The 115,343-nt window shown below is 73.5% G+C and carries 107 protein-coding genes and 1 riboswitch (2 of these 108 only partly in view); of the genes, 57 read left to right on the top strand and 50 right to left on the bottom strand.

The window, feature by feature from the left end; all coding sequences use genetic code 11:
• Window positions 1-843, bottom strand: partial view of a phosphoserine phosphatase SerB gene (serB, locus tag R2737_10965; GenBank protein ID MEZ5116779.1) — the 5' portion only. It extends 372 nt beyond the left edge of the window; only the first 843 of its 1,215 coding nucleotides appear in the window; its start codon is at window positions 841-843; the stop codon falls past the left edge of the window.
• 9 nt (window positions 844-852) lie between these two features.
• Window positions 853-1,635: a hypothetical protein gene (locus R2737_10960; GenBank protein MEZ5116778.1), complete on the bottom strand. Its 783-nt coding sequence runs from the start codon at window positions 1,633-1,635 to the stop codon at window positions 853-855.
• Window positions 1,636-1,693: 58 nt separating this feature from the next.
• Between R2737_10960 and R2737_10955 the strand changes: the two genes are divergently transcribed.
• The 5 genes from R2737_10955 to R2737_10935 are packed head-to-tail and all read left to right on the top strand — an operon-like array spanning window position 1,694 to window position 5,549.
• Entirely contained in the window at window positions 1,694-2,527 is an 834-nt protein-coding gene (locus R2737_10955; protein ID MEZ5116777.1) for an ABC transporter ATP-binding protein, read from the top strand.
• Between the two features lie 10 nt (window positions 2,528-2,537).
• Entirely contained in the window at window positions 2,538-2,963 is a 426-nt protein-coding gene (locus R2737_10950) for an NfeD family protein (GenBank protein ID MEZ5116776.1), read from the top strand.
• Window positions 2,964-3,022: 59 nt separating this feature from the next.
• Window positions 3,023-3,928 (top strand): SPFH domain-containing protein, encoded by a 906-nt coding sequence (locus R2737_10945; protein MEZ5116775.1) that lies wholly within the window; start codon window positions 3,023-3,025, stop codon window positions 3,926-3,928.
• Window positions 3,929-3,931: 3 nt separating this feature from the next.
• On the top strand, window positions 3,932-4,705 hold the full coding sequence (locus R2737_10940; GenBank protein MEZ5116774.1) for a sulfite exporter TauE/SafE family protein: 774 nt from the start codon (window positions 3,932-3,934) through the stop codon (window positions 4,703-4,705).
• 25 nt (window positions 4,706-4,730) lie between these two features.
• Window positions 4,731-5,549 carry an RNA methyltransferase gene (locus R2737_10935; protein ID MEZ5116773.1) on the top strand — a complete coding sequence of 273 codons (819 nt, stop codon included), beginning with the start codon at window positions 4,731-4,733 and terminating at the stop codon, window positions 5,547-5,549.
• Here the strand turns inward: R2737_10935 and R2737_10930 are convergent.
• Together R2737_10930 and R2737_10925 are read right to left on the bottom strand one after the other, a co-directional pair.
• Window positions 5,530-6,939: an amino acid permease gene (locus R2737_10930; GenBank protein MEZ5116772.1), complete on the bottom strand. Its 1,410-nt coding sequence runs from the start codon at window positions 6,937-6,939 to the stop codon at window positions 5,530-5,532. The two genes, R2737_10935 and R2737_10930, sit on opposite strands and share 20 nt — an antisense overlap.
• A gap of 36 nt (window positions 6,940-6,975) precedes the next feature.
• Entirely contained in the window at window positions 6,976-8,172 is a 1,197-nt protein-coding gene (locus tag R2737_10925) for an aminotransferase class V-fold PLP-dependent enzyme (protein MEZ5116771.1), read from the bottom strand.
• A gap of 58 nt (window positions 8,173-8,230) precedes the next feature.
• Between R2737_10925 and R2737_10920 the strand changes: the two genes are divergently transcribed.
• Genes R2737_10920 through R2737_10910 form a run of 3 tightly spaced genes read left to right on the top strand, consistent with a single transcriptional unit; the run spans window position 8,231 to window position 11,305 of the window.
• Window positions 8,231-8,833: a histidine phosphatase family protein gene (locus R2737_10920; GenBank protein ID MEZ5116770.1), complete on the top strand. Its 603-nt coding sequence runs from the start codon at window positions 8,231-8,233 to the stop codon at window positions 8,831-8,833.
• A 4-nt stretch (window positions 8,834-8,837) separates the two neighbouring features.
• Window positions 8,838-10,031: a hypothetical protein gene (locus tag R2737_10915; GenBank protein MEZ5116769.1), complete on the top strand. Its 1,194-nt coding sequence runs from the start codon at window positions 8,838-8,840 to the stop codon at window positions 10,029-10,031.
• A 20-nt stretch (window positions 10,032-10,051) separates the two neighbouring features.
• Window positions 10,052-11,305, top strand: a complete 1,254-nt coding sequence (locus R2737_10910) for a hypothetical protein (protein MEZ5116768.1) — start codon at window positions 10,052-10,054, stop codon at window positions 11,303-11,305.
• Here the strand turns inward: R2737_10910 and R2737_10905 are convergent.
• Window positions 11,289-12,647, bottom strand: a complete 1,359-nt coding sequence (locus tag R2737_10905; GenBank protein ID MEZ5116767.1) for an AarF/ABC1/UbiB kinase family protein — start codon at window positions 12,645-12,647, stop codon at window positions 11,289-11,291. The genes R2737_10910 and R2737_10905 overlap by 17 nt on opposite strands.
• Window positions 12,648-12,780: 133 nt before the next feature.
• Between R2737_10905 and R2737_10900 the strand changes: the two genes are divergently transcribed.
• The 13 genes from R2737_10900 (at window position 12,781) to R2737_10840 (ending at window position 27,578) form a co-directional block, all read left to right on the top strand.
• Complete coding sequence (locus tag R2737_10900; protein ID MEZ5116766.1) at window positions 12,781-14,088, top strand: hypothetical protein; 1,308 nt, start codon at window positions 12,781-12,783, stop codon at window positions 14,086-14,088.
• Window positions 14,089-14,144: 56 nt separating this feature from the next.
• Window positions 14,145-14,738 carry a CDP-alcohol phosphatidyltransferase family protein gene (locus tag R2737_10895; GenBank protein ID MEZ5116765.1) on the top strand — a complete coding sequence of 198 codons (594 nt, stop codon included), beginning with the start codon at window positions 14,145-14,147 and terminating at the stop codon, window positions 14,736-14,738.
• Between the two features lie 9 nt (window positions 14,739-14,747).
• Window positions 14,748-17,243, top strand: a complete 2,496-nt coding sequence (locus R2737_10890; GenBank protein ID MEZ5116764.1) for a sugar phosphate nucleotidyltransferase — start codon at window positions 14,748-14,750, stop codon at window positions 17,241-17,243.
• Window positions 17,240-18,193: a DUF881 domain-containing protein gene (locus tag R2737_10885; protein MEZ5116763.1), complete on the top strand. Its 954-nt coding sequence runs from the start codon at window positions 17,240-17,242 to the stop codon at window positions 18,191-18,193. The genes R2737_10890 and R2737_10885 overlap by 4 nt, the downstream gene beginning before the upstream one ends.
• Window positions 18,190-18,522, top strand: a complete 333-nt coding sequence (locus R2737_10880; protein ID MEZ5116762.1) for a small basic family protein — start codon at window positions 18,190-18,192, stop codon at window positions 18,520-18,522. Before R2737_10885 ends, R2737_10880 begins: the two co-directional genes overlap by 4 nt.
• Window positions 18,519-19,298: a DUF881 domain-containing protein gene (locus R2737_10875; protein MEZ5116761.1), complete on the top strand. Its 780-nt coding sequence runs from the start codon at window positions 18,519-18,521 to the stop codon at window positions 19,296-19,298. The genes R2737_10880 and R2737_10875 overlap by 4 nt, the downstream gene beginning before the upstream one ends.
• Before the next feature lie 76 nt (window positions 19,299-19,374).
• Window positions 19,375-19,764, top strand: coding sequence for a glycine cleavage system protein GcvH (gene gcvH, locus R2737_10870; protein ID MEZ5116760.1), 390 nt, complete (start codon window positions 19,375-19,377; stop codon window positions 19,762-19,764).
• A 215-nt stretch (window positions 19,765-19,979) separates the two neighbouring features.
• Window positions 19,980-20,495 (top strand): FHA domain-containing protein, encoded by a 516-nt coding sequence (locus R2737_10865; GenBank protein MEZ5116759.1) that lies wholly within the window; start codon window positions 19,980-19,982, stop codon window positions 20,493-20,495.
• Entirely contained in the window at window positions 20,492-21,223 is a 732-nt protein-coding gene (locus R2737_10860) for a MerR family transcriptional regulator (GenBank protein ID MEZ5116758.1), read from the top strand. Before R2737_10865 ends, R2737_10860 begins: the two co-directional genes overlap by 4 nt.
• A gap of 67 nt (window positions 21,224-21,290) precedes the next feature.
• Entirely contained in the window at window positions 21,291-21,791 is a 501-nt protein-coding gene (locus R2737_10855; protein ID MEZ5116757.1) for a bifunctional nuclease family protein, read from the top strand.
• Between the two features lie 184 nt (window positions 21,792-21,975).
• Window positions 21,976-22,596, top strand: a complete 621-nt coding sequence (locus tag R2737_10850; GenBank protein MEZ5116756.1) for a MerR family transcriptional regulator — start codon at window positions 21,976-21,978, stop codon at window positions 22,594-22,596.
• Window positions 22,597-22,666: 70 nt separating this feature from the next.
• A riboswitch (glycine riboswitch) is annotated at window positions 22,667-22,761 on the top strand.
• Window positions 22,762-22,900: 139 nt separating this feature from the next.
• Window positions 22,901-25,837, top strand: a complete 2,937-nt coding sequence (gcvP, locus tag R2737_10845; GenBank protein ID MEZ5116755.1) for an aminomethyl-transferring glycine dehydrogenase — start codon at window positions 22,901-22,903, stop codon at window positions 25,835-25,837.
• Window positions 25,838-25,997: 160 nt separating this feature from the next.
• Entirely contained in the window at window positions 25,998-27,578 is a 1,581-nt protein-coding gene (locus R2737_10840) for a Na+/H+ antiporter (protein ID MEZ5116754.1), read from the top strand.
• A 71-nt stretch (window positions 27,579-27,649) separates the two neighbouring features.
• On the opposite strand, the gene R2737_10835 is transcribed toward R2737_10840, so the two are convergent.
• Entirely contained in the window at window positions 27,650-28,165 is a 516-nt protein-coding gene (locus R2737_10835; GenBank protein ID MEZ5116753.1) for a hypothetical protein, read from the bottom strand.
• Window positions 28,166-28,240: 75 nt separating this feature from the next.
• Between R2737_10835 and R2737_10830 the strand changes: the two genes are divergently transcribed.
• From R2737_10830 to R2737_10800, 7 genes are all read left to right on the top strand, one after another.
• Window positions 28,241-28,699 carry a DUF4442 domain-containing protein gene (locus R2737_10830; GenBank protein MEZ5116752.1) on the top strand — a complete coding sequence of 153 codons (459 nt, stop codon included), beginning with the start codon at window positions 28,241-28,243 and terminating at the stop codon, window positions 28,697-28,699.
• A gap of 36 nt (window positions 28,700-28,735) precedes the next feature.
• Window positions 28,736-30,211, top strand: a complete 1,476-nt coding sequence (locus tag R2737_10825) for a glutamate-cysteine ligase family protein (GenBank protein ID MEZ5116751.1) — start codon at window positions 28,736-28,738, stop codon at window positions 30,209-30,211.
• 21 nt (window positions 30,212-30,232) lie between these two features.
• On the top strand, window positions 30,233-31,453 hold the full coding sequence (locus R2737_10820; protein ID MEZ5116750.1) for a VanZ family protein: 1,221 nt from the start codon (window positions 30,233-30,235) through the stop codon (window positions 31,451-31,453).
• A 107-nt stretch (window positions 31,454-31,560) separates the two neighbouring features.
• Complete coding sequence (locus R2737_10815; protein MEZ5116749.1) at window positions 31,561-32,037, top strand: hypothetical protein; 477 nt, start codon at window positions 31,561-31,563, stop codon at window positions 32,035-32,037.
• Window positions 32,038-32,142: 105 nt separating this feature from the next.
• Window positions 32,143-32,832, top strand: a complete 690-nt coding sequence (locus R2737_10810) for an HAD family acid phosphatase (protein ID MEZ5116748.1) — start codon at window positions 32,143-32,145, stop codon at window positions 32,830-32,832.
• Window positions 32,833-33,181: 349 nt separating this feature from the next.
• Entirely contained in the window at window positions 33,182-33,742 is a 561-nt protein-coding gene (locus tag R2737_10805) for an SDR family NAD(P)-dependent oxidoreductase (GenBank protein ID MEZ5116747.1), read from the top strand.
• Window positions 33,743-33,925: 183 nt separating this feature from the next.
• Complete coding sequence (locus R2737_10800) at window positions 33,926-34,165, top strand: hypothetical protein (protein MEZ5116746.1); 240 nt, start codon at window positions 33,926-33,928, stop codon at window positions 34,163-34,165.
• Window positions 34,166-34,434: 269 nt separating this feature from the next.
• On the opposite strand, the gene R2737_10795 is transcribed toward R2737_10800, so the two are convergent.
• Window positions 34,435-34,851 carry an ester cyclase gene (locus tag R2737_10795; GenBank protein MEZ5116745.1) on the bottom strand — a complete coding sequence of 139 codons (417 nt, stop codon included), beginning with the start codon at window positions 34,849-34,851 and terminating at the stop codon, window positions 34,435-34,437.
• A 223-nt stretch (window positions 34,852-35,074) separates the two neighbouring features.
• On the opposite strand from R2737_10795, the gene R2737_10790 reads away from it, so the two are divergent.
• Window positions 35,075-36,520, top strand: a complete 1,446-nt coding sequence (locus R2737_10790) for a DUF2079 domain-containing protein (GenBank protein ID MEZ5116744.1) — start codon at window positions 35,075-35,077, stop codon at window positions 36,518-36,520.
• 68 nt (window positions 36,521-36,588) lie between these two features.
• On the opposite strand, the gene R2737_10785 is transcribed toward R2737_10790, so the two are convergent.
• Window positions 36,589-37,236: a vitamin K epoxide reductase family protein gene (locus tag R2737_10785; protein MEZ5116743.1), complete on the bottom strand. Its 648-nt coding sequence runs from the start codon at window positions 37,234-37,236 to the stop codon at window positions 36,589-36,591.
• Between the two features lie 677 nt (window positions 37,237-37,913).
• Here R2737_10785 and R2737_10780 point away from each other — a divergent pair.
• The 8 genes from R2737_10780 (at window position 37,914) to R2737_10745 (ending at window position 48,882) form a co-directional block, all read left to right on the top strand.
• Window positions 37,914-38,627 carry a hypothetical protein gene (locus R2737_10780; GenBank protein ID MEZ5116742.1) on the top strand — a complete coding sequence of 238 codons (714 nt, stop codon included), beginning with the start codon at window positions 37,914-37,916 and terminating at the stop codon, window positions 38,625-38,627.
• A gap of 74 nt (window positions 38,628-38,701) precedes the next feature.
• Window positions 38,702-39,640 (top strand): hypothetical protein, encoded by a 939-nt coding sequence (locus R2737_10775; protein ID MEZ5116741.1) that lies wholly within the window; start codon window positions 38,702-38,704, stop codon window positions 39,638-39,640.
• A 1-nt stretch (window position 39,641) separates the two neighbouring features.
• Entirely contained in the window at window positions 39,642-40,550 is a 909-nt protein-coding gene (locus tag R2737_10770; GenBank protein ID MEZ5116740.1) for a hypothetical protein, read from the top strand.
• A gap of 77 nt (window positions 40,551-40,627) precedes the next feature.
• Window positions 40,628-42,949, top strand: a complete 2,322-nt coding sequence (locus R2737_10765; protein MEZ5116739.1) for a hypothetical protein — start codon at window positions 40,628-40,630, stop codon at window positions 42,947-42,949.
• A gap of 2,128 nt (window positions 42,950-45,077) precedes the next feature.
• Window positions 45,078-46,394: a hypothetical protein gene (locus R2737_10760; protein MEZ5116738.1), complete on the top strand. Its 1,317-nt coding sequence runs from the start codon at window positions 45,078-45,080 to the stop codon at window positions 46,392-46,394.
• Window positions 46,395-46,547: 153 nt separating this feature from the next.
• On the top strand, window positions 46,548-46,922 hold the full coding sequence (locus R2737_10755; protein MEZ5116737.1) for a hypothetical protein: 375 nt from the start codon (window positions 46,548-46,550) through the stop codon (window positions 46,920-46,922).
• 9 nt (window positions 46,923-46,931) lie between these two features.
• Window positions 46,932-47,504, top strand: a complete 573-nt coding sequence (locus R2737_10750; GenBank protein MEZ5116736.1) for a 3'-5' exonuclease — start codon at window positions 46,932-46,934, stop codon at window positions 47,502-47,504.
• Between the two features lie 55 nt (window positions 47,505-47,559).
• A complete protein-coding gene (locus R2737_10745; protein MEZ5116735.1) occupies window positions 47,560-48,882 on the top strand; it encodes a hypothetical protein in 1,323 nt (440 codons plus the stop codon).
• Window positions 48,883-48,917: 35 nt separating this feature from the next.
• On the opposite strand, the gene R2737_10740 is transcribed toward R2737_10745, so the two are convergent.
• Entirely contained in the window at window positions 48,918-49,295 is a 378-nt protein-coding gene (locus R2737_10740; GenBank protein MEZ5116734.1) for an ACT domain-containing protein, read from the bottom strand.
• 73 nt (window positions 49,296-49,368) lie between these two features.
• On the opposite strand from R2737_10740, the gene R2737_10735 reads away from it, so the two are divergent.
• The gene (locus tag R2737_10735; GenBank protein MEZ5116733.1) at window positions 49,369-51,078 is read left to right on the top strand and encodes a formate--tetrahydrofolate ligase; all 1,710 of its coding nucleotides are present in this window, start codon (window positions 49,369-49,371) and stop codon (window positions 51,076-51,078) included.
• Window positions 51,079-51,227: 149 nt separating this feature from the next.
• Here the strand turns inward: R2737_10735 and R2737_10730 are convergent, their stop codons facing one another.
• Together R2737_10730 and R2737_10725 are read right to left on the bottom strand one after the other, a co-directional pair.
• A complete protein-coding gene (locus R2737_10730) occupies window positions 51,228-52,373 on the bottom strand; it encodes a hypothetical protein (protein MEZ5116732.1) in 1,146 nt (381 codons plus the stop codon).
• Between the two features lie 163 nt (window positions 52,374-52,536).
• Window positions 52,537-53,121, bottom strand: coding sequence for a GrpB family protein (locus tag R2737_10725; protein ID MEZ5116731.1), 585 nt, complete (start codon window positions 53,119-53,121; stop codon window positions 52,537-52,539).
• A gap of 37 nt (window positions 53,122-53,158) precedes the next feature.
• Between R2737_10725 and R2737_10720 the strand changes: the two genes are divergently transcribed.
• The 3 genes from R2737_10720 to R2737_10710 are packed head-to-tail and all read left to right on the top strand — an operon-like array spanning window position 53,159 to window position 56,311.
• Window positions 53,159-53,965 (top strand): glycerophosphodiester phosphodiesterase, encoded by an 807-nt coding sequence (locus R2737_10720; protein ID MEZ5116730.1) that lies wholly within the window; start codon window positions 53,159-53,161, stop codon window positions 53,963-53,965.
• Between the two features lie 7 nt (window positions 53,966-53,972).
• Window positions 53,973-55,337 carry an MFS transporter gene (locus R2737_10715; protein MEZ5116729.1) on the top strand — a complete coding sequence of 455 codons (1,365 nt, stop codon included), beginning with the start codon at window positions 53,973-53,975 and terminating at the stop codon, window positions 55,335-55,337.
• Complete coding sequence (locus R2737_10710) at window positions 55,334-56,311, top strand: threonine dehydratase (protein ID MEZ5116728.1); 978 nt, start codon at window positions 55,334-55,336, stop codon at window positions 56,309-56,311. Before R2737_10715 ends, R2737_10710 begins: the two co-directional genes overlap by 4 nt.
• Window positions 56,312-56,346: 35 nt before the next feature.
• Here R2737_10710 and R2737_10705 read toward each other — a convergent pair whose 3' ends face one another.
• Window positions 56,347-56,781, bottom strand: coding sequence for a hypothetical protein (locus R2737_10705; protein MEZ5116727.1), 435 nt, complete (start codon window positions 56,779-56,781; stop codon window positions 56,347-56,349).
• A gap of 186 nt (window positions 56,782-56,967) precedes the next feature.
• On the opposite strand from R2737_10705, the gene R2737_10700 reads away from it, so the two are divergent.
• Window positions 56,968-57,327, top strand: coding sequence for an RNA polymerase-binding protein RbpA (locus R2737_10700; GenBank protein ID MEZ5116726.1), 360 nt, complete (start codon window positions 56,968-56,970; stop codon window positions 57,325-57,327).
• A 150-nt stretch (window positions 57,328-57,477) separates the two neighbouring features.
• On the opposite strand, the gene R2737_10695 is transcribed toward R2737_10700, so the two are convergent.
• The 7 genes from R2737_10695 to R2737_10665 are packed head-to-tail and all read right to left on the bottom strand — an operon-like array spanning window position 57,478 to window position 65,055.
• Window positions 57,478-58,026 (bottom strand): FxsA family protein, encoded by a 549-nt coding sequence (locus R2737_10695; protein ID MEZ5116725.1) that lies wholly within the window; start codon window positions 58,024-58,026, stop codon window positions 57,478-57,480.
• A 4-nt stretch (window positions 58,027-58,030) separates the two neighbouring features.
• The gene (locus tag R2737_10690) at window positions 58,031-58,843 is read right to left on the bottom strand and encodes a polyprenol monophosphomannose synthase (protein MEZ5116724.1); all 813 of its coding nucleotides are present in this window, start codon (window positions 58,841-58,843) and stop codon (window positions 58,031-58,033) included.
• Window positions 58,840-60,486 carry an apolipoprotein N-acyltransferase gene (gene lnt, locus R2737_10685; protein MEZ5116723.1) on the bottom strand — a complete coding sequence of 549 codons (1,647 nt, stop codon included), beginning with the start codon at window positions 60,484-60,486 and terminating at the stop codon, window positions 58,840-58,842. The genes R2737_10690 and lnt overlap by 4 nt, the downstream gene beginning before the upstream one ends.
• A gap of 39 nt (window positions 60,487-60,525) precedes the next feature.
• Window positions 60,526-61,794, bottom strand: coding sequence for a cation:proton antiporter (locus R2737_10680; protein ID MEZ5116722.1), 1,269 nt, complete (start codon window positions 61,792-61,794; stop codon window positions 60,526-60,528).
• Window positions 61,795-61,797: 3 nt separating this feature from the next.
• Complete coding sequence (locus R2737_10675; protein MEZ5116721.1) at window positions 61,798-63,426, bottom strand: amidohydrolase family protein; 1,629 nt, start codon at window positions 63,424-63,426, stop codon at window positions 61,798-61,800.
• 7 nt (window positions 63,427-63,433) lie between these two features.
• On the bottom strand, window positions 63,434-63,874 hold the full coding sequence (locus R2737_10670; protein MEZ5116720.1) for an Lrp/AsnC family transcriptional regulator: 441 nt from the start codon (window positions 63,872-63,874) through the stop codon (window positions 63,434-63,436).
• A 47-nt stretch (window positions 63,875-63,921) separates the two neighbouring features.
• Window positions 63,922-65,055, bottom strand: coding sequence for a Xaa-Pro peptidase family protein (locus tag R2737_10665; GenBank protein ID MEZ5116719.1), 1,134 nt, complete (start codon window positions 65,053-65,055; stop codon window positions 63,922-63,924).
• 60 nt (window positions 65,056-65,115) lie between these two features.
• On the opposite strand from R2737_10665, the gene R2737_10660 reads away from it, so the two are divergent.
• Window positions 65,116-66,096 (top strand): 5'-3' exonuclease H3TH domain-containing protein, encoded by a 981-nt coding sequence (locus R2737_10660; GenBank protein ID MEZ5116718.1) that lies wholly within the window; start codon window positions 65,116-65,118, stop codon window positions 66,094-66,096.
• Window positions 66,097-66,302: 206 nt separating this feature from the next.
• On the opposite strand, the gene R2737_10655 is transcribed toward R2737_10660, so the two are convergent.
• The 13 genes from R2737_10655 to R2737_10595 all read right to left on the bottom strand — a co-directional run bounded on the left by R2737_10655 (window position 66,303) and on the right by R2737_10595 (window position 78,503).
• The gene (locus R2737_10655) at window positions 66,303-69,032 is read right to left on the bottom strand and encodes a DEAD/DEAH box helicase (protein ID MEZ5116717.1); all 2,730 of its coding nucleotides are present in this window, start codon (window positions 69,030-69,032) and stop codon (window positions 66,303-66,305) included.
• Between the two features lie 17 nt (window positions 69,033-69,049).
• On the bottom strand, window positions 69,050-69,952 hold the full coding sequence (locus R2737_10650; protein ID MEZ5116716.1) for a diacylglycerol kinase: 903 nt from the start codon (window positions 69,950-69,952) through the stop codon (window positions 69,050-69,052).
• Window positions 69,953-69,969: 17 nt separating this feature from the next.
• Entirely contained in the window at window positions 69,970-70,899 is a 930-nt protein-coding gene (tatC, locus tag R2737_10645) for a twin-arginine translocase subunit TatC (protein MEZ5116715.1), read from the bottom strand.
• A gap of 136 nt (window positions 70,900-71,035) precedes the next feature.
• Window positions 71,036-71,362, bottom strand: a complete 327-nt coding sequence (tatA, locus tag R2737_10640; GenBank protein MEZ5116714.1) for a Sec-independent protein translocase subunit TatA — start codon at window positions 71,360-71,362, stop codon at window positions 71,036-71,038.
• A gap of 260 nt (window positions 71,363-71,622) precedes the next feature.
• Window positions 71,623-71,955, bottom strand: a complete 333-nt coding sequence (locus tag R2737_10635; protein MEZ5116713.1) for a hypothetical protein — start codon at window positions 71,953-71,955, stop codon at window positions 71,623-71,625.
• A 154-nt stretch (window positions 71,956-72,109) separates the two neighbouring features.
• Window positions 72,110-73,111: a WYL domain-containing protein gene (locus R2737_10630; protein ID MEZ5116712.1), complete on the bottom strand. Its 1,002-nt coding sequence runs from the start codon at window positions 73,109-73,111 to the stop codon at window positions 72,110-72,112.
• Window positions 73,108-74,082: a WYL domain-containing protein gene (locus R2737_10625; protein MEZ5116711.1), complete on the bottom strand. Its 975-nt coding sequence runs from the start codon at window positions 74,080-74,082 to the stop codon at window positions 73,108-73,110. Before R2737_10625 ends, R2737_10630 begins: the two co-directional genes overlap by 4 nt.
• A gap of 95 nt (window positions 74,083-74,177) precedes the next feature.
• Window positions 74,178-74,534: an FKBP-type peptidyl-prolyl cis-trans isomerase gene (locus tag R2737_10620; GenBank protein ID MEZ5116710.1), complete on the bottom strand. Its 357-nt coding sequence runs from the start codon at window positions 74,532-74,534 to the stop codon at window positions 74,178-74,180.
• A gap of 59 nt (window positions 74,535-74,593) precedes the next feature.
• On the bottom strand, window positions 74,594-75,175 hold the full coding sequence (locus tag R2737_10615) for an FKBP-type peptidyl-prolyl cis-trans isomerase (GenBank protein ID MEZ5116709.1): 582 nt from the start codon (window positions 75,173-75,175) through the stop codon (window positions 74,594-74,596).
• Window positions 75,176-75,228: 53 nt separating this feature from the next.
• Entirely contained in the window at window positions 75,229-76,599 is a 1,371-nt protein-coding gene (pafA, locus tag R2737_10610; protein MEZ5116708.1) for a Pup--protein ligase, read from the bottom strand.
• 26 nt (window positions 76,600-76,625) lie between these two features.
• Window positions 76,626-77,396: a proteasome subunit alpha gene (gene prcA / locus R2737_10605; protein MEZ5116707.1), complete on the bottom strand. Its 771-nt coding sequence runs from the start codon at window positions 77,394-77,396 to the stop codon at window positions 76,626-76,628.
• 16 nt (window positions 77,397-77,412) lie between these two features.
• Window positions 77,413-78,297 (bottom strand): proteasome subunit beta, encoded by an 885-nt coding sequence (gene prcB, locus R2737_10600; protein ID MEZ5116706.1) that lies wholly within the window; start codon window positions 78,295-78,297, stop codon window positions 77,413-77,415.
• A complete protein-coding gene (locus R2737_10595; protein MEZ5116705.1) occupies window positions 78,294-78,503 on the bottom strand; it encodes a ubiquitin-like protein Pup in 210 nt (69 codons plus the stop codon). The genes prcB and R2737_10595 overlap by 4 nt, the downstream gene beginning before the upstream one ends.
• A gap of 256 nt (window positions 78,504-78,759) precedes the next feature.
• On the opposite strand from R2737_10595, the gene R2737_10590 reads away from it, so the two are divergent.
• The 5 genes from R2737_10590 to R2737_10570 are packed head-to-tail and all read left to right on the top strand — an operon-like array spanning window position 78,760 to window position 82,826.
• A complete protein-coding gene (locus tag R2737_10590) occupies window positions 78,760-79,416 on the top strand; it encodes a hypothetical protein (GenBank protein MEZ5116704.1) in 657 nt (218 codons plus the stop codon).
• Window positions 79,413-80,402 (top strand): FAD:protein FMN transferase, encoded by a 990-nt coding sequence (locus R2737_10585; protein MEZ5116703.1) that lies wholly within the window; start codon window positions 79,413-79,415, stop codon window positions 80,400-80,402. The genes R2737_10590 and R2737_10585 overlap by 4 nt, the downstream gene beginning before the upstream one ends.
• Window positions 80,399-81,151, top strand: coding sequence for a ferric reductase-like transmembrane domain-containing protein (locus R2737_10580; protein ID MEZ5116702.1), 753 nt, complete (start codon window positions 80,399-80,401; stop codon window positions 81,149-81,151). Before R2737_10585 ends, R2737_10580 begins: the two co-directional genes overlap by 4 nt.
• A gap of 44 nt (window positions 81,152-81,195) precedes the next feature.
• Entirely contained in the window at window positions 81,196-82,590 is a 1,395-nt protein-coding gene (locus R2737_10575; GenBank protein MEZ5116701.1) for an NADH-ubiquinone oxidoreductase-F iron-sulfur binding region domain-containing protein, read from the top strand.
• Window positions 82,591-82,595: 5 nt separating this feature from the next.
• On the top strand, window positions 82,596-82,826 hold the full coding sequence (locus R2737_10570) for a ferredoxin (protein MEZ5116700.1): 231 nt from the start codon (window positions 82,596-82,598) through the stop codon (window positions 82,824-82,826).
• 247 nt (window positions 82,827-83,073) lie between these two features.
• Here the strand turns inward: R2737_10570 and dop are convergent, their stop codons facing one another.
• Window positions 83,074-84,594, bottom strand: a complete 1,521-nt coding sequence (gene dop / locus R2737_10565; protein MEZ5116699.1) for a depupylase/deamidase Dop — start codon at window positions 84,592-84,594, stop codon at window positions 83,074-83,076.
• 161 nt (window positions 84,595-84,755) lie between these two features.
• Complete coding sequence (locus R2737_10560) at window positions 84,756-85,466, bottom strand: DUF2202 domain-containing protein (protein MEZ5116698.1); 711 nt, start codon at window positions 85,464-85,466, stop codon at window positions 84,756-84,758.
• Window positions 85,467-85,646: 180 nt separating this feature from the next.
• Here R2737_10560 and R2737_10555 point away from each other — a divergent pair, with 180 nt between their 5' ends.
• Window positions 85,647-86,330: a response regulator transcription factor gene (locus R2737_10555; protein MEZ5116697.1), complete on the top strand. Its 684-nt coding sequence runs from the start codon at window positions 85,647-85,649 to the stop codon at window positions 86,328-86,330.
• Entirely contained in the window at window positions 86,320-87,768 is a 1,449-nt protein-coding gene (locus R2737_10550) for a HAMP domain-containing sensor histidine kinase (GenBank protein ID MEZ5116696.1), read from the top strand. The genes R2737_10555 and R2737_10550 overlap by 11 nt, the downstream gene beginning before the upstream one ends.
• A gap of 150 nt (window positions 87,769-87,918) precedes the next feature.
• Here the strand turns inward: R2737_10550 and arc are convergent, their stop codons facing one another.
• From arc to R2737_10530, 4 genes are all read right to left on the bottom strand, one after another.
• A complete protein-coding gene (arc, locus tag R2737_10545) occupies window positions 87,919-89,586 on the bottom strand; it encodes a proteasome ATPase (protein MEZ5116695.1) in 1,668 nt (555 codons plus the stop codon).
• Window positions 89,587-89,686: 100 nt separating this feature from the next.
• Window positions 89,687-90,712 (bottom strand): tRNA (adenine-N1)-methyltransferase, encoded by a 1,026-nt coding sequence (locus R2737_10540; GenBank protein MEZ5116694.1) that lies wholly within the window; start codon window positions 90,710-90,712, stop codon window positions 89,687-89,689.
• Window positions 90,713-90,852: 140 nt separating this feature from the next.
• On the bottom strand, window positions 90,853-91,974 hold the full coding sequence (locus tag R2737_10535) for a site-2 protease family protein (protein MEZ5116693.1): 1,122 nt from the start codon (window positions 91,972-91,974) through the stop codon (window positions 90,853-90,855).
• A 9-nt stretch (window positions 91,975-91,983) separates the two neighbouring features.
• Window positions 91,984-92,772: a hypothetical protein gene (locus R2737_10530; GenBank protein MEZ5116692.1), complete on the bottom strand. Its 789-nt coding sequence runs from the start codon at window positions 92,770-92,772 to the stop codon at window positions 91,984-91,986.
• Between the two features lie 191 nt (window positions 92,773-92,963).
• Between R2737_10530 and R2737_10525 the strand changes: the two genes are divergently transcribed.
• The 3 genes from R2737_10525 to R2737_10515 all read left to right on the top strand — a co-directional run bounded on the left by R2737_10525 (window position 92,964) and on the right by R2737_10515 (window position 97,319).
• A complete protein-coding gene (locus tag R2737_10525; GenBank protein MEZ5116691.1) occupies window positions 92,964-93,878 on the top strand; it encodes a PD-(D/E)XK nuclease family protein in 915 nt (304 codons plus the stop codon).
• Window positions 93,879-93,998: 120 nt separating this feature from the next.
• On the top strand, window positions 93,999-94,763 hold the full coding sequence (locus R2737_10520) for an ABC transporter ATP-binding protein (protein ID MEZ5116690.1): 765 nt from the start codon (window positions 93,999-94,001) through the stop codon (window positions 94,761-94,763).
• Between the two features lie 6 nt (window positions 94,764-94,769).
• The gene (locus R2737_10515; protein MEZ5116689.1) at window positions 94,770-97,319 is read left to right on the top strand and encodes an FtsX-like permease family protein; all 2,550 of its coding nucleotides are present in this window, start codon (window positions 94,770-94,772) and stop codon (window positions 97,317-97,319) included.
• Between the two features lie 27 nt (window positions 97,320-97,346).
• Here R2737_10515 and R2737_10510 read toward each other — a convergent pair whose 3' ends face one another.
• The 6 genes from R2737_10510 to metH all read right to left on the bottom strand — a co-directional run bounded on the left by R2737_10510 (window position 97,347) and on the right by metH (window position 104,411).
• Entirely contained in the window at window positions 97,347-98,009 is a 663-nt protein-coding gene (locus tag R2737_10510; protein ID MEZ5116688.1) for an HAD family phosphatase, read from the bottom strand.
• A gap of 24 nt (window positions 98,010-98,033) precedes the next feature.
• Window positions 98,034-98,363 carry a hypothetical protein gene (locus R2737_10505; GenBank protein MEZ5116687.1) on the bottom strand — a complete coding sequence of 110 codons (330 nt, stop codon included), beginning with the start codon at window positions 98,361-98,363 and terminating at the stop codon, window positions 98,034-98,036.
• A gap of 106 nt (window positions 98,364-98,469) precedes the next feature.
• Window positions 98,470-98,781 (bottom strand): vitamin B12 dependent-methionine synthase activation domain-containing protein, encoded by a 312-nt coding sequence (locus tag R2737_10500; GenBank protein MEZ5116686.1) that lies wholly within the window; start codon window positions 98,779-98,781, stop codon window positions 98,470-98,472.
• Between the two features lie 68 nt (window positions 98,782-98,849).
• On the bottom strand, window positions 98,850-100,403 hold the full coding sequence (locus tag R2737_10495; GenBank protein MEZ5116685.1) for a hypothetical protein: 1,554 nt from the start codon (window positions 100,401-100,403) through the stop codon (window positions 98,850-98,852).
• 14 nt (window positions 100,404-100,417) lie between these two features.
• Window positions 100,418-100,786 (bottom strand): hypothetical protein, encoded by a 369-nt coding sequence (locus R2737_10490; protein ID MEZ5116684.1) that lies wholly within the window; start codon window positions 100,784-100,786, stop codon window positions 100,418-100,420.
• A 115-nt stretch (window positions 100,787-100,901) separates the two neighbouring features.
• Window positions 100,902-104,411: a methionine synthase gene (gene metH / locus R2737_10485; protein ID MEZ5116683.1), complete on the bottom strand. Its 3,510-nt coding sequence runs from the start codon at window positions 104,409-104,411 to the stop codon at window positions 100,902-100,904.
• Window positions 104,412-104,468: 57 nt separating this feature from the next.
• Between metH and R2737_10480 the strand changes: the two genes are divergently transcribed.
• Window positions 104,469-105,497 (top strand): alpha/beta hydrolase, encoded by a 1,029-nt coding sequence (locus R2737_10480; GenBank protein MEZ5116682.1) that lies wholly within the window; start codon window positions 104,469-104,471, stop codon window positions 105,495-105,497.
• Entirely contained in the window at window positions 105,494-106,345 is an 852-nt protein-coding gene (locus tag R2737_10475; GenBank protein ID MEZ5116681.1) for a PAC2 family protein, read from the top strand. Before R2737_10480 ends, R2737_10475 begins: the two co-directional genes overlap by 4 nt.
• A 263-nt stretch (window positions 106,346-106,608) precedes the next feature.
• On the opposite strand, the gene R2737_10470 is transcribed toward R2737_10475, so the two are convergent.
• Window positions 106,609-107,022: a hypothetical protein gene (locus tag R2737_10470; protein ID MEZ5116680.1), complete on the bottom strand. Its 414-nt coding sequence runs from the start codon at window positions 107,020-107,022 to the stop codon at window positions 106,609-106,611.
• A 536-nt stretch (window positions 107,023-107,558) separates the two neighbouring features.
• On the opposite strand from R2737_10470, the gene R2737_10465 reads away from it, so the two are divergent.
• Window positions 107,559-108,881 carry a serine protease gene (locus R2737_10465; GenBank protein ID MEZ5116679.1) on the top strand — a complete coding sequence of 441 codons (1,323 nt, stop codon included), beginning with the start codon at window positions 107,559-107,561 and terminating at the stop codon, window positions 108,879-108,881.
• 84 nt (window positions 108,882-108,965) lie between these two features.
• On the opposite strand, the gene R2737_10460 is transcribed toward R2737_10465, so the two are convergent.
• The 3 genes from R2737_10460 to zwf form a co-directional block, all read right to left on the bottom strand.
• The gene (locus tag R2737_10460; GenBank protein ID MEZ5116678.1) at window positions 108,966-109,442 is read right to left on the bottom strand and encodes a DUF1707 domain-containing protein; all 477 of its coding nucleotides are present in this window, start codon (window positions 109,440-109,442) and stop codon (window positions 108,966-108,968) included.
• A 169-nt stretch (window positions 109,443-109,611) separates the two neighbouring features.
• The gene (gene pgi / locus R2737_10455) at window positions 109,612-111,243 is read right to left on the bottom strand and encodes a glucose-6-phosphate isomerase (GenBank protein ID MEZ5116677.1); all 1,632 of its coding nucleotides are present in this window, start codon (window positions 111,241-111,243) and stop codon (window positions 109,612-109,614) included.
• Window positions 111,244-111,314: 71 nt separating this feature from the next.
• Entirely contained in the window at window positions 111,315-112,730 is a 1,416-nt protein-coding gene (gene zwf / locus R2737_10450) for a glucose-6-phosphate dehydrogenase (GenBank protein ID MEZ5116676.1), read from the bottom strand.
• A gap of 57 nt (window positions 112,731-112,787) precedes the next feature.
• On the opposite strand from zwf, the gene gnd reads away from it, so the two are divergent.
• A complete protein-coding gene (gnd, locus tag R2737_10445; GenBank protein MEZ5116675.1) occupies window positions 112,788-113,822 on the top strand; it encodes a decarboxylating 6-phosphogluconate dehydrogenase in 1,035 nt (344 codons plus the stop codon).
• 162 nt (window positions 113,823-113,984) lie between these two features.
• On the opposite strand, the gene mshC is transcribed toward gnd, so the two are convergent.
• Entirely contained in the window at window positions 113,985-115,211 is a 1,227-nt protein-coding gene (gene mshC / locus R2737_10440; protein MEZ5116674.1) for a cysteine--1-D-myo-inosityl 2-amino-2-deoxy-alpha-D-glucopyranoside ligase, read from the bottom strand.
• Window positions 115,212-115,252: 41 nt separating this feature from the next.
• A protein-coding gene (locus R2737_10435) for an HNH endonuclease signature motif containing protein (GenBank protein ID MEZ5116673.1) crosses the window boundary here: on the bottom strand, window positions 115,253-115,343 show its 3' portion. 539 nt of this gene lie beyond the right edge of the window; only the last 91 of its 630 coding nucleotides appear in the window; its start codon lies off the right edge, out of view — the gene reads right to left on this strand; it ends in the stop codon at window positions 115,253-115,255.

The following is a 115,343-nucleotide window of genomic DNA, read 5'->3' as shown; positions in this document are numbered from 1 at the left end:
GGCCGCGATCGGCTCGATCACCTGGGTGAAGCCGCCGGAGACCAGCGCGACCCGGTAGCCGAGCCGGTTGAGGGTGCGGCACAGCGTGCGCGCACCCGGGGTCAGCTCGATCTCCTCGCGCACCTGCGCCAGCACCGACTCGGGCAGCCCCTCGAGCAGGGCCACCCGGGCGTGCAGGCTCTCGGTGAAGTCCAGCTCCCCGGCCATGGCGGCGGCGGTGATCCGCTCCACCTCCTCGGAGGCACCGGCGTGCCGGGCGAGCAGGTCGATGACCTCGTCCTGGATCAGCGTGGAGTCGACGTCCATCACCACCAGCAGCTGGCCGCGGCGGCCGAGCCCGGCCCGCTGCACAGCGACGTCGACCCCCTGCGCGGTCGCCTCGACCGCGAGCGCGTGCCGCAGGTCGTCCGGGTCGGCGCCGGAGCAGTCCAGGACGATCGCGGTGACCGGGTAGGCGGCGACCCGGCGGATGCGGTCGATGTTGCCGCCGCGGGCGGCGATCGTGTCCGCCAGCACGGCGACCGTGGCGGGGTGCAGCGGTGCTCCCAGGACGGTGACATGGACCCGTGCGTGCCGACGCGCGTCGTCCTCCGACGCCCCCGGCACCGTCTCCACGTCCATGTCCAGGTCGGCAGCCGCGCGCCGTACGACGCGGCGCACCTCGACCGGGTCGGACTCGCCCAGGTCCAGCAGGACGGCGAGCACCAGGCGGCCGCGGACCACGAGTTGCTCGACGTCCAGCACCTCGACCGGCTGACCGGCCAGCGCGCCGAACAGGCCGGCCGTGACGCCGGGACGGTCGTGACCGGTCAGGGTCACGAGCAGGGTCTGCGGGGTGTCCATGGAACGACGCTACCGACCCGGCCTGCCCCGGGCGGCCGCATCCTCGGGACCGGCGGAGTACGCAGCCTCCACGGCCCGCCGGGCCGCGTCCGCGAGGGGCGCGAGGGCCTCCGACCGGGCGTCCGCTTCTGCTCCCGTGACCGCCGCCCCGTCGTCGGCGCGGGCCAGCCGGACGATCGCGTCCAGCCGCGCCGCCTGGCGCAGGACGGCTCGCGCGGCCGAGGGGAACGACCCCGGCAAACGCTGGTCCGCGGCCCGCCGCTCAGCCTGGTCCAGCAACTCGGGCACCCGCTCGCGGGACCGGGCCAGGTCCAGCCGGGACAGCGTCGCCACGGCGTCGTGCAGGGCCGTGCGCAGCTCCCGGTCGGCGTCGGCCAGGGAGTGGCCGGCCGGGCGCGGCGGGCCGCAGGGCAGCCAGTCCCAGCGCACCGCGTCGGCCGGCGGGGTCGGCGCCGAGGGGGTGGGGACCAGAAGCGCGGGAGCCGCGGCCGTCAGCAGCACTGCTTCTCCCGCCGCCAGCGCCGCAGCGGTGACGGCGGCGGGGCCGGGCAGCGCGCCGGGGTCCCCGGGCACCGGCAGCACCAGCCGCACCTCGCGCACCCCCAGGGCCTGCAACCGGGAGAAGGCCACCGCCCACGAGACCGGCTCGGGCAGTCCGGGCAGGCCGACGACCCGGTGCAGGCCGTCACGTGCCCGCACGGCCTCGGCGGCGTCGTCAGGGCTGGCGGTGCCGGCCAGCACCGCTCGGGACCAGGCCGCCACCAGACCGCAGCGGTTCGGGACGTAGCCCACGACGCGACGCTAGCGCGGCGGACGGGACCGTCGCCGACGGCGCACTAGGGTCGCGGTCATGGACGACGCGGTGCTCCGGATGCGCGGTGCCACGGTCGTCCGCGGACCTGGACCGATCCTGGCCGACGTCGACTGGACGGTGCGCGCGGGGGAGCGCTGGGTGGTGCTGGGCCCCAACGGCGCCGGCAAGACCACCCTGCTCGGACTGGCGTCGACCCAGCAGCACCCCACCCGCGGAGCCGTGGAGGTGCTCGGAGAGCCGCTCGGCCTGGTGGACGTCTTCGAACTGCGCCCCCGGATCGGGCTGGCCAGCGCCGCCCTCGCCGACCGCATCCCCGGTCGCGAGCGCGTCCTCGACGTGGTCATGACCGCCGCGTGGGCGGTGACCGGCCGCTGGCACGAGTCGTACGAGGCACCCGACGCCGAGCGCGCCCGCCAGCTGCTGCGCACGCTCGGTGCGGAGCACCTGCGCGACCGGACGTTCGGCACCCTGTCCGAGGGGGAGCGCAAGCGGGTGCAGATCGCCCGGGCGCTGATGCCCGACCCGGAGCTGCTGCTGCTGGACGAGCCCGCCGCCGGCCTGGACCTGGGCTCGCGCGAGGACCTGGTCCGACGGTTGGGGGACCTCGCGGCGGACCCGGACGCGCCCACGCTGGTGCTCGTCACCCACCACGTCGAGGAGATCCCCCGCGGGATCACCCACGCCCTGCTGCTGCGCGACGCGCGCACGGTCGCCCAGGGGCCGCTGGAGTCCGTCCTCACCGCCGACCTGCTCGGCCGGACGTTCGGACTCCCGCTGGAGGTGACCAGGCACGGCGACCGGTGGTCGGCCCGCGCGCATCCCGGTGCGGCACAGGCCTCGTCGGGTGTGGGATCGGCCGGCCCGACATAGGATCGAGGACATGGACGCCTGGGTGTGGTGGCTGGTCGCCGCACTCGTGCTCGGCATCCTGGAGGTGGCCGCCGGCGGATCGCTGGTCTTCCTCATGCTGGCTGCCGGCGCGGCTGCCGGTGCCCTGGCCGCGGCCGTGGGCGGCGGCACGGCGGTGACGGTCGCGGTCTTCTCCCTGGTGTCGGTCGCGATGCTCGCGGTCGTGCGTCCGGTCGCGCGCCGACACCTGCGCCAGCCGTCGGCCATCCGCACCGGCGTGGACGCCCTGATCGGCGGCGACGCCCTGGTGCTGGAGCGGGTGGACGCCCGCGACGGCCGGGTCAAGCTGGCCGGCGAGATCTGGTCGGCCCGCTCGTTCGACGGTTCCTCGGTGCACGAGCCGGGAGCGACCGTGCAGGTGATCCAGATCGAGGGCGCGACCGCCCTGGTGGCCTGACCGGCAGCCCGGCACCCCGGTACCGACCCCGGCATCCGGTACGAGAAGGAGGCGCTCACGTGGAAGCGATCATCGTCGGTGTCGTGGTGGCGCTGCTCGTCATCATCACCCTCGCCCGAACGGTGCGGATCGTGCCGCAGGCGCACGCCGGTATCGTCGAGCGGCTCGGTCGCTACCAGCGCACCCTCAGCGCCGGACTGAGCCTGGTGATCCCCTTCGTCGACCGCCTCAAGCCGCTGATCGACCTGCGCGAGCAGGTGGTGTCGTTCCCGCCGCAGCCGGTCATCACCGAGGACAACCTGGTCGTCAACATCGACTCGGTCATCTACTTCCAGGTCACCGACCCGAAGGCGGCGACGTACGAGATCGCCTCGTACCTCACCGGTGTCGAGCAGCTGACCGTCACCACGCTGCGCAACGTCGTCGGGTCGATGGACCTGGAGGAGACGCTGACCTCGCGCGACCAGATCAATGCGCAGTTGCGCGGCGTGCTCGACGAGGCGACCGGCAAGTGGGGGATCCGGGTCAACCGGGTGGAGCTCAAGGCCATCGACCCGCCGGCCAGTGTGCAGGAGTCGATGGAGAAGCAGATGCGCGCCGAGCGCGACAAGCGCGCCGCGATCCTCACCGCAGAGGGCAGCAAGCAGTCGGCGATCCTCACGGCCGAGGGCCAGCGGGCCGCCGCCGTCCTGCAGGCCGAGGGCGACGCGCAGGCCAAGGTGCTCCGCGCACAGGGCGAGGCCGAGGCCATCGCCAAGGTGTTCGAGGCCATCCACCAGGGCAATCCGGACGACAAGGTCCTCGCCTACCAGTACCTGCAGGCCCTGCCCACGATCGCTGCCGGTCCGGCCAACAAGGTCTGGGTCGTCCCCGCCGAGCTCACCGGTGCGATGAACTCGCTGGCGTCGGCGTTCAAGCCGTCGGAGGGCGGGGGCGACGCGACGCCCCGCATCACCCCGGCCTGACGGGTGGAGCCGCTCACGGCGGTGCTGCTGGCCGCCGCGGGCTTCGTCGGGGGAACCGTCAACGCAGTGGTGGGGTCGGGGACGCTCGTCGTCTACCCGGCCCTGATCGCGGCCGGCCTGCCACCGGTGACGGCCAACGGCACCAACACGACCGGGCTGTCCTGGGGGTCGCTGTCCTCGGCGTACGGCTACCGGCGCGAACTGACCGGCCGGATGCGCATCCTCGCGGTGCCGCTCGTCGCCTCGTTCGCCGCGGCCTGCCTCGGCGCCGGACTGGTGCTGGCCCTGCCCGAGCGAGTGTTCGTCGCTGTGGTGCCGTGGCTGATCCTGGCCGCCACGGTGCTGGTCGCGGTGCAGCCGCTGGTGGTGCGGCGGCTGCGCGACCGGGCCGCGCGGCTGGGGGACCACTCCGCCCCGGACGGCCGCGGGGGGCCGACGCTCACCGTGGCCGTGGCGGGCAGCGGTGTGTACGGGGGCTACTTCGGCGCGGCGCAGGGCGTGATCCTGATGGCCGTCCTCGGGCTGCTGTACGACGCGGACCTGCAGCGGTCCAACGGCGCCAAGAACCTGCTGGCCGCCTCCGCGAACATCGCCGCCGCCCTCGTCTTCGCGCTGGCCGGACGGGTCTGGTGGCTCGCCGCTGCGATCGTCGCCGTGGGCGCGATCGCCGGCGGGCTGGTCGGCGCACGGGTGGCCCGGCGGCTGCCGCCGGCCGTGATGCGGGCCGCCGTGGTCGTCGTCGGACTGGTGGCGACCGTGTCCCTGGTGGTCCGGTGAGCCCCGACGCGGGCAGGCGAGTCCCGTGAGCCCGGTCGAGGTGGCGGTGACCGAGGCGCGGGACCCGCGGCTGACGGCCTACACCGACCTCACCGACGTGTCCCTGCGGCGGGTCCGGGAGCCTGCGGAGGGGATCTTCCTGGCGGAGGGCGAGAAGGTGATCCGACGCGCGGTCGCCGCCGGCTACCCGCTGCAGTCGGTCCTGATGGAGCCGCGGTGGCGGGACGGGCTGGCCGACGTGCTGGCCGGCTTCGACGGCCCGGTCTACCTCGCGGGGCCGGAGCTGCTGCGCTCGGTCACCGGCTACCGGGTGCACCGCGGGGCGCTGGCCTGCCTGGGCCGGCTCCCGCTGCCCTCGTACGAGGACGTCGTCTCCGGGTCCCGACGCGTGGTGGTGCTGGAGGACCTGGTGGACCACACCAACGTCGGCGCGGTCTTCCGCTCCGCAGCCGCTTTGGGCATGGACGCCGTCCTGGTCTCGCCGAGGTGCGCCGACCCGCTGTACCGGCGGGCGGTCAAGGTGTCGATGGGGGCCGTGTTCTCGCTGCCCTGGACCCGGGTGGAACCCTGGCCGGGCGGGCTGGACAGGCTGCGCGACAAGGGGTTCCACCTGTTGGGTATGACCCCGCAGCCGTCAGCGATATCCTTGGACGAGCTCGACCCGCGACTGCTCAAGGAGCCCCTCGCGCTGGTGTTCGGGACCGAGGGCGAGGGCCTGAGCCGGTCCGCGGTGGACCGCTGCGACCTGCGCGTGCGCATCCCGATGGCCGCCGGGGTGGACTCCCTCAACGCAGCCGCGGCCGCGGCGGTGGCCTGCTACGCGGTCACGCGTCCGACCCGGTGACCCCCGCCGGGTCGGGGTCCGTTGCCGACCCGCCGTCGGGGCGTCCGCGCGACTTCAGGACCAGCACGAACAGGGGCACCCCGATCAGCACGATCATGAAGCCCCAGTAGACCTCGTCCACCCCGGCGCCGGCGATCGCGAAGATGCCGTACGCCAGCGCGATCAGGGTGATCACCAGGTTGCGCACGAAGTGCGCCACCGGGACCTTGTGCCGGTCCACGATCAGCCACTTCATCTGGGCGCCGGCGGTGAACACGTACGGGAACAGGGTCGTGAGCGTCGAGATGAGCAGCAGCTTGGTGTAGACCTCCACCAGCTCGCCGCCGGAGAAGTTCATGACGGTGATGACGGCGGCGAGGGCGCCGGAGACGACCAGCCCGGCCAGGGGCGCGCTGTAGCGGTTGAGGCGCCCGAACAGCCCGGGAGCCAGCCGGTCCGCGGCCGCCGCGAGCGGGACCTGGCCGCTGAGCAGGAGCAGTCCGTTCATCGCCCCGAGGCAGGAGATGACGGCGACGAGCGAGAAGGTCGGGCCGGCCCAGCTGCCGAACATGTTCTCCGCGGCGTCGGCGAACGGCGCCGACGAGGTGCGCAGCTCGGAGTTCGGCATCGCCCCGAACACCGCCATCGTGCTGGTCAGGTACAGCACCGCGGCCAGCAGCGTCCCGATCACGGTGGCGCGCGGGATGGTCTTGCGCGGCTGGTAGACCTCGCCGGCTGGGATCGACGCCGACTCGACCCCGATGAACGCGAACAGCGTCAAGGTCACCGCGCCGCCGATGGCCGCCAGCGGGCCGAGGTCGGATGCGTTGAACTCGCCGAGGTTCGCGCTGTCGAAGGCCAGGAATCCCAGCGTCCCGACGACCAGCAGCGGTACGACCTTGAGGACCGTGAGGACCACTCCGAGGGCGCCGCCGGTCTGGACACCGCGACCGTTGACGGCGACCAGGACGGCGATGGCGGCGACGGCGACGATCATCTGCAGCAGCCGGCTCTCACCGACCGGGGGGATCAGCCGGCCGAGGTAGCCGACCATCGACACCGAGATCGCGCCCACCCCGGCCCATGCACCGATCCAGTAGTTCCACGCGGTCTGGAACCCGATGAAGTCCCCGAAACCCTCGCGGGCGTAGGCATAGGGGCCTCCCGCCAGCGGGATCCGCTGCGAGAGCATCGCGAAGACCAGCGCCAGCATCATCGAGCCGAACGCGGTGATCGCGAACCCGATGATGCTGATGGGTCCGTACCCGGCCAGTGCCGCGGGCAGCGTGAAGATGCCCGAGCCGATGATCGTGCCGGTGACCAGCGCGGTCATCGTGATCAGGCCCATCCCGCGGGCGCCCGGGCCCGCGGTCGACCTCTCCGCGGTCACGGTCCCGGTGCTGTCACTCATGGGGTCACCTCGTCGGGTTCGCGGAGGAGAGCCGGGTCAGGCGTAGCGCGCCTCGTCCGAGGCAGCGGTGCCGGCGACGCGCGCCGACTCGGCGAAGTCCGCGACGAGGGCGTCCACCAGCGCGCCGTGCGCCGGGGACACCATCACGTGCAGCCCTCGCGGCTCGGTGTTGCGGTTGAGGAACCAGCCGCGACGCTCCATCTCCTCGCCGACGGCGTACAGGTCGACCCGGTCGGACTCGAACGCCATCACCGTGGCCACCGGGTCGCCGACCACCTGGACGCCGGGCACGGCGGTGAACCCCTCGCGGATGCGGCGGGAGGTCTCCAGCAGGTCGCGGACGATCTCGGTGTAGCCGTCCTCGCCCAGGTACTGCAGGAACGCCCAGGCCGTCATCACCGCGGCCGGCGACTTGGCGCCCGCGACCGCCGGCGAGCCGTACAGGCCACTGGGCCAGTCGCTGAACACGAACCACTGCAGGCCGGGCCAGTCCGGCTGGCGGTGCAGGACCACCGAGGCGCCCTTCGGCACGTAGCCGTACTTGTGGATGTCGCAGGACATCGACGTCACGCCGGGGACCCGGAAGTCCCATGCCGGCAGCTCGTGGCCGAGGCGCTCCATGAACGGCAGCACCATGCCGCCGACGCACGCGTCGACGTGGCAGCCGGCGCCCACCTGCTGGGCCAGGCCCGCGAGCCCCTCGACCGGGTCGATGACGCCGTGCGGGTAGCTGAACGCCGATGCCACCACGACGGCGGTCCGCTCGTCGACCAGGTCGGCCGCGGCGTCCAGGTCGGCCCGGTGGTCCGGATCCAGCGGGATCTGCACGTAGTCCATGTCGAAGTAGTGGGCGGCCTTCGCGTACGCCGGGTGGGCGGACCGAGGTGCGACGATCGTCGGCCGCTCCACACCGCGGGCCCGGGCCCGGCCGCGGTGCACCTGCATGGCCATCACGATCGACTCGGTGCCGCCCGCCGTGGTGGACCCGCCGCCGCCGGCCGGCAGGTGCAGCAGCTCGCCGGTGGACGCGACCACGTCCTCCATGAGGCGGGCCTGCTCGGGGAACCTCAACGGGTTCAGCGCGTTGGAGAACAGGTAGCGCTCGCTCACCTGGTGGGCGAGCGCCTCCAGATCCTCCCGTCCCGTGGGGTACACCAGCCCGAAGGTGTGCGCCCCGTGCACGTCGGGTTCGCGGGAGCGGGCCTCGTCCAGCTCGGCGAGGACCTCCGACATCGGCCGTCCCTGTGCTCGCATGCTGGCAGATTAGGCCGCACGGACCCGGGAGGTGGGGATGGCGGAGATCTTGCTCGTCCGGCACGGCGAGACCGAGTGGAGCCGGACCGGACGGCACACCGGTCGTTCCGACGTCCCCCTCACCGAGGAGGGCCGACGGCGTGCTGCGGCGCTGGCTCCGATGCTGGCGGGGCGCCGTGTCGGCCTGGCCCTGACCAGCCCGCTGTCCCGGGCGAGGGACACCGCCCGGCTCGCGGGAGTCGAGTCCCCGGAGCCGGACCCGGACCTGCTGGAGTGGGACTACGGCGCGTGGGAGGGCCGGACGACGGCACAGATCCGGCAGCAGCTCGCCGAGCCGGACTGGACGGTGTGGTCCGCGCCGGTGCCCCCGGGGGACACCCCCGGGGAACAGCCCGAGGAGGTCGCCGTGCGGGCCGGCCGGGTGCTGGCGCGCTGCGCGCCGGTCCTGCTGTCGGGCCGCGACTGCGTCCTGGTCGCCCACGGCCACCTGCTGCGCATCCTGACCGCGACCTGGCTGGGCCTGCCGGCCCGGGACGCGCGGCTGTTCGCCCTGGACGCGGGGTCCCTCAGCTCCCTCGGGCACGAGCACGAGACCCCCGTGATCCGGTGGTGGGACGTCACGCCTGCTGCCCTACCCTGACCGGGTGCTGGGGAGCGGACCGGATCCGGACGCGTCGGTGGCGCGACCGACCGGGCGTCGCGGAACCGTCCTGGCGGCCGTCCTGGTGCCGCTCGTCGGGCTGGTGGCCGTCGGCCTGATCGTCGCTGCCGGCTCCCGTGCGGACCACGGCGGCCACGACCAGGTCGCCGCTGCGGGCGCCGTGGTCGGTGCCGTTGTCGACGACGGGGTCCCCCCGGCCGACGGCGGCCACTCCTCGGGGGGCCACGTCGATCCGGCCGCCACGGGGCCGACGGGCTCGGCCGCTGCCACACCGGCGACGCCGTACGAGGCGCTGCGCGACCGGATGCTCGGCATCCTCGACCGCTCCGGCCCGGGCAAGGCCCTGGCCGCGCTGGACAAGGCGATCGCCCGCAACCCCGAGGTGTCCGGCATCTGCCACGCGGTGGCGCACGACATCGGTCACGCGACCCTGGAGAAGTTCGACGGGGACGCGGCCCGGGCGCTGTCCCAGCGCGACGACGTCTGCGGCGGCGGCTACACCCACGGCGTGGTCGAGCTGGCGCTCGCCTACGCACCCGACATCGGCCAGGCACTGTTGGAGATCTGCGCCCCCGCCAACGACGGGTCGTGCTTCCACGGCGTCGGCCACGGGGTCATGTTCGCGACCGGCTACGACATCCCCGCCGCCCTGGACCTGTGTGACACCTCGCCCGGGGACATCCTGAAGATCCGCTGCGGCGAGGGCGTGTTCATGCAGCTGTTCACCCTCGACGACGGGGTCGGGCACGTCGCCACGCCCGCCGGGTACGACCCACCCACGTCCGAGACGGCTCGCGGGATCTGCGAGGACGTCCGGCTGCCGTACGCCGGCAACTGCTGGTTCTACGCGCCCACTGTCTGGCTGCAGGAGCATCCGGAGGACTGGTCCGGGGTCGTGCAGTGGTGCGACGAGGCGCAGGACGGGCTGGGCCGGCAGACCTGCACCCGCGGCGTGGGCAGCAGGGCGGTGAAGTACCACCCCGACGACATCCCGTTCGCGGCGGCGGTGTGCGATTCGGTCGCCGACAACGTCCTCACCGACTGCCTCGGCGGCATGGGGTCGTACTGGTCGGTGCACTGGAAGGGCGAGCGGCCCAAGATCGACGTCTGCAACCACCTGGGGGACGACGGGACCGCGCAGCGGCTGGAGCCACTGTGCCGGGAGGCGAACGCCTGAAGGTGACCTACCCTGGTCCGATGCCGCCGCAGGAGGACGGCCGGACCAGGTCCGGACGCATCGGGTCGACGCTCGCCCTCGTGCTGGTGCCGGTGCTCGTCCTCGGCGTCGTCGGCTTCCTGGTGACTCGGGGTGGCCGAGCCGACGTCGACGCCGGGCACGGCGCGGCCCCGCACGCCTCGTCCCCGTCCGCGAGCCCGTCGAGCGCTACCCCGGAGACGCCGCTGCGGCCGGGGGAGACCCGGATGCGGGTCGGGATCGACGGCGGCCCCTACACCCCGGTCGCGCAGAACCGCGCCACCGACGACTACCGGTGCTTCCTGATCGACCCGGGCCTGGACGCCGACGCGTTCCTGACCGGCGTGCGGTTCCTGCCCGGCAACCCCGGGGTCGTGCACCACGCGATCCTGTACCGGGTCGAGCCGGACCAGATCCCCGCGGCCCAGGCGCTGGACTCCGCGGACGACGGACTGGGCTGGTCCTGCTTCGGCGGACCGGGCCTGCCCCGCGCCGCCGGGCGCGCCAGCGGCCCGACCGCGTCCCTGGACTCGGCTCCATGGCTGGCGGCCTGGGCGCCCGGCGGGGAGGAGCGGGTCATCGGCGGGGGGCTCGGCGTGCCGATGACGGCCGGCAGCCGCGCGGTGCTGCAGGTGCACTACAACCTGCGCGGCGGCACCGGCAGCGACGACACCGCCGTCGACCTCCGGCTGGCGCCCGGCACCGCCGACCTCACCCCGCTGGAGACGATGCTGCTCGTCGCCCCCGTGGAACTGCCGTGCCTGGCCAACGAGTCCGGGCCGCTGTGCGACCGGACCGCCTCGGTGTTCGACACCGTGCGCCGCTACGGCGAGGACTCCGGGCGCACGATCGCCGGGCTGCAGATGCTGTGTGACGGGGACCCGCTCGACCCCGCCGCGGGGCCGACCCAGTCGTGCGACCGCCGCATCGAGGAGCCCATCACCGTGTACGGCGCCGCCGGGCACATGCACCTGCTCGGCCGCAGCATCACCGTGGAGCTGAACCCCGGCACCCCGCAGGCCCGGACCGTGCTGGACATCCCGGTGTGGGACTTCGACGACCAGTCGTCGCGGACCCTCGCGGAGCCCGTACGCGTCGACAAGGGCGACGTGCTGCGGGTGACCTGCACGCACGATGCGGGCCTGCGCCAGATGCTGCCGTCGCTGCAGGACGTGGAGCCGCGCTACGTCACCTGGGGCGAGGGCACGACCGACGAGATGTGCCTGGCCATCCTGTCCGTCACCCGGGGGAGCTGATCCCAGCGCCGTCAGGAGGGCCGTCGGGAGGGCCGCCCGGCTCGGTGAACCCGGGCAGGTACCGCCGCAGCACCGGGCGGACCGGCACGGTCACCCCCAGCCGGCACAGCGTCCCGACGCAGCCCAGCCACACCCGCTGGGTCATCAGCTGGTCCGGCGGCAGCGTCAGGCCCAGCGCCACCGTGTAGTCGGGGTCGCGCGCCTGGGCGTTGCGGTCGAAGCACGACCGCAGCCACTCCGGCGAGTAGGTGAACACCTCGTGCCGGGCCGGCTCGCTGAACGGGGACATCACCTCCGCCAGCGACTCGGTGTCCAGCCGGCGACCCGGCCGGACCAGCCCGGCATCGCGCAGCGACGACTCCAGGGCAGCTCCTCGCTCGTACGCGAAGGCGCTGACCAGGCGGCCGAACGACGGCGGCAGCCCGCCCGGCATCGGGACCACCGCGCCGAAGTCGAGGACCCCGAGCCGCCCGTCGTCCAGCACCCGGAAGTTCCCCGGGTGCGGGTCGGCGTGCAGCAGCCCGGTGCGGGCCGGGGCCTCGAGCAGGAACACCTGGTAGGCCAGGCCAGTGCGGGCCCGCGCGTCGTCGGTGTCACCGGCGGTGTCGACCAGCGGCCGCCCGGGCAGCCAGTCCATCACCAGGACCCGCTCGGTCGCGTCCACCACGTCCGGCACCGCCGTGCCCGGGTCGTCCCGGTAGGCCGCGGCGAAGACGCGCTGGTGGGCGGCCTCGCGTCGGTAGTCCAGCTCCTCGCCCAGCCGGGTCGACAGCTCGTGCATCACCGGCGGCACGACCAGGCCCCGGGCCACCACCGACGCCAGCCGCAGGGAGGCACCGAGGGTACGCAGGTCGGCGGCGACCGACTCCCGCACCCCCGGGTACTGGATCTTGACGGCCACCGGACGCCCGTCCACCCACTGCGCCCGATGCACCTGCCCCAGCGAGGCGGCGGCCGCCGGCCGCTCGTCGAAGCCGCGGAACCGCGACCGCCAGTCCGGTCCGAGCTCCGCGCGCAGCACCGGCTCGACGTCGTCGAACGGCAGCCCCGGGTTCGCCTCCTGCAGCTGGGTGAGGGCGTCCTGCCAGGTGGCCTCGGGATCGGGGGGGAACAGGCTGTCGACCGTGCTGAGGAACTGCCCGAGCTTCAGCGCGCCGCCCTTGAGGTCGCCGAGCACGGTACGCAGGTCGTCGGCGTTGGCCTGCCGCACCCGCCGGCGGACCTCGCCCGGGTCCTCGCCCCGCAGCCGCCCGGCCTGCCCGACCGCGAGGCGGCCCACGGACCGGGCCGGCACCGCGGCGATCCGCAGCGTCCGCACCCACCGCCGGGTCTCCAGGGCCACCCGGCCAGTATCGGCCGAGGGCCGGGTGCGCCGACCCCCGACCGGCGTGCCCGCGGACCCCCGGGAGCCGCGCGGGTTACGGTGGCCGCCCGGACGCACGGGGCGACCGGGACAGGGGAGGCGGAGCGACAGCGTGAAGAGGGTCGTCCTGGTCGTCCTGGGGATCGTCCTGCTGCTCGCGGGCCTCGCCGCCGCCGCCGCGGGGGGCATCCTCTGGGGCGCCTTCGGGCAGGAGGGCGTCATCGAGAGCGACGCCGGGACCGTGCGCTCGGGGCCCGACGCGACCGCCGTCGTCACCGACGTCCTCGGGATCGAGACCGAGATCCCGTTCGGGACCCGCGTGGGGGAGTCCACCCTCGTCGTGCGCGCCTCGGACGGGCAGCAGGTGTTCGCCGGGTACGGGCCACCGGACACGGTCGACGACTACCTCGCCGGGAGCCCGTACGACGTGGCCACGCGCACGGACGACGGCAACTGGACGGTCGTCGCCATCCCGGGCAACGGCACCCCCTTGCCCCCCTCGCTGCAGCCGTTCTGGCTGGGCTCGGCCCAGGGCGAGTCCGCGGAGCTGTCCGTCGACACCGACGGTCCGGTCACGCTGGTCCTGATGAACCCGGACTCGTCCGCCGGGGTCGACGTCACCCTCACGCTGGTACTGCGCTGGGCGAAGGCGTTCACCGTGGCGCTGACCCTGCTGATTGCCGGCGGGGTGGTCGCGCTGATCGGCCTGGTCCTGCTGATCTGGGGCTCCCGGCCGCGCAAGGAGCCGGACCTGCTGCCCGCCGGCATCCCGGTGGACTCGCCGTCGGCATACGCAACCGGGTCGCCCACCCCCGGGGTGTTCGCGGCGGCACCGCCCGTGCCGACCGCCGGCACCGGCACCTCGGTCCCGGCGTCCGCCGTGTCCGCCTCGACCGTCGCCGCGGCCGGCGCGGCGGCCGCCGCACCGCCGCCGCCGGTTCCTGCCGATGCTCCCGCCGCGCCGGCGGGCGCTCCGGCCGAGAGCGACACCGAGACCACCGGGCCGATCCCCGTGGTGGCCCAGGCCCCCGCGCCGGCGCCGGAGGACGCCGCTGCTCCGCCGGCCCCGGCACCCGCCGAACCCGCTGCGGGGGCCACGGCTTCGGCTGCACCGGCTTCGGTTGCACCGGCTCCGGCTGAACCCGCTCCGGAGGCACCAGAGCTTCGGGCGGCCGGGCCCGCGGTGCCCGCCGAACCCGCGGTGCCGGCGGAGGACGCGACCGTCCTGCTGCCGCCGGTGACCGAGGCGCCCTCGGCCGACGTCCCCACGGCTGATGTCCCGGTCCCGGAGGAGGCCTCGCCGGGAGCGCCGCAGCCGGCACCCGCGGACCCCGCACCCGCGCAGGCGCCGACGGACCCGCCCGTCGACACCGCTGCGGATCCGGCCGACCCGGACCGGCCCCCGGCGCCACCCGCCTGACGGCAACTACAGTCAGACGACGCGGCCCCCCGACAGGCCGCCCCCGGGAGGCGCGGATGGACGTGCAGGAGACGCACGTACAGACCGACCGCGTCCTCACCATCCCGAACCTGCTCAGCTTCGCCCGGCTGCTCGGCGTCCCGGTCTTCCTCTGGCTGATCCTCGGCCCGCAGGCGGACGGGTGGGCGTTCGTTCTCCTCGTGGTCGCCGGCATCACGGACTGGCTGGACGGCAAGATCGCCCGCGCCACCGGTCAGATCTCGCGGCTGGGCCAGCTGCTCGACCCGCTCGCGGACCGGCTCTACATCGCCGCGGCCCTGCTCGGGCTGGCGCTGCGCGGCATCGTGCCCTGGTGGCTGGTCGTGCTGCTGCTCGGTCGAGACCTCGTGCTCGCGCTGTTCCTGCCGGGGCTGCGCCGGCGCGGGCTGACGGCGCTCCCGGTCCACTACTTGGGCAAGGCTGCGACGTTCTGCCTGCTGTACGCCTTCCCGCTGCTGCTGTTCGGGGACGGGACGGGCACACTGGCCACCGTGGCCCGGGTCCTGGGCTGGGCGTTCGCACTGTGGGGCACCGGCCTGTACTGGTACGCAGGGCTGCTGTACGTCGAGCAGGCGATGCGTGTGTTCCGGACCCGTCCGGTGCAGGCGTAGGGGGGTCCGATGCGCGCGGTGGTGATGGCCGGGGGAGAGGGCACCCGCCTGCGCCCGCTGACGACCGGCACCCCCAAGCCGCTGCTTCCCGTGGTCGGCCGTCCGCTGATGGAGCACGTGCTCCGGCTGCTGCGGCGGCACGGCATCGACGACACCGTCGTCACGGTGCAGTACCTCGCATCGCTGGTCCGGTCGTACTTCGGCGACGGCTCCGACCTCGGCATAACGCTGACCTACGCCACCGAGCACCGGCCGCTGGGCACCGCGGGCAGCGTGCGCAACGCCGCCGCCGCCCTGCGCGACGACACCTTCCTGGTCATGTCGGGTGACGCGCTCACGGATGTCGACCTCACGGCGCTCACCGACTTCCACCGCGAGCGCGGCGCCCTGGTCACCGTCTGCCTGGCCCGGCGGCCGGACCCGGTCGAGTTCGGGATCGTGATCTCCGACGAGGAGGGCCGGGTCGACCGGTTCCTGGAGAAGCCGACCTGGGGGCAGGTGTTCAGCGACACCGTCAACACCGGCATCTACGTCATGGAGCCGGAGCTGCTGGACCACGTGCCCGAGGACACGGTCGTCGACTGGTCGCGGGACGTGCTGCCGCGGCTGGTGAGCTCCGGCGCCCCCGTCTACGGCTTCGTCGCCGACGGCTACTGGGAGGACGTCGGCACGCTGGCGTCCTACCTGCGGGCCCAGGCCGACGTGCTCGACCGCCGGGTGGACGCGGACATCGACGGGTTCGAGGTGGCCCCCGGCGTGTGGATCGCCGAGGGGGCGGAGGTCGACCCCGACGTCGAGATCGTCTCCCCGGTCTACCTGGGTCCGTACGCCAAGGTCGAGGGCGGCGCGGAGCTCGGGGCGCACTCGGTTCTCGGCACCAACGTGGTGGTCCGCAGCGGCGCCCGGATCGAGCGATCGGTCCTCCACGACAACGTCTTCATCGGCCCGGGCGCTGACCTGCGTGGCTGCGTGGTCGGGCGTTCCACCGACGTGATGCGCGCGGCGCGGATCGAGGAGGGCGCGGTCATCGCCGACGAGTGCACCCTCGAGGAGGAGGTCATCGTCATGCCCGACGTCCTCGTCTTCCCGGCGAAGACGCTGGAGGCCGGGGCCGTCGTCCGCGACTCCGTCATCTGGGAGTCACGCGGGCATCGGCACATCTTCGGGCCGCGCGGCGTGTCGGGGATCGTCAACGTCGAGATCACCCCGGAACTCGTGGTCCGGCTGGGCGCAGCCTTCGCCACGACGCTGCCGAAGGGCGCCCGGATCACGGTGGGACGCGACCACTCCCGGGCCGCGCGCGCCTTCAACCGGGCGCTGGCGGGGTCGCTGACGGCGGCCGGCCTCGACGTGCGCGACCTGCGCACGATGCCCGCACCGCTGATCCGGCAGGACGTAGCCCGACACTCCGCCGGGGGCGTCATCCTGCGGACGACCACGGGCTCGCCGGAGAGCATCGACCTCGTCCTGCTGGACGACACGGGCAGCAACCTGTCGCCCGGGGCCCAGCAGAAACTGGAACGCGTGTTCTCCCGCAAGGAGTTCCGGCGCCCGTTCCCCGGTGACATGGGGGACATCGGGACCCCGCACCGGGTCGTCGACGACTATGCCCACGAGATCCTGCGCGTCATCGACACCTCCGGGGTGGAGGAGGCCGGGCTCAAGGTCGTCGTGGACGCCGGCGGTGGCACGGCGTCCATGGTCCTGCCGACGCTGCTGGCCCGAATCGGGGTCAACATCCTCACGGTCAACAACCGGCTGGACGAGTCCGCGCCCACCGAGACCGACGACGACCGGGACCGCGCCCTGGAAGGGCTCGGCGCCCTCGTCGCCTCCTCCAGTGCCGACTTCGGGGTGCGCTTCGACACCACGGGGGAGCGGCTGTCCCTGGTGGACGAGACCGGTGCGCCGATCGACGACGGGCGGGCACTGCTGGTCGTGCTCGACCTCGTCGCCGCCGAGCGGCACGGCGGAATCGCGGCACTGCCCGTCACCACGACCCGCGCGGCGGAGCAGGTCGCCGGCTACCACGGCGTCGGCATCCGGTGGACCCGCCGCAGCGTCGACGAGCTCACCGCCGTCGCCGCCGAGCCGGGCGTCATCTTCGCCGGCGACGGACGCGGCGGCTTCGTGGTGCCCGAGATGGGTCCGCACATCGACGGCATGGCCTCGTTCGTCCGCCTGCTCGGACTGGTCGCGCGCACCCAGCTCACCCTCAGCGCGATCGACCGACGGATCCCGCGCACCACCATGCTGCGGGCCCGCGTCCCCACCCCCTGGGCCCGCAAGGGCCAGGTCATGCGCGCCGCGATCGACGGCGCCAACGGCCGGCAGGTCGACACCACCGACGGGGTGCGGATCGTGGAGCCCGACGGCCGCTGGGTGCTGGTGCTGCCCGACCCGACCGACGCGGCCACGCGGTTGTGGGCGGAGGGTCCGGACGAGGAGTCGACCCGGGCGATCCTCGACGACTGGGTGAGCGTGGTCGAGGGAGCGGCCGGGTGACGGCACCGGCACCCGGCCCCGGCACCGCGTCGGGCGACATGAGCCCTGCCTACGGCGGTCCGGCGGCGACGATGTCGCTCCTCGGCGATCTGCTGCGCGGCGCCGCGGACAGCGACTACGTCGCGCACGACCGGGCCGAGCACGCCCGGACCCACGGGGACGGCGGCGGCGCAGCCGGTGCGGGGGCGGACACCGCCGACGCGGATGCGCCCGACCGGTCCGGTCGGACCCATCTGCACGGGCGGCGCACCACGGTTCTCGCGGTCGTGACGCTGGTCGCCGCCGGCCTGGTGCTGTCGGTGTCGCTGGTGCAGACCCGGGCCGTCGCCCCCGCCACCGAGGCGCAGCGCGCCGAACTGGTCGTCCGGGTCGAGCAGGCCACGGCGACCAACGTCCGGCTGGAGGAGCAGGTCGCCGCCCTGCAGCGCGAGGTCACCGCGGCCCAGGAGGCGGCGCTGACGGCGACCGGAGGCGGCCAACAGCTCACCGGGCGGCTCGCGGTCCTGGAGGCGGCGGCCGCCTACACGCCGGTCCAGGGACCCGGTGCCACCGTCGTGCTGCGGGACGCCGAGGCCAGCGACGACGCCGTCGACCCCGACCTCGGACGGGTCCTCGACCGTGACGTCCAGCTCGTGGTCAACGGGCTGTGGCAGGCCGGGGCCGAGGCGATCGCGGTCAACGGGCGACGGCTGACCGCGCGGACCGCGATCCGGTCGGCCGGGCCCGCGATCCTGGTCGACTACTCGCCGCTGACGCCCCCGTACCGCGTCGAGGCGATCGGCCCGGCCGACCTGGGTGACGTCTTCCGCCGCGGGGACGCCGGGGACGCGCTGCGCGATCTCGCCGACACCTACGGCCTACGCTTCGGGGTCGAGGACTCCGACCGGCTGTCGCTCCCCGCGGGGCAGTCGACCCTGCCCGTCCTGGCCGAGCCCGAGGGGGACACGTGATCGCGCTGATCGGCCTGGTGGTCGGCATCGTGCTGGGGCTGGTGCTGCAGCCGGCGATCCCGCTCTGGCTGCAGCCGTACCTGCCGATCGCCGTCGTCGCCGCGCTGGACGCGGTCTTCGGGGCCTTCCGCGCGCTGCTCGACGGGGTCTTCGACGACCGCGTCTTCATCGTGTCGTTCCTGTCCAACGTCGTGGTCGCCGCGCTGCTGGTCTTCCTCGGGGACCAGCTCGGCGTCGGCGCGCAGCTGTCGACCGGCGTGGTCGTCGTGCTGGCCATGCGGATCTTCGCCAACGCCGCCGCGATCCGCCGGCACCTGTTCCGGGCATGACCGACCCTGACGCGCTCCCCGAGCCCCCGGAGCCCCCGGAGCCCACGTTGACCGAGCCGGAGGGCCGGCGCCGGCTGCGCGACCTGCTGGCTCCGCGCCGCACCTCGGCGCAGCTGGTCATCGGACTGCTGTTCGTGGTCCTCGGATTCACCGCGGTGGCCGTCATCCACGGCAACGACGAGGAGACCTTCCTGCAGACGGCGCGCAGCGCCGACCTGGTCCGCGTCCTGGACGACCTGTCGGCGCAGCAGCTGCGCCTGCAGTCGGAGGCCCGTCGGCTGGAGGTGGCCCGCGACCGGCTCGAGGCGGGTGGGGCCCGGCAGGCGCTGGAGGAGACCCGCAAGCGGGCCGACGGGCTGGCCATCCTCGCGGGGACCGTGGCCGCCACGGGGCCGGGAGTCGTGATCACCCTGCAGGACCCGGGCTACGCGATCGACGGGACCGTGCTGCTGGACACGGTGCAGGAGCTGCGCGCGGCCGGGGCGGAGGCCATCCAGGTGGCCGACCACCGGGTCGTGGTGTCGACCTGGTTCGGGGACGTGGACGGCTCCGTCGTCGTCGACGGCGACCCGGTGTCCTCCCCGTACGTGGTGACGGCGATCGGCCCCCCGGAGACGCTGGCCAAGGCGATGGAGATCCCCGGCGGCGTCGCGGACACCGTCCGGGCCGCCGGCGGTTCGATCCTCATCGAGACCCGGGACCGGGTGGCGATCGACGCGGTGCAGCCGCTGCCGACGCCCGAGTACGCCAGCCCCGCGCCGGAGGCGGAGGGCTGATCGGCGACCCCCGTCCCCATGCCCGCCCCCATCTGGAATCCTCGTCCCCGCAGCCCGCGACCCGTGAAGGAGCACCATGAACCCCGCCGACCTGAAGTACACCGCCGAGCACGAGTGGGTGCGGGCCGAGGACGACGGCACGCTGGTGTTCGGCATCACCGGCTACGCGCAGGAGGCGCTGGGGGACATCGTCTACGTGTCGCTGCCCGAGCCCGGGGCCGCGCTCGACGCCGGCTCCCCGTGCGGCGAGGTCGAGTCCACCAAGTCCGTGAGTGACATCTACTCCCCGGTGTCGGGCACCGTCGTGGAGGCCAACGCCTCCCTCGCCGACGCCCCGGAGACCGTCAACACCGATCCGTACGGGACGGGCTGGATGGTCCGGATCCGTCCGGACGACACGGCCGCCGTCGACGCGCTGCTGAGCGCCGAGGCGTACGACGCCCTCATCGCCGGACTGGCTCGCTGACGGACGGCGCCCGTACCTCAGCCTCAACCACAGGGTGAGGTCTGGCGCCTGTCCGGGACCGGCTCTCGACCTGCGATCGACCCCCGGCGTGCGTCCCGGAAAGGTTCCTTGACCCTCTCGCGCGCCGACTCCTAGGCTGCGGAACGCGCCCCGGTCCGGGGCGGATCGCCACGCGACGAGGTGCGCGCCCGGGCGCGCCCACTCGGGAGGGGGCCATGGCCCGCACCTGCCCGTCCTGCGGCCGGGGGGCCGAGGACGAGGATCGGTTCTGCCGCGACTGCGGCTGGCCCCTCACCAGCGAGTCCGCGGAGGACGCGGCCGAGCTCACCGGCACCCTCGCCGCGCTGCAGTCGACCCTGGGGACCAGCGGCCCGCTGCTGGCGGTGGGGACCGGACTGGTCGACGGCCTGGCGCCGGGCAGCGCCCTGCTGCTCGTCCGCCGCGGCCCGGGGGAGGGCGCGCACTACACCCTGGAGGGCGACGTCGTCACCGTGGGCCGCACCCCGGAGTCGACGATCTTCCTCGACGACGTGACGGTCAGCCGGCGGCACGCGGAGTTCCGGCAGGACTCGGCCGGCTGGTCGGTGCACGACGTGGGCAGCCTCAACGGCACCTACGTCAACCGCGACCGCGTCGACGACGCCCGGCTGGCGGGGGGCGACGAGGTCCAGGTGGGCAAGTACCGCTTCGTCTTCCTGGTGGGGGAGCCGCAGGAGGAGCGGGGGTCGTGACGGCGGCGGAGGCCCGCCCCCTGCTCGGCATCGGCGAGGTGCTGCAGCAGTTGCGGGGGGAGTTCCCCGACGTGACCATCTCGAAGATCCGCTTCCTGGAGTCCGAGGGGCTGGTCCGGCCGGCGCGCACCGCCAGCGGCTACCGCAAGTTCAGCCCCGGCGACGTGGACCGCCTGCGCTACGTGCTCACCCTCCAGCGCGACCACTACCTGCCGCTGAAGGTCATCCGGGACAACCTCGACGCGGTCGACCGCGGCCTGGAACCCCCACTGGGCGGCGGGGAGGCGCGGGCTCCGTCCTCGCTGGTGACCGACGGCGCACCGCGGACGGAGGAGTTCCGCCCCACCCGGACCCGGGTCCGGCTGACCCGGGCCGAGCTGGTGGCCTCCAGCGGGCTGGACGAGCACACGCTGGGCCAGGTGGAGTCGTACGGCCTCATCGCCCCTCACGCGGGCGGCTACTACGACGCTGACGCCGTCACCGTCGCCACGGCGGTGGCCCGGATGACCGGCTTCGGCATCGAGCCACGGCACCTGCGGGCGTTCAAGGTCGCCGCCGACCGGGAGGTCGGGCTGGTGGAGCAGGTCGTGTCGCCGATCGCCCGGCAGCGCGGGCCCGAGGCCCGGGTCCGCGCCGAGGAGGCCGTACGCGAGCTCGCCGCGTTGTCGGTGCAGCTGCACACCGCGCTGGTGCGGGCCGGGCTCAACCGGGACGACCCCAGTTCCTGAGGCGGGTCGACGGCCGTCGGTCGGTCGACCCCGGGCCGGATGGTCGCCGCGCGGGTAGCCTGGGGCCATGCTGCAGCTGGACGTGGTGGGTGTCCGGGTCGAGATGCCGTCGAACCAGCCGATCGTGCTGCTGCGCGAGGTCGAGGGCGACCGCTACCTGCCGATCTGGATCGGGGCGGTGGAGGCCACCGCCATCGCATTCGCCCAGCAGGGGGTCGTCCCCCAGCGCCCGCTCACCCACGACCTGCTGCGCGACGTCCTGGTCGCGCTGGACCGGCCGCTGAAGGAGATCCGGATCACCGAGCTGCGCGACGGGGTCTTCTACGCGCTGCTGGTCTTCGCCGACGGGGTGGAGGTCAGCGCGCGGCCGTCCGACGCGATCGCCCTCGCGCTGCGGGCCGGGACCCCGATCTACGGGGAGGGCGCGGTGCTGGACGAGGCCGGCATCGCCATCCCGGAGGATGACGAGGACGAGGACGAGGTGGAGAAGTTCCGCGAGTTCCTCGACCAGATCTCGCCGGAGGACTTCGGCACCGAGGGGGAGAGCGGCGACTCACCCTCGACCTGACGTCGAGAGACTCGCCGGCGACGCGCGGGCGCGCCGCGTTGACGCCCCACCACCACGGGCCTAGCGTCCGACTCGAACGTCGACGGTGTAGTTCCACGGCTGGGGTTCGGTCCCGGCCGCAGGACGGCACCGGAGACCCCCGTCGGGCTCCCCACCGGCGGCGGCAGGCATCGTGGAGGACGCCATGACCGGCAGCAGCCCCACCGGCAGCAGCCCCGTCGACGCGCGGCAGGAGACCGAGCAGGTCCCGCCCACGACCGCCGACGGGCAGGGCCTGCTGTTCGACGACGCCGACCTGCGCCCGCTGCCGACCGACATCGGCTACCGCGGACCGGTCGCCTGCTCCGCGGCCGGGATCACCTACCGCCAGCTGGACTACTGGGCCCGGACCGGTCTGGTGGAGCCCAGCATCCGCCCGGCCTCGGGGTCGGGCACCCAGCGGCTGTACGGGTTCCGCGACATCCTGGTGCTGCGCATCGTCAAGCGGCTCATCGACACCGGCGTCTCGCTGCCCAACATCCGGGCCGCCGTCCAGCACCTCGAGGAGCGCGGCGGCGACGACCTGGCGCGGATCACGCTCATGAGCGACGGCGCCAGCATCTACGAGTGCCGCAGCGCCGACGAGGTCGTCGACCTGGTCCGCGGCGGCCAGGGCGTGTTCGGCATCGCGGTGGGCAGCGTCTGGCGCGAGGTCGAGGGCACGTTGGCCGAGCTGCCGGGGGAGCGTACCGACGGGCAGCTGGCCGCCCCCGAGGGCGCCTCCGACGAGCTGGCCGCCCGGCGCGCGGCACGGCGCACCGGCTGAACCCTGCCGAGGGGCGAGCGCGCGTATGGCCTGCCGCGTGTCGCGCGCGCGTATAGGCTGACCGGGCCGACGACCCCGCACGGGAGAGTTCCGCCGCAGCCAGCGGCGGGCGCCGAAGGAGCAACTCCCCGACAACCTCTCAGGCACCCGGACCGGGCGGGCGAGGCACCTCTGGAAAGCGGCTCGCCACGGCGGGCCCACCGACGGTGCAAGCCGGAGCCTCGGCCCCGGTGAAGCTCTCAGGTCGCGGCAGTGCCGCGGGTGACAGAGGGGGGCCGCGTCCGCCCGCGCCCAGGAGCCCCCGATGAGCCAGCCCCACCCCGACCCGACCAGCAGCCGGCCCGGCCTCACCCTGTCCGACCTCGATCGAGCGGACCGGTTCGTGGACCGCCATGTGGGCGTCGACGACGCCGACGTCGCCGCCATGCTGGCCGTCGTCGGCCACGACAGCCTGGAGGACCTGGTCGCGACGGCCGTGCCGGAGGTCATCCGGTGGACCGAGGGCCTGGACCTGCGGGCCGCGGCCACCGAGGCCGAGGCGCTGGCCGAGCTGCGCGCCATGGCCGACCGCAACCGGCCTGTGACCGCGATGATCGGGCTGGGCTACCGCGACACCCGCACCCCCGCGGTCATCACCCGCAACGTGCTGGAGAACCCGGGCTGGTACACCGCCTACACGCCCTACCAGCCGGAGATCTCCCAGGGCCGGCTCGAGGCGCTGCTGAACTTCCAGACCGTGGTCGAGGACCTCACCGGGCTGCCGGTCGCGAGCGCGTCGCTGCTGGACGAACCGACGGCGGCCGCGGAGGGCATGGCGCTGGCCCGGCGGGCCGTGCGCGGGGCGGCGACCCGATTCCTGGTGGACGCCGACACCCTCCCGCAGACCCTCGCCGTGCTGCAGACCCGCGCCGAGCCGGTGGGGGTGGAGCTGGTCGTCGCCGACCTGTCCGGGGGCCTGCCGGACGGTGACTTCTTCGGCGTCCTGCTGTCGTACCCGGGGGACTCCGGCGCCGTGCGCGACCTCACCCCGCTGATCGAGGCGGCCCACGAGAGCGGTGCCCAGGTCGTCGTCGCGGCCGACCTGCTGGCCCTGACCCTGCTGCGCCCGCCGGGGGAGATGGGCGCCGACATCGTCGTCGGCTCCGCACAGCGGTTCGGTGTTCCGCTGGGCTTCGGCGGGCCGCACGCCGGGTTCATGAGCGTGCGCGCCGGGCTGGAGCGCAACCTGCCCGGTCGGCTGGTCGGGGTGAGCGTCGACGCGGACGGAGCACCGGCGTACCGGCTGGCGCTGCAGACGCGCGAGCAGCACATCCGCCGGGAGAAGGCCACCAGCAACATCTGCACGGCCCAGGTGCTGCTCGCGGTCATCGCGTCGATGTACGCCGCCTACCACGGCCCGGAGGGGCTGACCCGGATCGCGCTGCGCGCCCACCGCTACGCGGCGGTGCTGGCCGCCGGTCTGCGCGCGGCCGGCGTCGACGTGACCGACGGCTTCTTCGACACCGTACGGATCACCGTCCCGGGGCAGGCGCGAGCCATCGCCGAGGCGGCCCTGACCCGCGGGGTCAACGTCCGCGTCGTCGACGAGGACGTGGTCTCGGTGTCGACCGACGAGGTGACCGGACCGGATCACCTGGGTGCTGTGTGGGCGTCCGTGGCCACCGTCGTGCCTGCGGTCGGCGAGCCGGACCTGGCCGAGGTGGACGCGGCCACACGGGATGCGCTGCCGGCAGATCTGTTGCGGGACAGCCCGTTCCTGACGCATCCGGTGTTCCACCGCCACCGCACCGAGACCGCGATGCTGCGCTACCTGCGGCGGCTGGCCGACAAGGACATCGCGCTGGACCGAGCGATGATCCCGCTGGGTTCCTGCACGATGAAGCTGAACGCGACGACGGAGATGGAACCGATCACCTGGCCGGAGTGGGCCGGGATCCACCCGTTCGCGCCGCTGGACCAGGCGCAGGGCTACCTGGACCTGATCGCCTCGCTGGAGGGCTGGCTGGCCGAGGTCACCGGGTACGACGCCGTGTCCGTCCAGCCGAACGCCGGGTCCCAGGGAGAGTTCGCCGGCCTGCTGGCGATCCGCTCCTACCACCGGTCCCGCGGGGACGACGAGCGCGACGTGTGCCTCATCCCCAGCAGCGCGCACGGCACCAACGCCGCCAGCGCCGTGATGGCCGGGCTGCGCGTGGTGGTCGTGGCGTGCGACGAGCTCGGCAACGTCGACGTCGACGACCTGCGGGCGAAGATCGCCGAGCACGGCGACCGGCTCGCCGCCCTGATGATCACGTACCCGTCGACGCACGGGGTGTTCGAGGAGGCCGTCAGCGAGATCTGCGCGCTGGTGCACGACGCCGGCGGGCAGGTCTACGTCGACGGCGCCAACCTGAACGCGCTGCTCGGGCTGGCCAAGCCGGGTCGCTTCGGCGCCGACGTCAGCCACCTGAACCTGCACAAGACGTTCTGCATCCCGCACGGCGGCGGCGGCCCCGGTGTCGGGCCGGTGGGCGTGCGGGCCCACCTGGCCCCGTTCCTGCCGTCCCACCCGCTGCGCCCGGAGTGCGGGCCGGCCGGTCGTGGGTTCGGCGAGGGCGGGGTCGGACCGGTCAGCGGCGCCCCGTGGGGCAGCGCGGGGATCCTGCCGATCCCGTGGGCCTACATCCGGATGATGGGGGACGCGGGGCTCACCCGCACGACCCAGGTGGCGATCCTGTCGGCCAACTACCTCGCGGCCCGGCTGGCGCCGTACTACCCCGTCCTCTACACCGGCCGCGGGGGCCTGGTGGCGCACGAGTGCATCATCGACCTGCGGGGCATCACGCGCGACACCGGCGTGACCGTGGACGACGTCGCCAAGCGGCTGATCGACTACGGGTTCCACGCGCCGACAATGTCGTTCCCGGTCGCCGGCACGCTGATGGTCGAGCCGACCGAGAGCGAGGACCTCGGCGAGCTGGACCGGTTCGTGGAGGCGATGGTCGCCATCCGCGGGGAGATCGACCGGGTCGCGTCGGGGGAGTGGCCGGTCGACGACAACCCGCTGCGCAACGCCCCGCACACGGCCGCCTGCCTGGTCGGGGAGTGGGAGCACCCCTACCCGCGTGAGCTGGCCGCGTACCCGGTGGCCGGGCTTCGAGCGGACAAGTACTGGTCGCCGGTGCGGCGCATCGACGGGGCGTACGGCGACCGGCACCTGGTGTGCTCCTGCCCGGCGCCGGACGCCTTCGCCGACGCCTGAGCACCGGGCCCGCGCGTACGCCACGCGATTGTGGTGCCGGTTGCGTGCGCTGTGGCTCACGCAACCGGCACCACAAGAGGTGGGTGGGCGGCGCGAGCCACCCGGGGGCTCGGTCGTCGTGGGCCTCCACCGGGCCCGCGGTCGCTAGGGTCGGGGCGTCATGCTCCAGGACAGCGTCATTCCGCTCGCCGGTACGGCGGTCATCGGCGTCATCATCTCGATGTTCGCCCGCAGCCGCGGCTGGGGCGTGTCACTGCCGCTGGTCGCCTCCGGCATCGTCCTGAGCCTGCTGCCCATCGGCCCGAACGGCCCGGAGGACCCCGAGCTCATCCTGCTGATGGTGCTGGCGCCACTGGTCTTCGGGGAGTCCCTGTCCACGTCGTTCCTGGACCTCAAGGCGGTGAGCCGCCCCGTGATGGCGCTGGCGATCGGCCTCGTCGTCGTGTCGGCGTTCACGGTGGGCGTGATCGCCTCGCAGGTGGTGGCGGGGCTGCCGTTCGCCGCCGCCGTCGCCCTGGGGGCCATTCTGGGGCCGACCGACGCCGTGGCCGTGTCGGCGGTCGCCAAGCAGGCGTCGCTGCCCCGTCGGTTGGTGCACATCCTCGAGGGCGAGAGCCTGGTCAACGACGGCACGGCACTGACCCTGCTGCGCGTGGCCGTGGTCGCCGCCGCGGCCGGCGGTGTCACGGTGCTGCAGGCGGGCGTCACCCTCGGTCTCGCGGTGGTCGGCGGCCTGGCCGTGGGTGTCCTGGGCGGGTTCATCCTCGTGACGGTGCTGCGGCGCAGCCGCGACACCGTCGCGGCCAACGGCCTGGTCCTGGTGGCGCCGTTCCCGCTCTACCTGGGCGCCGAGACCTTCGAGGGGTCGGGCATCCTCGCGGTCGTCGTCGCGGGGTTGATGGTGGCGCACGCGACGGCGACCGACACCCGCTACCGCGGCCGGCTGCAGGTCGGGTCGGTGTGGCGCCAGCTGACGTTCGTGCTGATGTCGCTGGCCTTCCTGCTCGTCGGCGTGGAGATCCCGGACACGCTCGACGAACTCGCCGACTCGGAGATCCGGGAGCTGCTGCTCCTGGTGCCGATCGTCGTGGTGACGCTGATCGTCACCCGGGCGCTGTTCGTGCTGGCGATGATGGGGCTGCGCAGCGCCCGTGGCAGCAGACCGTGGCGCGACGGGGGCTGGAAGGCCTGGGTCGTGGTGGCCTGGGCGGGGGCTCGCGGACCGATCTCCGGGTTGGCGGCCTTCTCGCTCCCGCTCGCACTCGACAGCGGGGAGCCGTTCCCCGAGCGCAACCTGCTGCTCGCGGTGACCTTCTGCGTCGTCGTCATCACCCTCGTGCTGTCACCCACGCTCGGCCCGCTGGCACGGCTGCTCAGGCTGCCGCCCGACGACGACGAGGACCTGCTTCGCCGCGTACGGCTGTCCCTTGCCCGCGCCTCACTGGACCGGCTGGAGGAGCTCGTGGCGGACGCGGATCGGGGTGGGGACCCGCTCCCTGAACCGGTCGTCCGGCAACTGCGCGACAACGCCACGTTCCGGCTCAACCGGGCCACCCGCGCGGTGGCCGACGGCACCGGCACCCGCAGTGCGAGCACGACGCAGCGGCTGTCCCGGCAGATGATCCGGGCCGAGCAGGAGGAGCTGGTGCGCATGCGCGACGAGGAGGGCCTGCCCGACACGCTCATGCGCGAGCTGATGACCGAGATCGACGTACGCGCGCGGGCTCTCGGCATCCACTGACGTCGCATCCACTCACGTCGCATCCAGTGCCGGCGTGCCGGTGAAGACGCGGTCCGCCAGGTCGGTTCGCGTCAGGTCCGGCCCTCCGTCTCCTGCGCCTCGAACAACGTGGCCTGCACGACGCTGGGAGCCGGGAGGCCGTCGACCCCCTCGGTGCCGCCCCCCATCCAGTCCGCGTGCATCACCTGGTAGCCCGCCTCGCGCAGGGTGCGTACGACGGCTGCGTCGTCGTCGACCACGACGCTGACCTCGCTGGGACCTCCGAGCCGCTGCAGCGTGGACAACTTCGTGTAGCGGGCCGGGCGGTGGTCACGGTCCGCCCGCATGTACACCGGTCCGACCGGCAGGTCGTGGCGGCGCAGCCACTCCTCGGTGTCGACCCGGCAGCGCTCCGGGCGCCCGGTCAGGTAGACCACGTCGCCCTCCGCGGCCAGCAGGTCCACCACCGCGCGACCCTCCAGCAGCACCGGGTCCTGCGGTGCCGCAGCGAAGAACGCGTCCCAGTCCTTCGGCCGCCGCTCCACGTGGTGCACCCGGTGCCGCACGTCGGCGAGCACCCCGTCGAGGTCCACCACGGCGATCGGCACCCAGTCACCGTAGCCCGGCTGAGGGCTGCGCACCCCGGCTGCGGCACCGGTGTCGCGGTCCCTAGGCTCGGAGGCATGGCCATGGACCTCGATGCCGTCCGTACCGGTTTCCCCGTCGCCGTCCCCATGGTGGCGACGCTGGGACTGGAGTTCGTCGAACTGTCGTACGACCGCGCGGTGCTGCGGATGCCGGACCAGAAGGCGTACCACAACCACGTGGCGGGCCCCCACGCCGGCGCGATGTTCACGTTGGCCGAGTCCGCCAGCGGAGCGCTGGTCCTGGCGAACTTCGGCGACCGGCTGGGTGAGGCGACACCGCTGGCCGTCGAGGCGACGATCCGCTACCGCAGGCTGGCCAAGGGTGACGTGCGCGCCGAGGCGACGATGAGCCGCAGCGCGGGGGAGATCCTGGACGAGCTGGGGCGTGGGCTGCGACCGGAGTTCGACGTCCCGGTGGTGCTCAGCACCGACGACGGCACGGTCACCGGCGAGATGACCGTGCGCTGGACGCTGCGACCCAACCGCGCCGACTGAGCCCCCCACCCGACCGGAGTCGGGCAGGCTGACCCCATGGGAGAGCGGGTCGAGGCGCGGTCGTTCACTGGCGAGGACCGGATGCGCTACCGGCAGAAGGTCCACCGGTGCCTGGACGTGGTGGCGCGCATGTTCGCCACAGCCAGGTTCGACTTCGAGATCCCGATGACGGGGACCGAGATCGAGTTGAGCCTGGTCGATCCGGAGTTCCTGCCGGCGATGCGCAACGACGCGGTGCTGCAGCGGGTCGCGAACCCGTCGTTCACCGAGGAGCTCGGCCGCTTCAACCTCGAGATCAACGTGCGTCCGCAGACGCTCGAGGGGACCGCCGTCGACGGCCTCGAGGCCGACATCCGCCGCGAGCTCAACGACGCCGACGGGCGGGCCCGCGACGAGCACGCTGGCCTGGTGATGATCGGCATCCTCCCGACGCTGCGCGCCGAGCAGCTGACGAAGGAGGCGATCAGCGACAACCCGCGCTACGCGCTGCTGGACGAGCAGATGCTGGCGATGCGGGGGGAGGACCTGCACCTCGACATCGACGGCGTGGAGCACTTGGAGGCGTGGGCCGACACCATCGCTCCGGAGGCCGGCTGTACCAGCGTCCAGTTCCACCTGCAGGTCGACCCGGACCTGTTCCCCGCGTACTGGAACGCCGCGCAGGTGCTGGCCGGCGTCCAGGTCGCGGTCGGCGCGAACTCACCGTACTTCGGCGGGCACGAGCTGTGGCGCGAGACGCGGATCGCGCTGTTCACCCAGGCCGCAGACACCCGCTCGGTGGAGCTGAAGGCGCAGGGCGTGCGGCCGCGGGTGTGGTTCGGGGAGCGCTACGTCACCAACGTGTTCGACCTGTTCGAGGAGAACATCCGCTACTTCCCGGCGCTGCTGCCGATCGTGTCCGACGAGAACCCCGAGGAGGTGCTGGCGTCCGGCGGCACGCCGCTGCTGCCCGAGCTGCGGCTGCTGAACGGGACGGTGTGGCGCTGGAACCGCCCGGTGTATGACGTCGTCGGGACCCTGCCGCACATCCGACTGGAGAACCGGGTGCTGCCGTCCGGCCCCTCCGTGGTCGACGTGCTCGCCAACGGGGCGCTCTACTACGGCGCACTGCGGGCGCTGGTCGACATGGACCGACCGATCTGGAGCCAGCTGTCGTTCGACGCGGCGGAGGACAACTTCCTGCAGGCGGCGCGGTACGGGCTGGAGGCCGAGCAGTACTGGCCCGGGATGGGCGAGGTACCCGCCCCCGAGCTGGTGCTGCGCCGGATCCTGCCGCTGGCGCAGGAGGGGCTGCAGACCTGGGGGGTCGACTCCTCCGTCATCGACCGGCTGCTCGGGATCGTGGAGCAGCGGTGCATCACCGGGCGCAACGGCGCGGTCTGGCAGGTGGAGCAGGTGCACGCGTACGAGGACGCCGGGCTGGACCGCTGGGAGGCGCTGCGCCGGATGACGGGCGTCTACATCGAGCACATGCACCGCAACGACCCGGTGCACACCTGGCCGGTGGACTGACTCCGGGCGGCGCACGCTCGGATGGGGTTCGTCCAGCGGTACCTGCAGCCGATCGGCGGCGGGGTCCTGGTCTTCGTCGCGCTGGCACTGGTGCTGGTCGTGCCGTACGTCGTGGTGCAGTACCGGCGGCGCGGCCGGGTCGGCGCCCGGCGGACGCTGGTCGAGGCCAGCTTCCTGCTGTACCTGCTGGTGGCCTGGGCGCTCGTGCTGCTGCCGTTGCCGACGACGTCGGCGGCGTTGTGCGCCGACGGCGGGGCGGCGGTCAACCTGCAGCCCTTCGCGTGGGTCCGGGACGTGCGGAACGAGTGGGCGTACGACGGCGGCACGTTGCGTGACCTGGCCGGAAACAGCGCGCTGTGGGTACGAGTGCTCAACCTGGTCCTGTTGCTGCCGCTCGGGGTGTACCTGCGGCGGTGGTGGCGTCGCGGCTTCTGGACCACGGTCGTGGCGGCACTGCTGCTGTCGGTGCTGTTCGAGCTGACCCAGACGACGGGGATCTGGGGGCTGTATCCGTGCGCCTACCGGTCGTTCGACGTCGACGACCTGGTGGCCAACACGGCCGGAGCGGCTCTGGGCTGGTGGATCGCGCCGGTGGTGTTCCTGCTGCCGCGGCGGCGGGATGACGACGACCGGGTGCCGCTGGACCAAAGGCCGTCCGTACCGCGCCGCGCTCTGGCCGACGCCGCCGACCTGCTGGTGGCGCTGGTCGTGGCGCTGCCGCTGGTGCTCGCTGTGGGCGTGCTGGCGTCCGGCTGGTCATGGCCGGCGCAGCAGGTGTCCGACGTCGCGGCGATGGTGGCGCTGGCGGTGGTGCTCGTCGCCGTGCCGTGGGCTGCCCGCGGGTCGACGCCGGGGAAGGCGTTGCTGCGCCTGCGGATCGCTCGCGCGGACGGTGCTCGTGCCGGGGTCGCGCGACTGCTGCTGCGCGCAGTCGCGCTCTGGGGACCGTGGGTTCTCTGGATCTGGGTGGTCCGAGGGGTGAGCTGGCCCGCGTTCGATGCGGCATCCGCGGCATGGCAGCTGCTGGTGGCCTGGGGGCCGCCGCTGGCCTGGGCGCTCGTCGTGTCGCTCACCGTCGCGGCCCGCGCCGACCGCCGCGGTCCGCACGACCTGGTCGCCCGCACCCAGGTCGAGGTCCGCCTGCGTCGCCGTCGCTCCGACGCCGTCGGTGCCCCAGGCGGTACCGATCCGTCCGGTGCAACGGACCCCGCCACACCACACCCACCTTCCGCGACGGAATGAGTCTGGGCGTTGCTTGGGCCCCGTTTCGGGGCCTCCAAGCAACGCCCAGACTCATTCGGCCGAGGGAGTTGGCTCGGCAAGGGGCGCACGGCGGCCATGATTCCGAGATGGGCATCGACGGCGCGGCGCCACGCGGGCCCGCAGGCATCACGCCGCGAGCATGGCTGCGAACCGCGCTGCTTGCCGCGCTGGGACTGCTCGTCATCACGCCGCTGGCCGTCGCGTTCGGGATCACGTTCGGCCTGATCAGCGGGCTGATCGTGCTGATGATCCCGGCGTACGTGGTCCTCGTCTGGCTGGTGGCGACCACGGTGACGGTCGCGCTGTGCATGTGGCGGGAGCACCCCGCCCTGGCCCGCGCGCTGGGCACCGTCGTAGCGCTCGGTCCCGCGGTGACAGCCGTGGTGCTGTACGCCCGCGCGTCGCTGAACTGCCGAGGCGCCGTGGACGAGCGCGCCTGCTACGACTACCTCAACGGCAGCCCCCTGCTGCCGATCCTGGTCGGGCTCTCCGTCGTGGTGGCGCTCGCGGCGGCGGTGGCCGTCTGGGCCGCAACCGCGGCGCGGCGGGCGTCACCGGTCTAGGGTCCCGCCATGTCACGCGTCCGCCGGCCCCTCCTTGCCGTGGCCTCCAGTGTTGCCGCAGCCCTGTTGGCCCTCACCGGTGCGATTCCGTCCCACGCCGCTGTCGTGCCCGTCGACCCGGGTCCGGTGGCCGCCGGTCGGCCGATCGTCGGCACCGGCCAGAACCTCCCGTCCCTGGGCGTGACGCAGACGTATGACGCCGGTCCCGGCTTCGCGCAGCAGATCGAGCGCTACTACGACTCCGGCGCGGTGGTGCGTGACCAGCTCGCGGTGTCCCGGGCCGCCCTGGCATGGGTGGCCGACTGGGTGGATGGCAGGTGCGACGGCCACGCGCGCGCCTGCAAGGCGATGGTCGTGTTCGACATCGACGACACCCTGCTGAACAACTTCGCCTTCTACGCAACCGCGGACCCTCAGTTCAGCTTCAACCAGGACGCGTACAACGCCTTCACGGACAGGTGCGGACAGACGGCCAACGCGCCGGTACGCAAGCTCTACCAGCAGCTGCAGGCGATGAACGTGACGCTCGTCGTCATGAGCGGGCGCAGCGACACGCTGCGCAAGGCCACCCGAGAGTGTCTGCGGCAGAGGGGGATCGACGGCTGGTACAAGCTCGTGCTCAAGCAGCCGGGGGACACCCGGCTGGCCTCGGTGTACAAGGCCTCCGAGCGGCGCAAGCTCGTCGCGGACGGTTACCGCATCGTCGCCTCCGTCGGCGACCAGGTCAGCGACATGGCCGGGGGCTACCTCAAGCGAGGGTTCCTGATGCCCGACCCGATGTACTTCATCCCCTGACCCGGTGAGGCTGCCGTGACGCGCAACGTGGTGGTGACGGGGGCGTCGTCAGGGATCGGCCGGGCGACCGCGCTGCGATTGAACCGCCACGGCTGGCGAGTGTTCGGCGGCGTCCGCAAACCGGAGGACGGGGAGGCCCTCGTCTCCGCGGCACCGCATCCGGACCGGATGGTTCCCGTGCGCTGGGACGTCCTCAGCGACGACGACACCGCTGCAGCCGTGGACACGGTGCAGGCCGCGATCCCGGCGGGGGAGGGGCTGGACGGTTACTTCAGCAACGCAGGCATCGCCGCCCTGTCCGGGGACGTGTCGGCCGAGGGCACGCCACTGCAGGGACTCGACCCGGCTCGTGCAGGTCAACTACCTCGGCGCCGTACGCGGCATGCAGGCGTTCCTGCCGCAGTTGCGCGCCGCCGGAGGAGTGCTCGTCGTCAACTCCGCCCTGATGACTCGTACGGTGCTGCCGTTCAACGGCGGCTATGCGCCCTCCAAGGCGGCGCTGGAGGCCTGGGCCGTCGCGCTGCGACGCGAGCTCGCTCCCCAGGGGGTCGATGTCGTCATCATCCGCGCGGCGGCGATCCATTCGGCCCTGGAGGCCAAGCAGGACGCGGACTCCGTACCCAGCAACGCGGCCTACCCGCTGATGCGCGACTTCATCCGCGGCGGCATGGTCCAGATGGCGCGCGTCCGCGACAACGCGGGTGCCGACCCGGAGCGGGTGGCCGAGCGGGTCGAGGCAGCGTTGGACCGTACGTGTCGGCGGCGCTATCGGCTGGCCGGCGTCGGCGCGGTCCCCATCCGACTGCTCGGACTGCTGCCGCCCGCGCTGCAGGACGCCGCCATGCACCAGCTGATCACCCGGGTCGCCGCGATGGGTCGGCACCAGGACGCCGGTGACGGCAGCCGGTAGGGCACGACTGTGGTGCCGGTTGCGTGAGCTGCAGCGGAGAGAACCGGCACCACAGCGGGGGTGCAGGCCGGACCGGGGCGAGCGTGGGCGCCGGGCGCGCTCCGGCGTCCGGCGTGTCTGCCGCGATCCGCACCCGCCCGGGAGGAGCCTGGACCGCAGCACACCCGAGGTCCGGGAGGGTCGATGGCCGCGCACGCTCACCTCGAAGACGGTCTCCGTGCCGCCGTCACCCGCGGGATCCTGGCCGCCCGGGACGGCGCGGCGCGCACCGCCGCGGCCGCCGAACGGGCCTGGAGGGACGCCCTGCAGGAGTACGCCGCCACGCCCGAGGGGCGCCGATGGCTGCAGCAGGAAGCCGAGCTTGCCGAGCGCTGCGGCGACACCGGCACCAGCCACCGCTTGCGCTCCATACTCGCCGGATAGCTCCCCGAGCAGGACCTCAAGAGCGGGTCAGCCTCGGTCCGCCAGTCGTGGACGAGACGGTGTCGGCCACGGGACTCCAAGCCCAGCGGGGGATGTGCGCCAGCACGGAACAACAGCCTCCGGCCACTCGAGGGAACACGGGCGAGTCCACGGCCTGACATAATGTGCCTTATCGGCGTTCTGACCGACTCGACGACAGCACCTACAAGAGGACGAAGACGCCGTCGCCCACCTTCGCCGGCAGGAGATCTGCCGTCGAATGCGCTGCACTACTGGGGCGGGCCGGCGCCCATCTGCGCCATCAGGCCGGCCACGTCCGTGACACCCCAGTGGGCCACGATCTTGTCGTCGCGGAACTGCATGATGTCGATCGCAGCGAACTCGACCCGGTTGCCGCTGGCCGGGACCCCCATGAAGTCGCCCCGGTGCGTACCGCTGAACGTCATCCGGGCCACGACCTTGTCGCCGTCCTGGAGCAACTCGTGCACCGTGACCGAGTAGTCGGGCAGAGCGGCGGCGAACACCGCGAACATCTCGCGTGGCGCCTCCCGCCCGGTCGGCATGCCCGGCATGGCCTCGTGTTCGACGAAGTCCTCGGCGACGAACCGGTCGATCCAGGCGTCGATGTCCTGGCCCGCGTTCATCCCGTCGTACACCTGCTGAGCCAGCGCCTTGTAGTCACTCATCGGGGCTTCCTCCTCGACCGGCCAGGCTGATCGCACGACAGTGCGGCTGCGCTCCGGATCACGTGACGCTACCCCCGGCCCCACCCGACCGGAAGGGCTCGGGCTGCGGTGGGCACGCAGCTGGCGCGCCTCTCCTGGCCCGCCGGGCAGGATGTGCCTCCACATGGCCGACAACCACCCGGACGCCGGTGGCGCTCGGTCCGCAACCGCGGATCGACCCGCCGTGAGCCGACGCGACCGAGCCTGGGCGGCCGCACCGTTCGTCGTCAGCACCGCCGCGTTCGTCCTGTACGCGGTCTACTCGGTCTCCCGGCACGCGCAGTTCGAGACCGCCGGGCACGACCTGGGCATCTTCGCGGTGGCGGTGCAGAAGTACGCCGCGTTCCAGCTGCCGGTCGTACCGCTGCAGGGCCTGGACACGGTGCTGCTCGGAGACCACTTCCATCCGATCCTGGCGGCCCTCGCGCCGCTGTGGTGGGTCGCGCCGACGCCGGTGACGCTGCTGGTCGCTCAGGCGGCGCTCGTCGCCGCGTCGATCCTGCCCGTCTGGCGCTTCACCGCGCGTCGACTCACGCCACCGCAGACCCTGCTGGTCGCCGTCGGGTACGCGCTGTCCTGGCCGCTGCAGGCGGTGATCGACTACGACTTCCACGAGGTCGCGTTCGCGGTTCCGATCATCGCCTGGACCATCGACTTGGTTGACCGCGAGCGGTACGGGCCCGCGCTGGCCGTCGGCTGCACCCTGCTCCTGGTGCGCGAGGACATGTTCCTCGTCGTGCTGATGCTGGGACTCCTGCTGCTCCTGCGCCGCCGCTACGCACTGGCCGCCACGGCGGTGGGGGCCGCGGTGGCCGGCTACGTGATCGCGGTGCTGTGGGTGATCCCCGCGTTCGCCCCGAGCGGGACGTATCGGCACCTCACCCTCGGAGCCTTCGGCCCGGACCTGCCATCCGCGCTGGCCGCGATGATGTCCGACCCCGTACGCACCCTGACGACCCTCGTCACTCCGGACGTGAAGTGGCAGACGCTGCTGTGGCTGTTCGCCCCGCTCGCGTTCCTCAGCCTCGGGTCGCCGTACGTCCTGCTCGCGCTCCCCCTCGTGGTGACCCGGTTCTTCAGCGAGCGGGAGGAACTGTGGACCCACCAGTTCCACTACTCGGCGACGGTGGCACCGATCCTGGTGCTGGCGGCCGTCGACACCGTCGCCCGACTGGCTCAGCGGTTCGATCGGCTGCGGTTCCTGTCCTGGGCCCTCCCGGCCGTGATGGCCGTGACGGCGGTCGTCGGCACCGTTGCGATTCCCTCCGCCTACCCGTTCCACCGCCTGGTCGTGGGCGACGCGTTCGAGCGCACGGCCCACATGGACGCCATGCGCGCCGCGCTTGACCTCATACCCACGGGTGTCTGCGTGGAGGCAGACGACCGGGCACTCCCCCACCTGACCCGCAACGCCGTCGTCACGCTCCCGGGGACGACACAGGGGTTGGCCACCTGGATGCTCCTTGACCTGACCCGACCGGACGTGGGCTGGAGGGACTTGACTCCGGAGTCAGTTATGCGTGATGCACTGGGCGACGGGTTCCGCGTCGTGTCCTCCGAGGACGGCATCGTCGTGCTGCACCGGGAGGGTCCGGTCGACCCGCGCTGCGCAGTGGACGTCCGTTCCTGAGGGTCACGACGTCTCTCGGCGGTCTACGTCACGGAGTTGATCTTCCGCGGAAGATCAACTCCATCCGGTCAGAGGTACTTGGCCACGACCATCGCGGCAACGATGCCGATCACCAGGACGGCGAACCAGATGTCGGCGCCCGCGCGCACCCAGAACTTGACCCGTTCCGTCCACCGGCCGAACGTGAACACCCCGTCCAGGATGTTGGTCCGCGTCATCGAGGTGAAGACCAGGGTGGTCGTCGCGGTGATGAGCAGGCACCACGGGCACAGTGCGCCGATGACGAAGTACGCCTGGGTGAACAGCCACCAGGCGAAGAAGACCGCGATCGTGTAGAGCGCCTGCACCCCGATCCGGAACCACCGCGGGAACCGCGTCCCCCCGAGGCTGGCCAGGGCCACGGTGATGACGATCGGCTCGAAGATCAGCCCGAGGAACGCGTTGGGGAACCCGAGCAGCTGGGCCTGCCAGGACAGGGCCACCGTGCTGCAGGAGATGGTGGACGAGATGTCACAGGAGAACGTGGCGCTCGGGTCCGCGGCCAGCGTGACGGCGTCGATGGCCAGAACCAACGACGCGACCAGCCCGAGGACCGAGGAGGCCAGCATCTCCAGGTACGTCCCGACGTGGCGTCGGGGGGCCGGTGCGAAGCCGTAGCCGTCCGCGTCGCGGCCGTCGTCGGTGGCGGCGGTCACCGCCGCCTGCTGCTGGTGCACCGCTCAAGTATCGGGTACGCGGCCATCAGCCGACGGGACGGGGATCCGCTACGCATGATCTCCCCCACGTCACCACCGGTGGAACGTATGACCCCGAGACACGCCCTGCGACGTGGCCGAACGTTCCACCGGGTGGAGGCGGAGGGAGCGGAGACACGCCGGAGGGCTCTGGGACCCCAGGGACTGGACGCTCGGACCACCTGCCGGTGACCTTCTGCCCTCGCCCCCCACACGGCCCAGTGGCCACAGTGGGTGACGGCTGGCCTGGTGAATGGAGGCGGGCGATGGCGTTCTGCTCGACGTGTGGTGCCGCGGTCGGTGGTGACGCCCGGTTCTGCGGCTCCTGCGGGGCTGCGGTCGCCGCCGCGGACCAGCCCACCCAGCAGATGCCGCCCTCCGGCCCTCCCCCCGGCCCGACGGCCGCAGGCCCACCCGCGGGGCCCCCGACCCGGCCTCCGGCCGGACCACCGTCCGGCCCCCCCAACGGGCCACCGTCCGGCCCTCCCAGCGGGCCACCGGCCGGCCCTCCTTCCGGACCACCGCCGGGTCCCCCGCCGAGATCCGGCCAGCCGCCGTCCGGGCCACCGCCCGGTCCCGCCTCCGGCCCGCCCCCCAGCCGGCCGTCGGCCCCACCTCCCGGACCTCCTCCGCCCGACGCCGGGGCACCCACCGCGGTGATGCCCACCTCGGCTCCTCCGCCCGCCGGCCCCGGCGGTGCTCCCCCCGCGGGCGGCACCCCGCGCTGGGCCTGGGCCGCGGCGGCGGTCCTGGCCATCGCCGCCATCGGAGCGCTCGCGTTCTGGTTCGGCACCCGCTCCGGCGGCGACCAGCCCACGGCGTCCACCTCGTCGCCCGTGCCCGCGTCGAGCGCCGCGACGCAGAGCCCGCAGTCCACTCCCCCGCCGACCCCCACGGAGACGACCCCGTCCCCCGAACCCACGACGGAGTCCCCGACCCCCACGACCCCCGCCGGGCCGGAGCAGTGGATCGGCCTGGAGTACCGCGGCGACCAGCAGCCCGCGCCCGGAGTGGTCGAGGTCGGCGGCGCCCTGCTGGAGACCGGCAACCACGCGGCCACATTGATGGAGACCCCGGACGGCTACCAGTTCTGGCTGGCCCGGCTGACCGGCTACGACGGCGACATCCCGAACTGGCGGGTCACCGACGCCGTGACGATGACCGGTGACCCCTTCAGCGACAACGTCGTCCTCGGGTCCACCCTGTGCGAGGTCGACGGCGTACCCCAGACCGGCGTCGTCGCGGTCTTCGTAGCCGAAGACGCCCCGAAGCTCACCCAGATGATCGATGGCTACGGTGTCGATCTCGACTCGGAGAGCTTCTACCCGCTCGAGGCGACGGTCTCGTGCGAGAACGAGGGATATGGCGTATGACGACGGCAGGCACGGCAACCGGCAGACCGCGAATCTCGTCCCCGGGCGAGAGATGGCTGACCGTCGCCGTCGGCGTGCTGGCCCTGCTGAACGTGGCACCGCTGCTCGTGTGGGTGTTCGGGCTCGGTTCGTTCTCCGCGTGGTTCCTGTTCGTCTCCCTCCCGGCGCTCGTCGTGATCGCGGTGGCCGCGGTGGTCGCCTGGCGCACACCCGGGTACGAGCGGCTGCGGCTGGTCATCTCCCTGGGCGCCCTCGGCGGTCTGATCGGCACCGTCGGGTACGACCTGTTCCGCGTCCCGTTCGTGATGGCCGGGCGCGGTGTGCTGGCCCCGATCGAGTCGTACGGCGTCCTGCTGACCGACGCGACCGCGTCGTCCGACGTGACCGCGTTCGCCGGGTGGACGTACCATTTCCTCAACGGCATCTGCTTCGGCATCGCCTACGCGGCCGCCATGCTCGGACGGTCGTTGTGGTGGGCCGTGCTGTGGGCGATGGTCCTGGAGAGCGCGACGATCGTCACGCCGTTCGCCACGTACTACGCACTCACCGGCAAGTACGACGTCATCGCCATCGCCTACGCGGCTCACATCCCCTACGGACTCGCGCTGGGCTGGATGACGAGACGGCCGCGCGAGATGAAGGCGAAGCTGGACGAGATCAGCCCGTGGACCGTCCCGGCGGCCTTCGGCCTGCTGCTCGTCGTCCTGCTGGTCTGGCTGCGGCCGTTCTCCACCGGAACCCAGGTGGCCACGTTCGACGTCGGGACGGGGAAACTGCAACCCACCTGGGTGCGGGTGCCGACCGGCACCTGCGTCCCCGTGTCCAACTCGTCCGACGCCCCGATCCAGCTCGAGGGCATCCCGGACGCCCCCGAGGTCCCCGCCGGCGGCGAGGCGACGGTGTGCATCACGGACCCCGGCGTCCGTCGCATCGGCGTCGCCGGCACAGGTCGGTCCAGTGGCTACGTGATCTCCGACCCCGAGATGCCGGGCGCCGTGACGTCGGGAGGCTGACATGAACGCCGGGTTCGTCCCCACCCACACCGTCCCCGACGGTGGCCTGGACGCGTGGACGCGACCGGACCCGGCACTGGCACCCGAGGCCCGGCTGGACCCGTGGCTGGAGGTCTCATTGCTGCAGACCTGGGGCGGGTGGTCCCGGGTTGCCTGCTCCAACGGGTGGACCTGCTGGGTCGACGGGTCCGCGCTGGCACCGGTACGCGCTGCCCCGGCGCCTCCGCCCCCAGCGGCACCCCCTCCCCCGCCCCCCTCCGCTCCTCCGCCGGCGTACGCCGCGCCGCCTCCGACCGCGCCGCCTCCGACCGCGTATGCCGCGCCGCAGCAGGCCGCGTATGGCGCACCGCCACCCGCCGCGTATCCGGGGCCGGGCCAGCCAGGGCAGCTGGGCTCGTACGCGCAGGCGTACACGGCCGCCTACCCGCAGGGCATGCCTCCGGCGGCCATCGCAGCCACGGGCGCGGCCCGCGCGGGGTCGACCCCGATGCGGCTCGGGATCGCGATGATCGGTGCCGCGGTGGTCGTCGTCGGGGCGTTCCTGCCGTGGCTGTCCCTCCAGGGCGCCCCCAGCATCGGCAGCCCGGACATCCCGCTGCAGGCGCTGGTCGACATCAACACCGTCTCCGACGGACCCATCGACGTGGTGGTCCTGCTCATCGCCGCAGCCGTGGTGGCCGTCATCGGCTCGGTGAGTCCGCGCTGGACCCTGTTCCGGCGGATCGCGGGCTGGACGGTCGTGCTGGCCGCGTCGCTGTGGGTCGCCCAGATCCAGCGCCAGCTCTCCGAGATCCCGGCGGGCACGCCGGACGCACCGACGCTGTTCAGCACCGTGGGGTTCGGCGTCTACGTCACCATCGTCGGCGGACTCCTGGTCGCGCTCGGTCCGGGGGCGAAGCCACCCCGATGACAGCGTCCGCCGCAGCGATTCCGCCTCCCGAGCCCCATGGGTTCGGGGCCCTGCTGCGGCGCTTCCCGAAGTGGCTGGTGCATCGGCTGCCGTCCACGATCGCCGCCGCCATCGGCGCGGGGGTGGTCGGGTACGTCGTCAACGTGTGGCTGATGGCCGCCCGCTACGACGGATTCAACGTCCCGCCCGGGTCTGCGGCCACCGGCCAGGGCAACTTCCTGCAGGGTGGTCTCTTCTGGGCGTTGTTGCCCGCCCTGATCTTCTCGCTGGTGGGATACCGCAAGGCGGTCGGCGGCAAGCGCTTCTGGCGCGACATGCGGGGCCTCCCGCGGGGTCTGCTGTCCCTGGTGCGCGCGGACGGCGCTGCGGCGCGGGTTCACCTCTTCTGGGGTGCCGCAGCAGGAATGGGCGCGGCGCTGCTGATCGGGCCGTCGCTGGGCATCGTCCTGTCCGCCGGCATTCTCGTCGCGATGCCGACGGTGGTGGGCAACCTGCTGTCGAGCAGCGCGTACCGGGCGGTCAACGCCGTCATCGGCAAGGTCTCCCCCACCACGTCGCTCTCCCCCGACACGGGGATGCTGTCGACCGCGGTGAGCTTCCTGGGGACGGCCGCCTCCCTCGCCGCGGCCTTCGTGATCACCGACACCACCCTGAAGATCGCCTTGGCGCTCGCTCTCGCGGCGATCGCGTTCGCCTTGAGCATCCGTTCGCGTACGGCACCCCCGCCGGCAGCGACACTGCTGATCGGCCTGGTCGCGGCGGCGGGGATGCTCGACTCGCTGCTGCGCGAGTCCGCGGCCTGGGCCGACGACGGCGGCTACTGGGAGTGTGGCGAGTCCTGGTCGCAGTGGCTGCAGCAGTGCGCGGGCTCGGAGACGGTCCGCCAAGCCGCGGTGGTCGGCGGTGTGACCTCCGCAGCCGGAGCTGTCGTCGGGTCCTTCGCCGGCGAGATGGCGGGCGAGGCGGCGAACAGCGGCGCCCCCGGCGGCGGCGACCCGGCGATGGGCGCCTGGGTCGACGACCTGCTCAGCGACCCGGCGTACGAGGACTTCCGGTCGCAGTACCCCGACGTCCCCGACGACGGATCCGGGTTCGAGCAGTACATCGGCTGGCGGCAGCAGCAGGGTCTCGACATCCCGCCGCTTCCCCCGGGCTGGGAGTGGGGCACGTCGGAGACCCCGCCGGGACCGGAGGCCGGCGGCGTCACCACGGCCGAGGGCGTCGAGGGCCCCCGTGACCTGTTCGAAGGTGCCGACGGGTGGTCCGGCGGGGGCACGACCCCCGAAGGTGAGACGCCGGAAGGTGAGACGCCCGAGGGCGAGACCCCCGGCGAGGGTGAGACGCCCGAGGGTGAGACGCCCGAGGGTGAGACGCCCGAGGGTGAGACGCCCGAGGGTGAGACGCCCGAGGGTGAGACGCCCGAGGGTGAGACGCCCGAGGGCGAGACCCCCGGCGAGGGTGAGACGCCCGAGGGTGAGACGCCCGAGGGCGAGACCCCCGGCGAGGGTGAGACGCCCGAGGGTGAGACGCCCGAGGGCGAGACCCCGGCGAGGGTGAGACGCCCGAAGGCGAGGAGCCCGGCGAGGGCGAGACGCCCGAGGGTGAGACCCCCGAGGGTGAGACCCCCGAGGGTGAGACCCCCGAGGGTGAGACCCCCGAGGGTGAGACCCCCGAGGGCGAGACCCCCGGCGAAGGTGAGACGCCCGAAGGCGAGACGCCCGAAGGCGAGGAGCCCGGCGAAGGTGAGACGCCCGAAGGCGAGACGCCCGAAGGCGAGACGCCCGAAGGCGAGACGCCCGAAGGCGAGACGCCCGAAGGCGAAGAGCCCGGCGCGGACGAGACGCCCGAAGGCGAGACGCCCGAAGGCGAGACGCCCGAAGGCGAAGAGCCCGGCGCGGACGAGACGCCCGAAGGCGAAGAGCCCGGCGCGGACGAGACGCCCGAAGGCGAAGAGCCCGGCGCGGACGAGACGCCCGAAGGCGAAGAGCCCGGCGAAGGCGAGACCACCGAAGGCGAAGAGCCCGGCGAAGGCGAGACCACCGAAGGCGAAGAGCCCGGCGAAGGCGAGACCACCGAAGGCGAAGAGCCCGGCGAGGGCGAGACCCCCGAGGGCGAGGAGCCCACGGCGGAGGAGGGTGAGATCCCGCCGCCCGACCACGAGAAGTGGCGGCAGCGGCCCGGCGACGTGCCGGCGGTCGACGGCGACGGCAAGCCGCTGGTGGATCCGACCACCGGCGAGCGGCTGTGGGCCGACCCGGACGGCAACGTCCGGTACGGCGACGAGTGGCTGTCCCCCGAGGATGCGGCGAGCCGGATCGCCAAGGACCAGCAGTGGGTCGCGGAGCGCGCGCAGGGACACGAGTTGGTCGAGCAGTTCCGCGACCTGCAGGACCGGTTGAGCACCGAGACCGACCCTGCCGTACGCGCGGAGCTCGAGGCGCAGATGCGCCAGACGGTCCTGGACATCAACGAGAACTTCCAGGCGAAAGCCGAGCTCAAGGCCGAGGGCCGGGGTCCGACGGCCGCCGCCTACGACGCCGCGCTGCGCGGCGAGTACGACAAGGTCGACGCCGACTTCGTCGACAAGATGAACGAGATGGGCATCCGCCGGGGCGGCAACGAACTCACGGTCGACCAGACCCGCACGGGCGGACCTGCAGGCGACATCACCGACTTCCGCAACGTCACCAGCGAAGGCACCGCCGGCATGGACAGGGACGTCGGCCTGAACGAGGCGCGCGTCCGCGAGCTGTCCGATCGGCTCGCGCAGCTGGAACCGGGGTCGCCCGAGGCCCGCGCCGTGGCCGCCGAGCTTCGCCAGGCCCAGGCCGAATCCCGGATGACGATCGACCTGAACCAGGCCAAGAACGTGCTGGAGACCCAACTCCGCAACGCACCGGCCGGCTCGGCCGAGGCGCAGCGCATCTCCGATCAGCTCCAGCGGATCCAGACCGACCTCGACGCCGGCAAGACCGTCGTGGACCTGTCGCCGAGCCGGTGGAACGAGATCGCGTCGGTCGCGTACGAGGGCTCCTACCGCGACGTCACCGGAGGCAACGCGGAGCGCGCGTTCCAGGGCGTGACCCAGGCCGCCAACCCCGAGGCCTACCGCGACCTAGCAGTGCTCGGCAACGACCCGGCCAACCGCCCGTTCAACCCGGACTGGGGCGGCCAGACCGGCGACGTCACCCGGTTCAAGGCCGAGCACCTGCAGCACCTGGTGCACGAGGGCGTCATCTCCCAGGCGACGGCGGACCAGGAGATCGCCCGCGGCACGGCGAAGGACATGAACTCCAAGCTGCTGCCGGAGCTGCGTACCGACCCTGGCGTCGACCCGGCGAAGCTCGAGCGGCTCGAGCGGATCGCCGACGTCTTGGACCGGGCGGGACGGGGCGAGATCCCACCGGGGCAGATCGACCAGCAGCTGCGGGCCGCGGCACCCGACATCGAAGGCCTCAACCTGGACAAGGCGAACCGGATCGTCGCCAGCAACATCGAGGCGGCGACCAAGTGGCGCGGCGACATGCCGGCCGCCGGCACAGAGCGGGTACCCGGTGCTCCCGAGGGAGCCCGGACCCCGGGCGTCGACGACGCGCGTACCCGCGCGCCGGAGGCCGGCCCGCGCGGCATGGACACCATGGGCCGCATCTCCGACGCCGGCACCGTCATCCAGTACACCCAGCAGAACATCGCCCGAGGGATGGACCCAACCGAGGCGGCCGCCGTCGCGACCGCGCAGACCGCGGCCGGCAACGCCGCCATGGCGTCCGGGGTGTGCGACCCACGGTCGTCGATGGTGGGACAGGCGCTGCTGCCCAACGAGTTGCGCGGCGCGCTCCCCGACCAGGTGGTGGAGAACTTCGTCGGCACCGGCTACGAGGCCGGCCGAGCCGGCGTCCAGGCCATCAGCGACAGCATCTCCCAGGGCCGCATCGACACCACGGCCATCGACAACTTCGCCGAGTCGGTCGCGAACCGCCAGGGCACCGACCCGATGAAGGGCTACGCGGTCGCGTCGCAGTTCCTCGGCGAGGAGATGGCCCGCACCGACGGGGGCAACCTCGCGTCCGACCTCCAGCAGATCTACCAGACCGGCGCGGGTTCCGAGGTCCTCAACGAGAGCATGGCCAACTTCGCGGACTCGGTCGAACGCGGTGAGCACGGGGCTCCGCTCCAAGGTCTCGCGCACATCACGAAGATCGCGGTGGAGCTCGGCGTGGACCCCAGCACCACCATGGGCGACTTCATCGAGGACTGCCGCACCATCTGGAACAACGGAGTCGGCGACGACTACTGGTCGGAGGCGGTGGACACGACCACCGACGTCATCAAGCGCACGCCGCTGCTGGGCACGGTCGCCCAGGGCTACGAGGAGATCGCCCGCGGCATCGGCGAACGCGGGGTCACCGGCTTCGCGTCCGACTTCGTCGAGGGCGGGGCGGCGTTCGCGTCGCAGTCGGCCGAGGCGTTGGCAGACTCCGCCAGCCGTTTCGGCGGCTGGGTCAAGAGCTGGTTCTAGGGGGTCCGGTGCCGACGTTCATCCTCACCGACTGGCAGGTCGCGACCCTGCTGGCGATCGGTGGCGTCCCGGAGCCGCGCACCGGGTCGCCGCTGCGAGTCGTCCGTGCGTTCCCACGGCCGATCGCCCCCGGCGAGCCCGGTTGGGACCTGCTCGAACGGTCCGGACTGGTGCGCCCCGCGGGCACGGGCTGGAGGGTGAGCCTGCCGGTCCGGTCGGTGCTGTTCGCCTGCGCGCAGCCCGACGAGGTCATCGACCTCGGTGTGAACGACCCGACCATCCCCGGGTTCACGATCTGCCGACGAGACAACGTCGTCGCCGAGTGCACGGTGATCGCCGACGGGACCACCCGGCTGTCCTTCCCGCTCACCCGCACGGCCGCGATCCTCACCCTGGTGTCGGGCCTGTCCGGCGACCGCTCGGAGCCGGAACCCTCCGGCTTCCGCTTCCGCGGCACTGCGGCCGAGGCGTTCGTGCTGGCGTCCGCACTGCGTCGGCTGCGGGAGGACCCCACGCCGATGACGCTGGCGGACCTGCGTTCCGCCGTGGCCCGTGACTCGCACATCGCCGGGTACGCGATGCCGTTCGCCATCGCGGCGGGGCCGGACGCGGTGCTGGCGCTGGTGCAGGACCGGCATACCGTCGATGCGGCGATCAGCTCCCTGGTGCAGGGCGGCTACCTCGACCTCGATCTGGACACCGTGCGCCCGTCGGCGATCGTCGAAGCTGCGCTCACCGGGGACGCCACCGCAGTGCTCGGTGTCGGCCGCACCGAGTACGCCGACGGCCGCGCCGCGCACGCCTCGATGACCGCGACCCGGGTCGGTGACCGGACCCTGGCGTTCCGCGTCATCACCCCCACCGGGCAGGAGCCGCTGTTCGAGTGGTCGGAGGTCGACCGGGCGACCCTGCGCTGGCTGGTCCTCGGCATGCTGCTCACCCGGGAGGAGCTGGAGCTGCTGGAGTCGTCGGGCGAGGGACCGGCTCCCGCTGCTGCTGCCGCTGCACCCGAACGAGTCACGCCCCCCGAGCCAGAGCCAGCGCAGCCCGTCGCCCCGGCCCCGCCGGCCCCAGTAGAACCTGTAGCACAGACCCCGCCGGAGCCCGTCTCGGACGCTCCCCCCGTCTGGACCCCGACCCATGCGGCGCCCGCGGCCGGCCTGTGGGCCTTCGCCGAGCCGGACCCCCAGGGCCAGCCGGTCGCCACGCTCGACCCCGGCCTGCCCGTGGCCGTCGACCGCGAGTGGGGTCCGTGGTCGCACATCGTGTGCGAGAACGGCTGGCAGGCCTGGGTCGACGGCTCCGCCCTGGTGCCGCTGCCCTGAGTCGAGCCACCCGCTGCCCGCACCGTCACGGTCCGGTCACGGTCGGATGACGACGGCGTGCCGTTCGTCACGCCCCGGCACGGCGGCGCTGCCTCACCCTGCGGAGCGACGTACCGTCGAAGGACGGCAGCACACGCGACGCCGGGGGTGGTCATGTCCGTGCGGGTACCGCGGATCCTGCCGCCCCGGCGCGGTCCCGAGCCGGAGCCGTACCTCGCCCCCGAGATCGCCCGGCTGGTCCGCACATTGGGACGGGCCGTGCACGCGCTCACCGTCGAATACGGGCCCCTGTACACCTGGGCGGACCGGCGGCTGATCCGGTCGCTGCAGACCCAGGCGACGGGTCTGGACGATCTGCCGCCGCCGATGTTGCGGCAGGCCGAGCGGCTGTTGCTCGACGCGGAGAGCGTCAGCCCGGACGACGACCGGGCCCGGTTCCATCGCGAGGCGGAGCTGGTCCATCGCATCACCGACACACTCGCCCCGGAACGTCCCGCACCGACCCGGCGCCGAGGTGGCCGCCACTAGGGTGACCGGGTGCCGACACCCGAGGTCTACGTCTCCATCGATGTCGAGACGACCGGACCGACCCCGCACCGGCACGCGATGATCGCGCTGGGCGCGTGCCTCGTGACGCGTCCGGACGACGGCTTCTACGTCGAGCTGCGCCCTGACCGCGACGACGTGGACCCGGACGCGCTCGCGGTCAGTGGCCTGTCGCTGGAACGGCTCCGGGACGAGGGGGCGGACCCGGCAGCAGCGATGCGCGCCTTCGTCGACTGGGTCGGACAGGTCACGCCGGAGGGGTGCCGCCCGGTGTTCACCGCGTTCAACGCGCCCTTCGACTGGATGTTCGTCCACGACTACCTGCTGCGCTACGTCGGCGAGAACCCGTTCGGTCACTCCGCGCTGGATGTGAAGTCGTACTACATGGGCCTGGCCCGGGTCCCCTTCGGAGCCACCGGATTCCGGCACGCCGCCCATGCGTACGGCCTGCCGGCCGGACTGAGCCACAACGCGCTGCAGGACGCCCGCGACCAGGCCCGGCTCTTCCGCCGGATGACGGGGGTCCCGGACGAGCCGTCAGCACGGCTGGCCCCCCGGTCGTGACCACGGCCCTGCACTCGGACCGCGCACCGAACCCTGACCTCGCGAGGAGGACCCCATGGCGGACCTGACACCCGACGACGCCCTGCGCCGGGTGATCGAGGCGGCCCAGCGGCTCGGTGTGGAGCTCGACGAGGCGGACGCGCTGGCGTGGATGAGCGCCCTGGCGGCGGAGCAGCCCGGCGGCGACGTCGTGCACGACGAGCGGACCGGCGTCTTCGGGCACCGGGTGTCGATGCTCGACTTCAGCGATGCCGACCTGCAGCACTTCCGCAGCATCGGCCGCCTGGTCGAGTTCGCGGACATCCCCGGCGTGGTGGAGACCGCGTTGGCCCTGTCCGGTTCCGCCGCGCAGTCGAAGATCCAGGCCTACCCGGGGGATGCGGACTACTTCGAGCGGGTCAACATCCACGCCACGACGCGGGAGGTGGCCTGCGACCTGCTCGCCGACCTGATCCGGCAGAAGGCGCTGGCCACCATGGGTGGCGACGACCACATGCTGCGCGAGGTGAAGTTCGGCAACTACCCGGCGGACGTGGTGCGGGGCGGCGAGGTCCGCCGGCACGGCACGCCGATCGCGTGGCAGCCGAACGAGATGCGCGACGGGGAGATCCACACCACGCTGCCGGACGGGCAGCCGTTGACCATCCGCTGGGCCGACGTCGCGCACGACCCCGGCTGGTGCAAGCTGGACTGGGTCGTCGCCGACCGGGTCCGCGGCACGCTGGTCAACGCCAGCAACATGCTCGACGTCACGTGGGAGGCCCCGGACGGGACCATCACCCCGCTGGACGGGTTCCTCGACCCGTACTTCCAGGAGATCTACCTCGACGCGACGTCCGTACCGATCTTCGCCAAGCTCGCCCAGCACGTGTCCGGCGACGCCCTCGACGACTACGTCGACGGGCTCGAGCACGAGATCGCCAAGTACCTGGGCAAGGACGTCAACTACGGCAAGGCCGCGAAGCGGATGTACAACGTGTTCCGGCTCACCGGTCGCTACCCCGAGGCCGCCTTCATCCGGGAGCTGTTCGACGAGCCGGCCTCACTGCTGTACCAGGTGTGGGCGCTGCTGCGCACCATGGAGGAGTGCTGCCTGCCGGGGTCGCAGATCCCGATCCGGGCGGTGCTGGACCAGGCGGACGCGCTGACCATGTCGGTCGTCGAGCAGCTCGACGGCGACCAGGAGGTCACCGCGGTGCGGCACCTGATGCGGCTGCGCCGCGCCCTGGAGGACCAGGTCCCCGGGCAACCGCTCACCACCGACGTCGAGGTCGCCCGGGCCGAGATGATGAACCTGGTGAACAACTACTTCCACGACAAGCTGGTCGCGATGCCCGAGATCCGCGGCTACATGGTGGAGCACGGCTACCGCGGCTGAGCCGCTCGACCGCACCCGGAATCCCGCCGGGCGCCTCAGCCGGCGTGGACCGCGTGCCCCGCCGCGCGTAGCGCCTCCACCGCGCGCTCGAGCGCGGCCGCGTGCACCAGCACGTAGTCGGTGTCGTACGTCGACACCACGAACACGCTCACGTCGACATCGGCCAGCGGGGCCGTCAGCGACGCCATCACGCCCACCATGGAGAAGTCGAGCGGGCCGGCGACCTCCAGCGCCCGCCAGTCGGTCTCGACCCGCGCGTCCGAGGGGACGGCATCCTCCAGGCAGACCACGGAGATCTCCGCTTCCGTACGCGTGACGCTGAAGAACGATGTTCCGGTCGGCGGGGACGGCCAGGGCGAGTCCGACGCCAGCCGGCACACCGCGAGCCGCTCGGGCAGTACGCGAAGGTCCACGCGGTCACTGTGCCAGACGTCGGTTCGCCGGATCGGCAGGACGGCGACGGGCGGCAGGGTCCAGGCTGGCCCCATGAACAGCGCCACCCCCCAGCCGTCCGACCTCGAGATCGCCCAGTCCGCGACCCTGCGCCCGATCGCGGACGTCGCCGCCGACCTGCAGCTTGGCCCGGACGACTGGGAGCCGTACGGCCGGGACGTAGCGAAGCTGGAGCTGTCGGTCCTGGACCGGGAGCCGGACGGTCCGCCGGCCCGCTACGTGCTGGTCACGGCGGTCACCCCGACCCCCCTGGGCGAGGGCAAGACCACGACCGCCGTCGGACTCGTGCAGGCCCTGGGCCTGCGCGGGCGCCGGCCCGTCCTGACGCTGCGCCAGCCCTCCCAGGGACCGACTTTCGGGATCAAGGGCGGCGCGGCCGGCGGCGGCTGGTCGCAGGTGGTGCCTATGGAGCGGATGAACCTGCACCTCACCGGCGACATGCACGCGGTGACAGCCGCCCACAACCTGCTCGCCGCTGTGGTCGACAACCACCTGCACCAGGGCAACCGGCTCGGGCTGGACCTGCGCGAGATCACCTGGCGACGGGTGCTCGACATCAACGACCGCGCACTGCGCAACATCGTCATCGGCCTCGGCGAGCGAGTCGACGGCGTACCTCGGCAAACCGGCTTCGACATCACCGCCGCCAGCGAGGTCATGACGGTCCTCGCCCTGGCCCGGTCGCTGCAGGACCTGCGGGTGCGGCTAGGGCGGATCGTGGTCGGCTTCACCGCGGGCGGAGAACCGATCTCCGCTGACGACCTCGGCGTCGCCGGTGCCATGGCGGTGCTGCTCAAGGATGCGCTGCGCCCCAACCTGATGCAGACCCTCGAGGGGCAGCCCGTGCTGGTGCACGCCGGCCCGTTCGGCAACATCGCCACCGGCAACTCGTCCGTGATCGCCGACCTGATCGCCTCGACCCGGGCCGACTACGTGGTCACGGAGGCCGGGTTCGGCTCCGACATGGGCGCCGAGCGCTTCTTCGACGTCAAGTGCCGCGCCTCCGGACTTGCCCCGGACGCTGCCGTTGTCGTGACCACGATCCGATCGATGAAGTCCCAGTCGGGCCGGCACCGGATCGTGCCGGGCAAGCCGCTGCCGGCGGAGATGCTCGACGACCGGCCCGACGAGGTCCGCGCAGGTGCCGCGAACCTGGCCGCGCACATCGACATCCTGCGGCGGTTCGGCGTCCAGCCGGTGGTCGCCATCAACGTGTTCCCCACCGACCACCCCGGCGAGGTCGCCGAGGTCGTGCGGCTGTGCGCCGAGATGGACGTGGTCGCCGCACCGAGCACCCACGTACGCGACGGCGGCAAGGGCGCGCTCGCCCTCGCCGACGCCGTGGAGCAGGCCTGCGAGCAGCCGTCGACGTTCGTCCCGCTGTACGGCGTGGGCACTCCATCGCGCGACGCCCTGTCGCGGATCGCGACCGAGGTGTACGGCGCCGACGGCATCGACCTGGCCCCGGCGGCCGAGCGGCAGATGGACCGCTACCAGCGGCTGGGCTGGGGCGACCTGCCCGTGTGCGTGGCCAAGACGCACCTGTCGCTGTCGCACGACCCGGCGCTCAAGGGGGCGCCGCGCGGCTGGCGGCTGCCGGTCCGCGAGGTGAAGGCGTGCACCGGTGCGGGCTACCTGTACGCGGTCTGCGGCGAGATGAGGCTGATGCCGGGTCTCCCGTCGCACCCCGCGGCGGAGCGGATCGACCTCGCCGACGACGGCTCGGTCGTGGGCCTGTTCTGATCCGTCGACTCCCCCGCCCCGCTCAGCCCCGGTGTCTCGGTCCCGCGCCGCACACCCCGTGAACCCTGCGTTGTGGTGCCGGTTGCGCGAGCTGTAGCTCGCGCAACCGGCACCACAACAATCGGGGGCGTGTTGCGGCTTTGGCGCGCTCAGCGCTGGAAGGTCACGTCGAAGTCCCCGGCGAACGTCACCGTGATCAGGCCGAGGTCGACGTCGACGTACCCGGTCGCCGGCTGCTCGACCCGCCGCACACCCCCGCCGGGCGCGGGCTCGTCGACCTGCGCCACCACCGAGAACGTGAGCCCGTCGTCGAGGGGCTCGAGCGCGCTGGTCGGCAGCAGGACGGCGATCGACCACGAGGACGCACCGAACTGGGAGGTCCCCGTCAGCGTGTACGAGAACCCCCCGCTCACCTGCGCCTCCGGTGTGACGGTGAGGCTGCCCTCGGTGGACTCCACTCCTTGGACACCGGGCAGGTTCAGCAACGTGGCGGCCAGGTCCTCGGTGAGCAGGTACTCGCCCGCCGCTCGGCGGACCAGGTCGGCGAACTGCGCCTCGGGCGGCGTGGTGGCCGTCCCACCCGAACCGGTCGCGGATCCCGGGGGCTCCGGCGTGATGCCGAGGACGTCGGCCAGCGCCTCGCGCATGATTCCCAGCGATGGGCCCGCGGGGACGACGACGCCGCCCTCGGCATCGAGCAACTGGTATCCGAAGCTCCGTTCGTCGAACCGGGTCGCGCCGTCCGCCATCAGCGCGAGGGTGATCTGCTCGGCGTCGTACCCGGAGTCGAGCAGACCGAGCACCAGGATGAGCGGGCCGTGATCGCGGCCGGACTCCTCGAGTCGTCGGACCACCTCGCTGACGGGCCAGGTGGACCGGTCGGTGCGCAATGACGCCGGGTCGACCCGCACCGCAGCGAGGTCGTCGACCAGCAGGTCGCTCGCCGCACCGTCCGGCGGCACCGTCACCCCGTCGGCCCCCTGGACCTGTCCGTCAGCGGTGAGCCGCCCGGCGACGGCGGCCTCGACGATCTGGGGCAGGACGTACCCCCGGTCGGCGGCGAGGAGCACGACCCCCGTGGCGGTGCTCTCGTCCCCGAACCCGGCGACCAACGAGTCCAGGGCCTGCTGACCGGAACTGGCACCCGGGAGGCTCGCACCGCCGCTCGGGACCGGCACCACGGTCGACGTCCCCGATCCGCCCGGGTCCGCGGACGGTTCCGAGACCGCCGACCCGCAGGCCGCGGTGAGCAGCAGCAGCACAACGCTCAGCGATGCCACGGCCACCCGTCTCACCAGCCCAGCGTGCGCCCGCCGCGCCCGCGACGCCCAGGGGCCCAGGTCCCATCCCGCTCCCCCGCACACCCGCGTTGTGGTGCCGGTTTCGCGAGCTGTAGCTCGCGAAACCGGCACCACAACGCGGGTGTGCGGGGCCACGGGCGGAGCAGCACCTGCCCGGCTACGCGTCGGAGGGCGGCGGGGTCCAGCCGATACCCGCGGCCCACCGGTCCGCCTCCCGCAGCAGCGCCCACACCACGTCCCCCTTGGCGTCGGCGTACGCGTCCACCGAGACCCAGGCCCGCCCCGCCAGCCGCTGCTTGACGCCCGCATACCGGTCACGGGCCGCGTCGTCGGCGCGCAGGTAGTCCCGCAGCAGCAGCGCCGCCTGCTGGCTGAACTCCCCACGCACCCGGACGTGCACGTTCACCGGCACCGGGTCCGACGACGACAGGAACCGCTTGCGCCGGTCGGTGTTCCCCGGGCTCCGCGCCAGCCCCAGCGGGCCGCCCGCGAGCAGCACCAGGCACTGGTCCGCCGCCGCGAGGTCCGGCACCGAGACCTGGACGTCCAGCCGTGGCTTGGCCGCCAGGCCCGGGACGGCGGTGGAGCCGATGTGGTGGAGGTCCGCGGGCCGACCGACGAGCGCCGTGCGCAGGACCGTCGCCAGCGCCGCGAAGGCGTCCGGCCAGGAGGGGTCGTACGGCCGGACCACGACGGCCAGGGTCCCGTCGGCGAGCGTCAGCACGTCCGGTCGGTCCACCATCCGAGGATGGTGGCACGCCACGCCTAGGCTGCCCTCCGTGCCCGACCGCTACCCGGTGCTGGACCACCCCGGTCCGATCGCCTTCGCCCACCGCGGCGGCGCGGCGGAGGCGCCGGAGAACTCGCCCCGCGCGTTCCGGCACGCCGTCGACCTCGGCTACCGGTACCTCGAGACCGATCTGCGGGCCACCCGCGACGGCGTGTGCATCGCCTTCCACGACGCGACCCTGTCCCGCACCACCGACCGGGAGGGCACCGTCCGCGACCTGCCGTGGGCGGACGTACGGCAGGCCCGCATCCACGGCACCGAGCCCATCCCGCTGTTCGAGGAGCTGCTCGAGGAGTACCCGGACGTGCGGTTCAACATCGACGTGAAGGAGGCGCACAGCGTCGGCCCGTTCCTGCAGGTGCTGCGGCGAACCGGCACCGTCGACCGCGTCCTCACCACCAGCTTCGGCGGGATCCGGCTCGATGCGGTGCGACGCGAGGTGGGCCCGCGGCTGGCCACGGCGCTGACCCCGGCCGAGGTGGCCCGGCTGTTCACCGCGTCGCGGCGGCGGGACCGCACCCGGACCCGGACCAGCACCCGGGAGGCCGGGCTGCGCTTCCGCCGCCCGCCCGGGGCGGCCGCCGCTCAGGTGCCCGAGCGGGTGGGCCCGCGTCGCCTGGTGGACCGCCGCTTCGTGCACGCCGCGCACCGGGCCGGGCTGCAGGTGCACGTGTGGACGGTCAACGACCCGGCCGCGATGACCCGTCTGCTCGACCTCGGCGTCGACGGGCTCATGACCGACCGGCCGACGCAGTTGCGCGAGGTGCTGCGGGAGCGCGGCCAGTGGGTGCCATGATCGGCGCGTGACCGGTCAGGGACCGTCGGTAGCCCCTCCGCCGGGCGCGGACACCGGCGCGGAGAGGCGGCGCGAGCAGCGCGGCTGGTACTTCTACGACTGGGCCAACTCGGCGTTCTCCACCACGGTCGTCACGGTCTTCCTGGGCCCCTACCTCACCTCCGTGGCCGAGGCGGGCGCGGTCGACGGGGACGTGACACTGCTGGGCCTCTCGGTGAGCGCGGAGTCCTACTTCCCGTACGTCGTGAGCATCAGCGTCGTGCTGCAGGTGCTGCTGCTGCCGCTGGTCGGCGCGATCGCCGACCGGGTGCCGCGCAAGCGGCTCGTCATGGGCGTCCTCGCCTACGTCGGCGCGCTGGCCACGATGTCGATGTTCTTCCTCGCCGGTGACAACTACCACCTCGGCGGCGCGCTGCTCGTCGTCGCCAACCTGGCCTTCGGCGCCAGCGTGGTCGTCTACAACTCCTTCCTGCCCGACATCGCCGACCCGGACGAGCGCGATGCCGTGTCGTCCCGCGGTTGGGCGCTGGGCTACCTCGGCGGCGGCCTGCTGCTCGTCGCCAACCTGGTGCTCTACACCATGCGCGACTCCCTCGGGGTGAGCGAGGGCGACGCCGTACGCATCTCCCTGCTGTCCGCGGGCGCCTGGTGGGCCCTGTTCACGATCATCCCGCTGCGCCGGCTGCGCGACCGGCCGCCCCGCAACGCGGCCACGGGAGCCTCCGCGGTCACCGCCGGGTTCCGCCAGCTGGCCACCACCTTCCGCGAGGCCCGCGGCTACCCGATGACCCTGCTCTTTCTGCTCGCCTACCTGCTCTACAACGACGGCATCCAGACCGTCATCGCGCTGGCGGCCACCTACGGCGCGGAGGAGCTGGACCTGTCCAACACCACGCTCATCACCGCGGTCCTGGTGGTGCAGCTGGTCGCCTTCATCGGCGCCCTCGCGCTGGGGCGGCTGGCGTACCGGTTCGGGACCAAGCGCACCATCCTGGGCAGCCTGGTCGTGTGGGCGATCGTGGTGGGCATCGCGTACTTCCTGCCCGCCGGGTCGGCGGTGCCGTTCTACCTGCTCGCCGTCCTGATCGGCTTCGTGCTCGGCGGCAGCCAGGCGCTGTCCCGCTCGCTGTTCAGCCAGCTGATCCCGCGCTCACAGGAGGCGGAGTACTTCTCGCTGTACGAGATCAGCGAGCGCGGCACGTCCTGGATCGGCACCTTCCTGTTCGCCGTCACCCTGGACGTCACCGGGTCGTACCGCACCGCGATCATCGCCCTCGTGGTGTTCTTCGTGGCCGGCGGACTGGTGCTCACCCGGGTGGACATCCGGCGCGCGATCCGCGAGGCCGGCAACCCCGAGCCCGCGGTGGTGTGACGGTGGTGGCAGCGCCCTTCACCGCGGCCGACCTCGAGGCGGCCGCCGCCGTGGTCTACGACAGCTTCGGCCCCACGCCTCAGTACGCCTGGCCGCTGCTGGCCGACCGCGTCGGCGCCCGCGTCGTGGTCAAGCACGAGAACCACACGCCGACGGGGGCGTTCAAGGTGCGCGGCGGGCTGGTCTTCCTGGAGCGGCTGCGCCGCGAGCGGCCGGACGTCCCGGGGGTCGTGTCCGCGACCCGCGGCAACCACGGCCAGTCCCTGGCGTACGCCGGCCGCCGGTACGGCATCCCCGTCACGATCGTGGTCCCGTACGGCAACAGCTCCGAGAAGAACGCGGCCATGCGGGCCCTCGGCGCCACCCTGGTCGAGCACGGCGACGACTTCGACGAGGCCCGCGCGCACGCGGCCGAGCTGGCCGACAGCCGCGAGCTGGAATTCGCCCCGTCGTTCGCCCCCGACCTGGTCCTGGGCGTCGCCACGTACGCCTGGGAGCTGTTCCGCGCGGAGCCCGGCCTGGAGGTGGTGTACGTCCCCATCGGCCTCGGCTCCGGGATCTGCGGGGTCCTCGGGGTGCGCGACGTGCTGGGGCTGCCGTGCGAGGTCGTCGGCGTGCAGTCGACGGGCGCACCGGCCTACGCCCTGTCCTTCGAGGCCGGCCGGGTCGTCACCACCGACCACGCCACCACGCACGCGGACGGGATGGCCACCCGGGTGCCCGACCCGGTGGCCTTCGAGACCATCCGGGCCGGGGTGGCACGGATCGTGACGGTCGACGACGACCAGGTGGCCACCGCGGTGCGAGCGCTGTGGACCGACACCCACAACCTGGCGGAGGGCGCCGGCGCCGCCGGGCTGGCCGCCATCGTGGCTGAGCGCGACGCCCTCGCCGGCCGGACCGTGGCCACCGTCCTGACCGGGGGCAACATCGACCTCGCCCTGTTCCGTTCCTGGGTGCTCGACGGCAGCTGACACTGGGGCGCGCCCGCATCGCAGAGCACGCCGCGTCAGGGCGTCGCACGCAGCCGGGCCGCGGTGACGGCCTCGGCGACCGCTCCGGAGGCGGCGAACAGCGACAGGGCCCAGCCGCGCACCGGACCCACATCGCCACGGGCGGCGGTGACCGCGAAGGCGACCGCGTCGACCCCGTCGGAGAGCGCCTGGCCGGCGACCCATCCGTCCAGGGCGTCGCCGCGGCGCCAGGCCTGCAGGCAGCCCAGGCCGAGAGCGACCTCCCGGGCCCCGGCCATCCGGGCCATCCAGCCCACCCGCCGGGCCGTCTCCGCGTCGATGCCGAGGCCGCGGGCCAGGCCGACCGGGCTCACCAGCAGCCCGATCCCGATCCCGACCCGGGTGAGCGCCAGCGCGGGCACCACGACGTCCGGTGGGCCGGTCCGGGGCTGGCCGGCCGGGTCGGTCGTGGGGTCCGCTGGGTGCGACATGGCCGCTATCCTGCCCGCGCCCCGCGCCCGCCCGGGCTGTGATCCGGGTCACAGTCGGCCTCCGAATGCATCCGTTCGGGGTTGGCCGGCGGGAACCCGGGGAACACCGCATGCGTCAGCGGCGTTATAGGGACATTCCCGAGGAACGGCGCCTGCCCGGCTGGGCGGGTGCGAGGAGGGCTCGACATGGGTGACGGTGCACTGCGCGGGACGCGCCTGGGCGCGACCAGCTACGAGAACGACGAGCACGTGGAGCTGGCCGAGCGGCAGCTCGTCACCTACGACTGCCCCAAGGGCCACGTGGTGACGGTTCCCTTCTCGGTCGAGGCCGAGGACATCCCCGCCTCGTGGGAGTGCCGCTGCGGCTCCCTGGCGCTGCGGCGCGACGGGGTGCAGCCCGAGGCCAAGCCGGGCAAGCCGGCCCGCACGCACTGGGACATGCTGCTCGAGCGGCGGTCCCTCGACGACCTGGAGGAGCTCCTCACCGAGCGACTCGACCTGCTGCGCGCCAAGCGCGGGGAGAAGCCCCGTCGCAAGAGCGCGTAGCCCCCGGCGTCCGGGACCCCGCCCGGACGCCGCGCACCGCACCCCCGCCGACCCCGTCCCCGCTCCCCCTGGGACGGGGTCGCGTGCGTCCCGGGATGGTCTCGACGGCCCCCGGGCGACGCAGGCTCGGGCGACACGCAGCCTGGGGGCTCAGGCCGGTGGCAGCGGCCTCGGGCCGGGCGGGTCGTCCGGCGGGGACGCCCCGTCGCCGCCGGATCCCGGCTCGTCGTCGTGGACCTCGACGACCTCGCCCTCGATCACGTCCCCCGGCACCACCCGCGTGACGCGGGTGCCGTCAGGCGCCGTCCCGGACACCACGGAGTAGCCGCGGGCTCGTAGCCGCCGGCCGATCGTGCGCCCGCCCAGCCAGGCGACCGCCCAGCGGGTGGGCGGGATGACCAGCAGCAGGCCGAGCACGTCAGTGACGAAGCCGGGCACCGCGATCAGGAGGCCGCCCAGGAACAGCAGCGCGTGGTCGCCCACCGCGCCCGCGGGCAGCTCTCCCGTACGGCTGGCGGAGCGCAGGCTCTGGGCTGCGGCCGCACCGGCCCACCGCATGACCAGGCCGCCGAGGAAGAAGCCGACGGTGAACATGCCCAGGACCGCCAGCCAGCCCACCATGCCGGCGACCCAGACCGTCACGGCGATCTCGGTGACCGGGTAGACCACCAGCACGATCAGCGCGAGCAGGCCTCCCACGACGTCACCCCGCTCCTGCTCGGGCGGCCCGCCGCCGCGCCCGCCAGGCCCGGACGCGCCGCCGCCGGTCGGCCGCTCCCCACACGGTGACCCGCCACAGCGCCTCGGCCACGATCTTCTGGCTCATCTTGCTGGTGCCGACCTGGCGCTCGACGAACGTGATGGGCACCTCCACCACGGTCAGGCCGCGCTGGTGCGCGCGGTAGGCCAGGTCCACCTGGAAGCAGTAGCCCTGCGACGCCACGCCGTGCAGGTCCAGCGCCCGCAGCGTGGAGGCGCGGAACGCCCGGAACCCTCCGGTCGCGTCGCGCATCGGCACGTCGAGCACCAGGCGGGTGTAGAGGTTGCCGCCGCGGGACAGGATCTCCCGGGTCCGGGGCCAGTTCTCCACCCGCCCGCCGGGGACCCAGCGGGACCCGAGGACGAGGTCCGCGTCGGCGAGCGCGGCCAGGAGCAGGGGCAGTTGCTCGGGTTGGTGGGACCCGTCGGCGTCCATCTCCACGACGGCGTCGTAGCCGTGCTCCAGCGCCCAGGCGAAGCCGGCCAGGTATGCCGCCCCCAGGCCCTCCTTGCCGAGCCGGTGCATCACGTGCACCCGCGGCTCCTCGGCGGCGATCGCGTCGGCCAGGTCGCCGGTGCCGTCCGGGGAGTTGTCGTCGGCGACGAGAACGTCGACCCGCGGCTCCGCCTCGAGCGTGCGGCGCACGATCGTCGCCAGGTTGTCCCGCTCGTTGTAGGTGGGAATCACGACCAGCGGTCGCCGTACCGGCGGACGCACGGGCACGGCGGGCAGCGGCTCGGAAGGCGCGTCGCTCACCGGGTACGGGCCTCCGGGTCCTCGGTCACGGGCGCGTCCCGGCCCGGCGGGGCTTCGGCGACGGCCACGGCGACGGCGTCGCCGTCACCCCCCGAGCCTACGTCCCGACGCCGCCAGGCCAGCACCAGCGCCACGACGGCGACCAGCGACGCGACCCCCTCCGGCACCGCCCCGACCCGGTCGGCCAGAGTGAGCGTGTCCCGCAGCGGCACCTCGCGGACGATGCTGCCGCCCACGAACTCGGGCAGCGACGCGACCACGGTCCCGTCCGGGGCGATGACCGCGCTGATGCCGGAGGTGGCGGCCACCAGGACGGCCCGGCCGTGCTCGACCGCGCGCAGCCGGGACATCGCCAGCTGCTGCTCCGGCTGTCCGGTTCGGCCGTACGTCGCGTTGTTGGTCTGCACCACCAGGACCCGGCCGCCTGCGGTCACCGCGTCGCGCACCTCGGTGTCGTAGGCGACCTCGAAGCAGATGACGTCGCCGACCCGCACCGGACCGACGTCCAGCACCCCGGGTCCGTTGCCCGGCGCGAAGTCCCGCGGCACCCGGTCGAACCGGTCGATGAACCGGGAGAGCACGGACCGGAACGGGACGAACTCACCGAAGGGCACCGGGTGCCGCTTGGCGTAGCGCTCCCCCGGACCGGTCACCGGGTCCCACACGATGCCCACGTTCAGCACGGTCGCGGGGTCGTCGGGGTTGGTCACGACGGCACCGACCAGGACCGGGACGCCGATCGCGCGGACCGCGGCGTCGATGGCGGCGCGCGCCTCCGGCACCGCGTACGGGTCGAGGTCGCTGGCGTTCTCCGGCCAGATGACCGCCTCCGGCTGCGGGACCTCGCCCGCGGCAACCCGCTCGGCCAGCAGCAGGGTCTCGCGGACGTGGTTGTCCAGGACGGCACGTCGCTGGCCGAAGGCGTCCAGGCCGGTCTGCGGCACGTCCCCCTGGACGACGGCCACCACCGCCGACGACGGCCCGTCTGCGGTCTCCCCGCTGGTCGGCAGCGGCACGAGCCGCGACGCGACCAGTAGCAGCAGGATGCCGGCGAGGGCGGCCGAAGGACGCAGCCAGCGCGACGGCCCGGCACCGTCGGGGACCGTCAGCCGCAGCAGCGCGTACGCCAGCAGCGCCCCCGCCAGCGCGGTGGCGAAGGTCACCAGCGGCGCACCGGCGAGGGCCGCGTACGGCGTGAGCGCCGTCTCCGTCTGGGCGTACGCCAGCCGGCCCCAGGGGAAACCCCCCATCGGCACCCGGTCGCGCAGCGCCTCCTGCAGCACCCACAGGGTGGCGACCCACAGCGGCCACCCGCGCAGCCGCTGCAGCAGCGCCGTGCCGGCACCCACCAGGGCGATCCACAGGGAGCAGTAGGCCGTCAGGAGCAGCCAGGCGTCGGTTCCCACCACCGACAGCCACTGGACCAGGCTGCCGAAGAAGAGGACACCGGTGACCAGGCCGAGGACGGCGGCGAACCACGGCCGGGTGCCGCGCACGGCCAAGGTGAGCCCGGCGACCGCGGGCACCGCCAGCCAGGTGAGGTCGTACGGGGGGAACGCGAGCGCGAGCGCCACGCCGCTGACCGCGCTCACGGCCAGCCGGACGACGACGAGGACCGCCCCCGTCGGTCGCCGTCGCTCCATGCAGCGGACCCTAACCCGCGACCCGCCCGCGGCCCCCGCTCAGGACGGCCCGAGGGTCCAGCGACGCGACCGGGGCTCGGTGGCGGACTCGCGCAGGATCGGGGCCTCCGTCCGCGCGGCCCACGCCCCGTAGCGGGTCGCCAGCGGGGACGCGGTGACCCCGTGCAGCACCACGCTGAGCAGGACGGTCACGGTGATCACGCCGGCGGCGTCGGCCAGCGGGGGCTCGGGCTGCAGCTCCTCCGCGGCGAGCAGCAGGAAGACCAGGGACGCCAGCCCGCGCGGGCCGAACCACCCGAGGAACGCGATCGTGGGCCACCGCAGGCCGCTCCCCAGGAGCGAGAGGGCGACCGGCACGGCGCGGGCCACCGTGAGCAGCAGCACCGCCAGCACGACGTACTGCCACTGGAACAGCTCGATGGCCAGCGGCACCCCGACCGCGCCGAACAGCAGCCACACGCCGATGCCGGTGAGCAGGGACACCCGCTCGACGAACACCTCGGGGTCCTGCTCGCCGTCCGGGTGCGGGACCAGGCTGCCGAAGACCAGGCCGCCGACGAAGGCTGCGATGAAGCCGTTCCCCTCGATCAGCAGCGCCGCGCCCCAGCACAGGATCGCGAGGGCGAGCACGGCGAACGAGCGCGACTCCGCGGTGCTCCACCGGTGCGACCTGCTGGCGCGGAACAGCCGGGCGCCCAGCCAGGCGAGCACGATGCCGACGACCAGGCCGAGGGAGAGCTCCCGCGCCGCGGACAGGACGCTCACCCCCGGCCCGAGCCCCTCCTCCCCCGCGAGCGCCACGATCGCGAAGATCACCACCGGGGTCGCCAGGCCGTCGTTGAGCCCGCTCTCCACGTTCAGCGTGCGCCGGACGCGCACCGGCACCGCGGGGTTCAGGACGGTCGCGGCGCCCAGCCCGGCGTCGGTCGGAGCCAGCGCGGCCCCGATGAGCAGGGCCGCCCACACCCCGCCCGCGGGGAGCAGCCACGCGGTCAGGCCGGTGCCGACCAGCACGGTGAGCGGGAAGCCCACGAGCAGCAGTCGCGCGGGCAGCGCGGCGTCGTGGCGCAGCTGGGACACCCGCACCTGCGAGGCGTCGTGGAACAGGATCAGCACGAGGGTGACCTCGGCCAGCAGCTTGATGCCCTCGTGGTCGAAGGCGACACCGGCGTCGGTGCGCCACCCGACCAGGAACCCGGCCGCGGTGAACGCCAGGGGCGCCGTGACCTGCCAGTGCTGGAGTCGCTCCGCCGCCAGCCCGAAGCCGACGATCAGCAGCGCGACCAGGACGATCAGCGGCAGCTCCACGGCTCAGGCCCGACCCACGAGGCTGCCGTCGTCGTACGCCTGTCGACCGCGGACGACGGTGCGCGCGCATGCCGGCGCCGGGACGCCGGGCGTGAGGTCCGGCAGCCCGGGCGTGCCGGAGCGGGGGTCGGTCGACCAGGCCGCGACCCGCGCATCGGGTGCCTGCACGACCAGGTCGCCGGCCCGCCAGACGGCGTACGTGGCGGCCGCCCCGGGCACGAGGACTCCCCCGTCGGGGACGCCCGCCGCCCGCCAGCCGCCGCGGGTGTGGGCGGCGAAGGCCGCGCGGACGCTGAGCCGCTGCGTCGGAGTGTGGTGGAACGCGGCTGCCCGGACCGCCTCCCAGGGGCCGAGCGGGGTGACCGGGGCGTCGGAGCCGAGGACGAGCGCCACCCCGGCGGCGGCCATGTCGGCGAACCGGTTCATGGTCGCGGCGCGGTCGGCGCCGAGCCGCTGGACGTACATGCCGTCGGGACCGCCCCACAGTGCGTCGAAGACCGGCTGCACGCTGGCGTAGACCCCGAGGTCGGCCAGGACCCGCAGGTGGTCGTCCGCGAGCAGCTCGACGTGCTCCAGCCGGTGGCCGCGGGCGCGGACCGCGTCGGCGCCGACCTCCTCCGCGGCGGCGCTCAGCCCGGCGACCACGGTGTCCGCGGCGGCGTCCCCGATGACGTGGAACCCGGCCTGCAGCCCGGCGCGGGTGCAGGCGGCGACGTGCTCGCGTACGTCGGCGACGTCGAGGTACGCCGCCCCCCAGGTGTCGTCGTCGGCGTACGGCGACCGCAGGCAGGCCGTGTGCGAGCCCAGCGCGCCGTCGGCGAACAGGTCCCCCGCCGCACCGCGGGCCCCCAGCGCCAGCGCCCGCTCGACACCGTGCAGCTCGCCCCAGTAGCCGACGACGTCCGGGCCGCCGCCCTCGGCCGCGAGCGCCAGCAGGGCGCGCAGGTCGTCCTCCCCGCTGATGTCGGGCCCGGCCATCTCGTGGACGCTGCCGATCCCCAACGCCACGGCCCGGTCCAGCGCAGCCCGCTGGGCGGCCTCCCGCTGCGCGGGCGACACGGTCGCGAGGGCCTCGGCCCGCGCGGCGTGATGCGCGGCGCGGGTGAGCAGGCCGGAGTCGTCGTACCCGTCCAGCCCGCGGATCTCCGGCAGCGCCGCCAGCAGCGCCGAGGAGGCGACCGCCGAGTGCACGTCGATGCGCGTGAGGTAGACGACGCTCCCGTACGAGGCGCGGTCCAGCTCCTGGCGGGTCGGCGGGCGTCCCTCGGGCCAGCGGGTCTCGTCCCAGCCGTGGCCGAGCACGTGGTGCCCTCGGGCCGCCCGGGCGTGCCGCTCCAGCAGGTCCAGCGCCTGCGCGAGGGAGGACGCGCCCGTCAGGTCCAGGCCGGTGAGCGCGAGCCCGGTGGACGTGGCGTGGACGTGCGCGTCGACGAAGGCCGGGGTGACCAGTGCGCCGTCGAGGTCGACGACCACGTCCACCGCGTCCCGGTGCGCGTCGACCGCACCGTCCTCGCCGATCCACGCGACCCGGTCGCCGTCGACGAGCATCGCGGTCGCGAACGGGTCGGCCGGGGAGTACACGTGTCCCCCGCGGAACAGGGTGCGCCGCGTCGGCGGCCCGGGTTCGCTCACCGACGGCTCAGGCGTGCGGGGGGCGGTTCTCGTACGGCGTGGACAGGACGACCGTGGTCCGGGTGGACACGTTCGCGGTGGCGCGGATCTCGGCGAGCAGCGCCTCCAGGTCCGCCGGCGACGCGACCCGCACCTTGAGGATGTAGCTCTCGTCACCCGCGACCGAGTGGCAGGCCTCGATGTGCCGCACCTCGCGCAGCCGCTCGGGGGCGTCGTCGGGCTCCGACGGGTCGATCGGCTTGATCGAGACGAAGGCCGTCAGCGGCAGGCCCAGCGCATCGGGGTCGACGACGGCCGTGTAGCCCTGGATGACACCACGCTGCTCCAGCCGACGTACCCGCTGGTGCACCGCAGACGTCGACAGGCCGGTGGCCCGGCCCAGGTCGGTGTACGACATCCGACCGTCCGAGGTCAGCAGGCGGACGATCTCGCGGTCCAGCTCTTCCACGCCACGAACCCTAGGGTTCCCGGCGCCCCGGGACGGGGGGTTTGCGGTCAGACGACGACCAGGCCGCGGGGCCGCTGGTTCATCAGCACCGGACCGTCCGGGCCGCAGACGACGATGTCCTCGATCCGGGCGCCGTGCCGGCCCTCGAGGTAGACGCCCGGCTCGACGCTGAACGCGAAGCCCTCCTCCATCGGCAGCGTGTTGCCCGCCACGATGTACGGCTCCTCGTGCGTCTCCAGGCCGATGCCGTGCCCGGTGCGGTGGATGAACCGCTCGCCGTACCCGGCCCGGGTGAGGGCGTCGCGGGCCACCGCGTCGACGCTCTCGCAGGTGACGCCCGGTCGTACGTGGGCGACCGCCGCCGCCTGCGCGGCCTCGAGGGCGGAGTAGTACGCGAGGAAGTCCGCGGGCGGCTCCCCGACCGAGTAGGTGCGGGTCTCGTCGCTGCAGTAGCCGTCCGGCATGGTCCCCCCGATGTCGACGACCACCGGGTCCCCGGGCTGGATCACCCGGTCGCTGAGCTCGTGGTGCGGGCTGGCGCCGTTGGGGCCGCTGCCCACGATGACGAAGTCGACCCGTACGTGCCCCGCGGCCAGGATCGCGTCGGCGATGTCCTGCCCGACCTCGCGCTCGGTCCGTCCGGCGCGCAGCCATTCCGGCACCTGGGCGTGCACCCGGTCGATGGCCTCGCCGGCCCGGAGCAGTGCCGCCACCTCGTCCGGGCTCTTGCGCATGCGCAGTTCGCGCAGCACCTCACCGGCGAGGGTCTGCCGGACCTCCGGCATGGCGGCGGCCAGCGCCAGCACCTTCTCGGCCCACATGTGGTTGTCCAGGCCCACCACGGAGCCGGTGCGCACCATGCTCGCGACGAGGGCATACGGGTCGTCGATCTCGCCCCAGGTGGCGACCTCCAGCCCCAGTTCCCCCACCGGGCTGGCCAGGGCGGCCGCCTTCTCCAGGCCGGGCGCCACCAGCACCGGGTCGCCGGTGGCCGGCAGCACCAGGCAGGTGAGCCGTTCCAGCGGGATCGCGTCGTAGCCGGTCAGGTAGCGCAGGTCCGGGCCCGGCGTGACGAGCAGCGCGTCGACGCCACGGTCGGCGGCGTGCGATGCCGCGCGGGCCAGTCGGTCCCTGAGGTCGGAGACGGGCGGGTGCGTCGGGGCGGCGGAGGCGCTGGTCACCGGCGCACCGTATCCGGAGCCGAGCCCTGCCGCGGTGTCGCGTTGGTGCAGCATGGCGCCGTGACCGCCCGGAGCCTGCTGCTGCTCGACACCGCGTCGCTGTACTTCCGCGCGTACTACTCGGTGCCGGAGGGGATGACGGCGCCGGACGGGACCCCGGTCAACGCGGTCCGGGGCCTGCTGGACACGATCGCCCGGCTGGTGGAGACGTACCGCCCCGAGCGGCTGGTGTGCTGCTGGGACGACGACTGGCGCCCGCAGTGGCGGGTCGACCTGGTCCCGTCGTACAAGGGTCATCGCGTGCTCGGCGGGGTGGACCCCGACACCGGTGCGCCGCTGGACGGCTCGCTCGACGAGGGCTCGGGCGACGGCACGGAGGAGGTGCCGGACACGCTCTCCCCGCAGGTCCCCGTCATCGTCGACGTGCTGGCCGCTCTGGGCATCGCCCGCGTCGGTGCTCCGGGGTACGAGGCCGACGACGTGATCGGGACCCTGGCCGCCACCGCCGCCGGGCCGACACTGGTGGTGACCGGGGACCGGGACCTGTTCCAGGTGGTGGACGACGACCGAGGGGTCGCGGTGCTGTACACCGTGGCGGGCGGGATGCCGAAGTGGCAGGAGCTGGACGGCCCGGCCGTGCGCGAGCGGTACGGCGTCGACCCGGCCGTGTACGCCGACTTCGCGGTGCTCCGGGGTGACGCGTCCGACGGGCTTCCCGGCGTCCGCGGGGTCGGGGAGAAGACCGCGGCCCGGCTGGTCGACGCCTTCGGTGATCTCGCGGGGGTCCGCGCGGTGGCGGCCGACCCGACCAGCGTCCGCCCGATGACACCGGCGGTACGCGCCGCCCTGCTGGCCGCCGCGGACTACCTGGAACGGGCGGAGCCGGTGGTGCGCGTGGCCACCGACGTCGCCCTTCCGGAGCACGACGCACGGCTGCCGTCCGCCCCGCCCGACCCGGACCTGCTGGGCGCCCTGGCGGAGCGCTGGGGCCTGGGCGGGAGCGTCTCCCGCGTCCTCGCCGCCCTCGCTGCCGGCGCCTGACGCGCCACCGCGCGCCGAGCGCGGGGCGCCGGGCGCGGGGCGCCGGGCGCCGAGGGAGCGCACGGCCTTCGCTGCTCCCCGTCGAGTGCTCGCTCGTGGGGGTTTCGGGACGGTCCCGAAACCCCCACGAGCGAGCACTCGCGGAGCAGTAAGGCGTCAGGTGTGCGGGGCCCGGGGCGCACGGGCGCGGGAGACGGGGGCGCGGGTCAGCCGACGGAGGAGTAGGCGACCACGCCGCGGGTGACGCGGTCGGCGGCGGCGTGCGCGGTCTCGCGCAGCCGGGTGTCCGCGCCGGCCGCGTCGGCGATCTGGCCGAGCACGTCGATGACCTGCTTGCACCAGCGGACGAAGTCGCCGGGGGTGAGCGCGGACTCCAGCAGCACCGACTCCAGCCGGGCCCCGGACGCCCACCGGTGCGCCGCCCAGCAGAAGCCGAGGTCGGGCTCGCGCAGGAACGACAACTGGTGCCGCTTCTCCAGGTCGTCCAGGTCCCCCCACAGCGAGACCATCTCGTGCAGCACCTCGCGGACCCGGCCGCCCGGCAGCCGGGGCGGCCCCTCGTCGTCGTCGCCCCGTCCCTCGTACACCAGCGCCGCCGCGACGCAGGCCAGCTCGGCGGGACCCAGGCCGTCCCACGGCCCGGTCCGCAGGCACTCCGCGGCCAGCAGGTCGGACTCGCCGTACAGCCGCATCAAGGTGCGTCCCGGCTCGGTGACCACCGCGTCGTCGCCGTCGGAGCTGAGGTAGCCCAGCTCGTGCAGCACCTCGCACACCCGGTCGAACTGCCGGGCGATGGTGTTGGTCCGGCTCTCCACCCGGCGCACCAGGGCGGCGGTGTCGCGCTCGAGCCGGTAGTAGCGCTCGGCCCAGCGCGCGTGGTCCTCCCGCTGGTCGCAGCCGTGGCAGGGGTGGTGCCGCAGGGCGTTGCGCAGGTCGCGGATCACCTGGTCGTCCGCGGCCGTCGACGGGGTGCGGCCGCGCTTGGGCGGGTGCATCCCGTGGGTCCGGTCGCGCAACTGCTGCGCCAGGTGCCGGCGGGCGGTGGCCGACCGGGCGCTGAAGCTGCGGCCCAGGTGCAGGTGCAGCACCGACTCCAGCGGCGCCGACAGCTCCTCGGCCGTGACCCGTCGCAGCTGCCGGTCGAGCGTCACGACCAGCGGCCGGGCCTCGCCGCTGCGCTCGTCGAACCCGCGGTCCACGACCACGACCGGACCGGTACGGCGACCGGACGGGAGGAACACCACATCGCCGGGGCGCAGCGCCACCAGCGAGTCCGCGACCCGGGACCGCCGTTGCGCCGCGCCGTGCTTGGACAGCTCCCGCTCCCGCTGGCTGAGCTCGTTGCGCAGCCGCGCGTACTCCTCGAAGTCGCCGAGGTGGCAGCTCATCGCCTCGCGGTAGCCCTCCAGCGCCTCCTCGTTGCGGCGCACCTGGGCGGCCAGCCCCACGACGGCGCGGTCGGCCTGGAACTGGGCGAACGACGTCTCCAGCACCTCGCGGGCGGCGTGCCGGCCGAGCTGGGCGACCAGGTTGACCGCCATGTTGTACGAGGGCCGGAACGACGACCGGAGCGGGTACGTCCGCGTCGACGCCAGGCCGGCCAGGCTGCCGGGGTCCAGGCCGGGGAACCAGACCACGATCCCGTGGCCCTCGACATCGATCCCGCGGCGCCCCGCCCGCCCGGTGAGCTGGGTGTACTCCCCCGCGCTGATGTCGACGTGCGCCTCGCCGTTCCACTTGATCAGCCGTTCCAGCACGACCGAGCGCGCCGGCATGTTGATGCCCAGGGCCAGCGTCTCGGTCGCGAACACGACCTTGATCAGGCCCTCCTGGAACAGTTCCTCGACGACCTCCTTGAACGTCGGGAGGAGCCCGGCGTGGTGCGAGGCGATGCCGCGCTCGAGACCGTCGAGCCACTCGCCGTAGCCGAGGACCGCCAGATCCTCGCGGGCCAGGTCGACGCAGCGCTGCTCGGCGATCGCGCGGATCCGGTCCCGCTCGCGTCCGTCGGTCAGCCGCAGCCCCGCGGCGAGGCACTGCCGCACCGCCGCGTCGCAGCCGGCCCGGCTGAAGATGAAGACGATCGCCGGCAGCAGGCCCTCCCGGCCCAGTCGCTCCACGACCTCGACCCGCGACGGCGTGTTGGGTCCGCGTAGCCTCCGCCGACCGCGCTGGGGCCGTACGTCGCGCATCTTGTCGGCGCGCTGCTCGTCGCGGGCCAGGCGCACCAGCTCGGGGTTGACCCGGGTCTGCTCGTCGTCGACGAACAGGTCGTACAGCCGGGGGCCGGCCATCACGTGCTGCCACAGCGGCACCGGGCGGTGCTCCTCGACCACGACCTCGGTGTCGCCGCGCACGGTGCGCAGCCAGTCGCCGAACTCCTCGGCGTTGCTGACCGTGGCGGACAGCGCGACCACGGCGACGTGCTCGGGCAGCTGGATGAGGACCTCCTCCCATACCGCCCCGCGGAAGCGGTCGGCCAGGTAGTGCACCTCGTCCATGACGACGTACGACAGCCCGGACAGCGTGAGGGAGCCCGCGTAGAGCATGTTGCGCAGCACCTCGGTCGTCATCACGACGACCGGGGCCTCCCCGTTGATCGTGTTGTCACCGGTGAGCAGGCCCACGCGCTCGGGGCCGTAGCGCTCGACCAGGTCGTGGAACTTCTGGTTGGACAGCGCCTTGATCGGGGTGGTGTAGAAGCACTTGGTGCCGGACGCGATCGCCAGGTGCACGGCGAACTCGCCCACGACCGTCTTGCCGGACCCGGTCGGCGCGGCCACCAGGACCCCGCGGCCGTCCTCCAGCGCGCGGCAGGCCTCGACCTGGAAGTCGTCGAGCTCGAACGGGTACAGGGACCGGAACGCGTGCAGCTCGGTGGCCTGCTCGCGGGCCCGTCGCCGCGACGCGGCGTACCGCTCCGCCGGCGACGTCATACCCGCAGGCTAGGCCCTCAGCTCGTCGGTCGCGGGACCAGGACGCGCAGCGCGCCGGGGTGCACCTCGACCTCGATCGGCAGCGGACCGATCCGCTCCCCGTCGGCGTAGGCGATCTGCCCGTCCGCCTCGATCCGGACCCGCCGGCCCCGGTGCGTCGTCACCGACGGGTGGTCCACGTGGGTGCCCTTGAACACGCTGGGGAAGACCTTGAGGAACGTGCCCTTGCCGACCTCGTGCAGCCAGGTGAGGTCCAGCAGCCCGTCGTCCACGACGGCGCCCGGGCACACCTTCATCCCGCCGCCGTAGCTGATGCCGTTGCCGACCGACACCAGCATGCCGCGCCCGACGAACTCCTCGTCGTCGAGCACGACCCGGTAGTCCACCGGCCGGAACGTCCGCAGCTCGCCCAGGATGGACACCATGTAGCGGGCCTGGCCCTTGGGCCAGGAGATGCGGTTCGCGCGCTCGTTGACGTTGGAGTCGAAGCCGCTGCTGAGCACCCCGACGAACCAGCGCCGGGTGCCGTCGGCGGACTCGACGGTCGCGGCGTCCACCGTGCGGACGAACCCGTCGGCGACCACGTCGGCCGCCGCGGCAGGGTCCTCCAGCGGGATGCCCATGGTGCGGGCGTTGTCGTCCCCGGTGCCGACGGGGACCATGCCCAGCGGGGTCTGCGTGCCCGCGACCGCCTGCAGCACCAGGTTGACGGTGCCGTCGCCGCCGCAGGCCACCACCGCGTCGACCCCGTCGGCCACCGCCTCCCGGGCCAGCCGCTCCATGTCGGCGGGGGACGCTCCCACGTGGACGGTGACATCGACGCCGCGATCGAGGAGGCGACGCGCGGCCACGGGGGCCAGCCGGCCGCCGCGACCGCGGCCGGAGGTGGGGTTCACCAGCAGGGCCACCCGAGCACTCATGGCCGGGCACCCTAGCGTCAGCGGGCGTCCGGCCCCGGCTCGGGATCGTCGTCGAGGGCCGAGGGCAGGTCGTCGGCCGGGTCGAGGTCGACCACCGGCATCGGCGACGCCTCGTCGTCCTCCCACGTCTCGTACGACGGCTCGGCGCCGCGGCGCTTGGCCCGTCGCCGGTCGTTGAGCAGCGAGATGCCGACAGCCGCTGCGACCAGCAGCAGGATCGGACCGGCCAGCAGCATCAGGTTGACCGGGTCCCCGGTCGGGGTCGCGATGGCGGCGAAGATGAAGACGCCCACGATGATCCCGCGCCACCACGAGATCAGCTTGCGGCCCGACAGCACGCCGGCGAAGTTCAGCATCACGACCAGCAGCGGCAGCAGGAAGCCGACGCCGAAGATCAGCACGGTGCGGATGAAGAACGACAGGTACTTGTCGACCGAGACGATGTTCTCGACACCGTCGGGCGTGAAGCCGAAGAGGATCTGCAGGCCGTAGGGCAGCACCACGTACGCCATCACGACGCCGGCGGCGAACAGCGGCGTCGCGACCGCGGCGAAGACGTACGCCCACTTCTTCTCGTTGCGGTGCAGACCCGGGGTGACGTAGCGCCACAGCTGGTACAGCCACACGGGCGCGGCCAGGACGAGCCCGGCGAAGGCGGAGATCTGGATCTGCAGGACGAACGGGTCGGCGACACCGGTGAGGGCCAGGGTGACGTCGCGGCCCTCGGCGCGGGCCTGCTCGATCACCGCTTCGAACGGCTGGCTGAGGAAGCTGAAGATTTGCGGGTAGTAGATCCACCCGACGACCATGCCGACGAGGATGGCCAGGCCGGCCTTGACCAGCCGCGTCCGCAGCTCGCGCAGGTGCTCGACCAGGGTCATCGAGCCCTGGTCGTCGCGCGGGGAGCGACGGCGGCCGCCCTTGGCGGTCTCCTCGGTGGCGGTCACGGACGTCCGGTCATGGTCGGCTCGGGGCGGGAAGGGTCGGGGCGGGAAGGGTCGGGGCGGTCAGTGGTGCGGGTCCCGGTGGCACGGCCGGGCGACCGGTCCAGCAGGGCGGGCTCGGCCGGACGCGGGTCGGGGTTCAGCCCTCGGCGCGCTGCTCCGCGGGCGCCGCGGTTGCCTCGGCCGCGGGCTGCGCGGGCTGCGCCGGAGCGGCGTGCGGGGCGGGCTGCGCCTCCGCGGTCACGGCCGGCTTGTCCGCGGCCGTCACGGCCGGGGTCTCGTCAGCACCGGTGGCGTCCTCCTTGGCGGCGTTCTTGGTGTCCTCGGCCAGGCCCTTGGTCTCCGCCTTGAAGATGCGCAGCGACCGTCCCAGCCCCCGGGCGGCGTCCGGCAGGCGCTTGGCGCCGAACAGCAGCACGATGAGCAGGACGATGATCAGCCACTCCCAGCCCTGGGGCAGTCGCATGGTCGGGCAGCCTCCGCGGTCACGCGCCGGGGTCGGCGCAGGGGTCGTGGGTCCGGTCCCGAACCCGTGTCGCAGCGCCGGTGCGGCGCTGCCGTGGGCACCCGCCGGTGCGGGCGCGAACCCCAGAGTACGACGGATCCTCGGTGTGACCTAGGAGACGTCGCCGCGGCGGCCGGTCCGGACACGTCACCGCCCCCGTCGGGACGCGGCGGGGGCGGTGGTTCGCGGGGGACGACGGTCCGGGATGGCCTTCGGGCGGCTCAGGCGCGGATCTCGGCGGCGACCACCGACGCCAGGGCGTCGACGATGCCGAGGTGCAGCACGAAGTCGAGGACGTCGTCGTATCCGATCGGCGGCCCGTCGTGCGGCTCGAGGGCCTCGGCGGGGATGTCGAGGTGGTCGACCCGGACCCCGGCGCCGGCGAGCAGCTGCACGACCTCGGCGTCGGCACCCTTGTGCACGAGCTCCTGGCACTGCGGGCAGGTGAACTCGTAGCTGGCCCAGCCGGCGGTGAGGGCATCGACGACCCGGACGTCACGGGGGGCGAGGTCCACGTCCCCGCAGAGGGGGCAGGTGGCCTTGATGGTGGTCATCGTCCTCACCTTCGTTCCCTGCGTCCGCGGTGCTGCTCGAATGTCGTGCTGCTCGAACCGCTGAGTGCATCGGCAGGGCTCGGGTGGTGACTTGAGCGCCGGAGGGTCCGGGGGCCGGTCGGCCGGCAGGTGGGGCCGTCGGTCCCGATCGGGGTCAGCCGTCCGGAGGATCCCCGTACCCGGCGAGCGCGGCCTCGGCTGCGTCCCGGACCGCCGTGACGACCTCGGGGGGCGCGACGACCCGCCCGGCGCCGCCCCAGCGCAGCGCCTGGCCCACGATCCAGGCCGGGTCGCCGACCGCGAACCGGACCCGCAGACTCCCGTCCGGGGTCTCCTCGGCCGACAGGGCGGCCGGCTGGTCCGCCGCCCAGCGCGCCTCCGGCCGCAGCTCGACGGTCACGACCGTCGCGTCCTCGGGGCGCAGGCCCCCGGGCTCGACGGATCGCACTGCGGCGTCCGGCGGGGGCGCTGCCGGCTCGGCCAGCACCTCGGCGTGGAGCACCCGGTCGAGGCGGAAGGTACGCACCGCCCCGGCCCGACGGCACCACCCCACCAGGTACGGCCGGTCCCCCACCACCAGGATCCGCAGCGGGTCCACGACCCGCTCGGTGACCTCGTCGCGCGCCCCGCCGAGGTAGCGCAGCCGCAGCGCGCGGCGCTCCCGCACGGCCTGCTCCACCGGCCCGGACGCCACGTCCGGGCTCTCGACGCTCACCTGCACCCGGGCACTGCCGTGGGCGGCGTCCCCCGCCGCGCGCTCCAGCGTGGCCGTGGCGGACGCGAGCGCGGCCCGGTCGTGGTCGCCAGGCACCTGCGCCAGCAGCCGCAGCCCGACCAGCAGCGCCATGGCCTCGTCCGGCGACAGCCGCAGCGGCCGGCCCAGGGTCTGCGGATCCAGGACGTGGATCCGTCCCCCGTCGTCCCAGAACTGGATGTCCACCAGCTGGTCCGGCAGGTGGCCGGGCAGCCCGGTGACGACGAGCAGCCACAGGTCCCGCTCGAGCTGGTCGGGAGTCACGCCGAAGTGCTCGGCCGCCTCCGCGACCGTCACCCCGTCGTGGGCGCTGAGCCACGGCACCAGCGCCAGCAGCCGGGACAGCTGCTCCGCTGCGGCCGGGACCGTCGGCGGTCCGCCTCGGGTGTCTCGGCCGGTCACGAGTGCGCTCCCGGTGCGTGGGCGTCGCGCACGTGTCGCAGGCGGCGCAGCACCGCCGCGCGGACCTCGGCCGGGGACACGACCACGGCCGCGTCGCCCACGGCCGCGATCTCGGCCGCCAGCGACTCCTCGTCGGCACCGGCGAGCACGACCAGGTCGCCGGCTGCGGGCGCCCCCGCGGCGGGTTCGCCCACGGCGTCCTCGGTGCCGGCCGGCCGGGTTCCTCCCGGCGCGCCCCAGCGGCGGAGCCGGTGGGCCGCCCCGGGTCGCAGCCGCACGACGGCCCGCACGGGCCCGCGGTCAGGGTCGCCCCCGCGGCCGACGAGGTCACGCGGGTCCACGCCGGCGGGGAGGTCGAAGGCCCCCGGGTCGCCGACGGGGCGCGGCGTCCCCACGATGCGGGACAGCCGGAAGACGCGCTCGGCGTCGCGGTCGAGGTCGAACCCGACGAGGTACCAGCGGCCCCGCCGCGAGACCAGGCCCCAGGGGTGGACCCGGCGGGTCAGGACCTCCTCCTGGCCCGGACGGCGGTAGTCGAAACGGACCTCGCGCCGGTGGCGCACGGCGGCGCTGAGCGGCAGGAACGCCGCATCGGCCGGCGCCACCCGGGTCGTGACGCCCAGCCCGTCCGGCGCGGCCACGCCGCCCCCGGACGCCTCGAGCTTGCGCAGGGCGGCGGCCGCGGCGGGGCCCAGGCTGGCCTGCTCCCAGGCCCGGGCCGCCAGGCCGAGCACGGCGAGCTCCTCCGCGCTGAACCGCACCGGCGGCAGCGCGTAGTCCTCCCGCCGGATCCGGTAGCCCTCGACCTCGCCCCCGGCGTTGACGACGGTCTCCACCGGGATCCCCATCCCGCGCAGCTCGTCCTTGTCGCGCTCGAACATCCGCTCGAAGGCGTCGCCACTGGGGCTGTCGGCGTAGCCCGCGACCACGGCCCGGATCTGCGCGCGGGACACCGGGCGGCCCGCCGCCATCAGGCAGAACAGGAGATTGAGCAGCCGCTCGGTCCGCCGGGTGGTCGTCGCTACCTCCGCGGGCGGTCGCGGGTCGGGCGTCGAGTCAGGCGTCGTCAGGAGACGTCGAGGAGGTCGATGACGAACACCAGGGTCCGGCCGGCCAGTCGGTGGCCGCCGGTCTCGCCGTACGCCAGCGCCGGCGGGATGACCAGCTGACGCCGGCCGCCGACCTTCATGCCCGGGATGCCGTCCTGCCAGCCCTGGATCAGGCCACGCAACGGGAAGGAGATCGGCTCGCCGCGGTTCCAGGAGGCGTCGAACTCCTCGCCGTTCTCGAAGTCCACGCCCACGTAGTGCACCAGCACGGTGGCACCAGGGACCGCCTCGGCGCCGTCGCCGACGACGAGGTCGGTGATGACCAGGTCGGCCGGCGGCGGGCCCTCGATGAAGTCGATCTCGGGCTTGTCCATGGCGGTGTCCTCCGGTGGGCGATGGGCGGTGCCGTGCGGCGAGCCGGGAGCGGCTCCGGTCAGGGGATGCTGACCAGGTCGATCACGAAGATGAGCGTCTCGTTGGGCAGGATGTCGGGCGTCGGCGGGTTGGCGCCGTACGCCAGCTCACCGGGGATGACGAGCACCCGCCGACCACCCTCCTTCATGCCCGGGATGCCCTCCTGCCAGCCCGGGATGAGCCCGGTCAGCGGGTAGGTCAGGGGCTCGCCGCGGTCGAAGGAGGAGTCGAACGTCGTGCCCGTCTCGGCCCCGATGCCCACGTAGTTGAAGGTGATGGTCGAGTCGGGCGCGGCCTCCTTGCCCTTGCCCTCGACCACGTCGGCGGTGGTGAGCTCGGTCGCGGTGGCCGGGACCGGGAACTGGACCAGCGGCGGCTGGTCGGCCGCGCCCTGCACGGACACGTCCGCGACCGTGATGACCTGCGGCTCCCCGGTCGGGCCGCTCTCGGTCGGCTCGGCGCTGGACGACTCCGGGGCGGCGCTGCTGCTGCTCGGCGTCGAGGTCGCTCCGGTGGTGGTGCCGGAGGAGCTGCACGCGGTGAGGACGAGCACGGGCGCGAGCAGCGCGGCGGCGGCCGCGAGGGCGGGGCGTCGGGTCACCGGGTCACCCTAGCCTCCGACCCGCGTCGCCCCGGACGGCGGCACAGCCGCGGTCACATGCTGGCGATGAGCTTGTCCACCCGCTCGTCCACGGCCCGGAACGGGTCCTTGCACAGCACCGTGCGTTGGGCCTGGTCGTTGAGCTTGAGGTGCACCCAGTCGACCGTGAAGTCGCGGCGGCGCTCCTGCGCCCGGCGGATGAACTCCCCCCGCAGCCGGGCCCGGGTCGTCTGCGGGGGCACGTTCTTGGCCTCGAAGACGTCGAGGTCGCGGGTGATCCGGTCGACGGCGCCGCGTCGTTCGAGCAGGTAGTACAGCCCGCGGCTGCGGGTGATGTCGTGGTACGCCAGGTCCAGCTGGGCGATCCGCGGGCTGGACAGCGGCAGCCCGTGGCGGGCCATGTAGCGCTCCAGCAGCCGCAGCTTGATCACCCAGTCCACCTCGCGCTCGACCAGCGACAGGTCGCCGGTGTCCACGGCCGTGAGGGTGCGGCCCCACAGGTCCAGCACCCGGGCCGGGACGCCGGCCGGGTCCTCGGTCAAGCCACGCCGGTGGGCGAACTCCAGCGCCCGCTCGAAGTACTCGGTCTGGATCTGCAGCGACGACAGCTCTCGCCCGTTGGCGAGCCGTACGATCTTCCGACCGGTGGGGTCGTGGCTCATCTCCCGGATGGCGCGGATCGGGTTCTCCAGCGTCATGTCGCGCAGGACCGTCCCGGCCTCGAGCATCCGCAGCACCAGGTCGGTCGAGCCGACCTTCAGCAGCGTGGTGGTCTCGCTCATCGACGAGTCGCCGACGATCACGTGCAGCCGGCGGTAGCGCTCCGCGTCGGCGTGCGGCTCGTCCCGGGTGTTGATGATCGGCCGGGACCGGGTCGTGGCGCTGGAGACGCCCTCCCAGATGTGCTCGGCCCGCTGGCTGACGCAGTAGACCGCCCCGCGGGGCGTCTGCAGCACCTTGCCGGCGCCGGCGATGATCTGCCGGGACACCAGGAACGGGATCAGCGCGTCGGCCAGGCGGCTGAACTCCCCCTGCCGGCCGACCAGGTAGTTCTCGTGGCAGCCGTAGGAGTTGCCAGCCGAGTCGGTGTTGTTCTTGAACAGGTACACGTCGCCGGAGATGCCCTCCTCCCGCAGCCGCCGCTCCGCGTCGACGAGCAGGCCCTCGAGGATGCGCTCCCCGGCCTTGTCGTGGACGACGAGCTGCTCGACGTCGTCGCACTCCGGGGTGGCGTACTCCGGGTGGCTGCCGACGTCGAGGTAGAGCCGCGCGCCGTTGCGCAGGAAGACGTTGCTGCTGCGACCCCAGGACACGACCCGACGGAACAGGTAGCGCGCGACCTCGTCCGGGCTCAGCCGGCGCTGGCCGCGGAACGTGCACGTGACGCCGTACTCGGTCTCGAGCCCGAAGATCCGGCGGTCCATGGCGACACCCTAGGCGGAAGGCCGGGTCACGGCGTGTCGGCGGACTCCGGGTCGGTGTCGGGCGACTCGGGCACACCGGGAGCGGGGGGCGGCTCCGGCGGTTCGCCCAGCAGGTCGGTGAGGCGGTCGCCGACCACCCGGCGGAACTTGCGCCGCGGCCGGGACCGGTCGAGCACGGCGACCTCGAGCTGGTCGGCCGTCAGGACGCGCGGGTTGCCGTCGCCGGAGCCCTCGGTCCCGAGGGTGGCGACCGCGAGCCGCAGGGCCTCCTCCAGCGGCATCCCGTCGTGCCACGACTCCAGCAGCGCGCCGGAGATCTTCTCCGCCGAGCCGCCCATCGCGACGAAGCCGTGCTCGTCGGCGACGGACCCGTCGAACGTGAGCCGGTATAGCTGGTCGTCCGCCGGGCCCTCCCCCACCTCGGCCACGACGATCTCCACCTCGTACGGCTTCGGCGTCTCGGTGAAGATCGTGCCGAGGGTCTGGGCGTAGGCGTTGGCCAGGCTGCGCCCGGTCACGTCGCGCCGGTCGTAGGAGAAGCCGCGCAGGTCGGCGAGCCGGACGCCGGCGACCCGGAGGTTCTCGAACTCGTTGTACTTGCCGACCGCGGCGAACGCGATCCGGTCGTAGATCTCGGAGATCTTGTGCAGCGCCCGGGACGGGTTCTCCGCAACGAACAGGATGCCGCCGTCGTACTGCAGCACCACGACGCTGCGGCCGCGGGCGATGCCCTTGCGCGCGTAGTCCGCCTTGTCCTTGATGATCTGCTCGGGCGAGACGTAGAACGGGACGCTCATCGCTGCTCCTGCCCCCTCAGACCCGCGGCAGCGGGGCGTTCGGGCCGTCCGGGCGCGTCATCCGGGCCTCGACCACGGCGCGCACCACCGGCCCGAGCTCCTCGTCGGACAGCAGGTGGACCCCGGCGGCGTCGACCCGGGCCACCACGGGCAGGATCCCGCGGGCCAGGTCCGGGCCTCCGGTGGCCGAGTCGTCGTCGGCGGCGTCGTACAGCGCCTCGATGACGACCGCGATGGAGTCCTCGGCGGACAGGTCCTCGCGGTAGAGCTTCTTCAGCGAGCCGCGCGCGAACATCGACCCCGACCCGACCGAGTAGAAGTCGTGCTCCTCGTAGCGGCCGCCGGTGACGTCGTACGAGAAGATCCGGCCGCCCTCGGACTCCAGGTCGAAGCCGGCCAGCAGCGGGACGACGGCCAGGCCCTGCATGGCCAGCCCCAGGTTGCCGCGCAGCAGGGTGGACAGGCGGTTGGCCTTGCCGTCCATGGACAGCGGGACGCCCTCGATCTTCTCGTAGTGCTCCAGCTCCACCTGGAACAGCCGCACCAGCTCCACGGCGATGCCCGCGGTCCCGGCGATGCCGACCACGCAGTGCTCGTCCGCGGCGAAGACCTTCTCGATGTCACGCTGGGCGATGATGTTGCCCATCGTGGCCCGGCGGTCGCCGGCCATCACCGCGCCGTCGGGGTAGGTCACCGCCACGATCGTGGTGCCGTGCGGCGCGTCCAGGCCGCGGTCCTCACCGGACCGCGCAGCGGCCGGCCAGCCCTGCTGCGCCAGCCGACGGCCGGGCAGGAGATCGGGTGCCTGCGCACCGAGGAACTCCACGAACGACGACGACCCGGCCCCGAGGTAGGCGTCCGGCAGCCGTGCCTGACCGGTCCGCTCGCCCTGGTTGCTCACTGGCCGCCCTTCTGCACGAACGACTTCACGAAGTCCTCGGCGTTCTCCTCGAGCACCTCGTCGATCTCGTCCAGCATCGCGTCCACGTCGGCGTCGAGCTGCTCCTTGCGGGCCGCCACGTCCTCCGCGGGGGCGACCTCGACCTCGTCGACCTCGTCCGCCGAGCGGGTCGCCCGCTTCTGCTCGCCGCTGTCGCGCGTGCTCATGGACCCTCCTCCCGTGCGGGCCCCGGCACCGACCACCCGGCAGCGGACCCGCCGCAACCCCTGACCCTATCCGCCGGGCCGGGACGCGGCTCCCTGAGGCGACCCAAGATCCTTAGGGACCCGTTAGGAGTGGCGGGGTACCCACTTATCGGTGCCTCCCCCACAGTGGTCCGCGAGGGGATCGACCCGGGTCCGGCGCAGCGCCGACCCGACCGTGAGGCCCCCGCAGGAACGGGCCCGACCCGAGAGGTAGGCGATGGACGCGACCCGCCGCAGGACGGCAGGAACCCGCACGGTCAACGTGATGGCCGCGGCGGCGACGGTGGGAACCGTCGCCGCGACCGGCATCGTGACCGCGGCCCTGGCCGCACCGACCACGGGGCTTGCCGCCGAGCAGGCCCCCCTGGCCGAGGTGGCGGTGGCCGAGGCGGCCGCCGTCGACGACGGCGCGGCAGGGTCCTCCGACCCGGCCGCGGCGACGGACGCCGCAGCGGCGAAGGCCGCCAAGGCGAAGGCCAAGGCGAAGGCGGCCGCGAAGGCGAAGAAGGCCGCGGCGGCGAAGGCCAAGGCCGACGCCGCGCCGGCCGCGCCGGCCGCCGCTCCCCAGGCCGTGACGACGTCCGGCTCCTCCGGGTCCTCCGGCTCGTCCGGGTCCTCGAGCTCCGGCGGGTCGTCCGGCTCCTCCGGCTCCTCCGGGTCCTCGGGCTCGGGCGGGTCCTCCGGGCAGTCCGCGCCCAAGCCCGCCGCCGCGCCGGCACCCAAGCCGGCCGCCCCCGCACCCGCCCCGAAGCCCGCCGCCCCGGCACCGGCCCCGAAGCCGGCCGCCCCGGCCCCGCCGCCGCCGCCCCCGCCGGCCCCGGCCCCGGCGAAGCCCGCCCCCGCGCCCGCCCCCGCCGGCGGTTCCGGGTCATGACCACGGCCGCCCCCGCAGCGGGCGGCGCCGTCCGGGACACCGACTGCCTGCCCGCCGCCCACGCCACTTGGACCGTGTGGTCGACCACCGTCGAGGTGGTGACGACGCGCGCCGACGAGTTGGCCCCGGCACGGGCCGCCGTGCAGGCCGTCATCGACGCCGTGGACCTCGCGGCCAGCCGGTTCCGGACCGACAGCGAGATCAGCGAGCTCAACACCGCCGAGGGCCGGCCGGTCCCGGCCTCCCCGCTGTTCCGCACGCTGGTGCGCGAGGGGCTGCGGGTGGCGCGCATCACCGACGGCCTGATCGACCCCACCATCGGCGAGCTGCTGGTCGCACACGGCTACGACCGCGACATCGAGGAGCTGCGCAGCACCGGGATCCGGCGCCTCACCACGCCGGTCGCCGTCGTCCGACGCCCCGACCACACGCAGGTCGTCGTCGACGACGAGGCCGGGACGGTGCGGGTGCCGGCCGGGGTCGTGCTCGACCTCGGGGCGTCGGCGAAGGCCTGGGCCGCCGATGCCGCCGCGCAGGCTGCCGCCCGCGCCGTCGACGGTCCGGTGCTCGTGGGCATGGGCGGTGACCTGGCCGTGGCCGGCGTCCCCGAAGGCAGCCCGGGGTTCCTGGTCCGCCTCACCGAGCGGCCCGAGCCCGAGCCGGGCGAGGCCCCGCCGGTCCTGGTCGCGCTCGCCACCGGCGGGCTGGCGACCTCGACCACCCTGGCCCGACGCTGGCGGGTCGGCCGGCGCATCGTGCACCACCTCATCGACCCGCGCACCGCCTCACCCGCACGAGGGCGCTTCCGTACGGCCTCCGTGGCCGCCGCCACCTGCGTGGACGCCAACGCAGCCTCCGCCGCCGCCCTGATGCTGGGCGAGTCGGCACCCACCTGGCTGGCCAACGCCGGCCTGCCCGCCCGACTGGTCACGACCGAGGGCACCGTCGTCCCCGTTCACCCCTGGCCCGAGGAGGTCGCGGCATGACCGCGCTCAGCCTGACGCTGGAGCACCTGTCGGCGGCGGCCCCTGTCGCCGCCGTGGACGTCACCGTCCCCTCGCAGACCCTGTGGTGGCTCAACCGGGCGACCGGGCTGGTGCTGCTGGTCCAGTTCACCCTGGTCGTCATCCTCGGCGTGCTGTCCACGGCGCGCCGGCTGCCGTTCAAGATGCCCGCGTTCGTCACCAACGAGCTGCACCGCAAGCTGGCCCTGATGACCGTGGCCCTGCTCGGCATCCACATCGTGACCTCGGTGCTGGACTCCTACGTCGACATCGACGTCTGGGACGCGGTGGTCCCGTTCGCCTCGCCGTACCGGCCGATCTGGCTCGGCCTCGGCACCCTCGCGGTCGACCTGCTCATCGCGGCCCTCATCGCGACCGCGTGGCGTCGCCGCCTCAGCGAACGCACCTGGCGGGTCGTGCACGCGTTCACCTACGTCGCCTGGGGCGCCTCGGTGCTGCACGGGCTCGGCACCGGGACCGACGCCCGCAACCCGGCCGTGCAGATCGTCACCGCCGTCTGCGTCGTCCTGGTGATCATGGCCGTGGCGGCTCGCGTCGCCGGCCTGGTGACGTTGCCCCAGCCGGCGCGGATCACCGCCCTGATCGGCCTGGCCGTCGCGCCCGTGCTGGTCACCCTGTGGGCCGTCGGGGGGCCGCTGGCACCCGGGTGGGCCGAGAAGGCGGGAACGCCGCCCCCGGAGTCCACCGCGACGGTGGCGGTGACCCCGTGACCGCCAGTCCCGGTTCCGGCGCACGCGCGGCCGAGGCCCGGACGATGACCCTGGTGGATCTGCCCGGGCCGACCGGCACCGCAGAGCCCGTGACGCCGGTGACGCCGGTCCCGAACGAGCGCCCGGGGAGCACCCAGGTCCTGGCGCTCGGACCGGCTCGGCTGCTGGCCGGGGTCGACCACTCGCGCCGGCGCCTCGGCCTGGAGGAGCACCGTGCGGTGCACGGCGCCCTCCCGGTCCCCCGCCGGCGCGGCAGGTCCGAGCCCGACCCGCTGCTGCAGCAGGTGACCGACTCGGGGCTGCGGGGTCGCGGCGGTGCGGCGTTCCCGTTCGGCATCAAGCTGGCCGCGGTCGCCTCGCGGCGTCGTCGCCCGGTGGTCGTCGTCAACGCCTCCGAGGGCGAGCCGCTGTCCGCGAAGGACGCCTCCCTGCTCACGCTCACCCCCCACCTGGTGCTCGACGGGGCCGTCGCCTGCGCCCGGGCCGTGGGCGCCCGCGACGTCGTCGTGGTCGTCCACCGCGGCGATCTGGCCACTCGGGACGCCGTCGACGCCGCCCTGTACGAGCTCGAGCGTGACGACGGCCACGACCTGCGGGTCCGCCTCGAGGAGGTCCCGGACCGCTACGTGTCGGGCGAGGCCAGCGCGGTCATCCGCTTCCTGTCCGGCGGTCCGGCGCTGCCGACCGGGCCCACCCCGCGGCCCGATCAGCGCGGGGTCGACGGACGCCCCACGCTGCTGTCGAACGCGGAGACGTACGCCCACGTCGGGCTGATCGCCCGGCACGGGGCGGAGTGGTTCCGTCAGGTCGGCGTGCCCGGCGACCCCGGGACCCGGATGGTGACCGTCCGGCACCCGTCCGGCGGCTCGTCCGTCCTCGAGGTGCCGTCGGGGCTGCCCGCGGGCGACGCGCTGGAGGCCGCCGGCATCGACCGCACCCAGGTCGGTGCGGTCCTCATGGGCGGATTCGCGGGGACCTGGCTGGACGGCGCCGACGCGTGGACCACGCCGCTGCAGGCCCCCGGGCGCGGCGAGTCTGGCGTGTCCCCGGGAGTCGGGCTGCTGGCCCCGGTCCCGGTGGGGACCTGCACCCTGGCCGAGACGGCCCGGATCACCCGGTGGATGGCGGGCGAGAGTGCGCAGCAGTGCGGACCCTGCCTGAACGGCCTGCCCGCACTCGCGCACGGCCTGCAGCTGCTCGCGAGCGGGCAAGGCGGTCTGGCGACGCTGGACCGGCTGCACCGCTGGTGCGGGATGGTCGAGGGCCGGGGCGCCTGCCACCACCCCGGTGGCGTGGCCCGCACGGTTCGCTCGGCCCTGACGATGGCCGCGGACGACGCCTACGCGCACGCGGCCGGGGAGCCCTGCCCGGGCTCCGTGGGACGACCGGTCATCCCCGTGCCCGGCCCCGCCCTCGGCAGCGACACGGAGTGGAGGTGACCGGGATGGACGGATCGACCGTGACCTCCGGCCGTCGGATGGAGTCGCTGCAGGTCGACTGGCTGCGCTGCGACGCCCATGGGCTGTGCGCCGAGTTGCTGCCCGAGGTCATCTCCCTCGACGACTGGGGCTACCCGTTCGTGGGCGGTCCGGTCCCCGAGCACCTGCACGGGTTCGCCGAGCGGGCGGTCGCCGCCTGCCCCGCGCTCGCGCTCCGGTTGGAGCGGCTGGGCTGAGGGGTCGCCGGCAGTTCCAGCACCCCCTCGTTGAGCAGGCGGTCGCCCGGGGACGGTGTGGCCACGACCCGCTCGTGGTCGTGCTCGAGCAGTTCGCGGGCCCGGTGCGCCGCGGGGTTGAGCACCTCGTCCAGGGCGCCCAGCGCGGCGCTCATCCCGGGCGCCGAGCCGCCCAGCGAGCGTCGCAGCCGTCCCAGCACCGTGCCCTCCTCGCAGTTCCCGGTGTTCGGGGCCGGCCGGCCCGTGCTCAGCCGCGGTCGGTGAGGTTGGCCATCAGCGCGGCCACGTCGGGACTGGCGTCGAGCAGCGCCCCGACATGTGCCTTGGTGCCCCGCAGCGGCTCCAGCGTCGGAACCCGCTGCAGCGCGTCGCGCTCGGGGATGTCGAAGATCACCGAGTCCCAGGAGGCGGCCGCGACCGAGTCGCCGTAGCGGCGCAGGCACTCCCCGCGGAAGTACGCGCGGGTGTCGTGCGGCGCCTCGACGACCGCCCGCGCGACCTCCTCGTCCGTCGTCAGCCGGCGCAGCGAGCCCCGTTCCTCCAGCCGGGCGGCCAGCCCCCGGCCGCGGCGCACGTCGGAGTACTGCAGGTCGACCAGGTGCAGCCGGGCCGCGTCCCAGTCCAGCCCGTCCCGGCGGCGGTATCCGTCGAGCAGGCTGAGCTTGGCCACCCAGTCCAGCTCCGCGGCCAGCAGCATCGGGTCGTCCTCGAGCCGCAGCAGCACCGACTCCCAGCGGGCGAGCACGTCGGCGGTCTGCTCGTCGACGTCGTCGCCGTACCGGTCCGCCACGTACTTGCGCGCGGTCTCGAGGTACTCCAGCTGCATCTGCACCGCGGTGAGGCGACGGCCGTCGCGCAGCTCGATCTGGTGGCCGAGCGTGGGGTCGTGCGACACCGCGTGCATCTCCTGCACCGGCTTCGCCGGCGACAGGTCGAAGTCCAAGAACCCGTCCTCGAGCATCGACAGCACCAGCGAGGTCGTGCCCAGCTTGAGGTAGGTGGAGGTCTCCGACAGGTTCGCGTCGCCCACGATGACGTGCAGCCGCCGGTAGCGCTCCGGGTCGGCGTGCGGTTCGTCCCGGGTGTTGATGATGGGGCGCTTCAGCGTCGTCTCCAGGCCCACCTCGACCTCGAAGAAGTCCGCCCGCTGGGAGATCTGGAAGCCGTGCTCGCGCCCCTCCTGGCCCAGGCCGACCCGGCCGGACCCGGTGACCACCTGGCGGGACACGAAGAACGGGGTGAGGTGCCGGACCACGTCGGCGAACGGGGTGGTGCGCGCCATCAGGTAGTTCTCGTGGCAGCCGTACGACGCGCCCTTGTTGTCGGTGTTGTTCTTGTACAGCTGGATCGGCTGCGCCCCGGGGACCGCGGACGCGAGGGCGGCCGCGCGCTCCATGATCCGCTCGCCGGCCTTGTCCCACACCACCGCGTCACGCGGGTTGGTGACCTCCGGCGTGGAGTACTCCGGGTGCGCGTGGTCGACGTACAGCCGGGCCCCGTTGGTGAGGATGAGGTTGGCCAGGCCGAGGTCCTCGTCGGTGAGCTGGGTCGGGTCGGCCTCGGCACGGGACAGGTCGAACCCGCGCGCGTCGCGCAGCGGGGTCTCCTCGTCGTAGTCCCAGCGGGTCTTGCCGCGCCGCTCCCCCATCGCCACCGACGCGTACGCGTTGACGACCTGGGACGAGGTCAGCATGGCGTTGACGTTCGGGTGGCCGGGCACCGAGATCCCGTACTCGGTCTCGATCCCCATGACCCGGTGCACGCTCATGCCCACCAGCGTAGGCGCGCCCCACCCCTCCCCCACCCCTCGGGCACACGATCCGCTTTGCGGATCGTGTGCCCAGGTGGGGCGGCGTGTCGCGTCCGGAAGACGCAACACCACCCGCACCCGGTGACGCGTGGGGCGGGTGGTGCCGTCGTACGTGGGTGTCAGGCCAGGGCCTCGAAGGAGGCCAGGTGGCTGGTGGAGCCGCGCAGCAGGTTGGTGTAGACCCGCTTCACGTCGGGGGCGGTCAGGCCCACGAGGTCCTTCTCGAGGTCCGCGATGTCGGTCTTCTCGACCAGCACGCCGGCGTCGTACGCGTCGTCCAGGCTCGTCATGCCCTGGGCCAGCAGCTTGTTGTACAGCGCCTGCAGGTCGGCGTTGTCGAACACGCCTGCCTTCGCGCCGTCCGTCGGGTCGGCGATGCCGTACTTGTCGAGCAGGTTCTGCACCGACGCCATGTGCCGGTCCTCGCTGGCGGCGATCCGGGCGAACTCGGCGCTGTCGTACTTCGCGGCGAAGGCGGCGTACAGGTCGCCCGCCATCTTCTCCTCCTCGACCATGAACTGCAGGTCGGCCTTCTGCGTCGCGGTCAGGGTGCCCATGGCGGCGGCGTTCGCGCCGGTGCCGTTCCCGGGGCCCTGTCCGAACCCCTGCCCGCCCTGGCCACGACCGGCGCCTCGGCCGGACCCGGCCGGTCCGTACGGGCCTCCGCCGGTGCCGGTGCCGTCCGCCAGCGGAACGCCGGTGCCGTCGCAGGTCGCCGACGCGGTGCCGGTGCCGGGGCCGAAGCCGTTGCCCGCGGCGAACGCGGGGGCGGCCACGCCGAGGGTGAGGACGCCGGCGGCTGCACCGGCGACGATGAGGGTGCGTCGCATGGTCTCTCCTTCGTCGGGGGCCAGCGCGCGGGGCTCCGGCCCGGGTCTTCGTCGCCGTCTGGGGGGCGAACACCTGCAGCATCGGAGGCCGGTCTGCAGGGGTCGTGCGGTCCGTGTGGAGATCGTGTGGAGGTGCCTCCCCAGCCCGCCACGCGGGCTGGGACGCGTCAGGATGGGCCCGTGGCAGCGGTCGTGGTCGTCGAGGACGAGCGGGACATCCGCGACCTGCTGCGTCGCTACCTCGAGCGCGCGGGCCACTCGGTGCTCACCACCGGGTCCGGCGCCGAGGCGATCGCCTCGCTGGGCACCGGCGTGGACCTGATGCTGCTGGACCTCGGGCTGCCGGACGTGGACGGGCTGGAGGTGCTGCGCGAGGCCCGCCGTCTGGGAACCCGGGTCATCGTGCTGACTGCACGGTCAGGAGTCGAGGACCGCATCGCCGGCCTCGAGCTCGGCGCGGACGACTACGTGACGAAGCCGTTCTCCCCGCGCGAGGTGGTGCTGCGGGTCCAGGCCGTGCTCGGCCGCGGCGAGGAGACGGCGGACGGTCCGGCGGCACCGTCGTACGGCGGGGGCCGGCTCCTCATCGACGACGACCGCCACGTCGCCGTCCTCGACGGGACCGAGCTGGACCTCACACCGACCGAGTGGGGGCTGCTGACGGCGTTGGCCGCGAGCCCCGGCCGGGTCTACTCCCGCTACGAACTCGTCAACCGGGTCCGCGGCTACGAGTTCGCCGGCTACGAGCGCACGATCGACTCGCACGTGAAGAACCTGCGCCGCAAGCTCGGCCCCGACGGCGGCTCCGTCGTGGAGACCGTCGTTGGCGTCGGCTACCGGCTGGGGCTCCCCCGTGACCGCTGAGGCGCGCCCCGGGGGACGGCGGTCGCGGCGCTCCGGGGCGCGGGGGTCGCTCGGCGGTCGGCTGCTGCTCGCCTTCACCGTGGTCTCGCTGGTCGCCGTCGCGGTGCTCACAGTCTCCGCCCTGATCGGCTCCGGCCTCGGGCTGTCCGCCCTGCGCACGGAGGAGCGGGAGGCGGTGGCGGTGACCGTCGCCGACCTGGCCGCGCAGGCGTACACGCGCGCAGGTGGCTGGGAGGGTGCCGACCTCAGCGACGCGACCGCGGTCGCGTCCGCGGCGGGCGCGGGGCTGTCGGTACGGGACGCGGACGGCGTCATCGTCGGGACGGGGACGGACGGTCACGGCCAGGCGGGTGGCGGCAACCCCGACGGCGGCAACCCGGCGAGCGGCCAGGGCTCCGGACCGGGCCCGGGCGGAGGGGCGGTCGTGTCCGCGGGGTCCGGCGCGGTCGTCGCGCCCGTGGTCGTCGAGGGCCAGCAGGTGGGCACCGTACGACTGGGGTTCGGCACGCCGGCTGCCGGGTCTGGCCGGTCGGTGGCGTGGACCTGGATCGCGGTGGCGGCCGTGGTCGCCCTCGGCGTCGCCATTCTCGCGAGCTGGTGGGTGACGCGGCGGCTCACCCGGCCGCTCGGCGAGCTCGCGGGGACCGCCCGCGCGTTCGGTGCCGGCGACCGCACGGCGCGGGCGCAGGAGGCCGGTCCCGACGAGGTGGCGGAGGTTGCTGCCGCCTTCAACGACGCCGCCGACGCCGTCGCACTGGCAGAGTCGCAGCGGCGGCAGATGGCCGCGGACGTCGCGCACGAGGTGCGTACCCCGCTGGCGGTGCTCCAAGCCGGCCTGGAGGAGCTGCGCGACGGCTACGTCCCGCCGGACCCGCAGGTCCTCGCCGGCCTGCACGACCAGGCGCTCAGACTCGGGCGGGTGGTCGACGACCTGGCCCGGCTCGCCGCCGCGGAGGACCCCACCCCACGCGGTCCGCGCACCGACGTGGACCTCGCCGCCCTGGTGCGCTCGGCCGTGGCCGCGCACGAACCGGCCCTGGCCGCGGCGGGTCTGACGGTTCATACCCAGGTGCAGGACGGCATCCACGTCGTCGCCGACGGCGACCAGCTGCACCAGGTGGTGGGCAACCTGCTGTCCAACGCCGCGCGGTTCTGCCGCCCGGGCGACGAGGTCTCAGTGCGCGTGGAGCTCGGAGGCACCGCTGCGGACGTGGCCCGCGTCGTCGTGGCCGACACCGGACCCGGCATCCTGCCCGAGGACCTGCCGCACGTGTTCGATCGCTTCTGGCGCGGACCGCGCGCGGACGAGGTGCCCGGCTCCGGGCTTGGCCTGTCCGTGGTGCGCGCGCTGGTCGAGGCCAACGGCGGGACCGTCACCCTGGACTCGGACGGGGAGACCGGGACGCACGCGACCGTCCAGCTCCCCGCCAGGCCGTAGCCGCCTCACCCGCCTCAGGAACTCCCTGTGCCCCCGTGGGGCGCAGCACCACCATCACCCGGATCGTGTGACCGCCTCCTGCCCCGACACGCCGCACCCCGATGCAACACGATCCGCAAAGCGGATCGTGTGCCCTCGCGGGACGCGGGCCTACAGGTACTGGCCGGTGTTGGCCACCGTGTCGATGGAGCGGCCGGCCTCGGTGCCCTGCTTGCCCTGGACAAGGGTGCGGATGAACACGATCCGCTCGCCCTTCTTGCCCGAGATCCGCGCCCAGTCGTCCGGGTTGGTCGTGTTGGGCAGGTCCTCGTTCTCGCGGAACTCGTCCACGCACGCCGTCAGCAGGTGCTGCACCCGGATGCCGCGCTGGCCGTGGTCCAAGAGGTCCTTGATGGCCATCTTCTTCGCCCGCGCGACGATGTTCTCGATCATCGCGCCGGAGTTGAAGTCCTTGAAGTACAGGACCTCCTTGTCCCCGTCGGCGTAGGTGACCTCCAGGAACCGGTTCTCCTCGATCTCGCTGTACATCCGCTCCACGGCGCGCTGGATCATCGCCGCGCACGCGGTGTCCGGCGACCCATCGTGCTCAGCCAGGTCGTCCGCGTGCAGCGGCAGGTCGGCGGTGAGGTACTTCGAGAAGATGTCGCGCGCGGCCTCCGCATCCGGCCGCTCGATCTTGATCTTCACGTCGAGCCGGCCCGGACGCAGGATCGCCGGGTCGATCATGTCCTCGCGGTTGGACGCCCCGATGACGATGACGTTCTCCAGGCTCTCCACGCCGTCGATCTCGCTGAGCAGCTGCGGCACGATCGTGTTCTCCACGTCGCTGGAGACGCCCGAGCCGCGGGTGCGGAACAGCGAGTCCATCTCGTCGAAGAAGACGATGACCGGCATGCCCTCGGACGCCTTCTCCCGGGCCCGCTGGAATACCAGCCGGATGTGCCGCTCGGTCTCGCCCACGTACTTGTTCAGCAGCTCGGGACCCTTGATGTTGAGGAAGTACGACCGTCCGGCCTCGCGACCCTCGCGCTCGGCGACCTTCTTGGCCAGCGAGTTGGCGACCGCCTTGGCGATGAGCGTCTTGCCGCAGCCGGGCGGGCCGTACAGCAGGATCCCCTTGGGCGGGGCGAGCTTGTGCTCGGCGAACAGGTCGGGGTGCAGGAACGGCAGCTCGACGGCGTCGCGGATCTGCTCGATCTGGCCGGCCAGGCCGCCGATGTCGGCGTAGTCGATGTCAGGGACCTCCTCCAGCACGAGCTCCTCGACCTCGGCCTTCGGGATCTTCTCCAGCACGTAGCCCGACCGCGGCTCCATCAGCAGGGAGTCGCCGGCACGCAGCACGGTGCCGCGCAGCGGCTGCGCCAGCGGCACCACCCGCTCCTCGTCGGTGTGGCCGAGCACCAGGGCGCGCGAGCCGTCCTCGAGCAGCTCCTTGAACATCACGATCTGCCCGTGCCGCTCGTACTCCATCGCACCCACGACGTTGAGCGCCTCGTTGAGCATGACTTCCTGGCCCGGCCGCAGCTCGCTGGCGTCGACCCCGGGGCTCACCGTGACGCGCATCTTGCGCCCGGCCGTGTAGACGTCGACGGTGTCGTCGTCGTGGGTCTCGAGGTAGACGCCGTACCCGCTCGGCGGCTCGGCCAGCCGGTCGACCTCGGCCTTGAGGGTGATGATCTGCTCGCGCGCCTCGCGCAGCGTCGCCGCGAGCCGGACGTTCTGCGACTTGGCGGCGGCCAGCTCGTCCTGGACCTCGGCCAGCCGGTCCTCGATCGCGCGCAGGCGCGGGGCGTCGTCCTCGTACGGCACGTCGGTCACCTCCCTTGGCGCTTCCTTCGACCCTACCCACGTCGGGCGCGTACGCCACCCCTCCATGCGTCGGATCCTCCGGCGGGTCGCGTTGGCCGCGGCGGGTGGTTCAGCCCCGATCCCCGGAGCCGGGTCCTTCGTAGTCCTCGCCGTACGCACCCTTGGCCGGGCGGGTGCGACGCGGCGGCAGCACGGTGCCCTCGGCGAGTCGGCGAGTCACCAGCAGGAACCCCGTGTGGCCGACCATCCGGTGGTCCGGGCGCACGGCCAGGCCCTCGAGGTGCCAGGTCCGCAGCAGCGACTCCTCCGCCTTCGGCTCGGTCCACCGGCCGTCCTCGCGCAGGGTCTCCGCCATGCGGGACAGCTGGGTCGTGGTGGCGACGTACACGACCAGGACGCCGCCCGGGACGAGCGCGGACGCGACCGCGTCGAGGCACTCCCACGGCGCCAGCATGTCCAGCACGACCCGGTCGACCTCGGCCTCGGACAGCGAGTCCTGCAGGTCCCCCACCGTGAGCCGCCAGGCCGGGTGCGGGCCGCCGAAGTAGCGCTCCACGTTCGTGCGCGCGATCGCGGCGAAGTCGTCCCTGCGATCGTACGACGACACCAGGCCCTGGTCGCCGACCGCGCGCAGCAGCGAGCAGGTCAGGGCACCCGACCCCACGCCGGCCTCGACGACGCGGGCCCCGGGGAACACGTCGGCCAGGCCCACGATCCGTGCGGCGTCCTTGGGGTAGACGATCGTGGCGCCGCGCTTCATCGACAGCACGAAGTCGGTGAGCAGCGGCCGCAGCGCGAGGTACGGCGTGCCTCCGGTCGAGGTGACCACGATGCCCTCGGGGCGACCGATCAACTCGTCGTGGGGCAGTGCCCCCTTGTGGGTGTGGAACTGCCGGCCGGGGACCAGCGCCACCGTGTGCATCCGGCCCTTGGGGTCGGTGAGTTGGACCAGGTCGCCCTCGCGGAACGGCCCGCGCCGGTGCTCCGCCCCGGTCGGACCCGGGGGGACGTCGGTGTGGTCGGTGCCCCCCGGGTCGGCGTCCGCGGCCGGGTGGTCGACGTCCGCGGCCGGGTGGTCGGCGTCCGCGGCCGGGTGGTCGGCGACCGCGTCGGGCGTCGGCTCGATGTCGGGCACGCGGGAAACCTACCGCCGCCCGCCGACCCCCTCGCCAGCCTCCCCACCCCAGCGAGTGCTCGCTCGTGGGGGTTTCAGGACGGTCCCGAAACCCCCACGACCGAGCGATGAACGCGGAGAGGCGCTCGGCGGCGGGCGGGCTACGCGCTGAGGGCGGCCTCGACGTCCTGTGCCGCCAGCACCCCGACGACCCGGCCGTCCCCGTCGACCACCAGGTACTCCGGCGCGGGGTGGTCCTGCATCGCCCGCAGCAGGGCGTCGCCGACCAGGTCCTGGGCCAGGACGGCGCGGGGGTCGATCCGTCGGGAGACGCTGCCGACCGGCACCCACGGCCGCCGCTGCAGCGGCGTCGCGCTGACGGCGGCCTCGTGCGCGATCCCGAGGGGCTGCCCGTCGTGGTCCACGACGACCAGGCCGCCGGCGCCGGCCCCGCCGAGCCGGCGCAGCGCCTCCGACAGCGGGAGGTCCTTGTCGACCGGGACGGCCCGGCGCGCCAGTGCCTGGGCGGTGAGCGACGGCAGCAGCTCCTCGACCCGCGCCCGCCGGAGCGCCTGGGTGGCCCCGGTCCACAGGATCGCCGCGAAGATCGCGCCGGCGAGCAGCAGCCCGATCCCCGCCGAGGCGCCCGACCCCCAGAACAGCGCCAGTGGGGCCGCGACCAGGACGACGGCCAGGACCCGGCCGGACCAGGCGGCGACGACCGTGCCGCGGTACTCCGAGCGGGTCGCGCCCCAGACGACAGCCTTGAGCACCGCTCCCCCGTCCAGCGGGAGGCCTGGCAGTGCGTTGTAGACCGCCATGACCGCGTTGCCCCAGGCCAGCGCCTCCAGCAGGACGACAACCCGAGGGTCCCAGCCGCCGGCCACGGTCGCCGCGACCACGCCGGTGACCACGGCGATGAGCGCGGTGGCAATCGGGCCGGAGGCCGCGACCGCCGCCTCGCGACCCGGCGAGGGCTGGCGCTGCCGCTCGTACAGCGTGAACCCGCCCAGCACCCACAGCACGATCCCGGTGACCTGGAAGCCGAAGGCACGTGCGGACCACGCGTGCGCCAGCTCGTGCACCAGGATCGACAGGTACAGCAGCACCGCGAAGGCGCCGGAGAGCACGACCTGCTCGGTCGTGCTGCCGCCGGCGAGGGCGAACTGCGGGGACCACAGCCAGGCGATCAGCAGGACCCCGATGACCCCGCTCCACGGGACGGACACCGGGATCCCGCCGAGGCGGAACAGGCCGCGCTGCCGCGGCTCCTCGGGGTCCATGGGTCGATGCTAGGTCGGCTGCGGCGCGTCGGCCCGCGGCGGTTCGCCGGCGGCGGTGCCCGGCGCGCCGGCGCCCCCGCCGGGTGCCCCCAGCGCCTCGCGCGCCGCCTCCAGGTCGCGCAGCGCCGCAGCCGGGTCGTGCGAGCCCGGAAGGTCGCGGAAGCGTCCGCTCCGGATCCGGGCCGCGACGCGGTCCATCAGGGCGACCAGGTCGTCCCGGAACGGCGCCACCAGCTCGATCGCGATCTGCGCCCCTCCGGGTCGCTCGGCCGTCGGGTCGGGACCGGACCGCAGCAGGTCCGCGATCAGGCAGGACACCCGCGCAGACTGGAGGGCGGCCGCGGCGGCCAGCTCGGTGTCGCCGTTCCGCGCGGCGACCAGGCCGCACCAGGCGACGGCGTACCCGAGGTCGGCCAGATCCACCGGTGCGGAGCCGACCCGGTCGTCGTTCGTACGGGCCGCGGCCAGCGTCGGCTCGACCGGGAGCGGGGTGATGGCGGCGGGGCCGTGCTTCTCGGGCTCGTCGGCCAGCTGCTCCGCGAGCAGGTCGGCCAGCCGCTCGGGCTCGAAGTACCGCCGCGCCTCCCGCGGGGTGACCGCCATGACGACCGCGACCTGCTCCACCCGCTCACGCAGGTGCTCGGCCAGCCCGCCGGGGTCCACCTCGATCCGGTGCCGCTCCGCGAGCAGCCGTACGGTGCGCTCCGCGGTGGCGCGCGCCCACGACCCGCGGCGGTGCTCGCCGTCCGGCCGGCCCTCCCGCGGCGGGGGGACGGCCCCGCTCGGCGCGGTCGTCATCGGCGCCAGTGTCCCCCCGCGTCCGGCCGGAGCGCGGGCGCCGCGCCGCTCGACCCCGCCCACCCGCACGACCCTCCCCGTCGAGTGCTCTCTCGTGGGGGTTTCGGGACGGTCCTGAAACCCCCACGAGCGAGCACTCGCGGAACGGCGATGCGGCGGCGTGTCGGAGGGCCCCCGTACGCTCCCGGACCGTGAGCAGCTCGACCTCCGCCCCGCCCGTCCCCCGGTCGCTGTCGCCCTCGCGGGCCAGCGACTTCATGACCTGCCCGCTGCTCTACCGGTTCCGGGTCGTCGACCGCATCCCCGAGCGCCCGGGCGCCGCCGCCGTACGAGGCACCCTGGTCCACGCGGTGCTGGAGCGGCTGTTCGACCTGCCCGCGGACCGGCGCACGCCGGAGTCCGCGCGTGACCTGCTGCAGCCGGAGTGGCAGCGGCTGCGCGAGGACGACCCATCGGTCGTCACGGTGTTCCATGACGACGAGGTGTGGCAGGCCCACCTCGACGGCACCCCCGCCCCCGACCCGGACCCCGACACCCTGGCGTCCTGGCTCGCGGAGAGCGAACCGCTGCTGGCCACGTACTTCGCCCTGGAGGACCCCACGCGGCTGGAGCCCGCGGAGCGCGAGCTGCGAGTCGAGGTCGCCCTCGACTCCGGGCTGGTCCTGCGGGGCTTCATCGACCGCGTGGACGTGTCGCCGGACGGGCTGGTCCGGGTCGTGGACTACAAGACCGGGCGGTCGCCGTCGGAGTCGTTCGAGCAGAAGGCCCTGTTCCAGATGCGCTTCTACGCCCTGGTGCTGTGGCGCATGCACGGCGTGGTGCCCCGGATGCTGCAGTTGCTCTACCTCGGCAACGGCGAGGTGCTGCGCTACCAGCCGGACGAGGCCGACCTGCGCGCCACCGAGCGCAAACTGGAGTCCCTACGGGCCGCGATCGACCGGGCGACGGAGACCGGTGACTGGCGGGCGAGCCCCTCGCGGCTGTGCGACTGGTGCGACCACCGCGCCCGGTGCCCGGCCTGGGGCGGTACGCCACCGCCGCTGCCACCCGCCGCGCCGCCGGCCGACCTGCGGGCCGACGACTTCTCCCCCGTCGCGGACGACTGACGCCGGGGCGCGTCGAGCCTGCCGGGCCCGTCATGCCGCTGCCGGGGCGCCACGGCGGGCCGTCTCGGGCCGACGGACCGCCCGCGCGCTGGGCGGCTGCCCCTGGGTTAGCGTGACGCCGTGGAGGAGACGAGCGCCGAGCAGCCGGCCGCCCGGGCCCGCGGCCTGGTCAAGGTCTACGGCGAGGGCAACACCCGGGTGGTCGCGCTGGACCGGGTCGACGTGGACGTCGCCGCCGGTCGCTTCACGGCGATCATGGGACCGTCCGGGTCGGGCAAGTCCACGCTGATGCACTGCCTCGCCGGGCTGGACACGATCACCGAGGGCCGCGTGTTCATCGGCGACACCGACCTGACGTCGCTGTCGGACAAGCAGCTCACGCGGCTGCGCCGGGACGCGGTCGGCTTCGTGTTCCAGTCCTTCAACCTGGTGCCCACGCTCACCGCGGCGGAGAACATCACGCTGCCGCTGGACATCGCCGGGCGGAAGCCCGACCGTGCCTGGGTCGACACCGTGATCGACACGATCGGGCTGCGCGACCGGCTCGGTCACAAGCCCAGCGAGCTGTCCGGCGGCCAGCAGCAGCGGGTCGCCTGCGCCCGGGCACTGGCGAGCCGGCCGCAGATCGTGTTCGCCGACGAGCCCACCGGCAACTTGGACTCCCGCTCGGGAGCGGAGGTGCTCGGCTTCCTGCGGCGCAGCGTCGACGAGTTCGGCCAGACGATCGTCATGGTGACCCACGACCCGGGTGCCGCGTCGTACGCCGACCGGGTGCTCTTCCTGGCCGACGGCCAGATCGTGGACGAGATCATGGACCCGACGCCGGACGCGGTGCTGGGCCGGATGCGCGCGTTCGACGGGTTCGAGCCCGCCGGTCGGGACTGACCCGCGATGCTCCGCGCCGCCCTGCGGAACCTGTTCGCGCACAAGCTCCGCCTGTCGCTGACGGTCCTGACGATCGCCCTGGGCATCGCGTTCATCACGGGGACCAACATCTTCACCGACTCGCTGAAGCGCTCCTTCGACGAGCTCTTCCTGCAGCCGCAGCCGGACCTGGTCGTGACGCCCAAGTCCGAGCTCGACGGCTCCGGGGCCGGGGGCGGCGGCGGCTTCGGCGCCCAGCCGCTCACGTTCCCCGACTCGGTGCTGACCGACGTCCGCGGGGTCGACGGGGTGGCCGCCGCGTACGGCGTGGTGTCGGGCTCCAACGTCTTCGTCCTCGGCCCCGACGACGTCCCGGTGGGACCTGCCGGTCCGCCGGCACGGGCCCAGTCCTGGGTCCCCGACCAGGCCCTCACGTCGCTTCGGGTGACCAGTGGGCGGGCGCCGGAGTCGGGCGACGAGGTCGCGCTGCTCGACAGCACCGCGCAGCAGGCCTCGGTCTCGGTCGGCGACCGGATCCGGATCGACACGCCCGAGGCGGGGGTCCTCGAGCCGACCGTGGTCGGGCTGGTGTCCCGCGGCATCTCCGGCAGCCTGGGCGGAACCCTGACCGTCTTCGACCTCGCCACGGCGCAACAGGCGCTGCTCGGTGCCCCGGAGCTCACCCAGGTGGTCGTGTCCGCCGCGCCCGGGGTGAGCCAGGACCAGCTGCGCGAGGCCGTCGCCGCGCAGCTCGGACCGGACGTGACGATCCGTACCGGTCAGGAGAGCACCGACGACATCGCCCAGCGGATCGAGGAGGGCTTCGCCTTCTTCAACACGTTCCTGCTGGTGTTCGGCCTGATCGCGCTGTTCGTGTCGACGTTCCTGATCTTCAACACGTTCTCCATGCTCGTGGCGCAGCGCACCCGCGAGCTGGCGATGCTGCGCGCCGTCGGTGCCACCCGGGGCCAGGTCAGCGGCTCGGTGGTCGTCGAGGCCGCGCTCGTGGGCGTGGTCGCCGCAGCGCTGGGGCTGGCCGGCGGGATCGGGGTCTCGCTGCTGCTTCGTACGCTGTTCGCCACCTTCGGCGCCTCACTGCCCCCCGGCCCGCTCGTGGTGGAGCCGTCCACCATCGTCCTCGCGGTGGGCGTCGGGCTCGTCGTAACCGTCCTGGCGGCGCTACTACCGGCCCGGCGCGCGGCGGTGATCCCGCCGGTGGCCGCGATGCGCGAGGACACTGCACTGCCCCAGCGCTCGCTGCGCCGCCTGACCGTCGTCGGGGCGGTGCTCGTGCTGCTCGCCGTACCCACAGCGATCCGGGGGCTGGCACTGGCCGCCGACGACACCGAGCGCGCCGCGACCTGGGTGGGCCTGTCGGCGCTGCTCGCGCTCGTGGGCGTCATCGCGCTCACGCCGTGGCTGTCGCGGCCACTGCTGCGCGCCCTCGGGCTGCCCTGGCGGCGTTGGGCGGTCGGTCGGCTGGCCGTGGAGAACGGCCGCCGCAACCCCCGTCGGACCGCCGCCACCGCGAGCGCGCTGGCGATCGGCCTGGCGCTGATGACCACGATCGGCGTCATCGCGGCGTCGGCCAAGGCCTCCGTCACCGAGGTCGTGGACGACACGATCGGCGCCGACTTCGTGGTCTTCGGCCGGACGTTCCAGCCGTTCACGCACGACGTCTACAAGGCGATCGCGGACACTCCCGGCACCGCCGTGGTCACGTACGCCCGCCAGGTGCCGATCGAGGTCGACGGCCAACGGGCCCCGCTGACCGGAGTGGATCCGCAGGCGCTCCCCCAGGTGCTGGACATCACGATGGTGGAGGGGTCGCTGTCGGACCTCGGCCTGGGCAACGTGGTGGTCGACACCACCACGGCGCGCGAGCTGGGGCTGACCGTCGGGGAGGACGTGGAGGCGACGTTCGTCAACGGGCCGGGGACGTTGAAGCTGGTGGGCACGTACGAGCCGGCCGGCTTCTTCCAGGGCTACGTGGTCAACCTCAACACGATCACCAGCATCGGCTCCCTGGAGCGTGACAGCGCCGTCTACATCCGGCTGGCACCGGGGGCCGACGCGGACGCCGTGCGCGCCGACCTGACCGAGCGCCTCAAGCCGTACCCGAGCGTCCGCGTACAGGACCAGGCCGACATCAAGCGCGAGATCAACAGCCAGTTCGACGTGCTCTTCGGGTTCGTGTACGCGCTGCTGGCCCTGTCGGTCATCGTCGCGTTCCTCGGCATCGTGAACACGTTGTCCCTCAGCGTCTTCGAGCGCACCCGGGAGATCGGCCTGCTGCGCGCCGTCGGCACCGCCCGGTCGCAGGTGCGCCGGATGGTGGTGCTGGAGGCGATGCTGATGGCCGTGTTCGGCGCCCTCGTGGGCGTCGCGACCGGTTTGGTCTATGGGTCACTGCTGCAACGGGTCCTGGAGCCGCAGGGCATCAGCCAGCTGTCCGTACCCGGCGGGCAGCTCGTCGCCTTCGTCCTGCTCGGGGCGCTCGGCGGGATCGTGGCTGCGGTGTGGCCGGCCTGGCGCGCGTCCCGGCTGGACGTGCTGCGCGCCATCGCCACCGAGTAGGTGCTGACGCGGGACGGCACCGACCGGCTACGCCTCGGCGAGCCACCGCTCGAGGTCCGCCAGCGTGACGCCCTCCAGGGTGGGGACGACGACGCACCGCTCCCCCGGCTCGATCGGCACCATGTGCGGCACCGCGACGACGAGGGCGCCGGAGGCCCGTCCCGCGGTGACGCCGGTGGGCGAGTCCTCCAGAACCACGCAGCGGCGCGGATCGACGCCGAGGCGGCGGGCTGCGAGCAGGTACGGCGCCGGGTCGGGCTTGCCGACCTTCACCTCGTCCCCGGCCACGGTGACCGGGAAGGCGTTGCGGCCGACCTCGTGCAGGACCTCCTCGTGCATCGCGTCGACCAGGGTGCGCCACGACGCGGAGACCAGCGCCCTGGGCAGATCGGCGTCGATGGCCTCCTGCAGCAGCTCCCGCGCCCCGGGGCGCCACGGGATGTGCTCGGACCGCAGCAGCCGCTCCATGTGCCCGAGCAGCGTGGCGGTCACCTCACCGTGGTCGTGGCCGCCGCCGGCCTTCTCGACCATGTACGCGATCACGCGCTCCATCGGGCCGCCGAGGGAGTAGGCCTGGTCCTCGTCGGTCCACGCGGAACCGAGTGACGCCATCGTGGCGATCTCGGCCTCGAGCCACAGGTGCTCGGAGTCGATCAGGGTGCCGTCCATGTCGAACAGCAGCGCGTCCACGGGGATGTTCCTACCGCAGAACCCCTATCCGAGCGCGCTGGGGGGCGCACCCGGCGAGAGCCCGTCCGCGGCCTGGGCCAGCATGCACAGCCGGGCGGCCTCCTCCTCGGTCTCCCGCCAGCACAGCTCCTCCCAGCCGCCGTCCGTCACGTGCATCGCGTGCCGGGACGCGCTCCCGGCGTCCAGTGCCGCCAACGCGGGATCGTCCCGGTATCGGACGTCCGGGACCGGCGGCTCCCCGTGGTGCTGCCCGGTGCCGTGCTGGTGCAGCTCGTACACGTGGCGGGCCGCCTGCGCACGGTCGCCCTCGCTCATCTGGAACCAGCTCGGCAGTGCCTTCAGGTCGGAGTCCATCGCGCACCTCCCACCCACTGATTCAACCCCCTTTGTGGTGCCGGTTGCGCGCGCTACAGCGCGCGCAACCGGCACCACAAGGGACAAGTTGTTCTTCCGCGGAAGATCAACTGTATGCGCGAGCAGCCGGCAGCCGGCCCGGGTCTACCGCGCGTTCGCGAACCGCCAGCGCCTCGGTCAGCTGCACCGACAGCCCGTGCAGCTCCAGGTAGTCCCGGTACGAGTCGGACTCGAACAGCTTCGCCGTCGCCTCCGAGACCGGGTTGCCCATGGTGACCACGTGGAACGCGACCACGTTGGTCTGCCCGGACTCCTTCGGCCGGAAGAAGTCCGCCAGGCACAGGTGCCTGCCCCCGACGCTGCGGCGGGAAGGTGACCGGGCCCGTTCCTGCCCCGCCCGCGAGCCCTCGTGCCACACAGCACGACCTGCCCGCCGTCCAGTAGCAGGCCAGTGGCACCACAAGCGGCCGTCTGTGGTCTGCCTCCTCAGGACGGTGCCACCACCGGAATCCACGTCCCCGAGGGGGAAAGTCGGGAGACCCACAACCACCCCGATGCGGACGTGGTCGGCCCGACGTCCAACGACCCCGGCCACCCGCCGGTGACCTCGACCACTCCCGAACTGGTGACCTGAACCGACCAACCGAAGTTGGGCTCCTCCGGAGGGCCCGCCGTCGTGGCCCAGGCCCAGGCTCCCGTGGGACCCACGCGGGCGACGAAGGCACCGGCGCCGTTCGACTCCAGCCCCGTCACGGTGCTGGATCCGAAGGTCGCCGTCCCGTGTACGTAGCCCGTCACCACGGCCCAGCCCGCAGCCGCGACCGCGATGGACTGCGGCGCGTCGTAATCCGCGCCACCGCCTGCGACCGCCCACCGCCATCGACCCCTCGAGTCCAGCTTGGCGACGAAGACGTCGCTCAGACCCTGGCTGGTCACGTTCGACGTGCCGAATCTGGCCGATGGGCCCCAGAGGACTCCGGTGACGAGGAGGTTGCCTTTCGGGTCCCGAGCGATCGCCGTAGCCTGCTCGTCCGACGTGCCCCCTCCTCGCACGGCCCACGCCCAACTCCCCGCCGGTCTGAGTTTCGCGACGAACACGTCGCGGGCCGACCGCTCAGGGTCCGACTGGACTGCGACGAGCGTGGTGCGACCGAACTTCAGCCGACCCGAGAAGCTCCCCGTCAGGTACACGTTGTCCCGTCGGTCCAGCGCCAGCGCTCCGTCGGCGGCTCCGGGGACCCAAACCCGGGAGCGCCACTTCCCCTTGGTGGACAGCCGTGCCACCATCAGCCGCCCGCCGATCTCACCGACGACGACCGGACGACCGAGCCGGTCGAGCGCGAGGGACACCCCCCCGTCACCGGCGTAGCCGCCCGGCTGCTTCCGTGCCCACAACCACGTTCTCTGCGGCGACAGCTTGGCCACGTACATCGCGCTCACGCCACCCGAGCGGGTGCTCGTCAGAAGCGTCGACCCGAAAGCCTGCCGGCCCGAGAATCGGCCGGTCACGTAGACGTTGCCCCCCTTGTCCACCGCGACCGCGCGTACGTCGGCCGTGTCGGCCGCCTCGCCGGCGACGCGCACCGCCCACGACCAGGTGCCTGACGGAGCAAGCCTCGCAACGAAGATCTCCTGACGGGCGGTCGACACCAGCGTGGTGTCCCCGAAGACCGCCGTTCCCCGGAATCCGCCGGCGACCACGGTTCCGCCGCCGCCGTCGACGGCCGTGGCGATCGGATCGACGAGTGCGAACTGCCCGACGGCCGACGCCGCTCCGTCCGGACCAGGGACCGCAGCCACGGTCACTGGTAGCTGGGCGGGAAGGAGCAGAGCGATCCCGAGGCCCGCCACAGCGAGTCGATGACCGACGAGTCGAAGGGCCATGGCCGTGCTCCCCCCTACCGGCGAAGACCTCGACATGGTATCCGCGGCCCCCCTCATGAGGGCAGCCTCGAAGGGCCCGAGTTCATGCCCGGGAGCGCAGTTGATCTTCCGCGGAAGATCAACTGCGCGCTTCTGCGTACCGTGGGCACCGGTCACGTGCCGGACCGGAACTACCGCGCGTTCGCGAAGATCCCCTCCCAGCCGACCGGGTTGATCTTCATGATCTTCCACGCGTCGATACCCCGGCCGCGCACCTCGTTCAACGCCGCCTTGTCTGCCGCCACGACCGCGGGGTTCTCACCGAGCTGGAACGTGACGAGCAGCTCGTCAACCGCACCCGCCAGCGTCTCGAGCGCCTGCACGGCCTTCGGGGCGCACTCCGGGGCCTTGGCCACCAGCACGTCCATCTCGTACTTGGCCTGGTCCAGATTCACCTGCACGTCGGATGCTCCGTTGTCGGGGAACCCGACGAACCCGCCGGCAGGGATGCCTGCGCGCTCGCCGGCTGCGACGAGGGTGTTCCGCCGCACGCCGCGCACACCAGGACGGTCAGGGCGATCGGGACGAGAGTGACTGGCCGCATGGTGACCTACCCGCCAAGGGCGAAAGGATGCCCACCAGGGATAGTGATGTGCCGCAACGGCTCGTGCTGCCCTACGTAGCGTTGAAGTACTTGGCCTCGGGGTGGTGGACGATCAGGGCGCTGGTCGACTGCTCCGGGTGCAGCTGGAACTCCTCGGACAACTCCACCCCGATCCGCCCAGGGTCCAGCAGGTCCACCAGGAGCGCCTGCTGCTCCACGTCCGGGCAGGCGGGGTAGCCGAAGGAGTAGCGCGACCCCCGGTAGCCCTGCTTGCCGATGAGCTTCTCCATGTCGGGGTCGTCGTCGGCGTCCAGCCCCAGCTCCGAGCGGACCCGCGCGTGCCAGTACTCCGCCAGCGCCTCGGTCAGCTGGACCGACAGCCCGTGCAGCTCCAGGTAGTCCCGGTAGGAGTCGGACTCGAACAGCTTCGCCGTCGCCTCCGAGACCGCGTTGCCCATGGTGACCACGTGGAACGCGACCACGTCGGTCTGCCCGGACTCCTTCGGCCGGAAGAAGTCCGCCAGGCACAGGTGCCGGCCACGGCGCTGCCGCGGGAAGGTGAACCGGGCCCGCTCCTCCCCCGCCCGCGAGCCCTCGTGCCACAGCACGACCAGGTCGTCGCCCTCGGAGTAGCAGGGGAAGTACCCGTAGACGACAGCCGGCTCGAGGATCGCCTCGGTCTGCACCCGGTCCAGCCAGTACCGCAGCCGCGGCCGACCCTCGGTCTCGACCAGCTCGTCGTACGACGGCCCGTCGCCGCGTGCGGACTTCAGCCCCCACTGACCCAGGAACGTGGCCCTCTCGTCCAGGTAGCGCACGTAGTCGGCGAGCTTGAGTCCCTTGACCACGCGGGAGCCCCAGAACGGGGGTACGGGGACCGGCACGTCCACGGCGACGTCGGAGCGCGCCGGCAACTCGTCGAGCGGAGTGGTCACCGGCCCGCGGCCCGCGCCCGGCCGGACCCGGCGCTCCCGGCGCTCCGGCAGCGCCGCTCCCGGCTCGCCGCGCTTGACCGCCATCACCGCGTCCATCAGCCGAAGGCCCTCGAACGCGTCGCGGGCGTAGCGCACGTCGCCCTCGTACATCGCGGCCAGGTCCTGCTCGACGTAGGCCCGGGTGAGCGCGGCGCCGCCGAGGAGCACCGGCCAGCGCGCAGCGACGCCGCGGGCGTTCATCTCCTCGAGGTTCTCCTTCATCACCACGGTGCTCTTGACCAGCAGCCCGGACATGCCGATGGCGTCGGCGGAGCTACTCTCCGCGGCCTCGAGGATCGCGCTGACCGGCTGCTTGATGCCGATGTTGACGACCGTGTAGCCGTTGTTGCTCAGGATGATGTCGACCAGGTTCTTGCCGATGTCGTGCACGTCGCCCTTGACCGTGGCCAGGACGATGGTGCCCTTGCCCGACTCGTCGGTGCGCTCCATGTGCGGCTCGAGGTGGGCGACCGCCGCCTTCATCACCTCGGCGCTCTGCAGCACGAACGGCAGCTGCATCTCACCCGCGCCGAACAGGTCGCCGACGACCTTCATGCCGGCCAGCAGCGTCCCGTTGACGATCTCCAGCGCGGGCCGCTCGGCCAACGCCGCGTCGAGGTCGGCCTCCAGCCCCTGCCGCTCCCCGTCGATGATCCGGCGCTCCAGCCGCTCGAACAGCGGCAGCGCGGCCAGCTCCTGGGCCTTGCTCTGCCGCAGCGACGTGGTCTCGACGCCCTCGAACAGCTCCAGGAACCGCTGCAGCGGGTCGTAGGCCACGTCGCCGGACTCGTCGTAGCGACGACGGTCGTAGACCAGGTCGAGCGCCACCTGCCGCTGCTCATCCGGGATGCGCGACATCGGCAGGATCTTCGACGCATGCACGATCGCGGAGTCCAGACCTGCCTGCACGGCCTCGTGCAGGAACACCGAGTTGAGCACCTGGCGCGCGGCCGGGTTTAGCCCGAACGACACGTTCGACAGGCCCAGTGTCGTCTGCACCTGCGGGTACAGCCGCTTGACCTCGCGGATGGCCTCGAGGGTCTCGATCGCGTCCCGGCGGGTCTCCTCCTGTCCGGTCGCGATCGGGAACGTCAGGCAGTCGACGATGACGTCCTCGACCCGCATCCCCCAGCGGTCCCGCAGGTCCCTGATGAGCCGGTCGGCGACCCGCACCTTCCACTCCGCCGTGCGCGCCTGCCCCTCCTCGTCGATGGTGAGGGCGACGACGGCGGCGCCGTGTTCGACGACCAGCGGCATGATCCGCGAGATGCGGGACCCGGGGCCGTCTCCGTCCTCGTAGTTGACCGAGTTGATGACCGGTCGGCCGCCGAGCATCTCGAGGCCGGCTTGCAGCACCTCGGGCTCGGTGGAGTCCAGCACCAGCGGCAGCGTCGACGCGGTCGCCAGCCGCCCGGCGATCTCGCGCATGTCGGCGACACCGTCGCGCCCGACGTAGTCCACGCACAGGTCCAGCAGATGGGCCCCGTCGCGGATCTGGTCGCGCGCGATCTCCACGCAGTCGTCCCACCGCCCAGCCAGCATGGCCTCGCGGAACGCCTTGGAGCCGTTGGCGTTGGTCCTCTCGCCGATCGACAGGTACGCCGTGTCCTGGCGGAACGGGACCGACTGGTACAGCGACGCCGCACCCGGCTCCGGACGCGGCCGCCGAGGCGCCACCTCGCGCCCGCCGACCCGCTCGACCACGGCGCGCAGGTGCTCCGGCGTGGTGCCGCAGCAGCCGCCGACCAGGCCGAGGCCGTACTCGCGGGTGAACGTGTCGTGGGCGGCCGCCAGCTCGTCCGGGGTGAGCGGGTAGTGCGCGCCGTCGGCGGTGAGGACGGGCAGACCGGCATTGGGCATGCAGGACAACGAGATCCGTCCGTGCCGTGACAGGTGGCGCAGGTGCTCGCTCATCTCCGTCGGACCGGTCGCGCAGTTGAGGCCGATCACGTCGATGCCCAGCGGCTCAAGCGCCGTCAGCGCCGCGCCGATCTCCGATCCCAGCAGCATCGTGCCGGTGGTCTCGACCGTCACCTGGGCGAGCACGGGCAGCGACACGCCGGCCCGGGCCAGCGCCCGCCGGGCCCCGATGATCGCGGCCTTGGCCTGCAGCAGGTCCTGCGCCGTCTCGATCAGGATGCCGTCCACCCCGCCAGACACCATGCCGGCGACCTGCTGCTCGTAGGCGTCGCGGAGCTCGGCGTACGTCACGTGGCCCAGCGTGGGCAGCTTCGTGCCCGGGCCGACCGACCCCAGCACCCAGCGCGGCCGGTCCGGGGTGGACCAGGCTCGGGTGACTTCGTGGGCGACCCGCGCACCCGCCTCGGCCAGTTCGAAGATGCGCGAGGAGATGCCGTACTCGCCCAGGTTGGCCAGGTTGGCGCCGAACGTGTTGGTCTCGACGCAGTCGACCCCGACCGCGAGGTAGGCCTCGTGCACGCCGGCGACGACGTCGGGGCGGGTGACGTTGAGGATCTCGTTGCAGCCCTCGTGCCCCTCGAAGTCGTCGAGGGTGAGGTCGGCGGCCTGCAGCATCGTGCCCATCGCGCCGTCGGCAACGACGACGCGCTGGCGCAGGGCGTCGAGGAGCGAGGGGTGGTCAGCCATGGTGGGGGAAGCCTAACGAGCGAGCCGGGACCCCACGGCACCGCTAGCGTGGCGGCCATGCACGAGGCCGCGGGCACGTCGTCCGCCCCCGAGGGGCGGGGCCCGATGGGACCGCGAGGGCCGTTCCTCGGCGGCCAGGACGTCACGGTCGGCACCGGCGACGGCGTCACGCTGGTCGCGACCAGATGGCCGGCAGCCCCCGGGGACATCGGGCCGGTGACATCGTCGGATCGCGCTCCTGGGCGGGTCCTGCTGCTGCACGGGCTGTCCCAGCAGCGGCGGTTCTGGCGCCCGGTGCTGCGCCACCTCGCCGGCGTGGAGCGAGCAGCCGTGGACCAGCGCGGCCACGGCGACTCCGGCCGTCCGGCGCGGCCCCAGGACGGCGGTCCGAACCCGTACGCGGTGGACCGCTGCGCCGACGACGTGGCGGCCGCCCTGGACGCCCTGGGCTGGGACGACGCGGTCGTGGTCGGCCACTCCTGGGGTGCCGCGGTCGCGCTGGCCGCCGCGGCGCGCCATCCCGATCGCACCGCGGCCGCGGTCGCGATCGACGGCGGCGTCACCACCCTGGCCGACCTCGGACCGCAGCACGAGGTCCGGCAGCGGCTCACTCCGCCACGGATCGAACTGCCCCCGGCCGAGGTCGAGCCGATGCTGCGATCGGGTCCGCTGGCCGGCTGGTGGACCGACGACGTCCGGGACGCGCTGCTCCCGACCTTCGAGGTGGGTGACGACGGATTGGCCCGGACCCGGCTGGGGTTCCAGCGGCACATGGCGGTGCTGGACGGCCTGCTCGACCACGACCCTTCGCCCGTCCTGGATCGGGTCGCCTGCCCGGCCTGGGTGGTCGCCTGCGCGCCGGTCGAGCGCCCCGGCGGGGACCCGTACGGTGACGCCCACTGGCGGCTGGCCCGCGAGGAGGGACAACGGCGCGCCGCAGCGCTGCTGGCGCGGCCCCGGCTGCAACGCTGGGAGGGCGCGCTGCACGACGTACCGTTGCAGTGGCCGGCCCTGGTGGCCGGGCTGGTGCGGGCGGCCGCCGAGGAGGCGTACGCAGGGTCAGGGTCCGACGGAGGTGACGGGTGATCGAGTTCGAGACGCTGCCCGAACTGGTCGACCCGGTCATGGTCGCCGCGTTCGAGGGCTGGAACGACGCGGGGGACGCGGCCAGCGGCGCGGTCGGCCACCTGATCGAGGTCTGGGACGCCCGCCCGCTCGCCGAGATCGACCCGGAGGACTACTACGACTACCAGGTGAACCGGCCGCGGATCTCCCTCAACGAGGAGGGGGTGCGCGAGCTCACCTGGCCGACCACCCGCATCTACGTGGCCCGGCTGCCGCTGGCGCCGCGGGACGTCGTGCTGGTCGACGGCCTCGAGCCGAACATGCGCTGGCAGCAGTTCACCCGGGAGCTCCTCGGCTACTCCGCCGAGCTCGGGGTGGAGATGATCGTCACGCTCGGCGCCCTGCTCTCGGACTCCCCGCACACCCGGCCCGTCCCCGTGACCGGCACCGCCAGCGACGGCGGGTTCGCCCGCCAGATCGGCCTGGAGCCCTCCACGTACGAGGGCCCCACCGGGATCGTCGGCGTGCTGCAGGACGCCTGCGCCCGGGCCGGCGTGCCCGCGGTGTCGCTGTGGGCAGCGGTCCCGCACTACGTCGCCCAGCCCCCGTGCCCGAAGGCCACCCTGGCGCTCGTGCGACGGATCGAGGACCTGCTCGACGTCCCGGTCCCGCTCGGCGACCTGGTCGAGGATGCCCGGGCCTGGGAGCTCGGCGTGGACGAGCTCGCGGCCGAGGACGAGGAGGTGGCGGAGTACGTCCGCCAGCTCGAGGAGGCGCGCGACACCACCGAGCTGCCTGAGGCCAGCGGCGAGGCGATCGCCCGAGAGTTCGAACGCTACCTGCGCCGCCGGGGCACCGACGGGACGTAAGTCGCTGCGACTCAAAGACTCTCGCTGACTGCTCTCCAGTCTCAGGGTCCCGTCCCGCACGCGTCGGCCATCCCCCTGGGTAGCCGTCCAGCTGCGCTCTGTCAGCGCTCGGAATCCGCTGAGGGACTGAGGGGAACGCACAGCGCATGAGTCGCCGCTACTCCGCGACTTCCTGGACTGACGCGACACGCCCAGCGAGGTCTGGTCCAATCCGCTGGTGCCACAGCGGATAGGCCCGTCCAAGTACACCGGCCGGCCGAGGCCTACTGCACGATTCCGACACTGACCCCCGAGGGTGACCCGCCGTCCATGATCACAGCGACTCCGAAGGGAGACCGGCGCCGGAGGCCGATCGTCCAGGTGAGCGTCGATCCGTCGTACCCGGTCCCGGCGAGCTCGGTGACGTTCTTGGTGTCGGGGCTGCGGTAGCGGTCGACGTTGTCGGTGCCGTGGATGAGGGAGGTCACCGGGTGGCAGCTGACCTGGAGGAATGCGGCCCCCTGGACTTCGACGGGGTCACCCGACACCTCGTCGGTCACGGGAGGTTCGACGTAGCGCACGTGGCACCCCGGCGTACCCCGGAAGAAGCGGAACTCCACGAGGTCCATGGCCGTGGAGGGCTCCGGCCACGTCCGGTCCGCCCGGACCGACGCACCGCCGAAGTGTGCCTCCGCCACGGATGAGACGGGTGCGGTCGTCGGCCCGTACCCCCATCCGCTCGGCGTGGGTGGCGGTGGCGGTCCCGTAGCCTCGGGGCCGGAGCCAGCCGTGGTGCAGCCGCCCACCGCCAGGACCGCCACGACGACGGGGACAAGCAGACGGCGTCCGGGCTTCATGACGGCATCGACTCAATCCCGGAGGTGCACTCTGGAGTAGCGCGGCAGTCCCAGGCTGTGGCCGTCCCCCCGACGCGAGCCAGAGGCCAAAGGGCCCACCCACGACCGCGCTCCTCGGTCGCTGGTACGAGCGCCACCTGCGCCGCCGCGGCCCCGACAGTGGCTGACGGGCGCACACGGGGAAGGCCTGCGCCGGGCCGATTCCTCCGGGAGCCACGGAGGAATCGGCCGGTTGGCCCTCCCTTCGACCCTCGCGGGGGTCCACGATGGTCCTGTGGGCCCGGCGCCGCGCGTACCGCGCGCGGGCGGTGGCCCGTGAGGGGGCCGACATGGGACGGCACGGCGGTGGTCGGTTCGGAACGGCTCAGGGTCGTCGGGTGCGCGTCCCGGTGGCGATCGCCTCCGCGGTAGCGGTCGGAGCGGCCGGACTGGTGCTCGCGGCCCCCACGGGTGCCGCGCCGACGCCCACGGCACGCGGTGACACGCCGATGACGAAGGTGGCCGAGCGCTCCGGCACCGGGCTGCACCAGCGGATCGTGCACGGCCGTGACCCGGTGCCCGGTGAGTTCGGCTTCCTGGTGGCGCTCGCCAACGCGTCGACCTACCAGACCGACGGGCTGTACCAGGCCCAGTTCTGCGGCGGCACGCTCGTCACGAGCACGGTCGTCGTGACGGCTGCCCACTGCCTGGTGGACGAGGGAGCCGTGACACCGGCGGCGAGCATCCTGGTCGCGTCGGCCCAGGACCTCAACGACCCGGCCGCCAAGGTGGTCCCGGTCGCGACGGTCAACGTCTACCCGCAGTACAACGAGACCACGACGACCAATGACGTCGCCGTGCTGACGCTGGCCGCGCCGCTGGACGGCGTGCCCACGATGACGGTCATCTCGCCGACCGAGGCGCAGACCCGGATCGTCACCGGAGCACCCGTGACGTCCGCGGGCTGGGGGACCCGGGCCTTCCAGGTCAACGACTTCCCCAGCTCCTACCTGGTGGCCGACCTGCAGGTGTTCCCCTACGGCTCCTGCGGCCAGGGGCAGTCGTACACGATCAACGGCGTCACGTTCCAGGGCCTCGGCCCCAACGACGCGAACCCGACGGTGATGATCTGCGCAGGCGGAGTGAACTCTGCGGGGCAGATCGTCGACACCTGCCAGGGCGACTCCGGCGGCCCGTTGGTCAACGGCACCGGCACTGACGCCCGCCTGGTCGGCGTGGTCAGCTTCGGCCAGGGCTGCGCCGGCGACACCCCGGGCGTCTACACCCGGCTGTCGGCCTTCGCCTCCTGGCTGGCGGGGTACGGCGTCCCGCTCGGCGCCGGTGGCACGACGCCGGCCAGCCCGACGCCCTCCACGTCCACCCCCACCCCGACCCAGTCGACACCGACGGTGGTGCCGGACCGGACGGCGCCGAAGGTGCAGGCGCTGGTGAGCTTCGGCAAGCCCGGTGGCTACGCCAAGCTGCGCTACCGGATCTGGGAGAAGAGCGGCATCACCAAGGAGAAGATCACCGTCCGCAACCGCGCCTCGCGGGTCGTGATCAAGGGCACCACGAACTTCTCCGAGTCGAAGTGGGGCGAGGTCTACGTCGTCCGCGCCAAGCTGCCGTGGAACTACACCGGCGGCATCTTCTGCGTGCGCTCGTACGACAAGGCGGGCAACTACAGCGCGCTGTCCTGCAACCAGCTCCGGATGAAGTAGGTCTCGAGGCCGGCGCGGCGGGCGTCCTGGCGCCCGCCGCGCCGTGTCGCGGCCGGACGGTCGGGGTCCGGGCGGTCGGGGCTGCTAGGTCCGCCGGTTGATGGTCGCGATGACGTTGACCGCGCCCCACGGCGCGATGACCCAGATCGGCCAGAACCCACTGAGGCTGAACCCGTGGTCGCTGGTGATCCCGGTGGCGAACCAGATGACCACCATGAGCAGCGAGACGCCAGCCCAGGACGCCCACATCGCCTTGACCGGGTCACGGTCGGAGCGACGCACGTCGCGGTCGCGGTAGTAGTCCGGCGCGGGCGGCGGTGCCTGGCTCGCCGGTGTCGGCACCGGGGCGGTGGCCGCCGGCTGAGGGGCGGCGCCGCCGGCGGCGGGCAGGTCGGCCGTGAGCGCCTGCAGGTCGGCGAACGTGCGGGCCGAGCTCGCGGAGGACATCCGTTGCTCGAACTCGGCCTCGGTGAGCCGGCCCTCGGCGAAGGCCTCACGGAGCACGGTGATGGTGCGGTCGCGGTCGGCATCCCCCGCGCGCAGCTCGGACGGATCGGTCACACCTGCAGGCTAGTGCGTCCCCCGACCCCGTCGCCGCGTGGCGCGTTGTCGCCGAGTGGAGGGTTGTGGTGGAAGTCGATCGATCGACTTCCACCACAACCCTCCACTCGCGCTGGAAAGCACGGGCCGGGGCCGCGGGAGAGACCGGGCCCCTGCCGGCCGTCGCCGGTCAGCCGCCGGCGCGGATGCCCCGGTAGCGGCGGACCAGGGCCGCGGTCGAGGCGTCGGTCGCCTCACCCTCGCCGGTGCCGGTGAGGGCAGGCACGATCCCCATCGCCACCTTCTTCCCCAGCTCCACGCCCCACTGGTCGAAGGAGTCGATGCCCCACACGGCGCCCTGCACGAACACGCTGTGCTCGTACAGCGCGACCGCGGCGCCCAGGGCGAACGGCGTGAGCACCTCGGCCATCAGGAAGTTCGAGGGCCGGTTGCCGGCCATCACCTTGTGCGGCACCAGGTCCGGTGCAGTCCCGTCGGCGGCGACCTCCTCGGCGGTGCGGCCGAACGCCATCACCGACGCCTGCGCCAGCGCGTTGGCGGCGAGCAGGTCGTGGTGCTCCCCCAGCGGGTTCAGCGGCCGGCCGAACAGCAGGAAGTCGCACGGGACGACGGACGTGCCCTGGTGGATGAGCTGGTAGAAGGAGTGCTGCCCGTTGGTGCCGGGCTCGCCCCAGAAGATGGCGCCGGTGTCAACGCCCACCGGTCCGCCGTCGAGCGTCACGTGCTTGCCGTTGCTCTCCATCGTGAGCTGCTGCAGGTATGCCGGGAAGCGCACCAGGTACTGGTCGTACGGAAGCACGGCGGTCGTCGCGCAGCCGAGCAGATCGCGGTTCCACACCGACAGCAGGCCCATCAGGACCGGCAGGTTCGCCTCGAACGGGGTGGTCCGGAAGTGCTCGTCCATGGCGTGGAAGCCGGCCAGCAGGTCCCGGAAGCCGTCCGGGCCGATCGCGATCATCGTGGACAGCCCGATCGAGGAGTCCATCGAGTAGCGACCGCCGACCCAGTCCCAGAAGACGAACATGTTCGCGGTGTCGATGCCGAACTTCGCGACCTCGCCGGCGTTGGTGGACACGGCGACGAAGTGCTTGGCGACGGCGGACTCGTCCCCGAGCGCCTGGAGCAGCCAGTCCCGCGCGGTGCGGGCGTTCGTCATCGTCTCCAGCGTCGTGAACGTCTTGGAGGCGACGATGAACAGCGTCTCCGCCGGGTCGAGGTCGTGGGTGGCCTCGGCGAAGTCGGTGCCGTCGACGTTGGAGACGAAGCGGAACGTCATGTCCCGGCGGGAGTAGTGCCGCAGCGCCTGGTAGGCCATCACCGGGCCGAGGTCGGATCCGCCGATCCCGATGTTGACGACGTTGCGGATCGGGCGGCCGGTGAAGCCGGTCCACTCCCCCGACCGCACCCGGTCGGCGAACGAGGACATCTGGTCCAGCACCGCGTGCACCTCGGCCACGACGTCGACGCCGTCGACGACCAGGGTCGCGTCGCGCGGCAGCCGCAGCGCGATGTGCAGCACAGACCGGTCCTCGGTCACGTTGATCCGATCTCCGCGGAACATCGCGTCGCGCCGCTCGGCGACCCCGCGCGCCTCGGCCAGGGCCAGCAGCAGCCGCAGCGTCTCCTCGTCGACCCGCTGCTTGGAGTAGTCCAGCGTCCAGCCGGCGCCCTCCGCGACGTAGCGGTCGGCGCGCCCCGGGTCGGCGGCGAACAGGTCGCGCAGGTGGGTCGCGCCGACCTCGTCGCGCCGAGCGACGAGGGCCTGCCAGGCGTCGGTCTGGGCGAGCGGGACGACGGTCACGATGTCCTCCGGTCGATCGGGCGCGGGCTGGGCAGGTGGCACGGGCTGGGCAGGTGGCACGGGCGGATCGGTCACGGGGCGCCGACGGTGGGCTGGCGCCAGCCGCCGAGGGGGCGCGCCAGCCCGTCCGCGGCCGACGGCCCCCAACTGCCGGGGGCGTACGGCTGCACGTCGGGCCCGGCGTCCAGCAGCGGCTGCACGATCTCCCAGGTGGCCTCGACGCCGTCCCAGGTCGGGAAGAGCATGCGATCGCCGATCACCAGGTCGTGCAGCAGCCGCTCGTACGGTGCCGGCGGCTCGCCCAGCGTCTGGCGGAAGTCGACCGACATGTCGACCGGTGCGCTCACGTCGCGCCCGGGCTCCTTCACCCGCAGCCCGAGGGTGAGGCCGGAGCCCACGCCTGCGCCCTGACCGATCCGCAAGACCAGGTCGTCGTGGCCGGGCGGCGCCCAGCTGCGGTCGCCCAGGCGGAGCCGCGGGACCTTCTTCAGGCGTACGACGATCTCGGTGGCGGTGACCGGCATGCGCTTGCCCGCCCGGATGAGGATGGGCACGCCTGCCCAGCGCCACGAGTCGATGCTCAGCCGCAGTGCCACGAACGTCTCGGTGTTGGAGTCCGGGTCGACGCCGTGGATCTGCCGGTAGCCGTCGTACTGGCCGCGCACCACGTGCGCCGGGTCGATCGGGAGGATCGACCGGAACACCTCGACCCGGTGCTGCTGAATGGCGTCGTGTCCGGGGCCCGGCGCGTCCATCATGGTCAGCGCCAGGGCCTGCAGCAGGTGGTTCTGCACCACGTCCCGCAGCGTGCCGACCCGGTCGTAGAAGGACCCGCGGTCCTCCACCCCGAAGGACTCGGCCATGGTGATCTGGATGCTGTCGACGTACTCCCGGCTCCACACCGGCTCGAGCAGGGCGTTGGCGAAGCGCAGGTACAGGATGTCCTGCACCGGTTCCTTGCCGAGGAAGTGGTCGATGCGGAACAGCTGGTCCTCGCGGATCACCGCGTGCAGCCGGGAGTTGAGGTCGCGGGCGCTGGCGAGGTCGGTGCCGAACGGCTTCTCCACCGCCACTCGGGCGTTCGCGGTGAGCCCCGCCGCGCCGAGCTGCTCCACCACGGGTGCGAACAGCGACGGCGGGATCTCCAGGTAGAACGCGGGGGCCTGCGCGCCGGCCAGCCGGGACGCCAGCCGCTCGTACAGGTCGCCGTCGGTGAAGTTGCCCGACAGGTAGCTGAGCTTGCCGGCCAGCCGCCCGAACGCCCCCTCGTCGACGGGGTCACCCTCGTCCTTGGCCCACTCCTCCACCGCGCTGCGGGCGCGGGTGCGCAGCGAGTCGTCGTCGCCGTCATCCCCGGCGACCCCGACGACGGGGCAGGGCAGCAGGCCCCGCTTCTCCAGCGCGTACAGCGCGGGAAGCGTCATCTTGTGCCCGAGGTCGCCGGTGATTCCGAAGATGACCAACCGGTCAGCGGTCGCGGCCGTCATGGCGCCCACCCTTCCACTAGCGTGACCGACGACGCCACCACGACGCGAGGAGGACCCGTGCCGACCGACACGCCGATGCAGCTGGGAATGGTGGGCCTGGGCCGGATGGGCGCCAACATCGTGCGGCGGATCATGCGCGACGGCCACCGCGCCGTCGTCTACGACGTGAACCCCGCCAACGTGGAGGCGCTGGTCGCGGAGGGCGCCGTCGGCGCGTCCTCGTACGAGGACTTCGTCGCCAAGTTGGAGAAGCCGCGGGCCGCCTGGATCATGGTGCCGGCCGGGGACATCACCGAGGAAGTGGTGACGACCCTGGGAGGGCTGCTCGAGGCCGACGACGTGCTCATCGACGGCGGCAACTCGTACTACCGCGACGACATCCGGCGCGCGCAGGCACTGGACCCGCGCGGGGTTCACTTCGTCGACTGCGGCACGTCCGGCGGGGTCTGGGGCCTGGACCGGGGCTACTGCCTGATGATCGGCGGGCACGACACGGCGGTGGACCGGCTCGCGCCGCTGTGGCGCTCGATCGCGCCGGGGTACGACTCGGCGCCCCGCACGCCCGGGCGGTCCGGCGACGTGACACCGGCGGAGGAGGGCTGGCTGCACTGTGGTCCGAGCGGGGCCGGCCACTTCGTGAAGATGGTCCACAACGGCATCGAGTACGGGCTCATGGCCGCCTACGCCGAGGGCCTGAACATCCTCAAGAACGCCGACGAGGGCTCGCGGTCCCGGGACCAGGACGCGGAGACCGCGCCGCTGGAGCACCCGGAGTTCTACCAGTACACGTTGGACATCCCTGCCGTGGCCGAGGTCTGGCGTCGCGGGTCGGTGGTCGGCTCGTGGCTGCTGGACCTGACGGCGGAGGCGCTGGTGGCCTCGCCCGACCTGGCCGAGTTCTCCGGCCGGGTGTCGGACTCCGGCGAGGGCCGCTGGACCTCGATCGCGGCGATCGAGGAGGGGGTGCCGGCGCCGGTGCTCACCGCGGCCCTGTACGAGCGGTTCGCCTCCCAGGGCAACGACCTGTTCGCGGACAAGGTGATGTCCGCGATGCGCAAGCAGTTCGGCGGCCACGACGAGAAGAAGTCCTGACGCCCCGCCGCCCGGGAGACTCGGCCACACGATCCGCTTAGCGGATCGTGTGGCCAGGTTGGGCGGCGTGTCACGAGGTGATCCTCGCGAGACACCAGAAGGGGCCCGATCCGTACCCGGATGCCAGGCCCGTTCTGGTGTCTCGCGGCGATCTTGATCCGGTCAGAGGTCGACGCCGAGGAGGGAGTCCACGAGGTCGCGGACCAGGGCGGGGGCCGCGACGTCCGAACCTTGGCGCAGCCGGGCCCCCTCGGCCCAGCGGTCCACCGCGGCCAGTGCCCCCGGGGCGTCGAGGTCGTCGGCCAGGCACTCGCGGACCCGATCCAGCACCGGGGCCGCCGCCGGCCCGGCCGGGGCGGACACCGCCGCCCGCCAGCGGCCCAGCCGCTCCTCCGCGGCTACCAGGTCGTCGTGCCGCCACTCCCAGTCACGCCGGTAGTGGTGCCCGAGCAGGGCCAGCCGGATCGCCGACGGATCATGCCCCGACGCGCGCAACCGCGAGACGAACACCAGGTTGCCGCGGGACTTGCTCATCTTCTCGCCGTCGAGGCCGACCATCCCGGTGTGCACGTAGTGCCGCGCGTACGGCCACTCCGCCGCCAGCACCTGCCCCTGCGACGCGCCCATCTCGTGGTGCGGGAACGCCAGGTCCCGGCCACCGCCCTGCACGTCGAAGGTCATCCCCAGGTGGTCCAGGGCGATGGCGACGCACTCGATGTGCCAGCCGGGGCGCCCGTGCCCCAGGTCGGTGTCCCAGGCCGGCTCGTCCGGGCGGGCGGTCTGCCAGACCAGGCAGTCCAGCGGGTGCCGTTTCCCGGGCCGGTCGGGGTCTCCCCCGCGCTCGGCGAACAGCGCGCGCATCTCGTCCACCGGCAGGTTGGCCACCGACCCGAACCGCGGGTCGCTGTGCACGTCGAAGTAGAGGTCGCCGTCGACCTCGTACACCGCACCGCGCTCCTGCAGCCGCCGGGTGTAGGCGACCACGGACGGGATCGACTCCACCGCGCCGATGTACTGGTCCGGCGCGAGCACCCGCAGCGCCGCCATGTCCTCGCGGAAGAGCGCCGTCTCCCGGTCGGCGAGCACCCGCCAGTCCTGGCCCGTGGCCACAGCCCGCTCCAGCAGGGGGTCGTCGACGTCGGTCACGTTTTGTACGTAGTGGACCTCGTGGCCGGCGTCCCGCCACGCCCGGTTGAGCAGGTCGAAGGTGACGTACGTGGCCGCGTGCCCCATGTGGGTGGCGTCGTACGGGGTGATGCCGCAGACGTACATCCGCGCGGTGGCCCCCGGGGCGGTCGGGCGGATCTCGGTCGTCGCGGTGTCGTACAGCCGCACCGGAAGCCCGCGGCCGGGGAGGATCGGCACCGGGGCAGACGGCCAGGACAGCATGTGCGGACCCTATCCGCGGCAGGCGGTGCCCGCCGGTGCGGTCAGGCGGCGATGTACCGGAGGGTCCAGGGGCTGTCCGGCTGATCCGCGCGCGGTTCGTCGCCGGGCCGGTGGTCACGGGGTGTCTGGTCG

Source organism: Candidatus Nanopelagicales bacterium (genome assembly GCA_041393815.1).
Taxonomy (GTDB): domain Bacteria; phylum Actinomycetota; class Actinomycetes; order S36-B12; family JAWKJK01; genus JAWKJK01.
Note: the sequence above shows the minus strand (reverse complement) of the source record. Positions and strands in the feature narration are given on the sequence as shown.

Coding starts and splice junctions, on each gene's coding strand:
- R2737_10955 (MEZ5116777.1), top strand. CDS start 1,694: ATGGACGACGCGGTGCTCCGGATGCGCGGTGCCACGGTCGTCCGCGGA.
- R2737_10950 (MEZ5116776.1), top strand. CDS start 2,538: ATGGACGCCTGGGTGTGGTGGCTGGTCGCCGCACTCGTGCTCGGCATC.
- R2737_10930 (MEZ5116772.1), bottom strand. CDS start 6,939: ATGAGTGACAGCACCGGGACCGTGACCGCGGAGAGGTCGACCGCGGGC.
- R2737_10925 (MEZ5116771.1), bottom strand. CDS start 8,172: ATGTCGGAGGTCCTCGCCGAGCTGGACGAGGCCCGCTCCCGCGAACCC.
- R2737_10920 (MEZ5116770.1), top strand. CDS start 8,231: ATGGCGGAGATCTTGCTCGTCCGGCACGGCGAGACCGAGTGGAGCCGG.
- R2737_10910 (MEZ5116768.1), top strand. CDS start 10,052: ATGCCGCCGCAGGAGGACGGCCGGACCAGGTCCGGACGCATCGGGTCG.
- R2737_10895 (MEZ5116765.1), top strand. CDS start 14,145: ATGGACGTGCAGGAGACGCACGTACAGACCGACCGCGTCCTCACCATC.
- R2737_10890 (MEZ5116764.1), top strand. CDS start 14,748: ATGCGCGCGGTGGTGATGGCCGGGGGAGAGGGCACCCGCCTGCGCCCG.
- R2737_10875 (MEZ5116761.1), top strand. CDS start 18,519: ATGACCGACCCTGACGCGCTCCCCGAGCCCCCGGAGCCCCCGGAGCCC.
- gcvH (MEZ5116760.1), top strand. CDS start 19,375: ATGAACCCCGCCGACCTGAAGTACACCGCCGAGCACGAGTGGGTGCGG.
- R2737_10865 (MEZ5116759.1), top strand. CDS start 19,980: ATGGCCCGCACCTGCCCGTCCTGCGGCCGGGGGGCCGAGGACGAGGAT.
- R2737_10855 (MEZ5116757.1), top strand. CDS start 21,291: ATGCTGCAGCTGGACGTGGTGGGTGTCCGGGTCGAGATGCCGTCGAAC.
- R2737_10850 (MEZ5116756.1), top strand. CDS start 21,976: ATGACCGGCAGCAGCCCCACCGGCAGCAGCCCCGTCGACGCGCGGCAG.
- gcvP (MEZ5116755.1), top strand. CDS start 22,901: ATGAGCCAGCCCCACCCCGACCCGACCAGCAGCCGGCCCGGCCTCACC.
- R2737_10840 (MEZ5116754.1), top strand. CDS start 25,998: ATGCTCCAGGACAGCGTCATTCCGCTCGCCGGTACGGCGGTCATCGGC.
- R2737_10830 (MEZ5116752.1), top strand. CDS start 28,241: ATGGCCATGGACCTCGATGCCGTCCGTACCGGTTTCCCCGTCGCCGTC.
- R2737_10825 (MEZ5116751.1), top strand. CDS start 28,736: ATGGGAGAGCGGGTCGAGGCGCGGTCGTTCACTGGCGAGGACCGGATG.
- R2737_10820 (MEZ5116750.1), top strand. CDS start 30,233: ATGGGGTTCGTCCAGCGGTACCTGCAGCCGATCGGCGGCGGGGTCCTG.
- R2737_10815 (MEZ5116749.1), top strand. CDS start 31,561: ATGGGCATCGACGGCGCGGCGCCACGCGGGCCCGCAGGCATCACGCCG.
- R2737_10800 (MEZ5116746.1), top strand. CDS start 33,926: ATGGCCGCGCACGCTCACCTCGAAGACGGTCTCCGTGCCGCCGTCACC.
- R2737_10795 (MEZ5116745.1), bottom strand. CDS start 34,851: ATGAGTGACTACAAGGCGCTGGCTCAGCAGGTGTACGACGGGATGAAC.
- R2737_10780 (MEZ5116742.1), top strand. CDS start 37,914: ATGCCCACCTCGGCTCCTCCGCCCGCCGGCCCCGGCGGTGCTCCCCCC.
- R2737_10770 (MEZ5116740.1), top strand. CDS start 39,642: ATGAACGCCGGGTTCGTCCCCACCCACACCGTCCCCGACGGTGGCCTG.
- R2737_10755 (MEZ5116737.1), top strand. CDS start 46,548: ATGTCCGTGCGGGTACCGCGGATCCTGCCGCCCCGGCGCGGTCCCGAG.
- R2737_10745 (MEZ5116735.1), top strand. CDS start 47,560: ATGGCGGACCTGACACCCGACGACGCCCTGCGCCGGGTGATCGAGGCG.
- R2737_10735 (MEZ5116733.1), top strand. CDS start 49,369: ATGAACAGCGCCACCCCCCAGCCGTCCGACCTCGAGATCGCCCAGTCC.
- R2737_10725 (MEZ5116731.1), bottom strand. CDS start 53,121: ATGGTGGACCGACCGGACGTGCTGACGCTCGCCGACGGGACCCTGGCC.
- R2737_10705 (MEZ5116727.1), bottom strand. CDS start 56,781: ATGTCGCACCCAGCGGACCCCACGACCGACCCGGCCGGCCAGCCCCGG.
- R2737_10700 (MEZ5116726.1), top strand. CDS start 56,968: ATGGGTGACGGTGCACTGCGCGGGACGCGCCTGGGCGCGACCAGCTAC.
- lnt (MEZ5116723.1), bottom strand. CDS start 60,486: ATGGAGCGACGGCGACCGACGGGGGCGGTCCTCGTCGTCGTCCGGCTG.
- R2737_10655 (MEZ5116717.1), bottom strand. CDS start 69,032: ATGACGTCGCCGGCGGAGCGGTACGCCGCGTCGCGGCGACGGGCCCGC.
- R2737_10650 (MEZ5116716.1), bottom strand. CDS start 69,952: ATGAGTGCTCGGGTGGCCCTGCTGGTGAACCCCACCTCCGGCCGCGGT.
- tatA (MEZ5116714.1), bottom strand. CDS start 71,362: ATGCGACTGCCCCAGGGCTGGGAGTGGCTGATCATCGTCCTGCTCATC.
- R2737_10635 (MEZ5116713.1), bottom strand. CDS start 71,955: ATGACCACCATCAAGGCCACCTGCCCCCTCTGCGGGGACGTGGACCTC.
- R2737_10625 (MEZ5116711.1), bottom strand. CDS start 74,082: ATGGCGGCGGGCCGCCCGGTGTCCCGCGCGCAGATCCGGGCCGTGGTC.
- R2737_10620 (MEZ5116710.1), bottom strand. CDS start 74,534: ATGGACAAGCCCGAGATCGACTTCATCGAGGGCCCGCCGCCGGCCGAC.
- pafA (MEZ5116708.1), bottom strand. CDS start 76,599: ATGGACCGCCGGATCTTCGGGCTCGAGACCGAGTACGGCGTCACGTGC.
- prcA (MEZ5116707.1), bottom strand. CDS start 77,396: ATGAGCGTCCCGTTCTACGTCTCGCCCGAGCAGATCATCAAGGACAAG.
- R2737_10595 (MEZ5116705.1), bottom strand. CDS start 78,503: ATGAGCACGCGCGACAGCGGCGAGCAGAAGCGGGCGACCCGCTCGGCG.
- R2737_10590 (MEZ5116704.1), top strand. CDS start 78,760: ATGGACGCGACCCGCCGCAGGACGGCAGGAACCCGCACGGTCAACGTG.
- R2737_10585 (MEZ5116703.1), top strand. CDS start 79,413: ATGACCACGGCCGCCCCCGCAGCGGGCGGCGCCGTCCGGGACACCGAC.
- R2737_10580 (MEZ5116702.1), top strand. CDS start 80,399: ATGACCGCGCTCAGCCTGACGCTGGAGCACCTGTCGGCGGCGGCCCCT.
- R2737_10575 (MEZ5116701.1), top strand. CDS start 81,196: ATGACCCTGGTGGATCTGCCCGGGCCGACCGGCACCGCAGAGCCCGTG.
- R2737_10570 (MEZ5116700.1), top strand. CDS start 82,596: ATGGACGGATCGACCGTGACCTCCGGCCGTCGGATGGAGTCGCTGCAG.
- dop (MEZ5116699.1), bottom strand. CDS start 84,594: ATGAGCGTGCACCGGGTCATGGGGATCGAGACCGAGTACGGGATCTCG.
- R2737_10560 (MEZ5116698.1), bottom strand. CDS start 85,466: ATGCGACGCACCCTCATCGTCGCCGGTGCAGCCGCCGGCGTCCTCACC.
- R2737_10535 (MEZ5116693.1), bottom strand. CDS start 91,974: ATGGACCCCGAGGAGCCGCGGCAGCGCGGCCTGTTCCGCCTCGGCGGG.
- R2737_10530 (MEZ5116692.1), bottom strand. CDS start 92,772: ATGACGACCGCGCCGAGCGGGGCCGTCCCCCCGCCGCGGGAGGGCCGG.
- R2737_10515 (MEZ5116689.1), top strand. CDS start 94,770: ATGCTCCGCGCCGCCCTGCGGAACCTGTTCGCGCACAAGCTCCGCCTG.
- R2737_10505 (MEZ5116687.1), bottom strand. CDS start 98,363: ATGGACTCCGACCTGAAGGCACTGCCGAGCTGGTTCCAGATGAGCGAG.
- metH (MEZ5116683.1), bottom strand. CDS start 104,411: ATGGCTGACCACCCCTCGCTCCTCGACGCCCTGCGCCAGCGCGTCGTC.
- R2737_10480 (MEZ5116682.1), top strand. CDS start 104,469: ATGCACGAGGCCGCGGGCACGTCGTCCGCCCCCGAGGGGCGGGGCCCG.
- zwf (MEZ5116676.1), bottom strand. CDS start 112,730: ATGACGGCCGCGACCGCTGACCGGTTGGTCATCTTCGGAATCACCGGC.
- mshC (MEZ5116674.1), bottom strand. CDS start 115,211: ATGCTGTCCTGGCCGTCTGCCCCGGTGCCGATCCTCCCCGGCCGCGGG.